Here is a 115,343-nt window from a genome sequence, read left to right as displayed (position 1 = left end):
TTGGCTCCTTCGCCTTCTCTAAGACGTCAGCCCACCAGTCCCGGCTGATCGTGCCCGAGGTTGTGGTGGGCGTCCGTGACGGACAGGTCTGGGTCACCCAGCTGACGTTCGACGACGGCCCCCTCACCGAGGCGGGCGCCCTCGCCGCGCTGGACCGCTGGCTGGGGGGCGATTCCGACGGTGGCAGCGCGGCGGCGGGAAGCACGACGGCGGCAGCGGACTTCGCCGGGAACGGCACCCCGGGCACCGCTAATGCAAAGGCGGGCGGCGCCGTCGTACGTCCCCTGCCCCTGGCGGCCGGCGCAACCCTGCACACAGGCTCGCTGAGTGAGAAGGACTGGATGGCCGCCGTAGCCGCGGGAGTGGCCGAAATCCAGACCGGCGCGCTGGAGAAGCTGGTGCTGGCGCGGGATGTTGTGGCCACTGTTCCCTCCGGCGTGAACGCTGCCAAGGTGCTGCGCGAGCTGGCCAGCCGGTACCGCGAATGCTGGACTTACGGAGTGGACGGGCTGGTGGGTGCCACACCCGAGATGCTGATCCAGGTGGAGGGGCGCACGGCACAGGCACGCGTGCTGGCCGGCACTTTGGACCGCCGCGATGCGCACGGGGAGGACGGCCTTCCCATGGATTACGCCACCCGTGTGCTGGCGGGATCGGAGAAGCAGCGGCACGAGCACGAGATCGCCATCCAGTCGCTGACGTCCCAGCTGGCGCCGTTCTCGGAAGCCATGAACGCCCACGACGAGCCGTTCATCCTGGAGCTGCCCAATGTCTGGCATCTAGCGTCGGACGTCAAGGCGGAGCTGACCGAGGTGGAGGGGCACGTCCCAACCTGCCTGGCGCTGATCAATGCCCTGCACCCCACTGCTGCCGTCTGCGGAACCCCCACCCAGGTGGCTGGGGCGCTGATCCGCAAGCTGGAGCACCTGGACCGCGGGCCCTACGCCGGGCCGGTGGGATGGCTGGACGCCGCTGGAAACGGAGAATGGGGCATCGCCCTGCGTGGCGCCGTCATCGAGTCCCAGGACACGGTTCGGCTGTACGCCGGCTGTGGCATAGTTGACGGCTCGCTGCCGGAAGCCGAGCTCGCCGAGACCTGGGCGAAGTTCCGGCCGATGCTGGAGTCGCTCGGAATCAGCAACTAGGTTCCCTTTGGCCAGAATGTCCGGCATCCAAGACACTCCCCTTCCCCTAGGCTTGAAAACAGCAGTAACTTGGTTATCCAATAGTGAATCTAAGTTTCGTGTGATGCACATCTCCTAAACGGCGCTACACTATGAACCGATTTAGTACCGCATACTCCTGCAACAAAAGGTAAGAAACATGCAGCTCAAGTCCCTGGCCACGGCCAAGATCACCGCCAAGGCAGCAGCACTGTTCGCCGCCGGCGCCCTCACCCTCACGGCCTGCGGCGGCGGAAGCTCCACTCCGGCAGCTTCCGAAGGCGGCATCCAGCTCATCAACTCCGGCAAGCTCACTGTGTGCTCGGATATCCCCTACGAGCCGTTCGAATTCGAGAAGGACGGCCAGACGGTCGGCTTCGACGTGGATATCGCCAAGGAGCTCGCCAAGGACTTCGGCGCCGAACTGAGCATCGTAGACAGCTCCTTCGAGGCCATCGAAACCGGCACCGCCCTGACCCAGTGCGACCTGGGCATCTCCTCCATCTCCATCACGGACACCCGCAAGGCCGTCATGGACTTCTCCACCCCCTACCTGGATGACGACCTGGCCCTGGTAGCCAGCGAGGATTCCGGCATCAACGGCCTGGCCGACGCCAAGGGCAAGAAGGTGGGCGTCCAGCAGGCCACCACCGGCGCCGACTACGCGCAGGAGCAGGGCCTCGACGCCCAGCAGTTCGAGGACACGGGCCTCCTGGTGCAGGCCCTTGAGGCCGGCACCATCGACGCAGCCCTGGGCAACCAGTCCGTCCTGGGCTACGCCATCAAGGACCAGCCCAAGTTCAAGAGCGTTGAGGAATTTGCCACCGGCGAACAGCTGGGCATTTCCATCAAGAAGGGCAACACCGCCATGGCTGAGAAGGTCAACGGCACCCTCAAGCGCCTGACCGACGACGGCTCCCTTGAGAAGTTCAAGACCACCTGGTTCGGCGAAGCCGCCAAGTAGCCAACCACCGCCAAGTAGTCGCCGTGCAGGCCTGAGGCTCCCCCGCCTTGGTTCTGTCACGGCCCTGAGAACTACGAAGCCGGGGCCCTGGACGAGCTGTGCCGCAGTCCGTCCGGGGCCTCTGCCACGCACAACGAATGTGAGCAACCCATGGCAATGACCGCACGTCAGCGAGCCAGAGTAAGCCTGTACGTCCAGGCCGGAATCTTTGTTGTGGCCATCGCCGCGCTGATCCTGGCCACCGACTGGGAGACCATCGGCAACAGCGTCTTCAACTTCGGCAAGATCGGCCCCATGTTCCCCGGCATCTTCGTGACCGGCCTGGTGAACACCCTGATCTACACCTTCCTCGGCTTCATTGTGGGCCTCTCCGGCGGCCTGCTGCTGGCCCTGATGAAGCTCTCCAGCTTCCCGCTGTACCGCTGGATCGCCACCGGCTACATCGAGTTTTTCCGCGGCATCCCGGCGCTGCTGGTCTTCATCGCCTTCGGCTACGGGGTCCCGCTGGCTTTCGGCGTCTCGTGGAACATCACCGTGATCGTGATGATTTCGCTGGGCATGGTTGCCTCGGCCTACATCGCCGAAACCCTCCGTGCCGGCCTGCAGGCCGTACCGAAGGGCCAGCTGGAAGCAGCCCGCTCCCTGGGCATGCCGCAGTGGCGGGCCATGGTCACCATCGTCATCCCGCAGGCGTTCAAGATCGTCCTGCCGCCCCTGACCAACGAGGTCATCCTGCTGACCAAGGACTCCTCACTGATCTACGTCCTGGGCCTCACCGCTTCCCAGTACGAGCTCACCAAGTTCGGCCGCGACGGCATCTCCAGCCTCGGCGCAGGCCTGACCCCGCTCCTGGTGGCCGGAGCCTTCTACCTGGTGATCACCATCCCCCTGAGCTTCCTGGCCCGGAAGTTCGAAAGCCGCACCGCGCGGTCAAACCGATAGGCAGCGAAGACCATGAACGACGTCGTAAACAACTCCCGCGGTGGCACGGCAACCGTCCACGCCGCCGGCGTGGAGATCAAGGACCTGCGAAAGTCCTACGGATCCAATGAGGTCCTGAAAGGCATCAGCCTGAACGTGGCTCCCGGCGAAGTGGTGTGCCTGATCGGGCCGTCCGGCTCCGGCAAGTCCACCCTCCTGCGCTGCGTGAACCTGCTGGAGCAGCCCAACCAGGGCAGCATCCACGTGGGCGGCTTCGAGGCGACCGATCCCGATGTGGACATCGACAAGATGCGCCGCAAGGTGGGCATGGTGTTCCAGCAGTTCAACCTGTTCCCGCACCTGGACGCCAAGCGCAACTGCTCCATCGCCCAGACGAAGGTCCTCAAGCGGTCCCAGGCCGAGGCGGACAAGGTGTCCATGCACAACCTGGAGCGCGTGGGACTGGGACACCTCTCGGACCGTTTCCCGGACCAGCTCTCCGGCGGCCAACAGCAGCGTGTGGCCATTGCCCGCGCGCTGAGCATGGATCCGGAGCTGATGCTGTTCGATGAGCCCACCTCGGCCCTGGACCCCGAGACCGTGGGCGATGTCCTCTCCGTGATGCGAAACCTTGCCAAGGAGGGCATGACCATGCTGGTGGTCACCCACGAGATGGGCTTCGCCCGTGAAGTGGCCGACCGCGTGGTGTTCATGGACGGCGGCATTGTGGTGGAGGAAGGCGTGGCCGAGCAGGTCATTTCCGCCCCCACACAGGCACGCACGAAGGAGTTCCTGCGCCGCGTGCTCGACCCGACGCACATCGATATCGAGGAGTAACCTTCCCTCCAGTTTCGAAACACAGATTCCCTGGCGCCCGGATGTATCCGCGGCGGCAGGGAATTTCTGCGTTGGGGGTGGCTTGCGCGCCGCCACTCGTAACGCGTTCGACGGCGGCACGCGCTTAGTGCCCGGGCATTTACTTCCGCGGTGCCCCGGCACACAATAGGTCCCATTACAGCCCTGGCTCAGCAACGTGCTGCCCATCCGCCGTGCCGTCCCAGCCGGGCCGGCCAAAAGAGGAGCGCTGGCATGACGGACCCGACAACCACACCGTGGCCAACCTCGGCTGTATCAGTCCGCGCTGCACAATTGGCATCAATTCCCTCGTTCCAACGGGTTGACGCCTACCTCACGGCCGCCACCCTGCGCCGGAAGGACCAGTCGGACGTCTGTGATTTCACATTCGGAAACCCGCACCAGATGCCGGCCGACCGGTACGTCAATACGCTGCGGGATGCCCTTACTCCGCAGCACGACCAGTGGTTCGCGTACCAGACCAACGGCGAAACTGCCCGGGAGGCGGCCGCGGAATCCCTTCAGCGGCTGCTGGATGTGCCGTTCAGGTCGGAGGACATCTATCTGACCACCGGAGGTTTTGCCGCCATTGCCTTGGCGCTGAAGACGGTCGGCGATCCGGGTGATGAGGTGATTTTCAGCCTGCCGCCGTGGTTCCTGTACGAGCCGCTGATCCTTGAAGCAGGCCTCGTCCCGGTGAAGGTAAAAGTCAGCACGGCAACGTTCGACCTGGATCTGGACGCAATTGAGTCTGCCATTACGGAGCGCACCAGGGTTGTGATCGTCAATTCACCCAACAATCCCACGGGGCGGATCTACCCTCCCGAGCTGCTGCTCCGGCTGGCGGAAATGCTGGAGGCGGCCTCGGTGAGGATCGGCAGGCGGATTTACCTGGTCTCAGACGAAGCCTACAACCGGATTGTGTTCGATGGCCTCCGCTTCCACAGTCCCGTGGAGTTCTATGCGCACACGCTGCTGGCCTATTCCTACGGCAAAACCCACCTCTCTCCGGGCCAGCGGGTGGGCTACCTGGCGCTGCCGCCCACGATGCCGCAGCGGGAGGAGATGCGCCCCGCCATCACTGGCCTGCAGGTGGCGATGGGGTGGGTGTACCCGAATGCGCTGCTGCAGCACGCGCTTCCCGAATTGGAGACGTTCACCATCGACGTCGGGCAGTTGCAGCGGCGCCGGGACCGGCTGGTGGACGCGCTGGGCGGCATGGGTTACCGCGTCCACCGGCCGGAGGGCACGTTCTACCTGTTTGCCACCTCCCCTATTCCGGACGACGAGGCATTCACCGAGTCACTCGTCCGCCGGGATGTCTTTGTTTTCCCGGGTGTGCTGTTCGAGACGCCCGGCTTCTTCCGGATCTCCCTCACTGCCAACGAGGACATGATCGAACGCAGCTTGCCTGCATTCGAAGCCGCAATGAAGGAAAGCATGAACAGGAGCGAGGCATGAACCAACGGACCTACCCGCAGGGTGTCCCGTGCTGGGTGGACACCGAGCAGCCGGACGTAAACGCGGCTGCTGATTTCTACGGCGGACTTTTTGGCTGGACCTTCGAGGATGTAATGCCGCCCGGGGAGCCGGGCAGGTATCTGATAGCAAAGCTGGGCGGCCGTGACGTCGCCGGGATAGCAAGCAGCGCGGAGGGAACAGCATGGAACACCTACATAGCAGTCGATGACGCCGACGCTGCAGTCCGGCGGCTGGTGACCGCCGGGGCAAAGGTGCTGGCCCCACCGGCAGACGCGGGAGAAGGCGGCCGCGGAGCGTTGCTGGCCGATCCGGAAGGAGTCAACTTCCGCATCTGGCAGCCGAAGCGGCGACTGGGGGCGCAGGCGGTCAATCAGCCGGGAGCCTGGAATTTCAGCGACCTGCGTACGGCTGACCCCAGCGGGGGCATTGCGTTCTACGAGGACGCGTTCGGCTGGCAGGTGGACGACGTCGGCTTCGGGCTGATGGTTCGCCGGCCGGGTTATGGCGACCACCTTGAGGCGACCATCTACCCGGACATCAGGATCGAGCACTCAGAAATCGCCGCCCCACCCGGCTTCGATGACGCGATCGCCTGGGTCGTAGCAACTGCCGCCGGCGAACCGCCGCACTGGCACGTGACGTTCGCCGTTGCCGACCGGGACCAGACTGTTGCTGACGCTATCCGGCTGGGGGCCGAAATCCTTCGGCAGTACGACACCGGGTGGACGCGGGAGGCATTGATCCGGGATCCGCAGGGAGCAACGTTCAGCGCCAGCCAGTTCACGCCGCCGACGGGCTGATGGCCTTCTCCGCTCACCGCTTGTGGGCTACCGCACCAGTACTCCCCCGACCGCGGCGGCCACGGCCTCTTTGATCCGGCCGTGCAGGGCGCGCAGGCCCTGCCGGTCGGTGCGGACTTCAATGATGCTGCGGCCCTCGATCGGCTGCGTGAGCACCTCGGCGAGTGCCGCCGTCGTACTTACCGAGCAATGCCCGACGCCGTACGCTGCAGCAAGTGCCGCAATGTCCACGGTATGGGGGGTGCCGAAGAGGCGCTCGACGGCGTCACCATACGTTCCCGCCTCACGCACCGCGCCGTGCTCCAGCAAGTCGAAGATGGCCCCGCCGGCGTCGTTGAGCACAACGATCCGCAGGTGCGGCTCCTCCTCCCCGGTGCCCAGGAGCAGGCCGCCGGCGTCGTGCAGGAAGGTGACATCGCCCAGCAGGACGGTGGTTTCCTGCCGCCCGCCGAGTGCAATGCCGGTGGCCGTGGAGATGGTGCCGTCGATCCCGGCGAGGCCGCGGTTGGCATAAACGGTGGCGGCAGGTTCAGGAGCGGGCAGGCCGGCCAGGTCCACGTCGCGGATTCCGTTGGAGGAGCCCAGCAGCAGCTGGCCCCGGGCGTGTTCCCACACCAGCGAGCCGACGGCCGGACCGGTGGCCGCCGCTCCCTCAGCCAGGATGCGGTCCAGCGCGTGCTGGGCGGCCGATCCGGCAAGCAGCCAGGTATCCAGCCATGTTGCCGGGCCGCGGCCGGCAAAATCTGCCAGGTCCGCAAGGCTTTCCAGGGGCAGCTCAGTGCGCCGGCCGGGCTCGTACCAGGCCACCGGAACCGGCTGGTAGAGAGCGGCTTGAACGTCCGCGCGGGCCAGCAGGGCTGCGACCGGCCGGGACAGCGTTGGCCGGCCGAACAGGACAACCCGCTCAATGGGCGCTGCGGCGCCGGCTCCGAAGTGCTCCAGCAGAAGGCGGTACGGGCCCACGGCGTTCGGCCCGAAGCGGGCGTTGGAGGACGGCTCGGCCAGCAGCGGCAGGCCGTGCGCGCGGGCGAAGGCCTCGGCGACCGGGCCGGCGTCGTGCCCTGCGAGTACCACCGTGCGTCGTTCGGGCAGGTTCCCGGATGCAGGCGGCAGGTTCATCACGAGCGGCTCGCTGGCCAGCCGGTATCGCGGCCGTTCTGCCGCCGCCGGCAACTCCGCCCCGGCCTCGGGAACCAGCGGATCGCGGAACGCCAGGTTGAGCTGGACGGGGCCGGGGGCCAGGTCAGGGAACGCTCCGGTGGCCGCCGACAGGCCGGTCCGGATGGCGCGTTCGGGGTCAGTGCCTGCGGGGACGTCGACGGCGAAGCGCACCTGTTCGCCGAAGATGTCGGGCTGGATGGTGGTCTGGTTGGCGCCTGTGCCGCGCAGCTCGTCCGGCCGGTCAGCGGACAGGACGATGAGCGGGACGGCCGCGTGGTTTGCCTCCATCACCGCCGGGAGGAGATTCCCGACGGCGGTCCCGGACGTCGTCAGGACGGCGGCGGGCGAGCCGGTGGACAGGGCCAGGCCCAGCGCCGTGAAGCCGGCGGAACGCTCGTCGATGCGGACCAGCAGCTCCACCTTGCCCTGGGCCGAGGCCTCCGCCAGCGCGTAGGCCATGGGAGCGGACCGGGACCCGGGCGACACCACCACGTGCTGCACACCGCCGTCGACCAAGACCCCGACGGCGATCCGCGCCGCCGCCACGGCACTCAACGAAGGCGCGGCGTCGGAAGCGCCTGCGGGGTAAGTCCCCGCGGGGGAAGAGTCGGTAGCGGATGCGTCCTGGTGGGGGGCGTCTTGATCTGAAGCGTCTTGGGCGGAATCGTTGTGCGAAGTCACCAAACCAGTCTGCCACCCCCGACGCCCCATCACTTCCTGCGCCAAAACGGCCAACGCTCTCTCACTTGATGCGCCTTAAAACAGGACGCTCTCTCACTTGATGCGCCAAAACGGCCAACGCTCTCTCACTTGATGCGCCTTAACGGCCAACGCTCTCTCACTTGATGCGCCTTAACCCGGGACGCTCTATCACTCTCCTGAAGAGAGTGAGAGAGCGTCCTGGAATTACCCGCGTTAAGTGAGAGAGCGTCGCAGGGCGGGAGGGGACCTAGGAGTCGGTGCGGAACACCTGGATCACGGACGGGCGCGGCGCGCGCGCCTGGCCCGGAGCCGGCGTCGTGCCTTCCTTGACGTAATCCGGGAAGAAGGACACCTGCGCCTCGAACTTACCGTCCTCGCCCGGGTGCTGCACGGAGACGAACACCGTGCGCTCCTCGTCGTGGATGATGGGGCCGCATGTTTCGCCGTCGCGCGGGACGGCGAGGAACTGCTCCACCTTGCCGCGCTCGGCGCCGTCCAAAGTGACCTTGAACAGGCCGTCCGCCCGGCCGATGCCGGAGGGGGCACCGTCGGTGGAGATCCACAGGTTGCCCACGGAGTCGAACGCGAGGTTGTCCGGGCACGAAATGGGCGAAACCTTGTCCACCGGGAAGCCGGAGAAGTAGGTGACGTCGCCCTGGGCGGGATCGCCGCAGACCATCAGCAGGTTCCAGGTGAACGTGGTAGAGGTCTGGTCGCCGGTCTCGGTGATTTCCACGATGTGGCCGTCGCGATTCTCGTTGCGCGGGTTGACTTCAGTGGCCTTTTCATTAGAACCCGTGCCGCGGTTGGAGTTATTGGTGCACGCCACGTAGACCTTGCCGGTGTGCAGGCTGGGCTCCACGTCCTCGCAGCGGTCCATCTTGGTGGGGCCAACTATGTCGGCGGCCAGGCGGGTGTAGACCAGTACCTGTTCCACGGACATGCCCGGAACAGCTGACTTACCGTCTACCACCAGGGGCAGCCACTCGCCGATGCCGTCGAAAGCACCATCGGAAGGAACGGCGCCAGTGCCGGTGATCTCAGTGGCAGGTGAGTTGCCCGTGAACCTGGCGACGTACAGGTTGCCTGCGGACAGCAGCGTCATGTTGTGCTTGCGGTCGCCCTCGCGGTACTTGTCCTTGGACACGAACTTGTACAGGTAGTCGAAACGCTCGTCATCACCGGAGTAAGCCACCACGTGCCCGGACTTGGCCACGATCACGTTGGCGCCCTCGTGCTTGAAGCGGCCCAGCGAGGAGTGCTTCTTGGGGGTGGAATCGGGATCGAACGGGTCAACCTCCACGATCCAGCCGAAGCGGTTGGCTTCGTTCTCGTAGCCGGCGTTGCGGGTGTCCCAGCGCTTCTCGTCTATCTCCCACTTACGCGCGGTGGCCTTGTTGGTCAGGCCGTAGCGCTTGTCCTCGGCGGAGGTGCCCGGCGCGACGAAGTAGCCGTTGAAGTTCTCTTCGCCGGAGAGGATGGTGCCCCACGGGGTGGTGCCGCCGGCGCAGTTGCCCAGCGTGCCCTTGATGAAGCGGCCGTCCTTATCGTCTTTCGTCTTGACCAGGGCTGAGCCGGCGGCCGGGCCGGTGAGCTCGTAGACGGTGTTATTAAGGTACCGGCGGTTCAGCGGCGCACCCTTGACGTAGGTCCACGGTTTGTTCTTGTTCTGGCGCTCCAGCTCCACCACAGTGAGCCCGTGTGCGGCTGCCCCCACAGCACGCATCTGGTCCGCAGGCATGGTGGCCGGGAACATGATGTTCTCGTTGGTGTACTCGTGGTTGGAGAAGAGCACCGCGCGGCGGCCCTTGCTTCCCGGGATCTCCAGGATGTCCGTGTAGTCGTTGTTGTAGCCAAACTGCTTTTCCTGCGCGGCGGCCGTCTGGTTGTTCAGGTCGAACTCCGGCGCGTCGTTGAAGATGGGGTCACCCCAGCGAATGACCGGCTGCCAGGTGAAGCCTTCGGGAACGGTGACGGCGTCCACGGCGGCATCAATCGACGGGATGGCCGTGAACTGGAGCTTGGACTTGCCGAAGCCTTCCTTCGCAGCCTTCGAGAGGCCGGCAGCGCTGGCGGATTCCGGCGAAGTGACGGCACTGCCGAGGACGACGGCGAGCGCACCGGCGGCGCCGAAGCCGAGGGCGGCGCGGCGGGACATTGTGGCGGAGGCGATGTCGCGGAAGTAGCTGTTGGAGCTGGTGTTACAGACGTCGCCTGCGCAAGCGTTGTCGCACTTCAGGGCGCAGGTTACGGCACTGCGCTTGCCCTTGGTATGGCCGAGCATCGGCAGCAGGGTGAACTTGCGGGCAGTCGTTTCAGACATGGGGGCCTCCAGGGAAAATCGATGCGGTTCCCTCACCCTGTCAGCCGGTTTCTACGCGCAGTAGTCAACAAGGTGAAGCTCCGGTTAACCGCTCGTGACCTGCAGGGATGAGAAAGAGCGTTCGCAGAAAAGGGGCGGGAGGTGATGGAGCGTTCGCCGAAAAAGCCCGAGAAGTGAGAGAGGGTCCGGATTAGACCAACATCAAGTGAGAGAGCGTCTAGGCGGTGAGGAGGGCATGGACGCGGCGGAGCCGGGCCAGCCACCAGTCCCGGCGCTCTGGCGGAGCCGCATACTGCTCAAGCAGCCCCTCGTCGGCGGCGACGTCGCGGAGGCGGATGGCGCCGTCGTCGGCCACGAGCGGATCCTTGGTGATGTCGGATTCGAACAGGGACACCGTACCCAGCCCGCACGCGTAGGGCAGTTCCGGAAGCGCCGCCGCCAGGGCAAGGCCAGCACGGATCCCCACGGAGGTGTCCAGCGCTGAGCTCACGACGGCGGGAAGTCCGGCCTGCGCCACGATGTCCAGGGCCCGCCGTACTCCCCCGAGCGGCGCCACCTTGACCACGATGAGGTCGGCCGCGCCGGCACGCGCCACGCGCAGGGGATCCGATTCCTTACGGACGCTCTCGTCCGCCGCGATCAGCACGGGTGTTCCGGCGGCCCGCAAGGCACGCCGCACCTCGGCCAGCCCGTCGATGGTGGGCACCGGCTGTTCGGCGTATTCCAGGCCGACGTTGGCCAGCCGCGTGAGCGCCTCGACAGCCGCCGGAACGTCCCAGCCCCCGTTGGCATCCACCCGGATGGCCGCATCCGGAAGGGCGGAACGGACGGCGGCGAGGCGGGCGGCGTCGTCGTCGAGCGTCTGGCCGCGCTCGCCAACCTTGACCTTCACAGCGTCCACCCTGCCAAAGCGCGCCAAAACCTCCGAAACCCGGTCAGCCGGAACGGCGGGAACGGTTGCGTTGACGGGAATCACCGGACGCAATGGAGCGGGAAACCCCGTCCAGGCCGCCTCGATCGCCGCGGCAAGCCACCGGGAGGCCTCCACGTCGTCATACTCGGGAAACGGGCAGAACTCGCCCCACCCTGCCGGACCCTGCAGCAGCAGGGACTCGCGCTCCATGATGCCGCGGAACTTCACGCGCATGGGCAGGCTGACCACGTGCGCTGACCTAACGAGCTGCTCCACGGAAGGAATGCTCTGAAACCCGTTCCGGGGCTGATGTTCGGGGTGGGCGGGCATGGTTTCACTCTATCGGCCACCTCTGGGCAGAGTTTTTACAAGCTGCCCAAGGCATCATCAGAACAGGATTGAGCCAGCCGTGATCCATGCAGAAAGAGGAAACGGCCAACACGTCGCCGGGCGGCTTGATCTGAGCCATCGGGCACCTCTGCGGTGGTTCGTAAGCCGCAGGCATCACTCGCCACTGAGGAGACGTCATGACAACTCGCAGGGAAGTCCTAAAGCTCGGCGGAACACTGGGGGCGTTCAGTCTCCTGGGGAGGACGGAAACCCCGTTCACCGTTCCTCCTCCCACGGCGCCGCCCATCACGACGAGCCAGCTTGCGCCTCAAAACACGCCCGTACCGTTTGCCGGCGTTTTCCGCCGGCCGCCAGTGCTGGAGCCCTTCGAAACCGGCTTCGACGACGGTGACCGCAGCCGCCCGTATGCCAAGTACGCGCTGACCCAGAAGCTTGGACAAGCCCAGTTTGTGCCCGGGCTTACCACCACTCTTGCCGGGTACAACGGCATTTTCCCCGGCCCTACTATCCGGGCCGTTCAGGGGACTCGAACGGAGGTGCGGATCCGCAATGACTTCCCGGCGCTTGGCCTGCTGCATCCGATGGCTTTCCAGACCGTCACCCACCTCCACGGCTCTGCGTCGCTCCCCCAGTACGACGGGTACGCCAACGACACCACCCCGCCCGGGTACGTCAAGAACTACCGCTACCCGAACTGGCAAACCGGGCGGACGCTCTGGTACCACGATCACAAACACCACGTGACGGCCCAGAACGTGTACTCCGGGCTGGCCGGCTTCTACCCCTTGTCCGATCAATTCGAGCGTAACCAGCTGCCGCAGGGCGAGTTTGATGTGCCGCTGATGATCTCGGATGCCCTGTTCAATGCCGACGGCTCGTTTGGCTACAACGACAACGACCACGACGGCCTGTGGGGCGACATCATTATGGTCAACGGCGTGCCGTGGCCAACCATGAAGGTGAAGCCGCGTATTTACCGTTTCAGGGTGCTGGTTGCCTCGATTACCCGGTCCTACCGGCCCACACTCTCCACGGGCGAGCCGGTCTATATCGTCGGCACTGACGGCGGCATGGTGCCGAAGGTCCAGGCAGTCCAGTCATGGAGGCAGGGAACTGCCGAGCGCTACGAGATCCTCATCGACTTCCGGAAGTACAAGGCGGGGCAGAAGATCCAGCTGCGGAACCTGAGCAACAAGAACAACGTCGACTTTGCCAATACCGACAAGATCATGCAGTTCGAGGTTGTGCGCAGTTCGGGTTCGGGGAAGGGGACGCTTTCCGCAATTCCCAAATTGCTCGACGACGGCGGCTCGCCGAATGCCGCCCGCGGCGGCCTGTCCACCATGAGCCTGACACCGGATCTGGTGGTGGCCAAGCGGGAGCTGAGGGTGGAACGCGAGCACGGAGAATGGGTGATCAGCGGCGTCACGTGGGCCGATGTGGAGAACTCAGGGTTCACCAAAGTGTTGGGCAACCCGCAACCGTTCGACGTCGAGCAGTGGACCATCACCAACGGATCCGGTGGCTGGTTCCATCCGGTCCACATTCATCTGATCGATGCCAAGATCATCGGCCGCAACACCAACGGCGGGAAACCGTTCGCCTGGGAGACTGGCCCCAAGGACGTCTTCTACGCCGGGGAGAACGAGTCCGTCACCCTTCTCACCCAGTTCGACACCGGAGCCCACACGGGCGGACGCTACATGGTGCACTGCCACAACCTTGTGCACGAGGACCACGACATGATGGTCCAGTTCTCCGTGGGTGACCTTCGGAACAACGATCCGGTCACCTCGGACCCGGCCGTCCCGGACACCCTGGCCGCCAACTTCTTTGTTCCGAAATACCAGCCAGGCTACCCGGCGGGTACCTGAGATGAAGGGGGCTGCCGTTGCCGTTTCGGTGGTGCTGGCTTCTTCCTTGTTGGCCGGCTGCACTGCCGGAGCGCCGCCAGGTTCACCTCCTTCCGACCCGTCCGGCGTGGTCCTGACGGCCGGGTCTGGTCCCGAGCTGGGCAATGGTCGGCCCCGGGTCAGCTATGACGGGCTGATGGTCCGTCGGCGCATTGTTGTGGCCGTCTACCCCACACCGGACGCCGACCTGGACAAGCTTCGCACCGCCCTCAGTACTGCCGCGGGCAGCCTTGGCTTGGCAGTGTCGCAGATATCTCCGGACGTGCTCGGGGCCAGCGTGCTGCAGGATACGGTGCCCGAGATAATTGTTGCCCTGCCCAGTGATGCCACCAGTGCTCATGGCGGTAAATTGGTTGACCTTGCCTTCGGCCACGACCTCGCGTTTACGGGACTGGACCAGGTTCGCGTGGCCCAGGTACTCGTTCATGATCTCCGGTTCGCGGTCAACTCGGCGAAGGCCCAGGCAGTGGCGGATGGCATAGCTTTGGAAGGCATCCTTGCGGATGCCCTGGGAAACTATGAGGCCCGTGCCGGCGACAAGGAGCTGGAACTGGGCTACACCGGGCCTCTGCTGAGCGACAAGACGGTGGAGGCCGTCCGTCGGGGCGTTGCGCGGGCCTCGGGGACCACTGCCGACGCCGTCAAAGTGCGCCCCCGGTCGGGCACCGGAACCGGCGTGGAGATGGACAACGAACCGGTTGAGGCCGGCAGTGCCGGGACCGGGGAACCCGTACACGGGCATTGAACCGAAGGGAACCGCTGCACCTCCAGTAGCACCCCAAATTGCGACGACGGGGCCAGATCGGTTGGGATGAAATCCTAGCCGGCCTGACCCCGCCGTTGTGCCTGCAACGACGGCCCGCAGAGTGTGGCGCGTCTCCGATGGCGGCCCACCACGGTCCGCAGGCACAGCGAAAGGGGGTGGCCTCGCGGCCACCCCCTTCACTTGCCAGCTGCAGGTGCTGGCTGCGCTATGCCTTTCCTACCGCGCCACCACGCTGCCCGAGCGGGCGGACTCCGGGCTGGTGCCCACCGCATTGATGGCAACCACCACGAAACGGTAGTTGCTGCCGGTAAGGGTCATCTCCAGGTTCCTGGCCGTCGCCGGCAGGACCGCGGAGTCCGTCCTTGAAACCACGGTGGCGTTGTTTGCCGCCGAGCTCATCCGCAGGGCGGTGACCTTGTAGCCGGTGATCGGTGAGCCGCCCGTGGTGGCCGGGGGTGTCCAGGCGATCGAGGCTGTCACAGGCCCGCGGTTGTCGCCTTGCCTTGCCCTCCCGATTACCGGAGCGCCCGGCCGGTTGGGCGTCGTAACCGCATTGGATGCCGCCGATGCCGCGCCCGCTCCGGTGTTGTTGACGGCCCTGACCACGAAGCTGTAAGTGGTGCCCGGGGTAAGTCCGGTAACCACCTGGCTGGTGGCCGCGTTAGTGAAGGTGGCAGTAGTGACTACCGTGGTTCCCGTGCGGACTTCGATCTGGGAGCCGGTGATAGGGGACCCGCCGTCATTCGCAGGAGCTGTCCACGTAACCGTCGCTGAGTTGATTCCGGCAGTCGCTGCCACACTGGTGGGAGTACCCGGAGCCCCAGCTGCCGGCGTGACGGCGTTGGACACGGCCGACAGTGCGCCCGCGCCGAACTCGTTGATCGCGCGCACCTGGAAGGTGTACGCGGTGCCGTTGGTCAGCTCGGTGACGACGGCGCTGGTGGCCGCCGCAGGAACACCGGTGACTGTCCGGACTGCTGAGCCGCCAGCGCTGACGACCACCTCGAAGCCCGTGATCGGCGACCCGCCTGCTGCAGGTGCCGTGAAGCCGACCGTGGCGGAGCCGTTGCCAGCAGCCGCCGTGCCGATGGCCGGTGCAACAGGCACAGCCAGGGCAACCACCTGATCGGAGAACCGCAGCTGCTCGATGTTCCGCAGCGTGTCGGTCCCGTCGCTGGCCCGCTGGCCGGCCACATCAGCGCCGGTCTGGGTGACCGTCACCTTGGCCAACTCGGTTTCCGTTGCCGGAGTGGCCACGATCGTGTAGTTGGACCGCGGGCCCGAGAAGAGCGCGGTGTCCGTGCCACCGGAGCCCGCCAGGATCTCGCGGATCGCCACGACGTTGCCCGGATTCACGGTTCCCGCGAACACGGCTTCCTGGAGAGTGGGGCCGGTAAGCTTGCCGGCGCCGTCCCGCAGGTACTGGGTGGTCATGCCGGCCGCACTGCCAACCTCCGAAGCGGGGTTGTTCGCGTCCGTGCGGACACTAAGGCGGACACTGAAGTACTTGTCGCCGTCGATGATGTCATCGGCGCCGCGTCCTTCAATGAGGTCACTGCCGCCGCCGCCGAGAAGGATGTTGCCATCGCCCCAGACATTGCTGCCCGGGACCAGCAGCGGGCAGTTACTGGATGCAGATGCCCCAATGACTGTATCCGCCGGAGTGGCGAGCGCGGGTACCAACGGGTCAAGGCCCGCAACGCGGTCAACGCCTGCCTGGTCCAGCACGTCGCATCCGATGAATCCGGCACCGCCGACGCCGCTCGGAACAATGTCATCGCCCCGAAGGGTGTCATCGAGGTTCCCGCCCGAGAGTGCTTCCACCTCGTTGAACTTGTCCCGGACTCCCACTTCCAGGATATCCAGCGGCGGGATCTGGAGGTTCAGGTCCGCGTCTTGTGCCTGTGGATCCTGAAGGCCGATCTCCCAGTCGTATCCCGAGGCTCCCGCGACCTTCTCAACGCCGGGTCCTGCGAGGCCGACGTCGTCACCGCCCTCCATGTCGTAGTCGTCGTCGCCGCCTTGGCCGATCAGGATGTCGTGTCCGGGCTTTTGGGAGTCATCCAGGAAAAACAGGTTGCTGCTGTCCCCGATCATGAGGTCAGGTTGGTCCCCGCCCTCTTCCCAGTCGTCGCCGCTATCGCCGAACGCGGCATCGATGCCTTGACCGAGCATAATGAAGTCGTCGCCGGTTCCACCGAACGTCTCGTTGGCATTCGCTCCACCGTTCGTGAAATCCTTGCCATCTCCACCCATGATGATGTCCAGGCCCGGGCCGGCGTCGATCGCGTCGTTTCCGGGACCGCCCTTGGGCACGTCGTCGCCGGCGAGGTCGGTGATGATGTCTTCGCCTTCGCCGCCGAGTGCGACGTCGGCTCCGTCACCACCTTCGATGATGTCGTTGCTGGCACCACCCCAGAAGGTGTCGCTGTCGTTCCCGCCGAAGATGCGGTCCGCGCCGGCGGTGCCGTTGTAGACGCTCTGTCCGTTGATCCCGGAGGGGTCCACGGTGTTCCTGGCGCGGTACTTGATCGTACCGTCGGGCATGCGGATCAGCAGGGCGGCCTCATCGCAGTCTGAGTCCGGGTCATCCGTTACGGTGTTGCCGGAGGCTGTAAAGCCGGCGGTGGTGCCTGCCAGCTTCTTCAGTTCAAACTTGCAGTCCGCCGTGGCGAACGAATCGGCCTTCAGGCTGTGCACGTTCGTGTTGCGCATCATCAGTTCAGCGAAGGAGTTGCCCTCCAGTGCACTGCGGAGGTTCATGCCCGGCGTGCGCGCCAGGTAGTACAGGCGGTCGCCGTTCTGCAGGTCGGTCAGCTGGTTCTCGAAGACGTAGTTGAACGTGCTGCCAAGCAGGCCACCGAACACAACGGTCTGCTCCGCGAGACCGCCGACCCAGAGGTCCACGTTGTCCAGGCCGGTGATCGACAGGGTGCCGTCGTTGGCCCAGGCGCCCGTGCTGTTCATAAACGCAGACGCATCATCAGGAGCAACGTCCCCGGAGTTGGGGCTGACGATCAGTCGTGCAGCCTCCCGCTTGCCCGCCAGCGTAGTAGCGCCGGTGATGGACGGGTGCTGGCCATAGGCTGCGACGAAGTTGACGAGCGACTCCGGGTGCTTGAGGTTCTCGCCGAAGTCGATCCAGTTGATGTAGGGCTTCAGCTGGCCGTCGTTGGTCGAGCCGTAAAGCTCGCGCCGAAGGACGTTCAACCGCGGAATTCCTTCCGAGCGGGCTCGTGTCATGTTGACGGTCGGCAGGTCCAGGGGCAGACCCAGCAGGTTGTTGCGGAGCGTGTCCGTCACGAACTCGTCGAGCTCGTTACCGGCCTGGTCCGACATACCCATGATGATGCTGCCCGCAGCCTCCTCGGAGGTGAGCGGACCGGCAGGCCCGCCGTTGGTGTACTCCGGCGGGTTGAGGAACCCCTCGAGCAGGGAGATGTCGTTCTGACTTCCCAGTTCGTCGTCGGAGGTGCCGAATTCGTTGTCGGGACCGGGGCTGTCCTCATTCCTGCGGGAGATCGTCTCGGTCAGCATCGAGTGGCCGAAGCGGTACACGGCGTGGGCGAATTCAGCCTTGACCGCGGGGTTGAGCTCCGTCTGGGTGAACGCAAACGGCTCGAAGGGGTTGATCGCAGGTTGAACCTTGCGGGCGAACTCCTCGAAGACCAGGTGCTGGTACTCCATCTCGGTGATGAACCGTGCCGCCTGGAAGAGGCGCTCACCGTTCCAGTCTGCCGCGCCCAGGGTCAGCTTCCACTCGGCGAGCGCAGTAACGCCGGCCGCTGAAGTGTCGCCGGTGAGCACATTCTTGATGTCGCCGACGAGGCGGTCGTGCTCGGAGTGGAAGATCTGGTGGATGGCGGTCAGGCCGATGTTTTCGTTCACACGGCCGTCGCCGGCGATGAAGTGCGCGTTGAGCATTTCATCGTCATAGGTTCCCGCCGGCTGGCTGGCGAAGTCGGCCGAGGCCACGTTGTCTTCGTCCGGGACCGGAGCGACCGGTGGTGTACCCGGGTTGTGGTCGGTATCCACCGGGGTGGGGTCCGCATTGTGCGCAATGTCCGTCAGGAACGGCGTTTCGAAGTGCAGCGCATTCGCGGGAACAGGAACCGGAGAGCCGATGTTGCCCTCCACCATGCCGGTTGTGGTCACGTACTGCGGGAGACCGCTGGGACCAGGGAGGAACTTGCCGTAGGGGTCTGCGGCAATCATGGGGATGTTCGTTACGTCTGCGTCCTGGAGGTCAAGACCGAGCAGCTCCTTAGCCTGTGCCTTGGTGGTGGCCCAGGTGGCCATGCCGCCAGCCGTGGGACCCGCAGGACCGCCGAGCAGCTTTCCCGTGGACACCGGCTTGCCGTCGCTGTTGTCGACGTACTCGCGGAGGAATACCTGGTGTGACGGGTGGGAGGTGTAGGTCTGGCTCTGGTCCACCCAGGGCGAGTCCGTGTTCAGGGCATCCTGGATGTCATCCCCGGTACCCAGCTCACCATCTTCCCCCGGCTGGTTCTGGCCCCGGGTCAGCACCATGAAGCGCAGGTTCGGGGCCAGGTCGTCGCCATTGCCCAGGACGTGGTCCGGACCCGCGATCAGTGGATCGTCGTCCTTCAGCGGCACAAACACCGTGCCTCCGCCCTTAACGGTCTGGTCCACGCCATGATCGAAGAACTGGCCGAACAGGGTGAACATCGAATTGTAGGGCGGCGAGAGGCCGACGTCGGTGGTCACGTTCGGGATGAAAAGGGTCTGGTGCGACGGCACGCAGCCCGCAGGAATTTCGTCGATCGGCGGCGTAGCCGAGGGATCCGGATCCGTCGTGCATGGGACGATGCCCTCGTTGCCCTGCGACCTGACCGGGTTACCGGCTGCTGCCACCGCGGCCGGGTTGGTTGAGGTCTGGTCCACGATCAGGTTGCTGATGACGCGGGGCTCAGAGTCGAAAACGGAGCCCTTCTTCTGCGCGTACGAGGTCGGCTGGGAAGGGCCGAACGCGGGAGGTGAGTCCTCGGCACTCTTGAATACCGGCGTGGTCAGGCGGGGGAATACCTGGTCGGCGGCGCCGAACGTTTCCTGGCCTGGCACGAGGTTGTTGCAGGAACCGTCCACTGTGCGCAGCCCCATGGAGACGAGGGGGCTCGCGATCTGATCAGGGCCGGTGCCAACCATGGTGTCACACGGATGCTCCGGGGACCGCGTTGCAGCGTGCGCCTCGGCAATCTTGATCTGCTTCAGGATAAACGCCAGATCCGAAGGGGTTACGGTGAATCCCTGGCCTACCGGCGCCGTGACAGCGTTGGCGGCGACGACGGGAAGTCCTATGCCAACGGGCATGACTATAGCGGCGATGGCCGCAACCAGCCGGATACGTGCCGGCCTCTCACGTGCCGGGCGGATGGCCGTGTGGCGCCCGCGTCTGGCGTGGAAATTGCTTTCTTCGTTGTGTTGAGGCGCGGACGGCCTACCGTCGTCCGGGCCCAGGGGCGCCCAATTGGAGGGTCTCATGACATGCCTGCCGTTAGGAGGGATGGAATGAGTCATGGTGCAGCGGCCACCTCTAAAAAACCTTAATCAGCCAAGCGCTGAACAGGGCAAACACAGTGCCTGAGGGAATGCGGATGAAACAACAACCGCCGTTGCCCAAGCGAATTTCGACCGGCAAAGAAGCCACTAGCCTCATCGGACATAGGTATCCCGAGCGGCCAACAGGTAAGCCCTCCTCCGTCAACAGGTAGCCCCTACTCGTGTCCCGGGCCTGGGAAACAGCAACACTTGGGCAGAAATTCGCAACTGATCAAAGGTTCACGGATGAACTCAGTAAATCTGACAGTTTCAGATGTCACCATGCCAGCTGTCCTCACGGGGCCGGGTCCCTGCCGGCTCGATGCGAAAATCATCGGTCCGCTCCGGATCCGGCGCGGGGATACAGTCCTGGGCTATGGGGAACTGGGCGGCCCGAAGCCCCGGCAAATTCTCGAACTCCTTCTGCTGAACCTGGGCGGACCGGTTTCCAAAGACCGCCTTATCGACGTCCTTTGGGCCGGGCAGGCCCCGGCGGAGGCTCTCCCCAGCCTGGAAAGCTATGTCAGTGTGCTGCGGCGCCATCTGCAGCCCGGAAGGGGCAAGGACGGCCCTTTGCGGACGGTGACCGGCGGCTACGTGCTGGACACGTCGCTGGTGGACCTGGACCTGGACCGCTTCGAGGCACTGGTACGCAGGGCTGAATTGGCAGCGCCCCAACACGCCATTGTCCTGCTCCGGGAGGCTCTTGACCTGGCTTCTGGCCCGCTACTGGGCGATGAGCTGTTGCCGTCCTGGGCCGAAGCGGAGCGAATTCGTCATGCAGCGCGTGTCTTCAATGCCCGGCTACTGGCGGCGGAGTCAGCCCTGGCGTTGGGCCAGTCCCAACTGGCCTCGGTTTGGGCAAGGGAGGCCCTTGCGGATGATCCCCTCAGCGAGCAGGCCTGGACGGCTCTGGTCCGTGCACTGGAAAGTGGAGGCAAGCCCACGGAGGCCTTGCGTGCGTTCGACCAGTGCAGGCGGATTATGGACCGGGAGATGGGCTGTGCGCCGGGTCCCGCCCTGCGGGCCATTTACTCCCGCCTGCTGGAGGCCACCGCCGACTTTACGGTGCCCCGGGTCAGGCCCACTGCAGAGTCGCAAGGAATTCGCGTCCTGGTCATCAATAGTCAGCGGACCATAACTGAGTTGCTTGCCTATGCCTTGGATCGCGAACCGGAGTTGCACCATTTGGGAGGTGCCGACTCTGCGGAATCGGGGATTGATTTGGTCCGCAAGCTGACGCCCGACGTCGTCATTCTTGACGACCGGCTGCGCGACGACGACGGGCTGGGTGCGGCCAAGCGCGTACTTGCTGCTGCACCCGCCACCCGAATCGTGATGTTGGTGGAGGCGCCGACGCCGGAGTGGCGCCGGCAGGCAGCCGCCGCGGGCATCAGCGAGCTGCTGCCGATGGACGGTTCACTTGCCGCCTTGCTAAGCACCCTTAAGGCAAAACCGCTGGTGCCCGAGCACGCAGTTTGACCGGCCCGGCAGGAAACGTGCAGGAGCCAAGGCACACATATCCATATGGGTATATGATAAGCGCATGGCACGGGCAGCGACGACGACGGACACTTTCAACGCGGTAGCTGAACCCCGCCGTCGGGAAATCCTGGACGCCCTTACCCAGGGTGAGCGCCCGGTGAACGAGCTGGTGGAACTCTTGGGCCTGGCCCAGCCCCAAGTCTCGCGGCACTTGCGGGTGCTGCGCGAGGTAGGGGCGGTGGATGTGCGGGATGAAGGCCGGCAGCGGCTGTACCGGCTCAACCCCCAGGCGCTGAAGCCCATCCATGACTGGGTCTCCGGCTACCAGCACCTCTGGGACGAGCGCTTCGAACTGCTGGACGACGTGCTCGCCGACCTCAAACAGGAAGACACGCAAGACGAAGGATCAGGACAATGACACAAACAGGCACCATGGACGTGACCTTTCCCAGCGACCGGGAAATCCTCATCACCCGGACCGTCAGCGCACCACGGCACCTCGTGTACAGGGCCTGGACCACACCTGAACTGGTCAAGCGCTGGTGGCCCGGGCGGCGGGGCGAGATGACCACGGCCGAGATGGACTTCCGGGTGGGCGGGGCATGGCGCTACGTGATGGTGGCGCACGGTGAGTTCGAGGTGGCCTTCCACGGAACGTACCGCGAGATCGTGCCCAACGAACGGATCGTGCACACGGAGGTCATGGAGACGTCCGGTGCGTCGCCGGACAGCGAGGAGGGGTCCGTGGTCAACACCGTCACCTTCAGCGATGCCGACGGCGGCGCCACCCTGGTCAGCATCCGCACCGACGCAGGCAGCAAGGAGGTGCGGGACATGATTGCCCAGTCCGGCATGGAGGGCGGCGTGCGCGAGCAGTTCGAACTGATCGAGGAACTCGCCCGGAGCCTGGGGTAACTGCGGGCCGGGGCCCGGCTAAGCCGGCATCCCCCGCACCTGCGGCGGGATCCCAGCTTTCTGTGACAACCTTGAAGTGATGACTTCTCAACGGCAGGCACCCACCAGGACCCCAGCACGCCCCGCTCAGGGCTCGGGTTTCTTTTTCGTGCTCGCCACGCTGGCCTGCGTTGCAGGGCTGGTGGCCACGTACTACTACTTCGTCCAGACCACTACGGGCCAGTTCATCGACGAGTCCGCGCTGGTGGAAGCCGTCGATATCCACGGGCCGGCGGGCAAGGCGACCACCAGGTTCCTGGACCTGCTGCCCACCATCTCACTGGTGATGGCCGCCGTCGTGGTGCTCTTTGTCACGGTGATCCGGAAGCACTGGACGGAAGCCGGCATCGCGGTGACTGCCTGCATCGGTGCGAATATTGCTACCCAGGTCCTGAAGGATGTGCTGCCGGCCCGGCCGGACAAGGGCGTGGTGACGCTGGAGCTGAACTCGCTGCCGTCCGGGCACACTACCCTGGCGGCGTCGGCGGCGGCCGCGGTGTTCCTGATGGCCTCGCCCCGCTGGCGCCCGATGGCCGGTTTTGTGGGCGGCACATTCGCGATTGCCTCCGGCGTGTCCACGCTGATCAACCAGTGGCACCGGCCGGCCGACGTGGTGGCCGCGTTCCTGCTGGTGGGCGCTTTTATGATTCCGGCAGGCTGGCTCATCATCCGCCGCGGGGCGTGGAATGCGTGGGACGGCTTTGGCGGGCACATCGGGTCGGCCCGGATCTGGCTCACGCTGCCGGTGCTGATCGGGCTGGCGTCGGCTGCGGTGGCGATGTATTCGCTGGTCCGGATCGCGCCCAGTCCCTGGCAGGAGGTCAGCACCACCAACTATTTCTGGGCCGGGATCTCGCTGATCGTGATCGCCGGGTATCTGGCCACCGTTGCCACCACCGCCCTGTTCGCGTACGCCGCACGGCGGCGTGGCTCCCCCAGGCGCTGACGTTACTTCCTCCCCCGGACCCCCAACTAAGTAGCGCTAAGTGTCGTTTTGAGGCGTCAAAACGACACTTAGCGCTACTTAGTTGGGTGGGGAACAGGGAAGGTTAGTCCGGGGCGTTAAGGCGGGCAATCAACAGAGCCTCGGCGACGATGGCGTTTTCGAAGTCGCCCAAGTGGATTGATTCGTTGGCCCCGTGGGCGCGGGAGTCCGGATCCTCCGCCCCTGTGATGAGCACCTGTGCCTGCGGATACCGCCTGGTCAGGATGTTGACCGCGGGAATGGAACCGCCAACCCCCATGCAGACCGCCGGCACACCCCAGGTCTCCTGCATCGCCGAGAGCATGGCCCGGGCAGCGGGTGAGGCAGCGTCACCGGCAAAGCCCTCGGTCCGGCCGGCGGGCGTAAACGTGACGTCGGCGCCGAAGGGCGTGTGCGTTTCAACGTGCCGGCGGACGGCGTCCATGGCCGCGGCGGTATCGCTCTCCGGTGCAAGGCTGAGGCTGAACTTCGCCCGTGCCACTGGCTGCAGCGTGTCCGAGGACAGGGCAACAGAGGGCACGTCCATCCCGATGATCGCCAGCGCTGGCTTAGTCCACAGCCGCGATGTCAGCGAGCCCGAACCGGCCAGGGGCACGCGTGGCCGGACGCCGGAATCCGCCCGGAACTCCTCTTCGTCCATCAAAGGCCCGGGTATATCCGAGGCGAGAAGCCCCTCCACCGCCACGCTGCCGTCGTCGTGATGCAGCGTGGCAATCAGGCGCGAGAGCACGGTGACGGCGTCCAGCAAAGGACCCCCGTAGGTGCCCGAGTGCAGGGCGTGGTCCAGCACCCGCACCTCAATGGTGCCCAGGATCAGCCCGCGAAGGCTGGTGGTCAGGGCCGGGACACCCACCTTCCAGTTTCCGGAGTCGGCAACCACCAGGACGTCGGCGCTGAGCAGGTCCCCGTGCTGCTGGAGCAGCAGCGGCAGGCTGGGCGAACCGGCCTCCTCCTCGCCGTCGATGAATATGGTGACGCCGAGCTCCAGCTCCTCCCCCAGGACGCGCAGCGCGTTGCGGAAGGCGGCCAGGTGCAACATCACCCCTGCCTTGTTGTCGGCCACTCCCCTGCCCCACAACCGGCCGTCCCACTCCACCGCTTCGAACGGCGGACTCTCCCACAGGGTGAGGTCCCCGGCCGGCTGGACGTCGTAATGCGCGTACAGCAGGAGCGTGGGCTTGCCGTTCCGGGCAGGCCTCCGTCCCACCACCGCCGGCGCTCCCGGTGCGCCGTCGGGCCTCGGGGCCTGCAGGATGCCGACGTCGGTGATCCCGGCTTCCTGGAACAGGACCGCCACGTGCCGGGCTGCCTTATCCAGCTCCGAAGGGTCGAAGGAGTCCCAGGCCATGGCAGGAATGCGGACCAGGTCCGAGAGTTGGCCGACGGCGGAGGTGAAGTCCGTTGCGACGGCCTGGCGCAGCTCGGGCAACAGGGAGGTGGAGGTGTCCGGCAGGCTCAATGATCAGCCCACCCCGTGGTGCTGGAGCCACATCTCCAGCAGCGCCAACTGCCAAAGGACGTTGCTGTTCACGGCTGTCCGTTGGGTGTTGGGGTCTGCCAGGAGGCCGTCGATGTAGTCCGGCTGGAAGAGTCCGCGCTGCTTTGCCTCCGGTGCATGGAGGGCGTCGCGGACGATGGAGATGAACGGTTCCTCAAGGTGCCGGAGGGCCGGGACCGGGAAGTATCCCTTGGGCCGGTCCACCACGGCTGTGGGCAGCATCTGCCGGCCCAGATCCTTCAGAATGCCCTTTCCGCCCTGGGACGCCTTGAGTTCCGGCGGGCAGGACGCGGCGAGCTCCACCAGCTCATGGTCCAGGAACGGCACCCGGGCCTCGATGCCCCAGGCCATGCTCATGTTGTCCAGCCGCTTGACCGGATCGTCCACCATCAGCAGGTGGGTATCCAGCCGGAGCACCGCGTCCAGGGCGGTGTCCGCGCCGGGGGCGTCCAGGTGGGCGGCCAGGACCCGGCTGCTCACATCGGTGGCGCAGTACCACTCGGGCTCCAGGATGTTAAGGAGTTCTTCATGGCTATGGTCCACAAAACGTGAGGTGAACGTGGACAGCGCCTCCGAACGGCCCACCGAAGCAAGCGGCTGGTGGTACCCGTACCCGCCAAAGACCTCGTCCGCGCCCTGGCCGCACTGCACCACCTTCAGATGCTCGGCGACAGTCCGGGAGAGCAGGTGGAACGCCGTCACGTCGTGGCTGGCCATGGGTTCGGACATCGCACCCACGGCCCCATCAATGGACGGCGCGAACTCGGAGGTGCTGACGTGCAGTTGCTCATGCCGCGTACCGAACTCCCGCGCAACGAGGTCCGAGTAGGCGAACTCGTTTCCGGAGTCCCCGCCGGCGCCGTCAAACCCGATGCTGAACGTGGACAGTCCGTGCTGTCCCTCCTCGGCGAGCAGGGCAACGAGGAGACTGGAGTCCAGGCCCCCGGAGAGAAGGACGCCCACCGGCACGTCCGCCACCATCCGGCGTCGTACTGCCGTCTGAAGGGAACCGCGGACGGCTTCCTGCCAGTCCGCCGCGGACCAGTCCGCGTGCTCCGCGCGGCGCGTGTAGTCAGGTTTCCAGTACTCGCGGTCGTGCCAGGTTCCATCGGCACGGATGGTCCGGATGGTTGCGGCCGGCAGCTTCTGGATGCCGCGCAGGATGGTCCGCGGCGCGGGGACAATCGAGTGCCAGCTCAGGTAATGGTGCAAGGCCGTCTCGTCAATGGACGTATCCATCCCGCCCGAAGCCACCAGCGCCGGCAGGCTGGAAGCGAAGCGCAACCTTCCCGGGAGCTGGGAGACGTACACCGGTTTGATGCCCAGACGGTCCCTGACCAGCAGGACTTCCTGCCGCTGCGGATCGTAAAGAGCCACCGCGAACATTCCCACCAGGTGGTGGACAAAGTCGTCGCCCCACTTCCGGTAGGCCTTCAGGATCACCTCGGTGTCGCTGTTGGACCGGAAAGTGAACTCCGGCTCCAGTTCCCGGCGCAGTTCCTTGTAGTTGTAGATGCAGCCGTTGAACGTGACCGCCAGGCCGCCGTCGTCCAGCATTGGCTGCGCCCCTGCCTCGGAAAGGTCAATGATGCTGAGGCGCTGATGCCCCAGTGCCACCCAGCCCGACTCCCAGCTCCCCCGCCCGTCAGGCCCCCGCGACGTCATTGCCCCCATCATTTTCAGAACCGACTCCTGGGAGGCCTTTCTCCCGTTGAAGGCGATTTCGCCGGCTATTCCGCACATGGTGCTGTCCTCGTTCCTTGCCTTTACTGCGATCGGTGTGGTTCTTCGCGGACCACCCTGATGGTCTTGAGCGTTGGGTCGGCGGGATCCGGCAGGACCATGCCTGCCTCCACGCCGCTGCGGAGGTAATCCATGGCCGCTTTGTTGATCCGTTCGCCGGGCAGCAGGAGGGGAATGCCCGGAGGATAGGGCGTGGCCATTTCGGCGGCAATGCGGCCGGGTGCCTCTTCGCACGGGATCACTTCCACCGGCCCGAAGAACGCGTCCCGGGGAAGCATCACCGTCTCCAGGTAGAGGTCCTCCTCGTCCGGGATAACGACGGCGGGTGGCCGGGGCAGGTCCGGGGCGGCTTCGGTGAGGGCGCGGAGTGCGTCCAGGAGCCGGTTAGCTGTCTCCTGGTCATCGGACACTGAAATCACGGCTTCGGTCCGCCGGTGGTCCGTGGTGCCCATGTCGATGCGGCAGTTCTCACGCAGCCAGTCCGTGGCCTGGAACCCGCTGATGCCAAGGTTCGAGACGTCGATCATGATGTGCTGGATGTCCAGGTCGTGGGACGCCTCGGCGTGGACCAGTTCGTCTTCGAGGACGTGCAGGCCGGGGAGAGCCTCGATGTCCCGCCGGAGTCCCTTCGTCAGTTCCAGGGCCTTTTCGATCATGGCTTTGCCCTCCTGGACCATTTGCCGGCGCCAGCCGTCCATCGCCGCGTACAGGAGCGTGTTGGCGCTGGTGGTGGAGAGGACATCGGCGCACTGGTTCAGGCGGACCGGGTCCACGAGGTTTCCCTGGAGGTGGAAGATGGAACCCTGTTCGAAGCCCAGCCCCATTTTGTGCACGCTGACCACGCAGATGTCCGCCCCGGCGGACATGGCCCAGGTGGGCGTATCCGGGTGGAAAGGAAGCTGCGCGCCCCACGCCTCGTCCACGATCAGCGGCTTGCCGCGCTTGTGGCAGATCTCCGCAATGGCCTCGATGTCCGCGCAGGTGCCGTAGGGCGTGGGGCTGACGATCAGGGCGGCGGAGGCGTCCGGATACCGCTGCCACATCTCCTCCACCGCTTCGGGTGACGGCGGGTGGCTCAGCTTCAGTTCGTTGTCCCACCGCGGTTTGATCCACCGCGGCTGCAGCCCGGACAGCACCAGCCCCGAGACCACGGACTTGTGGGCGTCCCGGCTGATGAGGAGCTCGCCCTCGCCGCGGGTCACCGCCAGTATGGCGGCCTTGATGGAGAGGGAACTGCCGCAGGTGGTGAAGAAGGCCATGTCCGCACCCACGGCTTCGGCCATCAGCTGCTCGGCTTTGGACAGGTAGCCGTTGGAGGACTGCCGGTCGTCGAGCCCTGAGGAGGCAACGACGTCGGACTTGAAGCTTTGCTCGCCCAATACCTCCAGCACGCGTGGATCGACGCCGCGGCCCTGCCGGTGGGCAGGCGGAGTGAATCCGTACCTTTCCAGTTTCTGGTGTTCGGCCAGTGCATCGAGCACCGGCGCCTCATTCTGGTCCATATGCACCCTCCCGGATCCTTGCCTAGAAGCTCTGGTCGCTGGCCAGCAGCGGCGAATCAGTCAGCTGCCGAAGCGCTGTTGCGGGCAGGCTGCTGGCGTGGACTGCGTCAGCGATGACGTCGCACAGGCTGCCCGCTTTGGCGTAGGCCTCCCGCTGCCTTGCAGCACCGGTGCCCCTGGTCAGGACCTGGAACAGCAGGGATTCCACAACGTCGAACTCGCCCTGCTCCTTCAACACCGGCTGGATGAAGTCCAGCAGGGACATGACCACGTCGAAGGCGGCGCGGGGCTGGCCTGTCAGCGGATCCACCAGTTCGCCGTCGAGCCCAAACCGGCCCGCCTGCCAGGAGGCGAGTCGAAGCTGTACTGCAGAGGCAGGCACCGGGGGCACGCCCGCGCGCCACTGCCTGGCGGCTGTCTCCGCCAGGCCGCGCACCAGGGCCGCGAGCAGGACGGCGTCGTCGGCGAACAGGCACACATCCGCCACCCGGATTTCCACGGTGGGGTGATGGTGGCTAAGCCTGGCGTCGAGGTAGATCTGTGCCAAATCCATGGGCACGCCCGAGCGGAGCATCTCCTGGATGTGGGCGTGGTAACCCTCAGCGGAGCCGAAGATTTCGCTGGGACCCGCGGTGGGCCACCTGTTCCAGGCCTGGGAGCGGTAGCTCGCGTAGCCGGTGTCCACACCGTTGCAGAACGGGGAATTCGCTGTCAGGGCCATCAGTACCGGGAGCCAGATCCGGATCCGGTCCAGGATGGCAACGCCTTCCTCGTCGGAGTCGATCTCCACGTGGACGTGGCAGCCGCACGTCAGCTGCTCAGCCGCCGTCACGCCGAACTTCTGCATCATCCGCTCGATCCGCTCGCCCGGGGCTGCAGTGGACTGCACCGGAAAGGGCGACGTGGCAAGGGCGACCGAGCGTGCTCCCACTGCGCGGGCGGTGGAATCCGCGCTCACCCGCCGGGCCGTGAGGTCCTGCGCGAGCTCGTCCAGGCTGATCCTTGGCAGCGTGCAGGCTTCGATCTGTTCCTGCTTCATTTCACTGCTGAGCCCGTCATCATCACTCAGGCGGTCCAGCAGTTCGCCCAGTGGCACGGCATGCCCGCTTGCATTGTCGACGATGAGGAACTCTTCCTCCACACCCAGGCGGCGCATCAGCGCTGCCCCTTTGGGCCGGCATCTCCCTTACGTGGGACTCGTCCGTGGGCAAGAGGAAAAACGTTTCGGAAACCAGCCATTATGACTCCTGGATAGAACCATGAAGCGTTTGGCTTAACCTCAGTGTTAGAACATACTAAGCATGCTTATTTCCTGTCCGCAAGGCAAAACACGCGAAAACGCCCCGAAACAAGGCGCATCTTGCGCTGCTTCGGGGCGTCCCATTGGCCCTTTTTCAGGAGCTCTTGGCCACCTCCGGGGCGGTTATTACGCTCAGACGAGCGGCGGACCAGCGAGGCTGGCATTGATCTCCGCGGTGACGGCCGACGCCGGCGTGGCCGGCAGGAGGCGCGACAGGAACTTCGCCCGGGCTGCTTCGACGAAACCACGGAAAAGGCCGAAGTCCTCGGGCAGCTCCTCCGGGTGCCACTGGATGCCCATGGTGAAGGTGTTCGCGGGGTATTCGATGGCTTCCACCACTTGGTCCTCGCTCCAGGCTGCAGCAATAAGGCCTTCGCCGAGCTTGTCCACGGCCTGGTGATGGGAGACCGGCACTGGTCCGGGGTTGGCACCGATCAGTTGCTCAAGCCTGGAGCCGGGCTTGATCTCCACCGGGATCCTGTTGAAGTTGTAGCCGCCGGGCTGGTACTGGGCGTTCCCGATGACGTCGGGCAGGTGCTGGTGGAGGCTGCCGCCCAGCGTGACGTTCAGCAATTGCTCGCCGCGGCAGATGCACAGCAGCGGAACGTCCTGGCGGATCGCTTCCTGGATCAGGGCCTGCTCCCAGGCATCACGCTCTGGGCGCGGAGCGTCGGTTTCCGGGTGGGCTTCCTGTCCGTAGAGGGACGGGTCCACGTCCCAGCCACCGGGAACCACCAGGCCGTCGAGCCTGCCCACAAGCAGTTCGATCATCCCGGCCATGACGGGCTGGGGTGGCAGCAGGATGGGCACGCCGCCTGCGGCGATGATGGGGTTCAGGTACGTCTCGGGCAGGAATGCCGCCCTGACCGTGCCGCAACCATCGGTCCCAGCCTGCTCCAGGTACGTGGTGAGTCCGATGATGGGTTTCATCGCGGCGTCGGTGGTCTGCACAGTGGTCCTTCCGGGAAATTTCTCTGCCTCCAATTTTATGGCGGCGGAAGGCACTGAATGTTTCGTGGAGGTCAAATGCAGGTGTCAAGAAGGTCACACTTCCGGGGCTTAGTGAAGGTCCCGGGGTACCACGGTGAAGCGGCGGTTGCGCAGGGACGGCACACGGGTCCTGACTGCCGCGATCCGTTCGGGTTCGAGCTCGGCAAAAATGACTCCGGGTGCCTCGCCGGCGTTGGCGATCACCACCCCGAAGGGATCAACCACGATCGAGTAAGCAGTGGCCAACGGCCCGCACTGGTTGGCCGTCACCACATAGGTGGTGTTCTCGATGGCACGGGCACGGACCAAGGTGTTGAAGTGGTCTTCCTTGCCCGGGCCTACGATCCACATGGCCGGCAGCAGCAGGACGTTCGCGCCGGCGTCCACCATGTAACGGGCGCTTTCCGGAAACCTGAGGTCGTAGCAGGTCAGCATGCCCAGGCGCAGCTGCCCGAAGGAGAGCAGGGACGGCTCGGCGATGGCACCCTGGCTGGTTCCGTCACTTTCACGGTAGCCAAAGGCGTCGTAGAGATGCACCTTGCGGTACGTGCCTTGAACTGAGCCCTCCGAGTCAAGAGCCACCAGGGTGTTGAACGGAAGGCCACCGGGGTTGGCCTCAGCGGTTCCCACCACCACGGGCAGGTGGAGCCCTCTTGCGAGCGCCGCGATCCCGCTGATGAATGGACCGTCCAAGGGCTCTGCCACTTCCGCGAGGACACTTGGGGGTTCGGTGCCGGCATACAGGCTGGACTCGGGAAGCACCAGCAGGTCGGCGTTGTTCAGCGCGGCAGTTTCCATTAGCTGTTGTATCTGCACCAGGTTCCGCTGGGGTTCGCTGCCGGCGCTGAACTGCCCGCACGCAATTCTCACTTCGGCCCTCCTGCCACCGCGATACGGCTCCCTTCACCAAAGGTTCGCACACCCCGGTCTGCGCGAATAGCCCCAGTGGCACCTTCCCGGCCTACGTGCGGCTGACCTGCGCAAACACCGAGGAACACTTGACAAAACCTTGACGAATTACCCATGAGTAATTTGAGCCAGCTCCACCAAGCTATTCCTATCGGAGCCGCACAGGCTCACAAGGTCTCTGCGGTTACCGCAAAGTTTTAGGGGTAGAACGTGAGCAAGGTTGCTGGACGTAAGAAGCGCATCATCGGCACCACTGCCGCGCTGGTAGCTATCAGCGGCGGTGCGGCTTTCGCCTACTGGACGGCTACGGGAACAGGCAGCGCTACCACCAAGGCCGGCACCACTACCGGCTTCGAGATCACCGGTACAGCTACAGGCGGCGAACTTTCCCCGGGCGGGCCGACGCAGAAGGTCACCTTCACCGTGAAAAACCCCGGCACCGGCGTTCAGAAGGTCTCGAAAGTTGATGTCAAAGTCGCCAACACCGACGGCACCACGTGGACGTCATCGACCGGCTGCAAGACGGCCGACTTCGCAATAGCGGACTACGACTTTACTGCCAAAGAACTTGAGCCCGGTGGCACTGCCACCGGCACGGTAACTCTTCAGATGGTCAACAGCGCAGAGAACCAGGACGGTTGCAAGGGCGCCACGGTGCCCCTGCACTTCGCGGCCAGCTGAAGGGGGCAAGGAGTCACCTTCCTGAAGCAGTCCATCAGCTTCGTAGCCCAATGGTGATGAAGTCCGCCTGACCGCTATCAAGCTCGATTTTTCCGGAAGGTCCCCGTGCCCACAAACGCCAGCTCCCCCGAAGCCACCCCCCGGCTTCGGCGGGAGCTGGTTTGGTTTAACTGGCTCTTGCGTGCCGGAGTGCTGGCCGTCGTGGTCCTTTTTATTGCCACGTTCGCGGGCGCTGCTCCCGCTTCAGCACACTGGCGGGCTTCCGGCTCCGGAAGTACGACGGCGTCAGTCGCCACGCTGCTTCCGCCCACCAACGTTTCGGTGCCGGCAAGCAACAACTCAAACGTTGCCGTCAGCTGGACAGGGTCCAACGGCGCGGTGGTCCCGACGGGCTACTACGTCACCCGAATCAGCGGTTCCACAGCCTTGCCCGCCTGCGGCTCCAGCCCGGCCGCTCCGATCGCAGGCACGACGTGCACGGACTCGTCCGTGCCGGAGGGCACGCACCGTTACCAGGTAACGGCGGTCCACCGCTCGTGGACAGCAGCAGGCCCCGTCAGCGGAACCGTTGCGGTGACCAGCCTTCGTGACCTCTCCTTCGATTCGCAGCCGTCCGGCACCGTGACTTCCGGCTCGCCGATTACTTCTTTCAGGGTGCAATTGCGGACCGCATTCGGGCTTGAGGTGTGGGGACGCGGAGTCCCGGTCACCATCAGCCTTGGCGCCAACCCCGCGGCCGGGACGCTCTCCGGAACGCTCACCGCCACCACCGATGGGTGGGGCACAGCCACGTTCAGCGGCCTCTCAATCAACAAGGCGGGCTCGGGCTACACGCTAATCGCTTCCAGCCCTGGTTACGCCGGCGCCGTCAGCAGCGCGTTCACGGTGGTTCCGGCCGCAGCCAGCAAGCTGATAGTCACCAGCGGCGCAGTCCTTACGGGCGCGGCCTCAAGTGCGGCAACCCTTGGCCCGGTGACCCTTCAACGCCAGGATGCTTACGGCAACGCCGTTACTGCCGGAACTTCCAGCGTCTCGCTCGCCACCAGCTCCGCCGGAGCCACCATCTTTGCTGCCACCGCAAACGGCGCAAAGATCTCCACGGTGACCATCCCCGCCGGGTCCTCGTCGGCGTCGTTCTTCTACGGGGACACCAGAGCCGGCACCGCAGCCATCACCGCAGCTTCCCAAGGGCTGGCGGCTCCCGCCCCAGTGACCGCGACCATCACCGCCGCAGCACCGGGGCGACTCACGTTTGATGCCATTCCCGCCGTCGTCCTGAAGAATACGCCCATCACGCCGCCGGTGACCGTCCATGTCCTGGACGCCTTCGGCAACCGGGTGGATAGCTCCGCGCAGATCATGCTTCAGTCCAACTGCACCATCAAGGGCACTCTTATGCGGGCAGCATCATCAGGGCTCGCCGCTTTCCCTGACCTCGAAATTGCCGGAAAAGCTTCAGGCTGCGTCCTGACGGCCAACAGCGGCACACTCGCCACGGACACCAGCAGCCCCTTCAACGCAGACTAGCAACGCACACGAGCAACGAAGACTAGGATCGCTAGGACCAGGCGGAAGAAGGACTGTATGACCGGCGCCGGCAGGCAGGAACAAGGACCCTCCGGCGGGAGCGGGCCGGCGGACCTGCAGCACCCCCGCTTCGCACGGGCCTATGCCCGGGCTGTGGAGGAGATGAACCGCCGCGGCGGCACGGAACACCGGCGAGCCATCCTTGCAGGCCTGAGCGGGACCGTCATCGAGATCGGCGCCGGTGACGGCTCGGCCTTCGCGCTTTACCCGGAATCGGTCACCCAGGTCCTGGCCATCGAACCGGACGACTATCTCCGAAATCTCGCCCTGGCCAGGGCGTCCTCCGCGCGGGTGCCCATAACGGTCCGGGCCGGCACCGCCGAACAGATTCCCGCGGAAGATGCCGGCACGGACGCCGTGGTGGCCAGCCTCGTCCTGTGCAGCGTGGCCGACCAGGCCACTGCACTCGCCGAAATCCGTCGGGTCCTGCGCCCCGGAGGGATGCTGGCCTTTTACGAGCACGTCCGTTCCCACAACCGCCTGCTGGCCGAAGCCGAAGACCTGCTCACCCCGGCCTGGCAGCGGATGGCCGGCGGCTGCCACCCCAACCGGGACACGCTCCGGGCCATCACCGCGGCGGGATTCACGGTGCAGGCCAGCCGGCGGTTCGGCTTCTCGGCAGGTCCGTTGGTCCCTCCCGTCGCGCACATCCTGGGCACAGCCACCAGCCCAGGCGGCCCCGGCGGCCGTTGACGTGCCCCGCGCCCACGGAACCCACGAAACAACTCCGGCAAAGCGTTGGCCTAGGAGGCCGGTGAACCCGACCTGCGCAGCCGGTCCGGCGGGTGCAGGTCGATGATCGGCAGGTGCCCGTCGGTGCGGATGGCATCGCCGCCGCCGTTGCGGTGGTGGTATCCGCTGGAGTAGTTGAGGATAACGTGCACGGACTCAACGGCGTTGGCTGAGCGGAGGGTCTCGATGATGAAGTCGCGTTCCTCGTCCGTGCGGTCGGCGATCTTGTGCGTGATCTGGAAGGTGAACAGGGACAACCCCACGCTACGGTCGTAGGTCCCCGCCCCCACCCAGTCCACGGACAGTCCGCCGGGCAGCATCCAGCCGGCCGGGCATTTCCAGAACCGGACGTGGTGCCGTTTGCGCGGGTTTCCGTCGATTTCCCGCTGGAACGCAAGGTCCTGCTTATTGCCGAACACATACAGCGAGCTCACCGGCGCCTGCGGGTAGCTGCGCCCCAGGACCGTCGAGGTCAGGGTGCGCCAGGCGGTGGCCGGGGTAATGGGATCCGCTTCCACCCACCCCGCCGTCCGCATCGCCTGCCGCAACTCCTCCTGGGGTCCCACCACGGCGAGGTTCACGGGATCCCCCAGTACGCCGTCGCCCGTTCGAGTCCGCCCGATGAAGTAGTCCGGGATGTACAGGCTGCTGAGGATCTTGTGGATGCGCGGCAGCAGCGCGTAGGCCAGGATCAGCCAGACCGGCAGGAACACCCATGCCTGCTCCGGCCCACGCGACAGCCGGGCGAGCAGGAAGTAGTAGACAGCCCAGCCCACGGCTATGGTCACCACCAGGTACAGAAGCCGCTGCAGGACAGCGAGGACCGTGGCCCACCTGCTTTGCCGGCGCTCCACCGCACTGCTGGAACGCGAGTGGTCCGGCTCTTCCGGAACGGCCCGCTTGCGGCCGGCGTCGCCAGTGGACGTCACAGTGCTTCTCCTTTCGGTCGCCAACCCATGACCAGCCTAAAAGGTGCGGCCGGAAGGCTGCATCCCGGCCGTTGGCGGGAGCGAAGCGTCACGCCGGAAGGTTCAACTGCTCCACGATGATCCGCGACGTTTCAGAATCCCCGAGGATCCGGAAGTGCCCGGCGACAGGCAGCTGGATATTGGTGGCACCCGGCAGCACGCTGCCCTCGGGAATGTGCGGATCGAACGGCCCGTAGATGGAGGTGATGCGGCTGTTGATGGTCTCCTCCCGGGCCAGTTGGAGGGTCAAGGCGTTGCGCGGGGAAAAGATGCGCAGGCTGGGCAGCAGCATGTACTTGGCGTAGCGCGACCCGGAAAACGGCGTGCACACGGCGATCATCCGGTCGATCCGGTGCTCCGGATCGAGGTTCAGCATCGCGTATTTCCCAATGAGCCCGCCCTTGCTGTGCGCCACAATGGCGGCGTCCCGCAGGCCCGCTTCCTCCAGGTGCTGGGCCACGAGCCTGGCGGCAGCGGGCACGTCCAGGCTGTTCCGCTGCAGCACGGTCACCACGTGAACCGGATGGCCGGCGTCGTGGATGCACTGGATGAGGGGCAGCATAAACTGCCAGTTTTCGTACACGCCGGGGATGATCACCACGGGAGCGCGGTGGCCTTGGTGGAACGAGCCGGGCTGCACGCGGGAGAGCATGCCGCGTACCTGCCAGACGCCGGCGTAGAGGTAGTCCTGCAGCCACCACGCGCCTTTTTGCAGCGGGCTGATTCGAGTGGGCGTTCCCGTTTCACTCATCTGTTGAGGATATCCTCCACACCCGTTGCCCTATCACTTTTGGCTCTCAAAACCGCGGTTTGGGGACCAAAAGTGATAGCGCAACCTCCCGGAATCAGTAGTTCCGCCGGTGCTTCAGCCGGGGAATGACGACGGCGAACACGGCCGCCGCCGCGAACCCCAGTATGCCCGTGGCTGAGATCCCCGCCCCCAGGGATGCCAGAGCCGTCACCCCGGAGAGGAGGACAGGCCCGCCGGTGGAACCGGCGTCGGCCATAAACCGCCAGAGCCCCAGGAACTGGCCGCGCCCGCGGTTTGGCGAGAAGTCCGCACCCAGCGTCATCACCAGCCCGGAACTGATCCCGTTGCCGAATCCGATCAAGAGCGCCGCCAGGAGCAACCCCACAAACGATCCTGTGAGCGGAATCAGCAGCAGTGCAGCACCCATCAGCAGGGTGGAGGGCACGGCTACAAACTGCCGGCCCTTCCGGTCCATGAGCTTGCCGGCCGGATAGAAGACCAGCATGTCGATGGCTCCGGAGAGTCCGTAAATCAGGGAGGCCGACGTCGCGTCCATGCCCAGGTGGTCCGCCCACAGCGGGATGACCACCTGGCGGGACGAGCGCAGCGCGCTGAGCAGCAGTATCCCGGCGCCCACGCTCAGGAAGACGCCTGCATGGGAAACGGCCACACTGCGGAGGGTGGGCTCCGGGCCGGCACTCCCGCCGTCGTGCGTGTCCGCCAACGCAAGGTCCGGGATGGTGAGGGACAGCAGCGCGGCGGCGGCCATCGCCACCACACCCACCCAGTACGCCCCGCCGATGCCGGAAAACTGCATCACCAAAGCGCCCAGGAACGGGCCAATGAAAACACCAATCCGGTTCACACCGCCCAGGGTGGACAGCGCCCGTGCCCGGAACGCCACGGGAACGGCCTCGGTGAGGTACTTCTGCCGGGCCAGTCCGAAGACCGCGCCGGACATCCCGACGACGGCCATCGCCACCGCGAGCAGCCACAGTCCGTTGGGGATCAGGGAGGACAAACCGGCTGCGGCGAGCGCCAGTCCGGCCGCGACAGCGGCGCCCACGATGGCCCAGCGTTCGCCGAATTTGAGGGTGACCAGCGATGCGGGCAGGTTGAAAAACCACGAACCCAGTCCAATCAGCGTGACGATCAGCGCCGCGACTGCAACGGACGCACCAAGGTCGCGGGCGCTCAGCGCCACCACCGGAAGAATCGCTCCCTGGCCGATCCCGAAGAGCAAGGTGGGGCCAAAAGCGGCCACCGCGATGGCGCGCAGGCTGAACGGCTGGGAGTCATCCGGGGAAGTCATCAGATTTATCCTAGGGTGGCCTGCAGCAGGGGAAGGAAAAGCAAACATTTGGGGGTCACAAAACCCTTGCGAAGGACTACCGTTTGCCTTATGGGGTGCTGATTCGCGCCCACTGCCAAAGGGGAGGTTTTTCCATGGGTGAAGTGTGGATCCGAACGCTCGGCAACGGGCTGGTCCGGGCAGACCGGGTCACCGAGATTTCAACAACGCGGGGATCCCTCCATGAGGACCAGGGGTATTCGCTGAAGGTCATTGTGGACGGTAAGGGCCATGTCCTGATCGATGACGGCGACCTTCAGGGATCCTTGGCCGAGCGGCTCGAATACGCGCGGCACATTGAGGACGCCCTGCTGCTCGCGATGGATGAGGCTCGGGACAGGGACACCTCCGTGGTGATCTCCTATGAGCCCGAGCGCGAGCGCTGGTCATCGGCGCCGGTGTCAGTGTTAACCGGACGGCTTCCTGAAGCGGTGGGCTGAGCCGGTTCGTGGTGGGACAGTTCGACGGCGGGCGGCGGCTTCAGCCGCCCGTGGCTCCTGCGTGCGTGCGGCTTCCAGCAAATGCGGGCCACGGAGCGTCACAGGATCAGCATCCTAATCGGTGTAATAAATACGTAACTGTTGCGTGGGTCACATCTGCCCCTTACTCTGGATGAGGCTTAAGAAACAGGCCAAAGCAAGAAGCTGCAGCGTCGCAGCCAATGCCGGGGAAGGTTTTACAACTTGAATTCCAAGCTCAACATCGTTGTCCGTGTAGATCTCGACCACGCCAAAGCTCTGGTGATTGCAAAGGGGCACATCACCATTCACAGCGTGAACGCACTTTATGTAGTAGTTAAGCGGGCCAATTCCTTAAGGGAAGGCCTGGACCTGAAGCTGGACATCAGCCACGCAATGGTTGATGCAGAAGCCCTCGAAATGCTCTATACCGCTTCCGAAACGCATCACCTGCCGGCCAGGATCGATCCGCAGCAGGCACCTTGTACCATCAGCGTCCTGGCGCCGCGCCGGGAGCACGCACCCGCAAGGCGCGCACTGATCGCCGCCTAAAAGCTTCCAGGCAAGGCACCCGAAGCGCCCACAATCGGGCCAGAGTGCCAGCCACAGACTCTTTTCTTCCTGGTTCAAACTTAGAGTGCAGCTGTATCCGAATAGACGGGTAGCTGCACTCTTGGTTTGAGGGAACGCCCGCACGGGGACCCGGTTAGCCGCCGCCGTTTGCGTCCAGCCATTCCTTGAGGAGGCCGGCCGGAAGCGGCCGGGCGAAGTGGTATCCCTGCGCGAGGTCGCAGCCCATGGCCTTGAGCATGTGGACCTGGCCGGAGGTTTCCACGCCTTCGGCGACTGCCCGGATACCCACCGCGTGCGCCAGGTCGATGCAGCTGCCCACAATGGCCGAATCGCCGGAGTCCGAACCGAGTCCGTTGATGAAGGACCTGTCGATTTTCAGTTCGTCAATGGGAAATTTCTTCAGGTACGTCAGGCTCGAGTAGCCCGTACCGAAGTCGTCAACAGCAAGCCCTACGCCCAGGTTCTTGAGAGCCGTGAGCGATGCGAGTGCGGCGGCGGGATCGGCCATGAGGGCTGTCTCGGTTATTTCCAGCAGCAGGAGCGCGGGATCGATGCCCCGCAGCCGGAGGCCGGCTTCCACCATCGGGACCAGTTCGGGGTCGTTGAGCTGGCGGGCAGAAAGGTTGACGGCGAACTCAAGGGCGCTGCTGGGGCGGCCCTGCCGCCGCCAGTTGTCTGCCTGCTTCAGCGTTTCGCCCAGAACCCAGGCGCCCAGCGGCCGCACCAGTCCGGATTCCTCGGCCATGGTGATGAACTCCGACGGCGGGAGCAAGCCGCGCGTGGGGTGCTGCCACCTGACCAGCGCCTCCACCCCCCTCGTGCGCCCGGTGCGCAGGTCGATTTGGGGCTGGTAGTGCACGCGGAGGGCGCCTTCCCTGATTCCACGCCGAAGCTCGCCCAACGCGCGCAGCCGGTCCACCGTGGGATCCGTCTCCGCGGGCTCATGCAGCTCCCAGCGGCTGCGTCCCAGTTCCTTGGCCCGGTACATCGCGATGTCGGCGCGCCGGATCAGGTCTTCAAGGGTTTCGCCGCCATCCTCGGCTACAGCCACTCCTATGCTCGCGGATGTGACGATTTCCAGCCCCTCGATCTGCATCGGTGTCCGGAGGACCTCCAGTAGCCCGGCAGCGAGGGCGGTGGCTTCCGTCGGGCCGGCAAAGGCGCCCACCACAACGAACTCATCCCCGGAAAGCCGGGCCACACTGTTTGATCCTGCGGCCAGCGACGTCAGGCGCTGCGCGACGGAGATCAGCAGCTCATCCCCCGCGGCGTGCCCCAGGCTGTCATTAACGGCCTTGAAATGGTCGAGGTCTACAAAGAGGACCGCCAGCCTGCGCGTTCCGGCAGTTCCGCCGGCGGGAAGCTGGTCCAGTCCCACATTGAGCCCGGCCCTGTTGGGCAGGCCGGTGAGGGCATCGTGCAGCGCGAGGCGGTGCAGTTCCTTTTCAGCCTCGGCACGCCGGGCCTCGGCTTCCTCCGCCGCGCGAAGGGCTGCAACGAGTTCCTTCTCGTACATCCGGCGTTCGTGGGCGCTGAAGATGACCACGCGGACGGCGGCGGGCTCCTCGTCTGAGGCCGGGGACCGCGACGCCGAGAGCAGGGCCGCCCGGCGCTGGCCGTCCGCGCCGATGATCTCGACCGCGATCTCCGACACAGCGCCCGTTATCCCCAGCTGCGGGATGCAGTGGGTCGAATACAGGATCTGGTCCCCCACTGGCATGAGGGACTGCAGGGTGGACCCGAGCAGGTCTGAGCGGCTGTGACCCGTCCAGTTCACGAAGGTATCGTTGACCGCGGTGATGCGGCCGCCGTCGTCGGTCACCAGGTAGCCGCATGGTGCCTGGTTGAACAGCGCTTCGAGGTGGGCCGGGTCCGGACCCGGGGTGTCTGTCACGGACTGGAAGCGAGATATTGCAGGATGGCGTCGGCCGTGGCCTGCGGTGCACTGACGTGCGGGCAGTGGCCCGTGGCCTGCAGGTGCACTAGGGAACTGCGTTCCAGGTGCTGGTGCACGTACGTGCCTACCTCCGGCGGCGCGAGCAGATCGTCGGAACACTGCAGGATCAGGCTGTCCGTTGGCACTTTCCCCAGCACCTGCCGGGTGTCCGAGAGGAAGGTAACCCGGGCAAAGTGCCTGGCAATGGACGGGTTGGTCCGGCAAAAGCTGCTCCGCAGTTCCTCGGCCAGCTCCGGAGTCTCCGGGTTGGCCATTGCCATCGGAGCCAGCGCTTCAGCCCAGGCAAAATAGTTGCTGTCCAGGGACGCGAGCAGGCCCTCGATGTCGTCCTGTGAAAACCCGCCCACGTAGCCCTCCGCGGGGTCGTTGGTGTAGCGCGGCGACGGGGCAACAAGGATGAGCCGGGAGAACCGCTCCGGTTCGTGCGTTGCAGCGATCACCGCCATCATCGCGCTGACGCTGTGGGCCACAAGGATGACGTCCTTCAGGTCCAGGCATTCGCAGATCTCCAGAAGGTCCGCGGCGTAGCCATCCAGGGACCCGTACTTTTCCCGGTCATAGGCATTGACGTCAGAATGGCCCGCACCCACGTGGTCAAAAAGCACCAGCCGGTAATCGTTGGCGAAGTAGGGCAGGAGCCTGCGCCACATATCCTGGTCACAGCCGTAGCCGTGGGCAAACATCATCACCGGCCCGTCAGCCCGCCCGGACACCGTGACGTTGTTCCGGCGGATCACCGTGGAAACCGCTGCCGTTGCTGCTTCGACCATTCTTGCTGACCCCTGCCTAGGGTGACCTTGTCTTGCCTCAGATACTAGCGGCGGGGGGATGCGGAATCCTAGGATTCAGTCCCGGCGCACCTGGCTCGTGGCCGTTCCCCCGCGGCTGGATACCGCCCTTACGGATGTGACCTGTTGACGCGGGCCGGGCTTGGCCTGCAGGGACCATCCGCCAAGGGAGTTGATGGAGACGGTGCCCAGCAGGGTTTCGGCACGTCCGGACGTTATGTCATAGACCTTCACCGAAGCTGAACCGGTCGGGACGGCTCCGTCGATCCTGGAGGTTCCCGTGACGTCCATGTCCTTATTCAGGCGGTGCCGCGCGGTGGTGATGGTCAGAACGTCGGTCTGCGCCGTCGCGGTGGCTGTCGCCGTCGGTGTTGCCTCCGGGCTGGTGGCAGTATCGGTTGGCTCCGCAGTTGCGGTTGCGCTGGTGGTTGGTTCCGGCGTTTCCGTTGTCGGCTCGTCCGTGGGTTCCTCCACCGGTACGGTCTGGTTGATCGGATGCGGCTTCGAGGCGTCGATGGGGTGGTTGGGGTCGGGATCGTTCGTGTCGATGCCCACGCTGAACTGGGCCATCATGTCGTGATCCTCGTGCGGGAGGTTGTGGCAGTGAATCATGTACCGGCCGCGGTGGTGCTCAAACTTCATGAGCAGCCGGACCGTCTCGCCCTCGCCGACGTACACCACGTCTTTGGGCCCGCGTTCGTAGTTGAAGGGTGCCCTCCCGTTGCGGCTGAGGATCTGGAAATCCACCAGGTGGATGTGGACCGGGTGGAACCATCCCCCTGAGCTGTTTTCGATGGTCCAGATTTCAACATCGTTCAGGTCCGGGTCTGCCAGCACTTTCCGGTAGCCGCTCTCCACCACTTCGTCCCACGTCATGCCGCCGAAGGTCCAGATGTCGTTGTCCCGCTTCACGCGCATGTGCCGGTTGTTAACCGATTGGGAGGGCGTCAGGCTCATGGCGGTGCTTGGTGCGAGCAGTTTTGGCATCACCTTTGCGGCCGGCCCGGACGTGTCCACCGGTTCATCCGTCACATCAAAGGCCATGACCCTGCCGGTGTTGTCGTAGTCGATGTTGTTGTCGTTGGACAGGTTGCGCAGTTCCACGCGTTTTCCAGCCGGGTACTTGGAGAAGTCGATGAGGACCTCGTAGCGCTCCGCACTGCTGTGCCGCCACGACGTCACCTGCTGTGCTGTGGGCATCAGGCCGCCGTCCGTAGCGACCATGGTCACGGGGTCCCCGGTGCTGAGGGAGAAACGGTAGGAGCGGGAAATGGAAGCATTGAGGATGCGGAAGCGGTAGATTCGCCGCTGGACCTTCATAACCGGCCACGGCGCGCCGTTTACCAGGATGACATCACCCCAGAGGCCGGAGTGGGTGTTGTCGTCATATGCGAGGGAGCCGTTGGCGGCGAACATGGCGTCGGAAACGGTCAATGGCACGTCGAACTTTCCCTGGGGAAGCAGGCTTCGTTCAACCTCGTCGTGCAGGTGGTAATGGCCCGCCAGCCCGGAGTAGACACTTTGCGACGTGTTGTGGACAGCATGGTCGTGGTACCAGAGGGTCCGCGCCGGTTGGAAGTTTCCGTACTCGTAGTCCTTGCAGTAGCCGAGTCCGGTCAGGTCGTTGGCGTACCCGTCGAACTGCGGCAATGAGGCCGCACCGTGCAGGTGGGTGGACGTATCAAGCCGGTACCCCCACTGGGGATGGAGCAGCGGCAGCACGTTGTCCATCATGAGAGTGATGCGGTCGCCCTGATTCACCTTGATGGTGGGACCCGGGAACGTTCCGTTGTAGCCAAGGATCGGTGTGCTCAGTCCCGGCACGATATTCGCCGAACTGAGCCTCTGCTCTATGCGGTAGTGGTGCCTGTTGTGGCCGTCGGCATCCACCGTTGTTCGTGCGGGCTGAAGTACCGACGGGATAGTCAGAGCCCGCTGGTAGGGCCTGGGCATGTTGCCGGCAGCCAGCTGGCTCGCTGACTTTGCCTCCACCGATCGCAACGGTACGGCAAGCCCAAAGGCGCCGATGATTCCGATACCACCTATTTGCAGTGCCTGACGGCGTGAAATCGACATAAACAAAGGGTGGAGGAACAACGGTGCGAAAACGTTGGGGAAATCTGGGGCCCGGTGATGCCAAGGATTTCCCAAGCGGGTCACGCCAGGCTGGCATGACTTAAGAGGCCACGTTGCCGTGCGAGCGGGATCAGGGCCAGTAGAGCGGCGGAAGGGGCACGATGTCGCTGAGAACACGGGTAGTGGCAGTGCTGGCACTGCTGGCGGCCGGGATACTGTCGCTGGTCTGGGCCTACATCTACGGCGGCGGCGCGGACCCGGGCCTGTTGGACCGGGCAGGCCCGGCCGTGACCTGGGGGCTGCCTGCAGCGAAGTTGGTGTTCAACCTGGCCAGCGCCGGCACCATCGGTGCTCTGGTCCTGGCAGCCTTCGCCCTCCCCCACGGCGGGACCGCCTATGAACGCGCCCTTCGGCTTGCCGGATGGTCGGCGGTTGTTTGGGCCGGCGCCGCCGCGGTCCACACGTCAGCAAGCTTCCTGCTCCTGGCCAACAGGGCGCCTACAGCCGGACTTGATGAGGCCTTTTGGATGTACCTGTCCAGGATCGATGCTGGCCGCGCAGGTGCCCTGAGCACGTTGATAGCCGCCTCCGTAGCTTGCGCGTGTTTCCGGCTTAGGAAACCGCGCCTTCTTGCCGTCACCGCCGCCGCGGCTTTCGCAGGGCTGTTGCCGCTGGTCATGAAGTCCCACGCGGCCGGCGGCACCGACCACGCGGACAGCACCATCACCCTGTTCGTGCACGCGGCCGCCGCCGCAGTGTGGTTGGGCGGCCTGCTGGCCCTGGTCGTGCTGAGGCCGGTGCTGCCGGCGGGCCAGCTGGGCGTGACGGTACGGCGGTACTCCACGCTGGCGTTGATCAGCTTCATCGCCCTCGCAGTCTCAGGATTCCTGGGCGCCCTCACCAGAATCAGTACGGTCGAGGCCCTGCTAAGCCCCTACGGTGTCATTGTCCTGGCCAAGGCCGGAGTCTTCATCGTGCTCGGGCTGTTCGGGGCGCTGCACCGGCGCTGGTTGCTGGGCCGGATTGATAAGCACCCGGCGCGGGGTGGCAGGCACTTCGCCGCCCTCGCAGCCGTCGAACTCGCAGTCATGGGTGCCGCTTCCGGGATGGCCGCGGCGCTTGCCCGGACAGAACCACCCAAGGCCGCCGGATCCGGGAAGACGTTTGCCGCGGACTTCGCCGCCGGGCTGCCCAAGCCGGGCCTTTGGGAGTACCTTTCCGGCTGGGCTCCTGACCCGTTGTGGAGCCTGGCCTGCGGTTTCGCCGTCTTCGCGTACCTGGCCGGGGTGCGGCGGCTCCGGGCAGGCGGCCTGACCTGGCCCGCGCAGCGAACGGCGGCGTGGCTTGCGGGCATGGCAGTGCTGTTCGTTGTCACGAACGGAGGCGTGCACCTCTACCAGGGCTACCTCTTCAACGCCCACGTCCTGACCCAGATGATGCTCACCGCCGTCGTACCTCTGCTGCTCGTCCCGGCCGCGCCGCTGACCATGGCCCAACTGGCCATCAGGGCCAGAACAGACGGCAGCGCCGGGGTCAAGGAATTCCTGGAACGGTCCGTCGAACCGGTTCTGGCAGCGCTGCGCAGGGATCCGGTGTTGGCCATCTTTATCCTCGCCGCGTCCCTGCTCGTCATCTACTACACCCCCCTGCTCGAGTGGGCAGCCGTGGGCCAGATCGGCTACAGCACCATGACCCTGCTCGCCCTGCTCACCGGCTCTCTGCCCACCGCCGCGCTCACCGCGGCGCCGGACCACGGCACCGGCAACGCAGCACGCCAGCGGCTGTTTGTCCTGGCAGGAATGGCCGGCGTCTACGCTTTCGGCGGGTGGAAACTGACGGAGCAGGCACCGGCAATGGAAATGCCCTGGTACACCTCGGTGGGCCAACCGTGGGGCCTGGCAGCGGCTGCCGCCCCGGAACTGGGCGGCACCATCATGTGGTCCATCGCGGCCATATCGCTCGCCATCACAGCCGGGATGGCCGGCAAACGCGGCGGCCAGGGTGCACAGAACCAGCAGGTAGGGCAGGCAGCCAGCGCAGCCCGAGTACCTGCGAAATAGGTGCACCTGTGCTGCGCCTCCTGCGTCCTCTGCTGGTTACCGCAGCCGTTTGGTTGCTTGCGGCCGGTTCTCATGTCCTCGGTGGAGGTACGCTTCCGGATGCGGAGACCTCAACGGCGTTGATCGCGCTGGTTCTGCTGGCCGTCCTGATGGTGCTGGGCCGCCGCTTGTCCCTGGGGAGAATCGCCGCCGTCGTTGGAATCGGGCAGGTGGTGCTTCACCAAGCTCTGAGCCTCCTCGCCCAGGAAACCCCCTGCGTCAATTCGCCGCACGGCTGGCACCATGGCGCCCCCGCCGCCTGCCTGACCGGGACACCTGAAGTCCTCCTTCCCGCAGACCCGGGGCTAGCCATGTCGCTGGCGCACGTTCTTGGCGCTGCTGTAACTGCGGCCCTATTAGGCAGGGCAGAAGCAGCACTTTGGCGGCTCGTCGCTTGGTTTCGCCCCCTGACGCAGGCCCTCCAGCCCGTTACCATTTTTGCGTCCGGCCCCTCCCGTGGTGAATGCGGATCCGGGCCAGTACCTACCCCCTTGCGAAACCACCGTGCTGACGGCATCCGGGGGCCGCCGGTGCAGTGCGTTCCTTTCACCTCGCCTATCTGAGTGCACAGGCGGGTCAAGGGAACGCTGCAGCCGTCAATCCCGCACGCCGCTGCCCGCCATATCTTTTGATCCGGGGCGGCACCAGCAAAGGACTTTTCCCATGAAAACCAAGACCATGATTTCCCCCAAAGTAGCTGCCATTGGCGCAGCCACGGCCACTCTTATGACTTTTGGCCTCGGTGCGGCCACCGCCCACGTGACCGTTACACCGGACGCCCCCGCGGAAGGCGCCTCCACACAGGTGACTTTCAGGGTTCCCAGCGAGTCCGCGACCGCCACAACCACGAAAATCAAGGTGGATCTGCCAACGGCTACTCCGTTCACATCGGTCCGGGTAAAGCCCGTTCCGGGTTGGACCGCTGAGGTCATTAAAGGAGCGTTGCCCCAGCCGGTAACCGTGAACGGTGCCACCATCACCGAGGCGCCCTTGTCCGTGTCCTGGACCGCCATCGACGCATCGAGTCAGTTGACCATCGATCACTACCAGATGTTCTCCGTGTATGTCGGGCGGCTTCCGGAGGCCGGGACCACCGTGATGCTGCCGGTGGCGCAGTCCTACTCCGACGGCACCGTCCGGAACTGGGATGATCCGGTGGTAGAGGGCCAGGGCGAACCCGAGGACCCCGCCCCATCCTTTGTGACCACTGCCGCCGCTTCGGCACAGCATGGCCACGTCGGCACCGCTGCGGTAAAGCAAGCCGCTGAGACAGTAGCGGCAGTGAACTCTGATGCGCCCATGCCCGGGCCGGTCTGGGCGGCCTTGGCGGCCGGGCTGTTGGGACTCGCCGCAGGCATTGCCGCGTTCTTCCGCTCGGGCCGAATCAGGAAAATCTGATTGCCAAGCCCCTGCCCGGCGTCGTCGCACCAAGCGTGGGATAGCGGCGGGCAGGGGCTTGTGACTGCCCGGCTGCCGGCTCCTAGGGAATCCCTAGGAGCCGTTTCCGTTTCTTGGGAAAAACCAGCCGTCCTGTCCCTCGGCGGGTGTTTGCGTCCTGTTCAGCAGGACTGCAGCCAGCGTTTCCACAAGGTGGACTTCCTACGTTGTGACTGTGCGTGAACCCCTTGCGCACCCAGGATCAGTGAGGTTCTTATGAAATCTGCACTACACGGACCAGGAGAGCGGGGAGTCCGCGTCCATAGTTTTGGTAGGGCCGGCATTATTGGGTCGGTCTCCGCCGTACTCTGTGCCACTTCCCTGCTCGCCATCCCCACCGCCAATGCGGCCGTCCCGGCATTCCCGAACAACGTGGTGGTCTTCCCCGACCGGGACTTCGTCACCATTGAGGGCTACCAGGACAGGGTCGGCCAGACCGCCACCGTCGAGGTCCACCGCCCCGGAATCGGGATTGTCGGCTCCGCGAAGAGCGTCGTTGCCGCCGGGGACGTGGCCTTTGAAATCAACCACCCGGGCGGAGTCTGCTGGGGCGACGGGACTGACGTGAAGGTCACCCCCGACATCAAGCCCGGCGACAAAGTGACCATCAAATTCGGCACCACCGAGGCAGGAACCACCACCGTCCAGGACACCTACGTCAATGCTCCCTCCATCCTCAACGGCAACACCGTGGTGGTTAAGGGTCATGTCGCTGAGGGCGTCAACAAGGACCAGATGGAACAACGCATTGTGGAGCCCGCCCTGAAGGAGACCAGTGTGGGGCGCCGCGACGCCCGCGCGGTCGCCGGAGCGCCGGGAGGGGACGACGGTTACACTTCAAGGCTGGAATTTGGCCTGGACGGCCCGAATACCTTCACCGCCACCTACGAATTCGATGAAACGGCCGCCGCCGAAATAGCGGCCGCAGCTGGCGGTGCGCGCTCCATGGCCTGGGAAGAGAGCGATGCGGACGACAACCGTCAGGGCCTGACCATCGCCGAGTATGGCGAGCTTGGCGGCCCGGGAATGGGCGGCTGCCCGAATGGGCCCCTGGGCTCCGGGCCTGCAGGGCCTACCGACATCTCAGCGGCCAAGGTCAACAGCGACTTGAAAGTGAACTGGGCTCCCGCCGTGGCTGTCCCCGGAACGCCGGCAATCACCGGCTACCGGGTCACCGCTGTTGCCGCGACGGCAAACGGAACCGAGCGGGTGGAATCCGGTGTGCGCATCAGCGACCCGAAGGCCGCCAGCACCACCATCAAGGGCCTGTCTGCCGACGAAGAGTATGACGTCTACGTGGTGTCCGTTAGCAGCGTCGGTGAGACTTTCCCGGCTCCCCACGCCTTCGCGAAAACGGACACCGAAGCCCCAACCGTGACCGCCTCGCCCAACGGCGGAACCTTCTCCACTGCGCAGGAGCTGACGCTGACAGCCAGCGAACAGGGCAGCGATATCTACTACACCCTTGACGGAACCGACCCGGTTTCCGGTGGCACCAGCGTTGAGGGCGCAGTACTTTACGAAGGCCCAATCAAGGTCACCGCAAACACGGCCTTCACCTATTCCGCCATCGATCCGTCGGGCAATGCCTCCGACAAAAAGACCATCGAGTTCAAGATCACCAACGATCCCGTCCCGGCCGCTCCGGTGATCGCCAGCGCGCCGAAGGCAGGGCTGGGAACGGCGGAACTTTCCTGGACGGCACCCGATGCCGGAGCTGAAGGACTCACCATCACCGAATACTCGGTCCAGGCCTACACCGGTGATGCAGCCTTCGGCGATCCCAAGACGGTGGCCGGTGACGTTACTACGCTGCTCTACGACGGGCTGAACGGCGACACCGAATACTGGTTCACCGTCACGGCCAGCAACACCAACGGTGCCGGAGCCCCGGCCAAGAGCGCTCCTGTCACCGTTCAAGGTGCCGTTGTGGCGGTTGCCGGACCGGATCAGAACGTCGCCCGGCGCACCACGGCAACCACGGTTACCCTGGACGGCACCGGTTCCACCACTGCAGGAGCCACCTACAAGTGGGAGCAGAACCTCACTGGAGTCACATCGGCGGACACAGTCAAATTGACCGCATCCGACACGTTGAAGCCAACCTTCAGCCTGCCGGTCTACAACTCCACGATGACCAACAACCCGCTCACCTTCAAGCTGACGGTCACCGTCGGCACGACGGTCCGGACGGATGAGGTCAAGGTGACACCCGTTCCGGACAAGGTCACCATCGCCTCGGCCACGTGGAAGCCCGGCGACATGAGGGTCAGCGGAAGCGGCAGCGTTCCTGGCGCCACCATCACCATCAGGGTTGGCGGCCCTGAGGGCCGGATCCTGAGCCGGGTGAACGTTGCGGCGGCAGTCGCGCCGGCCACCGGCGGCACTTGGAGCCTGCGGTTGCGCGACAATGCTGCCGGCACCACCAACCCAGGCTCTGTCTGGATTGAGTCCACCGTGGGTGGCACTGCCGGACCGCTGTCGGTTACCAACAGGTAGACAAAAGCCCCACCCTGGCCCGGTGGCTCCCGGTAACGTTCCGGAAGCCACCGGGCCTTGGCGCGTCCCGCGACAGTCGCGTCACTGGCTGGGCCAGGGGAACGTTCGACGACGGCAGGTTACCTTCCCAGGAAGGTAACCTGCCGTCGTCGTACCTCAAGAACCCGGCCGTCGTGCTTCTGCAAGCTGCCGCGACGGTGCTGGCGAATCTCCGCAGCCTCAGCAGTTGGTGATCGCGCGGGTCGTACTGTCCCCTGTGCGGGGAACGCCACGAGTGTTGAAAGTCTCGCCGGCGCTGCTTCTGGTAGGCCCGTAGCCTGCCGCACCGAATGGTTTCATGGAACCGGGTTACCGGCGCCTGGACTATGTACAACGGCTATCAACCAATTGCTGACGGCCTCATGATGTCTGCTGGGAGGCTGAGGGCTCATCCGCAAACCCATGGCCGGCCGAGATGGTGTGGCCGGTCCGCGCCACATCAACTGCGGCTGATCAAGGGTTAACGCACGAAACGAGGGCCTCCTTGACCGGGATGAGCGTGATCGCCCATTCGGTACTGGAGGCCCTCGCCCCTTAATTCACGCCAAACTCTTTACAACCTCAACGGGAACTACGCCTGCATGGCACTTGGTACGGAAGTCTTCTGCCGGGAGGTTGCGGCAGCGTGCCTGCCGGCGAAGCTGACGGCAGGCACAGCCATGCCGAAGGTGGCGGTAACGGAAGTTCCGGCCCCCGGCGTCGAGCGGACCTCAAAGGTTCCCCCGGCCTGCTGAATGGTGTCGCCAAGGATCCGCAGGCCAAGATGGCCTTCCGTGCGGGGTTCCGCGGGGTTGAAGCCCACGCCGTCGTCAGACACTGTGATCTGGGTGCGCTGGCCGGCCTGCCACACCCGAATGCCAACCGACTGCGCTGCAGAATGCTTGCTCACATTCACCAAGGCTTCGCGTGCCACCCGGTAGAGCAGGACGGCCCGGTCCCGGTCCAACACGAGCTTGTCCGGAATCTCGACAGTCAGATGTATTCCCCGCTCCACGAGGGGCGCCTCCAGCCTCACGAGGGAAGCCTTGAGCCCCAGCTCTTCCAGGTCGGGGGGATAAAGTTCAGAGGTCATGGCCCGGAGAGTGCGGATATTGTTCTGCAGCATGGTCCGGGCATTTACAAATACGGGCTGCAGCTCCAGCGGGCCGCGGCGCTCCTCTGACTCCAAGGCGTAAGCCAGCCCGGACAAATCCTGGATCACCTCGTCGTGGAGTTCGCCGGCGATTTGGCGGCGCTCCTGGTCCGATGCCTCGATGGCACACCGCAGCATTGCGTTGCGCGCCGCCTGGTGAAACTGCATCCTCCGGGCCAGGCGGACCGCCGGAACCAGTTGCGTCAGCTGGAGTACGGCCAACGACAGCGCCATGGGCGGGACCATGCCCATCAGGACTGCCTGCTGTTCGCGGCGGACACCGTCCCCAGAAGAGTAGGTCTCAAAGATCATCGGGGCTCCGCTTGCGGATGCGGAGCGTGCATAGACTTCCACGAGTTCGCCGATGTCCGCCTCAAACTCGTTCTCTGCCTCAGTCTGGGATTCAAAGGTTGCAGTCGCCGGGCCGCCTTCAAGGAGCTCGCGCGCCCATTCCTCCTGCTCGAAATCCTGCCCTATAAGCGATTCGATATCGGAATAGACTACGCGGCCGTGCTCGTCCCACACCTTAATCCTGGTCACGCCGCTCTCAGCCAGCCACGGCGCAAGCCGCTGGTCGAGCAGTTCCAGCGCAGCCGGGTCGCGGGCAAGGAGCTGGTCAGTTATCAGCGGCCCCACCACATTATCTGCCAGGCGCTGGGTGATGTCCCTGGCATTAGCCAAGGCGTGCCGTTCCGCTTCCGCCTGGACCCAGAAGGAAACGGGGACGGCAACCAGGACGAGCGCGGCAAAACCGGCAATGAGGAATCGGGCAACAGCAGCCCTCACCTCGCGCCGCTCTGCCACGCCTTGGTCAAAAGGGGCGGCGTGGGCGGGCTTCCCCGCAAAAATTCTGTTCACTGTGGGATCTGCCGGGTCAATTTGCCGAGGACCCAGCAGCCGGCGAGACGGTGCCGCCCCATTTTGCCACGAGGGAAGGATTCACAATCATGCTGCCGGAATGGGCGTGCCTCAGGGTGTCCAGCATGACCCCCAAGGCTCCGTCCTTCGGCAGGAAACCGCAGATACCCATGCGGGCGGCCTCGCGCAGGGCTTCCTGCGACGGGTTACCTGTCAGCATAACGATCCGGGTTTCGGGCGCTTCCGAAAGGATGCACTCGGCGGCCTTGAGCCCGGAACCGTCAGGAAGGTACAAATCCATAATGACGACGTCGGGCCCAAGGTCCCGGAACATCGTCACCGCAGAGGCCACGGACTTCGCCGCTCCTACACTCTGCAGGTCCGGCTCGCGGTCCAGCGCCCCTGCCAAAAGATCGGAAAAGGTGGTGTGGTCATCAACGATCAGGATTCGCAGGCGTCCCGTTTCCTGCGGGGTCACCCTCGCAACGGGACGGCTTTCCGTGACCACCTGGATGGGGCCAACGGGCTCCGCCGGCGGGCATGCTGCCGCGGTGCTCCTCAAGAGCCTGGTTTGCGCCTCCCTCAGCGTCGGCCCCGGGGCGCAGCCCAGTTCCTGGTCAATGATCCTGCGGCAGCGGTCGTAGGCCCGCAAGGCTTCCGTACTCTCGCCATTTTGCTCAAGCCCCAGAATCAACGCCGTCCATGCCCGTTCGTTGAGGGGATCCTCCTTCACCGCCGCGCCACCCCAAGCAATGGCCTTACTTACCTCCCCAAGGGAGAGCGCGGTTTCTGCGGCCAGGACGCGGGCAAGACCCACCTGCGCTGCGTGCGCGGCCCGCTCCTCTTCTGCCCAAGCCGGAAGCAACTCGTCTCCGAGCAGCGGAGCGGAAGCCAGGTCCAGTGCTTCGGTCAGCAATGCGAGCGCCCTGCGCGGCTCGGCCTGGCTGGCCATTTTGGTCAGTGTCTCGAAACGGTCCAGGTCCAGTTCCACCAGTGACCGATCGATGGCATAGCCGCCGGTGACCGTCCGCAGGGGGCCTGTTCGCCCGGTGCCGGGCTGCAGGTTGCGCCGAAGGACGCTGACATAGCTTTCAAGGGTGGGCAGAGCAACGGCCGGGTGGTTGCCGCCCCACAGCAGATCCATCAGCCGGGACTTCGACACTGCCGTGCCAAAATTCATCAGGAGAATTTCGAGTACCTGGCGGGGCTTCGGTCCGCCAAGGTCGTTCGCGCTCAGCTCGATGTCGCCCCGGCGGATCGTCAACGGGCCGAAAACCGAAATCGAAAGCGCCGGCGTCTGCGGCGGCACTTCCGGAACAAGGCCAGTCTGGACGGTGTTGTTTGGCAGTTCCAAAGTAATCACGTGGATTCCCCCAGGTTGTTCGGTGGTGCGTGGTCCTTATTGAAGAGGTACGGGAAAAGACGAACAACAGTGGTGATTACTCACTTTCGTAGCCGCTCACTACTTGGTCCTGCAGGCTTTACGCAGACACCATGCGGAGGACATGAATGGTCAGGCCGGGCAACGTAGCCTCGCGGGAAACGTTTCCGCTGGTGAACCTCGGAATGGATAAGCGGCGTCGAAAATTGGGAAAACCCTAGGTATCACGGCACAGGAGGTTATTCGGCTGCCGAAGATTTCCCCAAGCAGGCCTACCTAATTTTGTACAGAACAAGTACAAACCCTGGTACGGCAGCCAATGTGACGGGACATCAGATGACACCGCGGACCGCAGAGACCCACAAAGTCTCCGTTAGCGTGCCCACCACGCCATATAGGCAGGCCTGGTCCGGCGTACGGGCGGAACTGCGTACTGTCCGTGTTCGGGTCCTGGCCACGGTCCTGGCTTTCCTGGCAGCCGGCCTGCTGGTCACCGGCGTCACCACGCTCGCCCTCGACTTACGCAACCTCAACAGCCGTGTTAACGAAGAGCTCCTGCTGCAGTCCGCCCGGCTTCAAAACATTGTGGAACAGGGTGTTCCGGGCGGAGGGCCAGTTACTTCACTTGATGGGCTGTTCACCGTGTTCCTCCAGGGTGACGCGCCCGGCAGGTACGAATCGGTGATGGCCACCGTCAACGGCGGCAAGACGTTCCTGCCCGCGGCGGCGCAGCCCAGCAATCTCGCTACTCCCCAGGTGCTCGAAACAGTGCGGGCAGAACATCTTGAGAACAGCACAGTCTTCCATGACATGTCGCTGGACGGGCGGACGGTGCGTCTGGCCATCACCTCGGTATCGCTGGGCGATGGAAGCCCCGGCGGGTTGCTGGTGGCGGCAAATGAAATCGGGCGGCAGCGGGAGCAGATGATCGCGTCCTTCGGCACTTTCGCCGGGGCGTCGCTGGCCACGCTGCTGCTGGCGGGCGCCGTGGGTTTCGCGGTGACCGGCCGTCTGTTTGTTCCTGTCCGGCGATTGCGCCAGGCCACTGAGTCCATCACGTTCGAGGACTTGAGCACCCGCGTCCTCATTCCCTCCGGTGATGACGACGTTTCGCAGCTGGCCACGGATTTCAACCGGATGTTGGACCGGCTGGAAACAGGTATCGCGGACCAGCGTCAGTTTGTGGACGATGCCAGCCATGAACTGCGGACTCCCTTGACGATCATCGGCGGCCATCTGCAGCTCCTGCAGGCAGGAGACCCCAAGGATGTCAGCGAAACCCAGGTGCTGCTCTTGGAGGAACTGGACCGGATGCAGTCCCTTGTGGATGAGCTCCTGTTGCTGGCCCGAAGCGGGCGCCCGGACTTCGTCAGGTTGGACTGGATCGACGCCGATTCCTTCCTTGAAGCCGCCATGGAGAGGATCAAGGTCCTGGCGGACCGACGGTGGCAGATCGAAAGCATGCCGGGCGGCCAATTTCGTGCAGACCGAAACCGTCTCACCCAGGCGGTGGAACAGCTGGCAGCCAATGCAGTGCAGGCCACGCGGCGGCATGACGTTATCTCCCTTGGCGCAGCGTGGACCGGGACTTCCGGGGGTACGGCACCGACCGGACATCAGGAACCGTCCCCTGGCGATATCGAAATTTGGGTGGCTGACTCGGGCTGCGGAATCAGCCCCGCGGACCAGGAACGGATCTTCGACCGTTTTGCCAGGGCCGGGGTATCACGGGGCAAAGAAGGGTCGGGCCTGGGGCTACCGATCGTCAAAGCCATTGCCGAAGCACACAGCGGAACACTTCGGGTGATTTCGCGGGTAAATGAAGGGAGCCGCTTTGTGCTCTCACTTCCGGGAGGAACGGCATGACGCGGATATTGATCGCCGACGACGAGCCACGGATCGCCAGCTTCATCACCAAGGGGCTCACGGCGGCGGGTTTCACCACCACATCGGTGGATGACGGCATCCGGGCCCTGGACTACGGCAGCTCCGGGGAATTTGACCTGCTCATTCTGGACATTGGCATGCCCAGAATGGACGGGCTAGCTGTGCTGCAGGCCCTACGGGCCATGAAGTGCACGGTTCCGGTGATTGTCCTGACGGCCAAGGATTCGCTTCAGGACACCCTCGCAGCGCTCGACGGCGGTGCGGACGACTACATGACCAAACCCTTCCGGTTCGAGGAGCTGCTCTCACGGATCCGCCTGCGGCTAAGGGATATCCCGGGGGCCCAGGGGGCACCGGACCCAACCTCCGGCGACGTAACCCTGGATGTTGACCTTCGCAGTGCCAAAGTGGGCGGCCGCACGGTGCCGTTGTCCGCCCGTGAATTCGCCATGGCCCGGGCGTTCCTAGAGAACGAGGGCAGGCTGCTCAGCCGCGAACAGCTGCTGAGCCGGGTGTGGGGCTACGACTTTGACGGGTCCTCCAATGTGGTGGATGTCTACGTGGGATACCTGCGCAACAAGCTTGGCCCCGGAAGGTTCCTGTCTGTTCGGGGCGCCGGTTACCGCTTTGTGGCCGTCCCCGCGGCCCCTTCCCAGCCTCAATCCGGTTCATGAGAGGTCTCTCATAAAAGTCTCATCCCCCTCTCACCGCGGCCCGGGAGGGTAGGAACACAACCAAGAAAGGTGATCCGATGAAGAAATACTGGTATCTTCCCATCGCAGCCGTAGTAGGTGCTGCGAGCCTCACGGTCTGGGGCCAGGCCAACGCCGGCCCGCCCCCAGAAGTCTCTCCCGGCGTGGTGGCGCCCGTCAGCGTCGCGACCGAGGATTCGGCGGACGTGCTTCCCACGTCAACCCCCACCGCCAGCATCACCGCGATCCCCGACCAGTCAGCCCCGGAAACGCAGCTCGTCACTGCAGAACCGCAGACTTTGGCAGCGGTGCCATCTGACGGCCCCACCCACGACCAGTTCGACGACAAAGGCGGGCTCAGGGACGACAACGTTTCCGACGACCCGCCCGGCGACGACAAAGGCGGGCTCAGGGACGACAACGTTTCTGACGACCCGCCCGGCGACGACAAAGGCGGGCTCAGGGACGACAGCCTTTCTGACGACCCGCCCGGCGACGACAAAGGCGGCCTCAGGGACGACAACGATTCTGATGACGAGCCAGGCGACGACAAAGGCGGTGAGCGGTAGCGCCTGACGGTCCGCACCAAGGTTTTCCCTAGGACGCCCCTGCAGCATTGCCTTGTTTCGCCGACTCTACTGGGGAGTTGGCCCTACATGGGGAGCAGATTGCAGGATGAAGGCCTCATCGCGTAAATCAACACAAAAAACCGGCACTCGCCCACGCCTCCGGTTCCTGGCTGCATCGGGGGCAGTGGCGTTGGCCGCGTCCATGGGCTTGCCGCCCATCGCCGCCAACGCAGTGCAGGCTCCTGTAGGCGCCGGCTTCACCGTAACGCCGGCCGACTTGTCCTTCATCCTGAAGCAGATCAAGATCGCCGAAGCGCACGTAGCCAACACCACGTCAGAAACCGGCCCTTGCGGGGCCCTCGTGGGTACCGGACCGAACCAGCTTGCCAGCCCCCTGCTGTCCCACGGGCTGCGTACGGTTGACGGAAGCTGCAACAACCTTCAGCCCGGGCAGGAGACCTTCGGCGCATCGGACCAGGTGTTCCCGAGGCTGGGGTCCAAGTCCTTCGGTGCCGCTGAGAGCGGGTCCTTCGGCGGACCGCCCATGGCCACGAGCTACACCCAGAAATCAGGTAGCGTCTTCGATTCGCGGCCGCGCACCATCAGCAACCTGATCGCCGATCAGACGTCCACCAACCCGGCAGCTGTGGCCGCGGCCGGCTTCCCGGCCCGGACGCAGGGCAACGAGGGCGTTGTACCCTGCACCACGGACCCCGATCCTGAGGCGACTCCCCCGGTCAAAGCCGCGCCGGACGGCTGCGTCCCCTCGCACAACACGCTCTTCATCCCCAACGTGACTACCGACGTCGGACTTTCACCGCCCTACAACTCCCTGTTCACCCTCTTCGGCCAGTTCTTTGACCACGGCATCGACCAGACCGTCAAGGGCGGCGGCACGGTCTATGTGCCGCTCAAGGCTGATGACCCGCTGATCGCAGGACCGGACCATGTCTTCGGCAACGCCGATGACCTTAATCCGAGGATGCGCTTTATGGTCCTGACCCGGGGCCAGAACCAGCCGGGGCAGGACGGGAAGCTGGGAACGGCGGACGATGTCCAGGATGCCCTGAACACCAACTCGCCGTGGGTGGACCAGAGCCAGACCTACTCATCGCACTCCTCGCACCAGGTGTTCCTGCGCGAGTACGCCGACAACTCCTCCGGGCGGCCGGTGTCTACGGGCAAGATGCTGGGCGGACCGGAGGGTACGCCCACGGCGGGCGGCATGGCCACCTGGGCTGACACCAAGAAGCAGGCACAGGAACTGCTGGGCATCCAGCTGCTGGACAAGGACGTCCTGAATGTCCCGATGCTGGCCGCCGACGCCTACGGCAAGTTCATTCCCGGGCCGAAGAACGGGCTTCCGCAGTTTGTCACCAAGTCCGGCCTGGTAGAAGCCGACCGCACCGCGGACGAGGGACGGGGAACACTCGTGCCCCAGGACGTGCTGTACTTCAGCACTCCTTTCCTGACAGACATCGCACACAACGCCGACCCGTCACCGCAGGACGCCGACCACAATCCAGCCACACCGCCGGCAGCCCCGGCCCCGGACGCAGACAAGACCGCTTCCGCCGACTTTATGAGCCAGGCCCCCGGCACTTACGACGACGAGATGCTCAACGCGCACTTCATCGCCGGTGACGGCAGGGTCAACGAGAACATCGGATTGACCGCCATCCACCAGGTCTTCCACTCCGAACACGACCGCCTGGCCGCGGACATCAAGCGGGTCCTCAGCAACGACACCTCGGCAAGGGGCGTTGCCGCCCTGGCCGAGTGGAAGCTGGCCGAAGGCGCCGATGGCTGGAATGGCGAGCGGCTCTTCCAGGCGGCACGGTTCGTTACGGAGATGCAGTACCAGCACCTGGTGTTTGAGGAGTTCGCCCGGAAGATCCAGCCTGCCCTCAACATCTTCGAACCATTCGCTTTCGCCCAGACGGACATCAATCCGGCGGTCAGCGCCGAATTCGCACACGCCGTGTACCGCTTCGGCCATTCGATGCTCACGGAAACCATTTCCCGCCGCAACGAGGACAGCCCGGGCGCGGACAACATGTTTGGAACGTCCGACGACGTCAGGGGCTCCCAGAACGACGTGTCCCTCCTCGAGGGCTTCCTAAATCCGCCTGCCTACACAGACGGCGGCCCCGCCGGCCCCCTGACTTCGGAGGAAGCCGCGGGCAGCATCATCATGGGAATGTCGGACCAGGTGGGCAGCGAACTGGACGAGTTCGTTACCGATACCCTCCGCAACAAGCTACTGGGACTGCCCATGGACCTCGCGGCGATCAACCTGACCCGCGCCCGGTCCGAAGGCCTGCCCACGCTGAACAACCTGCGCAGGGAAATCCACGGCGCCACCAACGATGGCCAGCTGAAGCCGTACACCAACTGGATCGACTTCGGCGAAAACATCAAGCACCCCAAGTCCCTGGTCAACTTCGTGGCCGCCTACGGCAAGCACCCCTCCATCCTGGAAGCCACCACGCTGGAGGCCAAGCGCAAAGCAGCCCGGTTGATCGTGAGCCCGGACGCGCTGGCCGGCGAGGTTGCTCCCGAGGACGCCGTGGCCTTTATGAACAGCACGGATGCCTGGGCCAACGACGGAAACTCATCGACCACCGGACTGGATGACATTGACCTGTGGATGGGCGGCCTGGCTGAACGGACCAACCTGTTCGGCGGACTCCTCGGCAGCACCTTCAACTACGTTTTCGAAAGCCAGATGACGGATCTGCAGAACGGTGACCGGCTGTACTACCTGGCGCGCACGCCCGGCATGAACCTGATGGCGCAGCTCGAAGGAAACTCCTTCGCGGAGATGATGATGCGCAACACCAATGCACAGGCACTGAAGGCCGACGCTTTCGCCACGGCTGACTGCAAGTTCGAGCTGAAGAACCTCAATGGAACGGTGCAGGGCTTCGCATCCTCAGGCAACGCCGTCGCGGACGACCCCTCGTCGGAGTGCAACGAATCCGCGCTGCTGATCCGGATGCCCGACGGCACCATCAAGTACCGGGCGTCCAACTCGGTGGACCCGGCCGGCATCAACGGCCAGGCCGTGTACAACGGATCAGTCAACGCCGACCGCATCCATGGCGGCGTGGACAACGACACCATGTGGGGCGGCCTGGGCAAGGACGTCATCGAAGGCAACGACGGCGCCGACACCGTCCTGGGCGGCGACGGCAACGACATCATCACCGACTCCGCCGGGGACGACATACTGAAGGGCGGGCCGGACAATGACGCGATCGACGGCGGCCCGGGCCTGGACCTCCTCCTCGGCGGCGACGGAAAGGACTTCATCAACGGAGGCGCGAACTCGAACGAGACCTTCTCCGGCGAAGACGACGACTTTGTAATCGCCGGTGAAGGGCTGGACGCCGTATTCGGCGGCGGCGGGAACGACTGGGCAGAAGGCGGCGACGGCCCCGACCTGCTGATCGGCGACTCGAGCAACCTGTTCTTCCTGGACGACTCGCAGAAGCCCGGCAACGATGTCCTGGTGGGCCAGGGCGGCGACGACGACTACGACATGGAAGGCGGGGACGACGTCGGCATCGCTGGACCCGGCGTGGAGAAGGTGGCCGGCGCGTCCGGCTACGACTGGGAAATCGGCGCCTACGATCCCCAGCCGCAGGACGCAGACCTGGAACTTCCGATCGAACCGCTGGACATCCTCCAGGTGGGCGTCCGCGACAGGTACAACGAAGTCGAGGCGCTTTCCGGTGGTCCGTTCGACGACAAGCTGCGCGGCGACGACAACATTCCCAAGGAAATGGGTGGTGGAGGCTTCATCGGCTGCGACGCCCTGGACCAGTCAGGTGTTGACAGCATCACCGGACTCGGCCAGCTCATCACATCACTGCCGACTCCCCTGGCCGATGTCATCAATGCCTCGGCGTCCAAGGAATGCCCCGTGCTGAGCGGCCCCCAGGTGTGGGGCGAAGGCAACATCCTGCTGGGCGGCGGCGGCAACGACCTCATCGAGGGCCGCGGCGGCGATGACATCATCGACGGCGACCGGTACCTCAACGTCCGGCTGAGCGTCCGTACAGACCCGAACAACGCGGCCACTGAGATCGGCAGCGCCACGGGAATGAACGCCCGGTACCAGCGCAATTCCGACGGCACACTGACCGGCCCGACGCTCCAGCAGGCGGTGTTCGCAGGCAGCGTCGACCCCGGCAACATTGTCGTCGTCCGGGAAATCCTGGCCTCCTCGGAAGGAACCGATACCGCGGTCTTCTCGGACTTCGAATTCAACTACACCATCACCACAACCGGCGGAGACGGCACCATGGGCTCACCGGGCGCTGTCACCACCGTGCAGCACATCAACGGCGATGATGGCACCGACACCCTCCGCAACATCGAACAGCTCGTCTTCGGCGATGGAACCGACGGCGTGGACGACGGTGAGGACGAGGTTGAGGATGACGTCGACGAGGTCGAAGACGACGTCGACGAGGTTGACGAGGTCGAGGACGGTGAAGGCGAAGGTGCCGACGGCGGCGCCAATGACGGGATTGACGAAGTCATCCCGGGCGATGGCGAGGTCATCGTGGTTGTCCCGCCGACGCCGGGCACCCAGCCTGTTCCGGACACTGCACCAGTGGACCAGGCACCTGCCAACCCCGCACCTGCGAACCCGGCACCCGTGGACCAGGCACCTGTGAACCCCGCACCTGCGAACCCGGCACCCGTGGACCAGGCACCTGCCAACCCGGCACCTGCCAACCCCGCACCAGTGCCGGTGTCGGCCGCAGTGACCGGCGGCTTCTTTGTCCGGACCGTTGATTCCACTGGGGCCCAGTTTGGAGAGATCCTGACTTCAGAACCCGGCGCCACGAGAGTGGTAGTTCGCGGCCTGGAGAACGGTGCCGCATACCAATTCCAGGTTGCCCCAGCCGACGGCGGCAGCGAACCCCAGTTCTCCGAACTGAGCGAACCTGTTGTCCCCGGTGCCACAGAAGACGAGCGCCGCGCTTTCAACCAGGACCTGGCGGAGCAATCGGAAGCAGGACCCGTGGCGGATCAACCGCTGGCACAGGTACCCGGAGCAGCACCCTTCGGGGGCCCCATCGGTACCGCAACGGCGGTCACCTTGGCGGCCCTGGCCCAGTACCTTGTCACGGATCCGGGCAGCGCGACCCTTGCCATCACCACAGGGGGCCTCCTGGCTGCCTGCGCCCTGCTGGCGTTCAAACTGTTCCGTTTCCGGGCCAACGCCAGGAAAGTACTGTCCGAGGAGGCCAGGACTTCCACGAACGCCTGAGTGACCGGAAGTACGCCGCCAGCGTGCTGCCACATGCCGAGGGTGGCCTATCCCCAGTCAAGGGAGAGGCCACCCTTCGGCTTGACCTTCAAGACTAGGAAACCCCAAGGTTCCACGTACAGGGTTCCTCCAGCATCAACTCAGTATCGTCGCAGCATGTTTACTTGCTCAGTCCTCCGGTGTGTGAATCCCGGCTCCGCCTTCATGGCGGGCAATCAAAGCGCGGCCCTTGGCTATCGCGAGGCCTTCGTCTGCGCAAAGCACAAGGCGCTGATTGAGTCCGGTACCCCCTGGGACATGGAAGGGCGCAATGTCCTCATGGGCCAGGACCTGGCGCCTATCCTCGAAAATTGGTCAGTTCGCCCATGCGTTGGGTCTGCCGGCTGCACCCTGACCCTTGAGATTGCGGGCCAGATCAAGCCTGTGGAGGTCTTTCTGATGCCCAGCGAGGCAAGGACCCTATCCACCTGCATCGCGGCCAACGGCGAATCTGGCTGCGCCTAGTCCACCTGCACTTGTTCGCGTCGCCCTGGGCATCGCCTGATGCCCGGAAGTGGCTGTAGTGGCCTTCATCATCATGGCGTCCGTGGTCCTGCCGGCCACGCTGGCTCCCAGCGTCTTCGGCGCAGTGCCCTATACCGGCGCACTGTCCTATCTTGGCTGGAAAACTGTGGGCTGGAAAAGGCTCAGGATGGACGACGGCGGGTGGTCGGCTGAGCTGCCGGGCTAAGTTCTTGCGATGGCCCCCCAACTAGGTAGCCTTTGTGTCCCTTGCGGGGCGCCCGTTCCGGGCTGAAAATGTGCGTGTGGTCGCCTGTCGAAGCCGTGGTTCTTTGGTTCCTTGAGGCCGTTAGGTAGCCAGGTGTTGGGGATCATGACGTGAGCCCTTTACTGTTTCCGTTGTTGAGAACGAGGACTAGATTTTCCTTTCCCTCGTGATTCCCCAGGCGGCCGCTGTTATGTTCGGCGGGCGCGTTCGGGAGGAGATGACGGAGTCCATGCTGGCTGAGTCCCAAGATGAGGAAGAGATTATTGCCAGGGTCGCTGCACTGGATATCGGCAAGGCCGAGCTGGTGTGCTGCGTTCGGATTCCCGCAGAGGGAAACCGGAAGAAACGCTTGCAGGAAGTGAGCACGCACTCGACCATGACACGTTCGCTGGGAGAGCTGGCGAACCGTCTGGTCGGGCTTGGTATCGAGCGGGTGGTGATGGAGGCGACCGGCGACTATTGGAAGCCGGTGTTCTATCTCCTCGAGGCCCACGGGCTTCAGCCGTGGCTGGTGAACGCCCGGGATGTCAGGCACCTTCCCGGACGGCCCAAGACCGACGTGCTGGATGCGGTCTGGTTGTGCAAGGTCGCTGAACGGCAGATGCTCCGGCCCAGCTTCGTCCCGCCCGTGGAGATTCGCCGGCTGCGGGACCTGACCCGCTACCGGATCGATCTGGTCGGGGAACGCACCGCGGAGAAGAACCGGGTCGAGAAACTCCTCGAGGACGCCTGCATCAAACTTTCGGTCGTCGCGTCGGATATCTTCGGGGTGTCCGGGCGGGACATGATGGCTGCGTTGATCGCGGGTGAACGCGACCCGAAAGTCCTTGCCCAGTTGGCCCGGTCGGTCATGCGGAACAAAATCAGCGACCTTGAGGAGGCCTTCACCGGCCGCTTCGATGACCATCACCGTTTCCTGCTCGCCCGGATGCTGGCACGGATCGACGGCATCGACGCCGATATTGCTGCACTCGATGAGCAGATCGAGGTGCAGTTGGCCCCTTTCGCCGCGGCGGCGGAACGCCTGGATGACATCCCGGGCATCGGCCCTGTAGCCGCCGCCATCATCATCGCCGAAATCGGGGTCGACATGTCACAGTTTCCGACCGCCGGGCACCTGTGTTCCTGGGCCAAGTTCTGCCCGGGGATCAGCTCCTCCGCCGGGAAAACCAAGGGCAACGGTTCCAGCGGACACGGCAACCGCTACCTCGCCCGTGCACTGGGCGAGGCTGCCGTTATCGCCGGCAGGACCAACACCTTCCTGGGCGAACGCTACCGACGGATCGCCAGACGCCGCGGGAAAAAGCGTGCAATTGTCGCCGTCGGACGATCCATCCTGGTCGCCACCTGGCACATCCTCCAAGACCCCGACACCAGGTTCCAGGATCTGGGCCACGACTACGTCCATGCCCGCACCAACCCGGACGCCAGGAAGCACAACCACATCCGCCAACTCGAAGCCCTCGGCTACACCGTGACCCTCACCCCGGTAGCCTGACAACCACACATACTCGCATAAGCCCAAACGTGGCCCGAACGATCAACCACGCCCAACCAACAAAGCCACGTCACCCCATTTTCGGACTAGCGCTAAGTGTCGTTTTGGGCACCCATAACGACACTTAGCGCTACTTAGTTGGGTGCGGGGGGTCAGGTGCGCTCGGAGAGCCTCTTGACGTCCGCCACCAGCTTGTCCCACATACCCTTTGAGTGCTCGGCAGCCTCCGCACTGGCGTTGTTGTCCTGCGACAACACCAGCAGTGTGCGGCCGCCCTGGTCCTGAAGCGTCCAGGTCAGCGTGTGATAGTTTTCCGGCTTGTCTTCCTGGCCTCCCAGCGGACTGAAGTGGGTGTAAACCAGCTTCTGGCCGGGTTCCACTTCAAGGACCACTCCCTTGTCCTGGTAGTCCTTGCCCTCCCAGCTGCCACTCCATGTGATGGGTCCGCCCACAGTCCAGTCCGTGCTGAGCTCGGTGCCGAACATAAAATCCCGCGTGGCGGCCGGGTCCGTGATGACGTCCCACACCCTGGCGGGCGGTGCTTCGACAGTGACCGAGGACGTGGCGACGTAATCACCCGGCATTACCCTTGGCCTTTTTGGCGGTAAACAGCAGGTACTCCCACTCCATCTGGAATGGGGTGTCACCATGGGCGTCGCCAAAGGACTCGGCCAGGTCCGTCAGCGCCTTGTCCAGCTCCTTGACCTTGTCCGCGTCCTCGGCGATGAACTTGTAGACGGAGATGGTGGGGCCGTAGTGGGACTTGAAGTAGCGCACGAAGTCCTCCGGCTGGTGGAAACTGTGCACCGCCAAGGTCTTTTTCCGGGCGTTGGTTTCGGTGATCCTGTCACCGAAGAGTTCGCGGAGGTGGTCCTCGCTTCCCCACAGCGGTGCCGGCTGGGCACCCGGTGGCGGTGGCGGGGCAAAGGGCTTCAGGGTGGCGAACATCCTGCCGATGAAGCCTTCAGGTGTCCAGCTGAGAAGTCCGATGGTGCCACCCGGCTTGCACACCCGCAGGAGCTCGTCGGCTGCCCGCTGGTGATGGGGCGCGAACATCACGCCGAGGCAGGACATCACGGTATCGAACTCGTCGTCAGCGAAAGGCAGCGCCTCCGCGTCCCCTTCTTGCCATTCCAGCTCCACGCCGCGGTCCGCTGCCTGGTGGCGGCCGGCGTCGAACAGTTCGGGGGTGAGGTCGCTTGCCACGACCTTTGCGCCCATCATGGCGGCGGGGATGGCAGCGTTTCCGGCTCCGGTGGCGATGTCCAGGACCCGCTGGCGGGACGTGACGCCGCATGCTTCCACCAGGATGGCCCCGAGCTCGAGGAGCAGCTCGCTCGCCAGCGCGGGATAGTCTCCCGATGCCCACATGGCGCGATGCTTCTGCTTGAGCGCCCGGTCCGCCTCGAGGACATCTGTTTGGTCGTCCATGACTGTGCCTCTCTACTGTGATGGTTCGTCAGTGAGTGAACAGCGCGCTGCGGCCACAGCGGAGGCTGCGATGCGACTCATTGTGAACTCGCCGAACCCGGCTGTAAAGAGAGCAACCGTAAGGGAGCCAGCTGCGGAAGGCCGCGCAGGCAGACCGCTGGTGAACCCGTGCCGGCTACCGAAAAGCAAGCAAGCTTAGTAGTTTCGTAGTCATGGCATTAACCCCGGGAACAGACGCCGCCGGCCATGGATCCTCACGCCGGCTTGCGCGCCCTGGTGCCCGTTGCCTTGCTGGTGGTGGTTTTGGCGGCCGGTTTGGAGGTGGACTTCGCCGCAGTGGACTTGGCGGCCGTGGATTTGTCCGCCGTGGACTTTGTTGTGCCGGCCTTGGCTGTGGCGGATTTTGCCGTACCCGCCTTCGCTGTGCTGGTCTTCGCCGCGCTGGTCTTCGAGGCCGTCGACGTCGCAGCGCCGGACTTGCTCTCACCCGACGTGGCTTCAGAGGACTTGCTGGCAGTGGCCCTCTTGCGCGCCGGCTTGGCGGCCTCTTCGTCGTCACTGGAGGCTTCATCGCCCGAGTCCCCGCCACCCGCATCCGCGGCGGCATCAGCCCCGCCCCCGCGTTTCCGGTCCAGGCTCCGCTTCAGTGCTTCCATCAGGTCGATGACTTCGCCCTTGCCGCCTTCGCCGGCTTCCACACCGAAGGTTTCCTCGGTATCCAGGGAGTCGCCCTGCTCCAGTTTGGCCTCAATGAGCTGGCGCAGCTGCACCTGGTAGTCATCGGTGAAGTGCGCGGGATCAAAGTCGGCCGCCATGGACTCCACCAGCGCCGCGGACATGTCGCGTTCCTGGGCGGAGATCTTAATGGAGGCGTCCAGGGAAGGGAAGTTGGCTTCGCGCACCTCGTCCGGCCAGAGCAGGGATTGGAGCACCAGGACGTCGTCTTTGATCCGCAGTGCGCCCAGCCGCGTCTTCTCGCGCAGGGCGAACTGGACGATGGCCACCCGGTCCGTGTCCTCCAGCGCCCGGCGCAGCAGCACGTAGGCCTTGGGCGACTTGGAGTCCGGTTCCAGGTAATAGCTCTTCTCGAACATCATGGGTTCAAGCTGCTCGGACGGGACGAACTGCACCACTTCGATCTCGTGGCTGTTCTCTGCCGGGATGGCCTTGAGCTCGTCCTTGGACAAGATCACCGTCCGGCCGTCCTCCTCGTAGGCCTTTTCGATGTCCGAATAGTCGATGACCTGGCTGCACACTTCGCACCTGCGCTGGTAGCGGATCCGGCCGCCATCGGCATTGTGGACCTGGTGCAGACTGATGTCATGATCTTCGGTTGCGCTGTAGACCTTCACCGGCACGTTGACCAGGCCGAACGCGATGGCACCTTTCCAGATGGCTCTCATTCCCTAAGTCAACATCACGCAGCCCCGGAGGTGAAGCCCCATGGCCGCAGCTAAGGAGCGTGTCCGGGTTGCCGGCAGGGAATTGACCCTCACCAACCTGGGCAAAGTCATCTACCCGGAGACCGGCACCACCAAGGCGGACGTGCTCGCCTACTACGCCGCGGTGGCACACGTCCTGATCCCGGCTGCCGCCAACAGGCCGGCCACCAGGAAGCGGTGGGTTAATGGCGTCGGTACTGCGGGGAAGCCCGGCGAGGTGTTCTTCCAAAAGAACCTTGAGGACTCCGCTCCCGGCTGGCTGCCGCGCGCCGCCATTATCCACAAGGACCGGACCATCCACTATCCGATGGTCAACGATCCCGCTACACTCACCTGGTTCGGCCAGATCAACTCGCTGGAAATCCATGTTCCCCAGTGGCAGGTGGACTCCCACGGCAACCAGCTGAATCCGGACCGGCTTGTCCTGGACCTGGATCCCGGTGAAGGCGCCGGCCTGGAGGAGTGCGTGGAAGTGGCCCTCCTGGCCCGCTCAATCCTCGAGGACGTGGGCCTGGATCCCGTCCCCGTAACCAGCGGCAGCAAGGGCATCCATCTCTACGCACCCCTGGACCGGAGCCAGACCTCGGATCAGATCTCGGCCTTTGCCCGTGAGCTGGCACGCGCCTTGGAAGCGGACCATCCGGACCTGGCGGTCAGTGACATGAAAAAGACCCTGCGCAAGGGCAAGGTGCTGGTGGACTGGAGCCAGAACAACGCGGCCAAAACCACCATCGTGCCCTACTCGCTCCGCGGTCGTCCCACCCCGATGGTCGCCGCGCCCCGGACCTGGCAGGAGATCGGCTCCCCGGGCCTGAGGCACCTGGACTATAAGGAGGTGCTGCAGCGGGTGCAGGAGGGCAAGGACCCCTTTGCCGCCGTCGTGGGCGCCTCCGGCCGCGACCCCGAGGTACGCAACGAACATCACGACGGCGACCCCCGCCTTGGCAAGTACCGCTCCATGCGGGACCCGCAGAAAACACCCGAGCCTTTCTCCGGCACTGCCGGCAGCGGCGACGCCTTCGTTATCCAGGAGCACCACGCCAGCCGGCTTCACTTCGACCTCCGCCTCGAGCACGACGGCGTCCTGGTGTCCTGGGCCCTGCCCAAGGGCGTGCCGGAATCCGGCGGCAAAAACCACCTGGCCGTCCAGACCGAGGACCACCCGCTGGACTACCTCACTTTCCAGGGCACCATTCCCAAAGGGGAGTATGGCGCGGGTGAGATGACCATCTGGGACACCGGCACCTATGAACTGCATAAGTGGATCAACGGCAGGGAAGTCATCGTTACCCTGACCGGCTCCGAAGGCGGCGGGCTGGGCGGCACCCGGAAGTTCGCGCTGATCCATACGGGCCGGGGGCAGGGCAAGGACTCCGAAGGGCAGTGGCTGATCCACCTCATGGACAAGGACCATGGCAGTAGCCGGCACCGCCATGCGCCGGCGCGGGAGGAGGAGCCCGAGGAAACTGAAGACGAGGCTGAAGCGGCTGCCGAGGTGGGTGAGGAGGCTCCGGACGCTGTAAAGCCGGAGCAGTCAGAGGAGCCGGAGGATGTCCAGGAGCAGGACAACCAGGAAGCTGAAGAAACGTCTCCGGCGCCCCCTTCAGCCGCCGCTTCCGCATCTCCCGAGGATTACAGCCCCATGATGGCCACCTCAGGGACAACAGCCGATCTGCACGGCAGCAACTGGCAGTTCGAGCTCAAGTGGGACGGCGTCCGTGCCATCCTCGTTGCGGACGAGGATGAAGTGCGGATCTTCAGCCGCAACGGAAACGACGTCAGCAAGACCTACCCCGAGTTCACGGACAGGAACTGCTGGCCACCCCAGCCGTTCGTCGCGGACGGTGAGATCATCGCCATCGCGCCCTCGGGCAGGCCGGACTTCGGGTTGCTTCAGGGGCGCATGAAGCTCACCCGGCCCGGCGACGTCACGAAAGCGCGCAAGGCCATCCCCGTCCGGCTGATGCTTTTTGACCTGCTGTACGACGCCGGTACGGACCTTCGCAGGCTGCCCCTCGCCAAGCGGCGCCAGCGGCTGGAGGAGTTCTTCAGCCCGTCGGACTGCCCGGTGGATATTTCCACTGTGCTGGAAGACCGGGTGGAGCACATCCTGGAAAGCGCGCAGGAACTGGGCCTCGAGGGCGTCATGGCGAAGCGCACGGACAGCCGCTACGTCAGCGGGCAACGGACGCGGACCTGGATCAAGCTCAAGCTCGACCAGACCCAGGAGGTGGTGGTGGGCGGCTGGCGGCCGGGCAAGGGCGCCCGCCGGGACTCGGTGGGTTCGCTGCTGGTGGGCATCCCGGAGGGACGGAACCTGCGCTATGTAGGCAGGGTGGGCAGCGGCTTCAGTTTCCGCGAACTGACGGAACTTCGGCAGACTGTGGACCGCCTCGCCAGGAAAACCTCCCCGTTCCAGGAGGTCCCCCGCGAGGATGCGGCGGATGCGCACTGGGTAGCCCCCCAGCTGGTGGGTGAAGTGACGTACAGCGAATGGACCGGGACGGGCAGGCTTCGGCATCCGGTGTGGCGCGGTTGGCGGCTGGACAAGGACCCGGCAGACGTGGTGGACGAAGCCTGACAGCTGCAGAAGCGCCCCCTGCTTTTGCAGGGGGCGCTCCTTATGTTGTGACTCGGCGCCGGGCTCTTAGCCAAGCAAGGTGGTGATGAGCCTGATGGAGGAGGCGATAATCGCGATGAGGCCGATGGCTCCGAAGAGGTTGTGCCACCACTTGTTGCGGAGATCCCCCATGACGGTGCGCCTGTTGGCCATGATGACGATCAGGACGCCCAGCAGTGGTGCGATGAGGACCGTGAGGGACTGGGCGATGACGATCAGGGCCACGGGTGAGGACTGGAATGACAGGGTGATGATCAGGCCGAAGGCAAGAATCATGCCAGTGACGATGCGGGCGGCAGGCGATCCGGCTTCGGCGCCCCGGCCCATGGCGTCGGAGAGCATGGTGCCGCCGGCAGTGGCGTTGGCGATCATGGATGAAAAGGCTGCTCCGGAGAGGCCGAGGGCAAAGAGCATCGCGCCGACGGGGCCCGCCAGCGGCGTGAAAATGGAGGCGAGGGCGTTGATGGTTCCGGCCTCGGCTCCGGTTTTGCCAAGGACTGCTGCGGCGACCATGATGACCAGGGCCGTCATGATGCCGGGGGCGACGATGCCGGGGATGGTGTCGACGAGGGTGATGTCGCGGTAGTCGGCCCGGGTGCGGCGGTGTTCCTTGATGCCGTAGGAGGTGTAGAAGGCGGCGTTGATGGAGAAGTTGGTGCCCACGAGCGCGACGATAAGGATCTCGCTCCCGGCGGGCAGTTGCGGGACCATGCCTTCCATGGACCGGTACCAGTCGGGCTGGGCCACGACCGTGCTGGCGATGAAGGCGATGCCCATGAGGACCACGATGACCAGGAGGGCTTTTTCGACGATTCCGTAGACATTCCTGAAGGCAAGGACGAAGCCGACGGCGACCGTGCAAACGACGGTCCACAGCACCGGGGATCCGCCGAAAATAAGGGAAAGTCCCAGCCCGGATCCGACGGCGTTGCCGACGGAGAACATCAGTGTGATGCCGAAGACGCCGAAGCCTGCCAGGACGCCCACCCACTTGCCGAGGTGGTCCTTGATGGACGTGATCAGGGACGTGGGTGTGGCGATGCCGAGCCTGACGCTCATATCGGTAAAGAAGATCATCAGGAGGGTGGAGACGGCGATGACCCACACAAGGCTGTAGTCGAAGCGGCTGCCGGCCTGGACGGCGGTGGTCAGGTTTCCGGGGCCGAACTGCCAGGCTCCGACGACGAAGGCCGGCCCCATCAAGGCAAGGTAGCCGAGGAAAGTACGGTGCTTCTTTGTGGTGCCTTGGGCCGGGTTTCCTTGCTGGGTTGCCATCTGGTCTTCCCTGTGTCCGGGACGGGTGATGGTCTTATTCTGCTCGCGCATCGGCGAGTCCTCCTTATACAGCGACATTGCTGGGGGCGGTCATCGACCGGATGGAGAGTAAAGGCTGGGGCACGGGCGGAGGGCCAAGGGGCCCACCACCCGTGAGGACCCGTGATGGGTGGAGTCAGACGGCAGCGGGGGCGGTGACCTTGCCGATGTTTGCGGCGGCGAAGGCTTCCGCAATTTCGGTTTCGGCGCCTTCCGGCAGGGGCAGGAGCGGGGTGCGGACTGTGGCGTGGTCCAGAATGCCGCGGTTCACGAGGCCCCACTTCAAGGCGACGGTGCCCTCCATATGGGACCCGCGGTGGTAAACGTTCTTGGTCACCGGCAGCAGCCGCTCATGAATTGCGTGGGCACGCTTGTAGTCCTGCGCCTTCCCGGCCTCGATCAGTTCGACGAGCAGTTCGGGGGCGATGTTGCCGTAGCCGACGAGCAGGCCGTCGACATCGAACATTGTCGGCAGCAGGTACTCGTCATGGCAGGACAGCACCTGCAGCTCGGGGTACGCGGCGCGCAGCGCGGGGATCTCGGTGTACCACCGGCGCATGTTCCGGACACCGTTCTTCGTGGCAAAGACGCCTTCCTGGCCGGCGATCTCCAGCTGAGTGTCGAGGTCGTAGGTCGCCTTGGTGTTGTCGGGGTACTGGAAGAGGATCAGCGGCAGGCCGGACTCTTCATAGATCTCCTGGTAGCGCGACTGCGGAGCGCCCTCCTGGTATCCGAAGCGCAGCCACCCGTGCGAGGGGTAGACGAGACCAGCTGACGCGCCGGCCTCGACGGCCTTCTTGGCCTCGAGGGCCGCGGTCTTGTTGCCTTCCTTCGTGATGCCCGCCACGACCGGTACACGGCCGTCGGTGGACGCCACGAACGCGCGGATAACGTCCAGCTGCTCCTCTTCGGTAAGGAACGTGCCTTCGCCGGCGTGCCCCAGGACGACGAGGCTCTTCACGCCCTCAATCGATCCGAGCCACGAACCCAGACGCTGGATCGCAGCGAAGTCGACAGCGCCATCTTCGGTGAACGGGGTGACAGGTGCGGGGCTGAGTCCGCGGAGATCGAGTGTCATTACAGCTACCTTCTTGTCTTCATTGATGGTCGGCAGTCCCGCTGGTGTTTCGCATCCCTTATTGAGAACGTTTGCGGGAACGTTTTCAATATTGCAACGTGTTCCATCTCACTGTCAAGGGAACGTTTGCAAAAAGGAGGAATAGAGTGTCTGGTACGCCCCTTTCGAAGAGGAGAACCAGCATGGAACCGGCGGCTCCCGGCACAATCGTCACCCTCAAGGACGTTGCTGCGGCCAGCGGCGTGAGCATCTCCACCGCCAGCCGCGCCCTGGATGAACGTACGACGTCGCGTTCCGCAACAGCCGCGCATGTCAGGAAAATAGCCGAGGAGCTTGGCTATCGCCGCAACTCCTTCGCATCCAACCTGCGCCGGGGTGAGACCCGGACCCTCGGCGTGCTCGTGCCGCGGCTCAGCGACACGGTAATGGCGCTGATGTTTGAGGAACTCGAGCGGGCGGCGTCGGACCGCGGATACTTTGCCATGGTTGCAACCAGCGGCGATGATCCCGACGACGAACGCCGGGCAGCGGAAACCCTCCTGGACCGCAATGTGGACGGGCTGATCCTGGCCACGGCCCGAATCGACGACGACTTGCCCAAGCATCTGCGTGAACGGGGCGTGGCGCACGCTCTGGTCCTTCGCACCGACGGGGTCAGCCCCTCGGCTCTTGGCGACGACGAGGTGGGCGGATACCTGGCGGTCCGGCACCTGATCGATCTTGGGCACCGTGACATCGGGGTAGTGACCGGACCGTCCTTTACCTCTACCGGGACAGCCCGCCTCGCCGGCGCCCGCAAAGCGCTGGAGGGTGCAGGCATTCAGGCCCGGGAAGACTGGCTGATTGCCGCCGGCTATGGCATCGAAAGCGGGTTCTCCGCCGCGGAATCATTATTGTCCGGCGCCTCCGAAAAACGTCCCAGCGCGGTGTTTGCCGCCAACGACAACCTGGCCATGGGGGTTATCGCCGCCGCCCACCGCCTCGGCATCACCGTGGGACAAGACCTGGCCCTGGTCGGCTACAACGACATACCCCTCGCCTCCCGCCTTTCAACCCCGCTCACTTCGGTGCGGGTGCCCCTGGACCAGATCGCAGCGAATGCGATCGACCTCATCGTGAACCCCGGCAAGGAACCCAGGATCCGGAAATCCCTGCCCACGCTTATGCCCCGCCAGTCGAGCGGTTCGCCCCGATACTCAGCACGGCAGGAGCCTTAAAAGGCTCCCGCGCAGAAACACTTTGGCCATGCGGCATTTCCTGAATAAGAATTTTCCTGGTCCGTGTCGATCCCATGCCCGCCCGTTCGACGCGATAGTAGAAGGACGCACGAGGCGTTCTCAGTACGAAGGAGAAGAACTATGAAGTTCATGCTGATTATGCGCGCTACGGATGAGGCAAAGAAGGCCTACGAAAAGGCGGACATCGAACAGATCATCAACGCTATGGGGGCCTACAATGAATCCCTCATCAAGGCCGGTGTCCTGCTCGCCGGTGACGGGCTCGCCGATGACATGAGCGAAGCTTTCGTTGTGGACTTTTCAGGTGAGAACCCCATTGTTACCGATGGCCCGTACGGGGAAACCCATGAACTGTTCAACGGATTCTGGATTATCCAGACTGCCAGCAAGGAGGAGGCGGTCCAGTGGGCCAGCCGCTGCCCCTTGGGCCCGGGAAACAAACTCGAAGTCCGCCGCGTGACCGATATGAGCGACTTCGAGGACTTCTCGGACAACGAGTTCCTGCAAAAGGAAGCCGGCTGGCGCGAAGAACTGAACCAGCCCTAGCCACATGGCAGACAAGGACCTGCCCACGCCGGCTATCCCGCGCACCCTGGACGCCGTGTGGCGGATCGAAAGCGCGCGGATCGTCGCAACGCTTGCCAAGGTGACTGGCGACGTCGGCCTGGCTGAAGACCTTGCCCAGGAAGCCCTGATCGATGCCCTGACACAATGGCCCGGGTCGGGCGTCCCGGATAACCCGGGCGCCTGGCTCACGGCCGTGGCCAAACGCAAGGCCATAGATGCGTGGCGCCGCCGGGAGCGGCTCGACGAACGCTACCGCGCGATTGCCCACGACCTCAGGGAGATGACCGAGGACCAGTGGCAGCCGATCCCCGATGACGTGCTTCGGCTCGTCTTCATCGCCTGCCATCCCGTGCTCTCCCGTGAGGGGCAGGTCGCCTTGACGCTGCGAACGGTCGGTGGCCTGACCACCGAGGAGATCGCACGGATGCTTCTTGTTCCCGTTGCCACCGTCCAGCAGCGCATCGTACGGGCAAAGAAAACCCTGTCGGCCGCCCAGGTGCCCTTTGACACCCCCGACCCCAACGAGTGGAACGCGCGCCTGGGCGCGGTACTGGCCGTGCTGTACCTCATCTTCACCGAAGGCTATGCCGCCACAACGGGTGACCGGTGGATCCGGACCGAGGTGGCCAATGAGGCCCTGCGCCTTGGCCGCGTGCTCGCCGGCCTGCTGCCGCGGGAGCCTGAAGTTCACGGACTCGTAGCGCTGATGGAGTTCCAGGCGTCCCGGTTTGCCGCGCGCGTCAACCGCGACGGCAGCCCAATTCTGCTCGCTGACCAGGACAGGTCACGCTGGGACCGGACGCAGATCGGCCGTGGCCTTACCTCCCTGGCCCGTGCCGATGCGCTCGGCCGCGGAAGGGGGAACTACTGCCTGCAGGCTGCCATCGCCCAATGCCACGCCACCGCCGGCAGTTTCGAAGTAACCGACTGGAACAGGATTGTGCTGCTCTACGAAGCCCTGGGACGCCTGGCACCCAGCCCCGTCGTCGAACTCAACCACGCCGTAGCGGTTTCCATGGCCACCGGACCGGCCGCCGCCCTGAGGATCGTGGACCGCCTCGTTGCCGGGGGCGCCCTCCGCCGCTCACACCTGCTGCCCAGCATCCGGGGAGAGCTGCTCACGAAGCTCGGGAGAACCGACGAGGCCAAATCAGAACTGCTTCAGGCAGCCGCACTCACGGCCAACGAACAACAAAAGGCTGTGCTGCTCGCCAAGGCGGCCGCCCTCTGACTCCTGGGGAGCTCAATCGGAGCCGAGGCTCGCCCGACGGCCGGCACAAGAATGGGGACACCGGATCGGTGTCCCCATTCCTTTACGGTCCTACGACGTCGGGTCCTCCGTTTGTCTCAGCGTCAGGACGAGTGCGGCATCTGTGGCCGGCTGGTGCGGTGGAGCGCCGTGACGGCAGCCCCCTGCCCCATCCGGCCAAGGCCGGAACCGCGTTCCTTGGGATGCCGCCGCTTCCCGTTGCCGTCGGGCCACCTTTGCTGCCCGCCTGCTCCCGTGGGAGACAGCGGGGCCGCCGCACCAGGCATGTCGGGGGCGTCCATTGCCTCCGCCAGGTGACTCGCCAGCTCCGGCGCGATGTGCTTGTTGTTTTCGTCAGCCATTTGTTCTTCCTTTCCCGCAACGCAATGAAATGAAGTGCTACCAATCGAGGCCAGTCAGGGCCTTTTTGTGACTGTCGGAGCGGCCGGCCAGGCCTGGCCGCAGGCGTCCGCCTACCTAAAAGAGAGTGTTCCCATGGCACAACCTTAGGGAAGCGCCGGGCACCTGTGAACCCCTCCTCAAAGAGGTGGGCAGAAAAGGACGACGGCGGCCCTGCCGGGTGCTGGAGGAGGGCTGCAGAGCCGTGGGCGGCATCACTTTTTCGCCCATGAAACGTCCAAAATGACGGCAAGGGGAGCCCACAGCGAAAAAAATTCGGTGACAAGGGCGCTGGACCCCGCAGATCCCCATAACGGCGCGGGAAAAGCCGGGAAAGAAAATTCAAGGAACCGGCACGAAAAGCCCCAAAAAGAGGTGATACTACGGCATAAAGCGAGCAGGCGCTACGGCATTCGCGTAAAATTGAAGGCCTGCCCGGAGCGGGGCAGCTACAAGTCGCAAGCAAATGACCTCCACGGGAGTCGCCCAAATGCCCACAGACCGAAGCATCACCGACTCTTCCGCAGGCGTATACAACGCCGCCGGAACCAACCAAGCTACACCCCCAGGCACCCCACCCGCGGCTGCCAGGGGACCACGCAAGCCAAAAATTCTGAAGCGCCGCCGGCTCAAGGAGTCGGACGTCAACGTTGTTAACCAGCCCATGCTGAAGAAAGCCCTGGGCGGAACCATCGTGGGCAACACCATGGAGTGGTACGACGTCGGCGTGTTCGGCTACCTCATCACCACCATGGGTCCGGTCTTCCTGCCGGAGTCCGACCCCACCACCCAGACCCTCTTCCTGCTGGGTACCTTTGCCGCCACGTTCATCGCCCGCCCCCTGGGCGGCGTCATCTTCGGCTGGATGGGCGACAAGATGGGCCGGCAGAAGATCCTCGCCGCCACGCTGATGATCATGGCGGCAAGCACCTTCGCCATTGGACTACTTCCCGGCTACGCCCAGATCGGGCTGTGGGCAGCAGGCCTGCTGGTGCTGCTGAAGATCGTGCAGGGCTTCTCCACCGGCGGCGAATATGCCGGTGCCACCACCTTCGTCAGCGAGTACGCCCCGGACAAGCGCCGCGGCTTCTTCGCAAGCTTCCTCGATATGGGCAGCTACCTTGGCTTCGCCCTCGGCGCGGCACTGGTGTCCGCCCTGCAGCTCACCCTTGGCCAGGCGGCCATGGAGGAGTGGGGCTGGCGCATCCCGTTCCTGGTGGCCGGTCCGCTGGGCCTGATTGCCGTCTACTTCCGCAGCAAGATTGAGGAATCCCCTCAGTTCCAGGCGACCCTGGACGCCCAGGAAGACCTCGCCAAGCACGCCGCTGCCTCGGATGAAGCCACGGCCAAGGGCCCGGTGGGAATCGTCAAGGCCTACTGGCGCTCCATCATCGTGGCGATGATCCTGGTTGCAGCCGCCAACACCGCGGGTTACGCCCTGACCTCCTACATGCCCACCTACCTCACCGAGTCCAAGGGCTACGACGAGGTGCACGGTACCTTGCTGACCATCCCCGTGCTGGTAGTCATGAGCCTCTGCATCCCGCTCACGGGCAAGCTGTCCGACCGGATCGGCCGCCGCCCCGTGCTGTGGATCGGTGCGCTGAGCACAGTGGTCCTGGCGACCCCGGCCTTCCTGCTGATCGGCATCGGCGAAATCTGGTCCACGCTGGCCGGGCTTTCCCTGATCGCCTTCCCGGTGACGTTCTATGTGGCCAACCTCGCCTCCGCGCTGCCGGCCCAGTTCCCCACCTCCAGCCGGTATGGCGCCATGGGCATCGCGTACAACTTCTCGGTGGCCATCTTCGGGGGAACGACGCCTTTCATCGTGGCGGCCCTGATCAGCGCCACGGGCAATGACATGATGCCCGCCTACTACCTGATGGGAACCTCCCTGGTGGGCGCCGTTGCGATCTACTTCCTGAAGGAATCGGCCCAGCGCCCGCTGCCGGGTTCCATGCCCAGCGTGGATACCCAGGCAGAGGCCCGCGAACTGGTGGCCACGCAGGACGAGAACCCGCTGATCGACCTGGACGAACTCCCGTTCGAAACCCAGGACATCACGGATTCGAGTGCAGCCGACAAGGTTCCCGCCCGGGTTTAGCACGCCGGCAACCGGCAGGAGATGGCACCCAGCCACTCCCCCGCGGGCAGGGCTTGCAGCAACGCTCCAGGGCCCGTCCTGCACAGCTTTGGGGAAGCTGAGCAGGGCGGGCCCTCGCCGTGCCACGCCCGCCCCCGATGTCGATTTATGTCCCCTGACGCCCAGGGAAATGGCTTGATCCGCGCAGCCGGTGATACGTTCCGAGGGCCCGAAGAAGGGATCCGGAAACAAGCAGGAAAGGTGCGGCATGAAGCTTCTGATGGAGCAGGTGCGCGCCCTTCACCGGCTGGAACCTGCCAACCGTGACCATCTCGCAGCCCTGCGCGTAGCCCTCAGCGTTGCAGTTCCCTCGCTTCTGCTCCTGGCCGCCGGCCGCACAGACCTCATCATGTACGCCGTCTTCGGTGCGCTGACGGGCATGTACGGGCGCTCCGAGCCGCACCAGCTCCGCCTCCGGCACCAGTCCCAGGCCGCGGTGGTCCTGCTCGGCGGCGTTGCGGCAGGCCTGTTCCTGTCCGTCAACCACCTCCACTCCTGGTGGCTCGTCGCTGTTGAAGCGGTGCTGGCCGGTGTGGGGTCGGTTTTCGCGGACCGGGTGCGGCTGAAACCCAACGGGCCCTTCTTTGGCATCCTCGCGCTGGGGGCATGCGCTTCGGTACCTGCGGCGGTTCCCTGGCAGGTGGCCATGCTGATCGCCGCAGGGTCCGCCGCCTTCTCCATTCTGGTGGGCTTCGGGGGCTGGATCCGCAGCAGGTCCTGGCAGCGCGGCGCGGTGCGCAGCGTTCCCGCCATGCACCCGGCCGGACGCACTGAAGTGTTGGTGCACGCTGCCCGCTACGTTCTGGCCGTGGGAGCTGCCGGCACCGCAGGCGTCCTGTCCGGCAGCGGCCACCCGCACTGGGCCATGGCCGCTGCTGCGGTACCCCTTGCCGGGGCCGACCTCCCCAGCAGCGTCCGCCGCGGGATCCACCGCATCGTGGGGACATTCCTCGGCCTGGCGGTCACCGCCGTCGTTATCCTTCCCGGCCCCTGGTCGCTGGCCGGGCTGTTCCCGGGCCGGCAGGCCGTGATGCTTGCCCTCCTGGTGATCCTCTTCCAGTTCACTACCGAGCTGTTCATGGCCCGCCACTACGGCCTGGCCATGGTGTCGTTTACCCCGGTCATCCTGCTGATTACCCAGCTCGCCGCACCCATCGACCCCGCGCTGCTGATCCTGGAGCGCGGCGTCGAGACGCTGGTTGGTGCACTGGTGGGCATCGCGGTGGTTGTGGCCGTCCGCCGGTCCGGGACCCGCAGCCCGCGGGCATTGCTTGGGCTCGGGCCGCTATTTGGGCTTCCGCGGAGGGCCCGCCACTAGTTTGGCCGGCGCCACCCGTGCAACGGCCGCCAGTACCTTATACCGCTTGGACGGGATGGATACCGCCTTGCCCCGCTCGTTGTCCGCCAGGCCGTCCCGCACCACCCGCTCTGCGTGCAGCCAGGCCCACGACGGCGCTACGGACTTGTCCATGCCCATCCGGTCGTGGAACTCCGTATGGGTAAAGCCAGGGCATACGGCGGTGACCTTGATGCCCCGCTGGCGGTAGGCAAGGTTCGCCCACCGGCTGAAGCTGACCAGCCACGCCTTCGCCGCGGAGTAGGTTCCGCGCGGGAGGAAAGCGGCAATGCTGGCCACGTTGATGATCCGGCCGCCGCCGCGTTCCAGCATGCCTTTCAGAGCAGCGTGGGTGAGCTCCATGGCCGTCTCGCCGTGCAGCTTCAGGTGCTTTTTCTCCTCCGAGATGGGGTTGTCCTCGAAGTTGTGCAGCAACCCGATCCCGGCGTTGTTGACCAGGATTCCCACCGGCCGCTGCGGATCGGAGAGGCGTGCGACGACGGCTGCCACGCCGGCGTCGTCGGTCAGGTCGGCGGGCAGCACCTCAGCCGTGATCCCGTAACGCCGTTCCAGGCCCGCCGCGGTTTCCTCGAGGCGGGCCCGGTTCCGCGCCACCAGCACCAGGTTGCAGCCCTGGGCGGCGAGCTGGCGCGCGAATTCGGAGCCCAGTCCTGCACTGGCACCGGTGATCAGGGCTGTTGTTCCGGAGGACTCTGCAGTCATGCTGCAAGCCTAACGATCACCTGATGGCTTGTGGCTGCACTGTCCGGTTGCAGTGTCCCGGCTGCAGTCTCCGGCCTTGCTGGTCCCGGTGCTATTTTCCGGCGAGCTTCGCCAGCGGGTTCGCCAGGCGCCCGGCCATCTGCAGGCCACCGGAGGGATCCGCGAGGTCCAGCATCTGCTGGTTGTTGCGCAGCTGGAGCCTGTTGAGGCAGGACAGTTCAAAGTCCGGCGCGAAGAGGTCGTGCCGGGCGAACTGGTCTGCGAGCCCGGGGTGCTGGGCCTGGTAGTCATGGATGGCGGCGGCGGCCGTCCGCCAGAACTCCTCTTGGCTGAGCTTGCCATCCTCTGCGAGGAGTGAAGCCAGGAAGCGGAAGATGCAGTCGAAGATGTCCGTGAAGATGGCCAGCACCTTCTCCCCGTCCGGGATGGCCGCCTTGATCCGCGACACCTCTTCGGGCAGGTCCAGCCTGTCGCCCATCACCACAATTTCCTCGGCGATGTCCTTCATGATGACCCGGACCGGCACTCCGTCCTCGAGGACAAGGATCACGTTCTCGCCGTGCGGCATAAACGCCAGTTCGTACTGGTACAGGCAATGCACCAGCGGAACCAGGTAGGCCTCGAAGTAGCGCCGCAGCCAGTCCTGCGCGGCCAGTCCGGAACGCTCGATGAGGGCGGAGACCATCGGCCTGCCCCCGGCATCCACGTGCAGGAGGGACGCCATGGTGGCCAGCTGCTGCCTGTCCTTCAGGAGCGGCAGCGGGCTCTCGCGCCACAGCGCCGACAGCATCTTCCGGTAGGGCGAACCGTTCGCGGACCCGGCCTCGTAGTTCCTGTTGTGGTAACCGATGGCTGCGGTTTCACCGATCATGGTGAAACCGCGCGCCTGGAGTGCAGCGTCCGACTCGATCAGGTTCCGCAGCCAGTCGTTGATGGCCGGCGTGGCCTTCATGTACTGCGGCGACAGGCCGCGCATGAACCCCATATTCAGTACGGACATGGCGGTCTTGACGTAGTGGCGCGCCGGCGCGGTGGTGTTGAAGAATGTCCGGATGGATTGCTGCGCCTGGTAGATGTCCGTGCCGGTGCCCAGGTGGACGATGCGTTGCCGGGCGATTTCCGCCGCGAACGTGACAGTGAGCTTGTTCTCCCACTGCCACGGATGCACGGGCATCAGGTAGTACTGGTCCGGGTCCAGCCCCTGGACCTGCAGTTCGGCGTCGAAATTGCCCAACAAGGGCCCAAGCTCGGCGTCCAGGTGGCCCCGGTAGTCCAGCCCGGCCGAGGATGTGAAAACGGCGTGGCTGCGGTGGACGGCGATCCATTCCAGCTGGACGGGGGCGCCGGTTTCGGGAGCGAACGCGCGGTAGTCGGTGATCCCGAAACCCAGGCGTCCGTTGTTGGCAACAAAGCACGGATGTCCCTCGGTCATGCTCCGCTCAATGGCCTGGAAGTCAGCGGCCCGGTCCGCGCCGCCGGTAACTCCGGCCGCGAGTTCGTCGGCCGACGGCTGGCCGGCCCACTGCTTGTAAGCATGGCTTGCCAGCGTGCTGCTGACCTCCTCGAGGTACACCGGGAGCATCTGGAGATTGATGCCCAAGGTGCGGTGGAAAGCCGTGATGAAGTCCAGCACGTCCAGCGGCATTTCGGTACCGTCGTGGAAGCAGCGGATGGAAGCGGCGTCGATGGACCAGTGGTTGAGTTCGAGGACCCTGGCGGTGAACCGGTACTCCTGCGTCCCGTCGTCGCTGCACACCCGGTAGCTGCCGGTCCCGGCAGCAGCGCCGGCAACTCCGTTGGCCCCGGCGTCGGGACACTGCTCCGGGGCGAGGATACGTTCGTGCGAGAACTCGGCGAGCGCCTTGCGCAGTACATGCCGGTTGGCCTTGTCCCAGCGTTCTCCGGTGAGGTGCGGTACGGCGGCAGTGCTGGTGCCGGCAGCGTTCGCGGGCAAGGGTGGGGCGGCGCTGACAGCGGGGGCGGCGGGGTCGAGATGGATGGTCACAGTGAGGCTCCCTGCGGGACGGGTTTGGAAAGAGTGTCGAGTGCCGTGCGGGCGGCCAGGTAGTCGTCGCGGCCGCAGAAGCTCAGCAGCGCGTCCTTGTCGGGAAGGGTCACGATGCCGGCGGGCTGGAAACCCAGCCGATCGTTCAGGGCGTGGATCTTCGTGTTCCGTGCATCCGGTTCCACCACGATGCGGTCCACCCCGGGCCTGGCAAAGAGCCGGTCCAGGACGGCGTCCATCACGGCGGCGGTGTAACCAGGCCGTGGCCCTGACGACGGCGGCGCCACCAGCAGGTGCATCCCCACGTCGCCGGGCAGGACAGGATAGACCGCCGCCAGCGGCGAGGACGCGGGAAGGTACTCCTCCATCAGGAAGGCGGGGACGCCGCCGTCGAGCCCCAGCAGCGCGTGGTGGTGGCCGCTGGCCTGGATTTTGACGTATTCCTCCACCACGTCGTCCACGCCGGCGGACAGCATCCCCCAGAACGAGGCGTACGGCTGGGTCACCCAGCTGTGGAGGAGTGGCGCGTCCGCCTTGGCGTCGAGGCAGCGGAAAGTGAACCTCATGCCGGCACCCCTGTCCCGGTTTCAACGTCTGACTGCGCGCCCAGGCCGGCGGGTGACCCGAACTGCTGGAAGGCGATACTGCGCTCCACCGGGTAGACCTCGCCCCCGGTGATTTCCCGGAGGATGCAGGAGTTGCGGTACGCGCCCATTCCCAGGTCCGGGGTGACGAATCCGTGCGTGTGCAGTTCCGCGTTCTGGACGAAAATCTCCCCGGGTTCGACGCCGGTGCTGTAGTTTCGGTCCACAGCGAACCTTCCTGCGCTGTCCCGGGCGATGCGGTCCTGGATGCCGGCCAGGAAGCCGGGTTCCTGGTAGCCGTAGCCGGTGGCGAGCACCACCGCTTCGCTATCCAGCGTGTAAGACGTCCCTTGCTCGCGGTGCTGGAGGTGCAGGGTGTGGGTACCGGCGTCCGGATCCCATTGGGCAGCGGTCAGTGACGAGTGGGTCAGCAGCTGCGTGTCCACCATTCCGGAGATGCTCCTGGTGTAGAGCAGGTCGTAGATGGCGTCGATGAGATCGGAGTTGATGCCCTTGTAGAGATTCTTCTGGGTTTTGTTGAGGTGGTCGCGCTGGTGCTGAGGGAGGCTGTGGAAGTAGTCAACGTACTCGGGAGAGGTCATCTCGAGGGTCAGTTTGGTGTATTCCAGCGGGAAGAATCGGCCGGAGCGGGTCACCCAGTTCAGCTGGTAGCCGTGCGTCTCCGATTCCTGGAGCAGCTCATAGTAGATCTCGGCTGCGCTCTGGCCGCTGCCCAGGATGGTGATGCTGCTTTGCTGCTGCAGTTCCGCCTTCCGCGCCAAGTAGTCCGCGTTGTGGAAGGCCACGCCGCCGCGTCCTGCTGCTGCATGGGCAACAATATCCGCCGCGGCCTCCGGCACGTATGGGGAGGTGCCGGTGCCCAGCACCAGCCGCCGGGCCAGCAGCACCTCCGGCCCTACGGGACCGGAAACGGACAGCCGGTACACGCCGTCGTCGTGCGTTACGTCCAGCACGGCTGTGCCAAAACGAACGGAGGGCAGCTGCCCGGCCACCCACTGGCAGTACTGGTTGTACTCCGCGCGCAGGGGGTAGAAGTTCTCCCGGATGTAGAAGCGGTACAACCTGCCCGTCTGCTTGAGGAAGTTCAGGAAAGAATAGGGGGAGGTGGGGTCTGCCAGGGTAACGAGGTCGGCCATAAAGGGGACCTGGAGGTGGGCGGGTTCGAGCATCATGCCCGGGTGCCAGTCAAAGGACGCCCGCTGTTCCAGGAAGATCCCGTCCACGCCCTCCACCGGCTCGCTAAGTGCGGCCAGCCCCAGGTTAAAGGGCCCGACGCCGACGGCAACAAAGTCGTAAATCCTGCGGTTGTCCGGGGTGCTCATGCGGATACCTCACTCTGCAGCAGCCCCGCGCCGGTTCGGCGCAGGAGGTGGACGATGCCGGCGATGTCCTCCAGCGTGGCCTCGGCATTGAGGAGGGTGAACTTCAGGTAGTACCGGCCGCCCACTTTGGTCCCGGCAACCACTGCTTCGCCTGAGGCGAAGACGGCGGCACGAATGGCGGGGTTGAGGGCGTCAGCCGCGTCCTCGGAGAGCCGTCCGCCGCCTTCCAGCCTTGGCCGGTAGCGGAAGACCAAGGTGCTGAGCTGCGGCGGAGCGGCGAGTTCGAAGTCGTCCTCGGTAGCGAGGAGGGTGCCCACGCGGGCGGCAAGGTCGATGGCTTCGTCGAACAGGGCGCCGATCGCGTCCGCACCCATGATCCGCAGGGTGAGCCACAGCTTCAATGCGTCGAACCGGCGGGTGGTCTGGATGCTCTTGTCCACCTGGTTGGGGATCTCGGCGAGCGCCGCGCTTTCCGGGTTCAGGTAGTCCGCGTAGTAGGTGATGTGGCGCAGCATGGCGCACTCCCGGACCAGGAGGGCGCTCGAGCTGACCGGCTGGAAGAAGGTTTTGTGGAAGTCGACGGTGACGGAGTCCGCCAGGCGGGTTCCGTCCAGCAGGTGGCGGTAGCGGCCGGACACCATCAGGCCGCCGCCGTATGCTGCATCGATGTGGAACCAGGCGCCGTAGGCCCGGGCAAGTGCGGCGAGGTCTGCGAGCGGGTCAACCGCGCCGAAGTCGGTGGTCCCGGCGGTGGCGACAACTGCCATGGGTGACAGGCCGGCGTCGCGCGCTTCGGCCATGGCCTCGGCAAGGGCAGCAGGATCCATGCGGTGGTCGGGGGTGCAGGGAACGGTGATGACGGCGTCGAAGCCCAGGCCCAGCATGGAGGCTGACTTCTGGATGCTGAAATGGCTGTCCTCGGACGTGAAGATCCGCAGCGTGTCCAGGAGGGCCGGAAGGCGGAGGTTGCGTCGGGACGGGTCCTGGCGGAGGCCGGCCACGGCGTGGTTGCGGGCGATCAGCAGGGCCTGGAGGTTGGACTGGCTGCCGCCGGAGGTGAAGATTCCGTCCGCGTTATCCCCGAGGTGCAGCCGTTCTGCTGCCCAGTTGATGAGGCGGCGTTCGATCATGGTGGCACCGGCGCTCTGGTCCCAGGTGTCCAGCGATGAGTTCACGGCGGACAGGATGGCTTCCCCCACCAGCGCCGGAATGACCACGGGGCAGTTGAGGTGTGCTGCGTACTTAGCGTCGTGGAAGTAGATGGCGTCGCGCAGGTACACGTCTTCGAGTTCCTGGAGTGCCGCCGCCGTGTCCTGAAGGGGCGTTTCAAGGTCCACCGCGTCAACCCGGACTTTCAGCTGGGAAGGCCCGACGCCGGTGAACGGCCGGGTGGTGCGCTCCAGTTTGGTGGCCACGGCGGTGACGCCCTGCAGCACGTGCGCCACGTAGCGGGGCGAGTTGCGGGCGTTGAGGAGATGGTTTGTGGCCCCAAGTGCGAGTTCCACGCGGGAGCCAAAGTCCTGGCCTGGGGCCTGCTGTTGATGGCGAGGGCCATCCACTCGTAACTCGTCAAGGCGGGGCGTAGGGGGCACTGGTCTTCCTTCTGTCGGGGGTTCCGGCTTGTTGCAAAGGTAAGACTTACTTAGGGCAGCCTTTTAAGCAAACTTTTGTGATGTATTTGTCCCGAGGCTCTGCAATTTGCCGTTTTTTCGCTGCCGAGTCCGTCATTGACTGGCGGCGCGGGCTACGCGTCCTGCAGAATGGCCCCTCCGGGACGGCTGCGCATGACAAAACGGCGCGAACTCCCGGGCCAGGGTTGGCGCGTACCGGCCGCCGGGCAACGCAGAAATCACAGGGGGAAACATGGAACAGCCAGGAAGAGCGATCGAATTCCGGGAAGTGGACCAGGACGGAAACCAGGTACCGGAGGCGGTCCGGTCCGGGGCGGGGGAAGGCTCTGCCAGCAGCCCTGCGCCCGCAGTCAACCCGTTCATTGTGGCTCTGTGGCTTCTCGCGATCCTGCTCATCGGGGGTGGAGCCTTGATCTTCCTCAATGCGAATACGATGGTGGGCCCGACGACCTCAGGGATGCCGGCGTCTTTCCTGATGTTCACCTTCGCCCCTTATGCGATCGTCGCCGGGCTTGCTGCTGCCATCTGCCTGCTGTTCTGGCATGCATTCCAGTGGCAGCGCCGGCACGGCTAGAGTCGGGGCGGCGCACGGATGACTGGAACCCGCAGCGCCGGCGCAGCCGGGACCCGCTGCGGCCCGACAGGGCTGCCGGGCTGCCGGCGTTCCCTGGATCACAAGCGGATTTGCCCAACTATTAGTAAGCATGCTTAGGTTATGGGGTAAATGAACCTCCGCAAGCAGTCGCGGCGGGGCTGCCAACGCCGGCAGTACCGTGAAGAAGCCCAAGGACGAACATCATGACCATCGTTACAGAAGATCAGCCAGTGGCTCCCGCGGAGCCCGAAACAGGAGCCGAGGCGCCCTTGAGCTCCACCCTTCCCGTTGACCTGGGACTGTTGGTCACCCTGAATTCAAGAATGCACTGCCGTGCCCCGATGCAGCGTGTGGATCCGGACGCACTGTCCCTGTACCTGCCCGTTCACGTTGACGGAGCAACGGTCATTCCCGTTGGCGTCGGCTCCCCGCCCGCCAGTGTGGAAACCTACCGCTGTGCCTGCGGTTTCACTATTGATGTCCCGGCTGCCAGCATGCACGCCCTGGCCAGCTGACCACTGGAGAGCAGCTGGCCGCAACCTCCTGCCGTTTCGCAGCGGGCTGTATTGCGGGGCCATTGGTGGGTAAGCAGGCGCCCGCAAACCAGCAAACCAGCCGGCCAGAGAACCAAGCAGCGCGCTAATGCACTGCAGTAGTCCTCGCGGCCTCCACCGCCCGTCGCGTATCTTCCAGCACCAAATCCGCGTTGATGGCCGCGGCCGCTTTCAGTCCGGCGGCTGCGGCCGTCATCACCTGGGCCGAGACGTCCGTGGCATTGCCGGCGGCCCAAACCCCCGGGCAGGACGTCAGCCCCGACTCATCGGTGGCCAGCCGCGCTCCCGGGCCTTCTTCCAGGCCATCCAATTCCAGCCCGAGGTCCTGGAGCATGTTGGCCTTGCTGACCGTGGCTGGGCTGACCACCAGCACCTCGAGCGGTACCGCTGATCCGTCGTCGAGCGTGACACCCGTGAGCTTGTCGCCCTGGACCACCACGTTGCGGACCCGGCCATCCACCGCTTTGACGGACCGCGCTCCCAGCTGTTCCGCTTGGCCAGGGCTGAGCGCCAGTTTGTCATTGAGCAGGAGGGTCACGTCCGGGCTCCACTGCCGGAAGGTCAGGGCCTGCGAGACAGCGTGGGCATCAGAAGCGAGCACCCCTACCTGTCGGTTCCTGATCTCCCAGCCGTGGCAGTATGGGCAGTAAAGCACGTCCCTGCCCCAGCGCTCGGCCACACCCGGCAGGTCGGGCAGCTCGTCTTCAATTCCGGAGGTAATCAGCAGCCGGCGTGCCGTGCAGGTACTGCCGTCCTCAAGCGAGAGCACGAACCCGTCGCCGTCCCGCCTGGCAGACTCAACAAAACCTGTGATGTTCTGCCCGCCGTAGTCTGAAAGTTCCGCCCGCCCGGCGGCAAGAAGCTCGCTGGGGCTCATGCCCTCGCGGGTCAGGAAGCCATGCACTCCTTCCGCACGCAGGTTCCGCTGCCCGCCGGCATCGATGACCACTACGGAGCGCAGCGCCCTGGCCAGGGCAACGCCGGCGCTCAATCCTGCCGGTCCCCCGCCGATGACGGCAACGTCGAATAGCTGTTCTTGGTGATTCATCCAGGATTCCTTCCCCGGTGTGCGCTGCTCCCGAAAAAGGGGGCGCATTCAACTGCGTGCGCCCTCTGCAAGACCGCGCTCAGGAAAGGTACCCGGCGCTGCGGCACAATAACGCGCAGCCCGGGTTCCGGGAAAAGCAGTTCTATTGCGCCTCGGAGCAGTGCCGGTTCGTTAGGCTCCCGAACCGCTAATAGCCGGGCTCTCCGGCCAGTCGACGCACTGCTCGTAGCCCTCGTGCTTGCGGAGGTAGCTTGCAATGAAGGGGCAGTGCGGGATGATCCGTTTTCCTGCTGCCACCACGTCATCCAAGGCGAAGTGGGCCAGTACCTTGCCCAGGCCCTGGCCCTCAAAATCCGGCGACGTTTCGGTGTGGCTGAAGTCGATATGGCCGGGCAGGTCCTGGTAGAAGGACTGGACGGCCAGCTTGCCGCCCACATGCAGCTCATACCGGTGATGCGCGTCGTTGCGCCTTAGTGAGACGTCGGGAGCGAACCTATCCTCGGTGGACATCGTGTTCTCGGTCATGCTTCGACACTGGCACTACTTCAGCCCGCTGGCAATGCCCCCGCTTACCCTTCACCATCACTAGGGCAAGGGCAAAGCACACCGCCCCGGTTCGCAGCGGTTCCAGCGCCAGGAGAACCCGCGGAAGCTAACCGCCAAGGCGATGAGGCCCAGCACGACGGCGAGCAGCGGCGCAGTACCCTGGGCTGCGGCGGCCCTGAGGTACTTGCGCCCGGTCAGGGCCAGGACAACTGCGGCCAGCAGCATGGAGCCGCAGCAGCTGAAGATCAAAGTCCAGCCTGCAACGGCCTGCGCCGATCCCTCCGCTCCCCACACCACGCAACCGACGCCAATGAACGCCCCAAGCGCCAGGAACAGGTTGTAGAACCCCTGGTTGTAGGCGAGCGGCCTGGTGGTTTCGGCGTCAGCCTGGGATGCCACACCAAAGCGCTTCCAGGTGGCCGGCCTGGTCCAGGTGAGGGACTCCATGGAGAAGATATAGACGTGGAGCGCGGCTGCCAGGAAGGCAAAAAAGAGGGAGGCCAGGATCATTGCTTGATCCTAGCCTCCCCCTCCCGGAGTTTTTGTCCACGTATGCAGGCCTCCCGCGGGTTAAACCCTGCATAGCTGGACAAAAACTCCAGGGAACGTCAGCGCGTGAGCATGCCCAGGGCCGTTGTGGCGAAGCTGCCCGCGGACTGGTTCCAGTGGCCCAGGAGCCCCTGCAGGTTTTCACCGTCGGAACGGTGCCCGGGCAGCTGCTCCTGCAGGGTGGCGAGCACGCCGGTGCGGAGCTCGGTGTTGAAGTTGACCTTGCCAACGTTCATGGATGCGGCCTTCACCAGCTCCTCGGCAGGGATCCCGGAGGCTCCGTGCAGGACCAGCGGAATGTGCGTCCGCACCGCGATGTCCTGCAGGACATCCCAGCGCAGCTGCGGCTCACCCTTGTACTTGCCGTGGACATTCCCGACGGCGACCGCCAGCAGTTCCGCGCCGGTCCGGGACACAAAGTCCTCCACCTGGGCCGAATCCGTCAGCCCGGCCACAGCCACACCGGACTGGTCGGCGCCAAAGGCACGGTCCTCATCACCGGCGAGTCCGCCCAGTTCGGCTTCCAGCACGACGTCGGGCCCCAACAACTTACGGGCAGCCACGACCAGCGCGATGTTGCCCTCATAGGGAAGGGACGAACCGTCGGCGAGGACGGAATCCGCCCCTGCCGCAACGGCGTCGGACATCACCTGAAGGTCCGCCGCGTGGTCAAGCTGCACGGCAACGGGCACTGAAGCTGCGTCAGTCAGGCCCCGGAGGGCCCCGATGAGGCGCAGGCCGTTGGACGTGGCGGCGGTCTTGGGCGCCACGAGGAGGATGACGCCGCGGCCGGCCTCCTCCGCAGCGCCCACCACGGCCAGTGCAGTGGTGAAGTCGTAGCAGGTGAAGGCCGGGACGGCTGACCCCTGCTGGAGGGCGGAGGTGACCAGGTGGTCGAGTCGGGTGCGCATCAGACGGTGAGTCCGCCGGTAAGGATCCAGACCAGGAACGTAAGCGCAAACCCTGCGAGGCCCAGGATGGTGGTGAGCACAGTCCACGTTTTGAGTCCGTCTGCCACCGAGAGGCCGAGGAAACGGGTAACGATCCAGAAGCCGGAGTCATTGACGTGGCTGAGGCCAAACGCTCCGAAGCCCATGGCTACGAGGATGAGTGCCGTCTGAAACGGTGAGAAGCCGCCGTCGGCCACGGAGGCTGCAAGCAGGCCGGACGTGGTGATGATGGCCACCGTTGCGGACCCCTGTGATGCCCGCAGGATGGCCGCGAGGACGAAGGCCATAACGATAACCGGGAGGCCTGCGGTCTGCAGGCCTTCCGCCAGGGCCTTGCCGATGCCGGATACAGTGAGCACCTTGCCGAAGACGCCGCCGGCGCCGGTGACCAGAATAACGATGGCGGTAGGGGCCAGTGCGGAGTCCATGACTTCGCCGGTGTGCTGGGAAGACCAGCCGCGGCGGGTTCCCAGGAAGTAGTAGGCCAGGCCCAGGGCCGTGAGGAGCGCAATCAGCGGGGCGCCGATGAAGGCAGCCAGCTGGGAAGCGAAGCTGTCCTTGGGCAGGATGACGGCGCCGACAGTTCCCACCATGATCATGAGGATCGGAAGGACAATCAGGGTGATGATCATCGCCGGGCTGGGAGCGGTCTTGACCTCGCTCTTGACCGCAACGCTGGAAGTGCCCTGGGCAGCTTCCTGCTCCACCTGTGAGGTGCCGGTCCCGAAGAGGCGGAACTGCTCGGCGGTGGCGGGCAGCATGGTGAAGTCGCGGCGGTTGAGCCGGCGGGCAACAAAGTAGCCCAGGACGCCGACGGGAATGCAGAGGGCAAGGCCGATGATGGTAGTCCAGCCGATGTCCGCGCCGAGGATTCCGGCGCCACCGACGACGCCGGGGTGCGGCGGGACAACTACGTGGATGGCCAGCATGATGCCGCCAACCGGCAGGCCGATCTTGACCGGGTTGACCCCGGCGGCCTTGGCGAATCCGTAGATGATGGGGATCAGGATGATGAATCCGACGTCAAAGAAGACCGGGATGGCCAGCAGGAAGGCTGCGGAGGTCAAGGCGGCGATGACCCTGCGGGGGCCAAGCAGCTGGGTGAATTTGCCGGCGAGGGCTTGTGCGCCGCCGGAAATCTCGATCATTTTGCCCAGCATGGCGCCCAGGCCAACCAGGATGGCTACGGATCCAAGGGTTCCGCCCATGCCTTCGGTAACGGTTTTGATGACATCCGGCAGCGGGATCCCTGCCACGAGCGCCACGGAAACGCTGACCACGAGCAGGGCAAGGAAAGCGGGGATCTTGAACTTGATGACGGCCACGAGCAGCAGGGCGACGCCCGCCACTGCTATGGCCAGAAGAGCTAGTGCGCTCATCGTGTGTCTCCTTTGACGTCGCTAGTTAAGCCTAGCGAGCTGGGTGGGTACGACGACGGCGGAGGGGGGACCGCCGCCGTCGTACGTTCTGTGGGGGAAGGAATGTGCTACTTGGTGCGCTTGGTGGGGGCAACAACCTTGATGACGGCGGAGTCATCGGCGGCGGCGAGGCCCTGGGCCTGGCCCAGGAGGTAAAGCTGTTCGGCAGCGGCGGCAACCGGTGCTGCCAGTCCTGCCGCACGGGTTGCCTTGCCTACGATGCCCATGTCCTTGACGAAGATGTCGAGGCGGCTGAGGACCTCGGCGCCCTCCTCGTTATAGGCCTCGAGGATCCGGGGGCCGCGGTTGGAGAGCATAAACGAGCCGGCGGCACCGGCTTCGAGGGCGGCAAGGGTTTTGGCCTGGTCCAGTCCGAGCGCGTCGGCGAGGGCCATGGCCTCGGCGGCGGCGGCGATGTGGACGCCGCAGAGGAGCTGGTTGACGGTCTTGAGCGCCTGGCCGTCGCCGGGCTTGTCGCCCACGACGGTCAGGGTGGAGGCCAGCAGTTCCAGCGCCGGAGCCGCCTTTTCGCGGGCTTCGGGGGAAGCGCCGACGACGATCAGCAGGTCGCCTTCGCCGGCGCGCTTGGGCCCGCCGGACAGCGGGGCGTCCACCAGTTCGACGCCGTATTCGGCCAGCTTGGCGACCGTCGCAGGGATGGCCTCGGTGCCCACTGTGCTGCCGAGGATGACCACGGCGCCGGCTTCCAGCACCGAGGCCACACCATTCTCGCCGAAGAGGACATCGTTGAGCTGCTCGCCGTTCCGTACGGCCAGGAGCACGGCGTCAGCGCCCTTGGCGGCTTCGCGGGCAGTGGCGAAGGTGGCGATGCCTGCTTCTTCGGCGAGCTTGAGGCGGGGTTCGGCGATGTCGAAGCCGTGGACGGTGAGCTGTGAGGCCAGGCGGGTGGCCATGGGCAGGCCCATGGCTCCGAGGCCCAGGACGGTGACGGTGTAGTTACTGGTCATGGTGTTCTCCATTGAATGTGTGCTGGACATTGCGATTGGTAGCGGCTGGGCCCACGCCGGCGAGGGCCCCGATCCGAGCTTGCGAGGGTTGGGAGCCGGTGGGGATTAGAAGGTGTTGCTGAGCTTGCGGGTGACGTCGGCCAGGGACTGCTCGTCGCCCACGTTGCCGGCGAAGACGATGTACGGGATGCCCTTGGCGGGACCGTCCACCGGTTCCCACAGGCTCACGATGCCGGGGAGCATGGGACCCCGGACGATGGCATGGCGGATTTCAAGGCCGTGGGCAGCAACGTCGGAGGAGGTGATCCCGCCCTTGGCGATGACGAACCGCGGCGGGAAAGTCTTGAGGGTCCGGTTCACCACGGCGACGACGGCGGCCGAAACGGTGCGTGCAATCCGCAGGCTTTCAGCGGGGTCATCCGTCTTGATCAGCAGCCTGCTGGTGTGAACGATGACGTCGCCGCTGCGGAGCGCTTCGACGACGGTCCCCACGGTGTGGTCCAGGTGGCTGTCAGCGTGGGCGCCAAGGAGCTTTTCGACGTCGATCTCAACGATCCGGGCCGCGCTGTGCTGTTCGGTCAGGGCCTTGAGCTGGCGGGTGGTGACGCCCACGTGGGAGCCGACGACGATGAGCCCGCCGGCCTCGGACGGGGTGTTGCCGGCGTATGCCTCGGCGCCGCTGAGTTCGGTGCGGATCTCCTGGCCGATCCGGGCACGGCCGAACGGCGGGCCCACGCGGTAGAGCAGTTTCTTGCCGCGTCGCTCGGCTTCCTCCAGTCCGAGGGACAGCGCGCGAAGGTCATTCTCCGTGACAATGTCGGCCACAATCGGCGTGGAGTCCGTGGCCGCCTCGATGGCGTCGGCGATGGCGTTGGCGCTGATCTGTGCACCGTCTGACGCATCTGCGGCCGAAGCGCCGGCGCGGATGATGTTCAAGTCCAGGACGACCACCGAATCCGCAGCGAAGCGGCCCTGGGATTTTTCCTGGACGTAGTCGGCCATCACGGACGTCGTAAAGCCAAAGGTGGCGTCCTTGGCGAATTCGGTGTCGGACACCGGGGTGAGAGTGCCGGCAGCATCACCTGTGCCGCGCATGTAGTGGACGCCGCCGATGGTGATCCGCCCGGCATCCGGGAAGGCAGGAACCAGCACCACGCCGTCGGTCTGCTCGCCGCTGACGTCGGCAACCGTGGCGGCAATGACGTCCGGCTCCAGGGGGTAGTGGCCGCGGAGGGTGGAATCGCTGCGGCTGACGAAGCCCAGCCGGAGACTGGAACCAACACCGCCGTCCGGCGAGCCGGCAGCGGCGAGGGCGTTGCGGACCACTTCCTCATTCCGGGCGGCTGCCTCGGCGGGGTCCAGGCTGCGGGTGTTGGTGAGGACGTAGACGGCGGGCTTGGCCTGGCCAAAGGCCCAGATGAAGTCCTCCACTTCCCACCGGGTGAGCACGGGCAAATCTGCCACAGACTGCGTTCCGGTGGGGTCGTCGTCGAGCACTACCAGGACACGCGGGGTCTCCGCGTTGGCGGCAGCCAGCGTGCTGGCCACCAGTTCGGCGGGAATCCGGACCTCGGCCGGGTAGTCGGCCAGAACGTCTGCTTCAAGCGTCACAGTGCACTCCGTTGTGTATAGATCCGGGCGGATCCTGATGTAAAAGGTATCTGTAAGATGTCTGACATCTTGCATCTGATGCTAGTGTGGCATAGGACATAAAGACGCGCAAGTAGATTTGTCTGACATATCCGCAAAGGGCACTGACGGGGGCAGCATGGCAAGGAAGTCGTTGGTAGGCCAGGTGGCGGACGAACTCCTGGACCGCATCATCGCGGGCGAATTTCCCCCCGGCGCCACTGTTCCCGGCGAGCACGAACTCAGCGCCGCCCATGAAGTCAGCCGGATGACTGTCCGCGAGGCAATGAAAACGCTTGAGGCGCAGCGGATCCTCAGCGTCGAGCGCGGTCGCGGCACCTTTGTGAACCCACTCAACCGGTGGGCCTCGCTGGAGGCAGTCCTGCGCGCGGCCTCCGAGGGCAAGAACGAAGCGGAGGCGTCCATCCAGCTCATCGAACTCCGCCGCATGCTGGAGACCGGCGCCTGCGAACTCGCTGCGGGGCGCATCAGCGACGCCGATATCCAGGCCCTTCACGGCTACGTGGCCGCCATGCGTGCCGCCCACGAGGTGAACGACGTCGCCGCCTTCGTGGAAGCGGACCTCGCGTTCCACGACCTGATCCTGCATTCCTCCGAAAACGTTTTTGTGGCCGTTCTCTTCGAACCGCTCCACCGGGTCCTGGAAAAGCGGCGGACCGAAACGTCAGCGGTGCGGGAGATCCAGGTGCACGCCATCGGTCATCACCAGAACATCGCCGAAGCACTGGAATCCCGTGATGCTGCGCGTTCGCGGGAGGCTATGGACGCACACATGCAGCAGACGCTGGATGACCTCAAAAACCTGGTGCTCGAGGCAAAATAAACCCTGGCGCCCTTGGAGTTTTTGTCCACGTATGCGGACCTCCGGGGCTCGGAGGTCCGCATATCTGGACAAAAACTCCGGATTGTCAGCGCGCCGGCGGGGCCGTTGTTCCCCGGACCACGAGTTCGGTCGCTACTTCGAGGGCTGTGGGAACTGCGGTACCGGACTGGTCCTGCTGCTCCGTCAACATTCCCACCGCCATGGAAGCAAGCTGTGCCAGCGGCTGCCGGACCGTGGTGAGCGGCGGCGACGTCAACGCGGCCTGCGCAATATCGTCAAAGCCCACAATGCTCAGGTCTTCGGGGACGTGGAGCGAGCGCTGGCCGGCCGCGTTCATCACGCCCAGGGCCTGCAGGTCGCTGCCCGTGAAGATGGCGGTGGGCGGCTGGGGCAGGTCCAGCAGCTCCCCGCCCAGCCGCATTCCCGACTCGATACTGAAGTCGCCGTCCTGCACGAGCTCCGGCAGGACGGGCAGCCCGGCCTCGTGTAGCGCAGCCGCGTAGGCGGCGTAGCGGGCACGGCCATGCCCTGGGCTGTGCTTGCGACCGGTGATGATGCCGATCCTGCGATGGCCCTGGCCCAGCAGGTGGCTCACTGCGGCCAGGGCGCCGGAGAACGACGCCGGGCTGACGCTGGGGATTGCCAGCCCTTCGGTTCCTTCGGGGTCGATGGCGACGGCGGGAATCTTCAGGGTCCGCAGCGCAGTGACGAGGCGCGAATCCTTCCGCGGCGCCAGCAGCAGCACGCCGTCGAGCCGGTTGACGGACGGCTCGCGCAGCTTCCGCCAGCGCTCCGCGGTCGCATGCTCAGCGCGCGCGTAGGCGACGGCATAGCCCAGCCGGTCCGCGGCCGCCTCCACTCCCGCCATGGTCTCCAGGACCCAGGGAGAGTCGAAGTTGTTCACCACCAGCTGCAGGACTCCCGGCTGGGTAACCGACGCGGCGCGCTTCGAGTAGTCAAGCTCCTCGAGTGCCTGCTGTACCCTGGCGCGGGTGGCCTCGGAGACGTGGGTCCGGCCGTTGAGCACCTTGGACACCGTAGGTACGGAGACGCCCGCTGCAGCCGCGACGTCAGCAATTTTGGGACGCGGAGTGGCGGTCACAGGGGCGGTCCTCGGAGTCATGTAGTTACGGCGGCGTATTGTGGGGCGGTGGGACGCCGGGCCGGCGCAACGTCCACCCGGACCGGTCCCACGATAACATTGCCGCGCTCCTCCGAGCCCAGTGGTGAGGCCGCGAAGAGGCCCAGCTCCGCGCCGATCCACTGGCCTTTCACTACGTCGAAGTTCCAGCCCTGCACTTCCCACGGTTCCCCGGGTCCGCAGCGCCAGGCAAAGGTGGACCGGGGTGTGCCGTCGGTTCGGATCTGCAGTTCAATCCGGGAACCCGGCAGGACACGTTGCCTGCCCAGCCGCTGCTCGTGGGGCCCCTCTCCCCCGGTGCCATCGCCCAGGACATAGCCTTCAGTTGTCCTGACGATGCCCAGCCAGGCGTATCTCAGCCCCAGCACCACCACGCCTGCGCGGGTTCCCACCGGGACGTCCTGCAGCTCAAGCGACGTGGTGAACGTGGATGGCGTTCCGGGCAGGATTTGCCCGAGCAGGTTCGGGAGCTCCCGCAGGTTCACTGGATCGTTGGCCTTGGGCTTGAGGACGAGGTGCCCAACGCCGCACTGGTGCGCCCAGTCATCCTGCGGATTCGCCTGCCAATGCCACTGCGGCCCCAGCCGTGGTGACGAGAAGTCGTCGCTGGCCGGCGGTGCGATGTTTTCGGCGGCAGTACCTACCGGGTAGGGATGGCTGATCACGGGGGTTCCCGGTCCGCCGTCGGGAGTCCGGGCTCCCATCCAGGGCCAGCCGTCCTCACTCCACCCCATGGGCTGCAGGTGCACCACCCGGCCGTAGGGTCCGCGGTCCTGGAAGTGCAGGAACCAGTCCTCGCCCCGGGGACTGGTGACCCAGGCGCCCTGGTGGGGTCCGTTGACCTCGGTGTTTCCCTGTTCGAGGACGCGCCGCTCCTCGTAGGGCCCGAACGGGGACCTGGACCGGAATACTGACTGCCAGCCGGTGGCCACTCCGCCCGCCGGGGCGAAGATCCAGTACCAGCCGTCCCTTTTGTAGAACTTGGGACCTTCCAGGGTGCTGTAGCCCGGGAGGTCGGCCCCGTTGATCACAAGCGTGCCGTGGTCCAGCAGCCTGCCGGCGTCCGGGCTCATGCGGTGGACCGTGAGCCGGTTCTTCACGCCCACCCGGCTCTGGGCCCAGCCATGCACCAGGTAGGCCTGGCCGTCGTCGTCCCACAAGGGGCAGGGATCGATGAGCCCGCGGCCGGGGTACAGGAGGTGCGGGGTGGTCCACGGGCCCTCAGCCTTTTCGGCGCTCAGCACGAAGATGCCATGGTCCGGATCGGGGTAGAAGATCCAGAAGCGCCCGTCGTGGTACCGGAGTGAGGGAGCCCAGATGCCGCTGCCGTGGCGCACCAGCGAGTAGTGGCTGGTCTGGGGGAGCTCGGTGAGCGCGTGACCGGCATGCTCCCAATCCACGAGGTTCCGCGAGCGAAGGACCGGCAGGCCGGGGACGCGGTTGAAGCTGGAGGCGATGAGGTAGTAGACGCCGTCCACCTGCACCGCATCCGGATCCGGCCAGTCGGCGTTAAGGATCGGGTTGCGGTAGGCGGGGGCGGGGATCCGGGTAGTCATGACGTCCTGTCGGGAGAGCTGCGGCTTACGAGGGGGTGCTGGCTTAGGAGGGCCAAGGCATGGGCGGCGGTGGACACCTGGCCGTCATGGATAAGGGCGTGCAGGGAAAGCTTGAGCGGGTTGCTGTGGTCCACTACGGCGGGTTCCGCCCATGCCACGGCCGGTCCGGCGCCAAGGTAGCCTTCGGCCCGAATGAACCACGGAAGCAGCTGGCCGGGCTCCTGTGCGAGCACAACACTGACAGGTCTGCCATCGACCACCATGCCGATCGAAAGCCAGGGCGAGAGTGATCCGTGGGCAGCATCGGCACCGCTGCCGCCGTTGGACAGGACAAGCGGCGCGCTGCCGCCGTGGGGAAAGCGCCAGAAAACGCCGCCGTATCCGGCACCCTTGCGCCCTTTCACGGCCGACGACGATACCTCCAGCCGCTGCACGCCTGCCGCTGGGACAATCACCGAGGACAACGTAAGGCCCCACGTCCCGGGGCCCGTGTGGGAAAAGTACCGGATGCGACGGTGCTCGACGGCGAGTTCCCCGCCGTCCTTGGACAACCAGGAGACCTTGCCGGATGCTTCCTCCGGCGTTGACTGCCACTCTCGCGGAAGCTGCCTGCCGTGGTTGGCCAGGAGCATGGGTCCATTGCCGGCCGTATAGGTCGACCCGCCCCAGAAATTGGTTCCGTTGACGTCGGAGAAGGCGATGGAAAGCCCCAGGTGGTGCCGGTGGTCAGCCGGTTCAGCATCGGTGACAACAACGCCTGCCTTGGAACGTACCGGGTGAAGATACGGCCGGGGCGCAAGGTTGGCCGGCTGTTGAAGAGCGGTGTTGTGGGCGGCGGGAGGGTGCTCCCGCCGGGTTGGACCCGGCGCTTCAGCGGGTTGGGTGTAGTGGGCCAAGCCGACCTCCAGTAGGGGCAGTTCAAGGGATGTGGGGTTCAGCATAGCCAGATCAGAAAGAGCCAGCAAGAAGCATGGAAACTTTCTGTTCTCACTTCAGCTGCGGTTTTCAAAATTGCGTTGACAGGCACAGCTGATCCTTGCTAGAAATCGTTTACCGAGTTTTGGTTTGGGTTACTTCGCTGTTCCGGCGGGTTCTGTCCAGCGAAGACGCCACCGTACCTGAAACAGAAACTTTCTGAAATTCTTTAAGATTAGAAGCCCGCAGACTAGCAGTGGGCAACCCTAGAAAGGCGTCATTCAATGATGAAGACTGTCAGCACCCCCATCTCCCGCAGGTTGGTCCTGGGCGCAGCGGTTACGGCCGCGGGCCTGGCGCTGAGCGGCTGTGGAGGCGGTTCGACACCTGCTGCGGGTGGCGGCGGCAACGTGGAGTTGAACTTTGTCTATTGGGGTGACTCCAACCGGGCCAAGATGACGGACGCGGCAATCAAGATCTTCGAGGAGAAGAACCCCGGCATCACTGTCAAGAGCGAATACCAGGACAGCGGCCCCTACGCCGACAAACTGGCTACCCGCTTCGCCGGCGGAAACCCGCCTGACGTCCTGAACATGGCCAACCGCACGCTCCTTGAATACGCACAGCGGGGCACCCTCGCTGACCTGAAGTCTTTCCCGGAGATCGACCTCAAGAGCATCCCCGCTACAATCCAAAGCCGCGGCGAGGTTGACGGAAAACTGTACGGCCTGGCAACCGGAGTCAACCTCATCGGCATGGTGGTGAACAAAACCATTACCGACCAGGCCGGGGTCACCATTCCGGATGACAAAACCTGGAGCTGGGAAGACTATGCAAAGTTCGCCACCGAGATCACGCAGAAAACCGGCGGCAAAATCTACGGCGCCGGCTATGACGTAGCCACCGAAACGGGCCCCATCCTCCTCGCAAGGCAGCGGGGTGAGGACTTCTACACCAAGGACAACAAGCTTGGTGTCAGCGAAGAGACCATGCGCGACTGGTTCCAGTACAGCGTTGACCTGCGGGCTGCAGGAGGCTATCCGCCCGCAGGCTTCTTCGAGCAGATTGGCGGCTCCCCTGCCCAGTCGTACCTGGCCAAGGGCACCGTCGCCTCCCAGATCATCCCGATCAACAACTACAAGGGATACAACGAGGCCGCCGGCGGAAACGTGGTCCTGCTACGCATGCCGGGCGAAACCACCGAAAAGCGCCGCGGATACTCCGCCGATCCCAGCATGCTCTGGTCCATTGCCGCGAAGTCGAAGCACCCAAAGGAAGCGGCGAAGCTGCTGAACTTCCTGATTAACGACGTCGACGGCGCTGCGGAGACGCTGACCCAGCGCGGCGTTCCAATCAACCCCGAAGTGACAGAGGCCATTATGCCCAAGCTCGGTGAGGATGACACGAAGTTTGTGCAGATGGTCGCCGACATCCAGAAGGACGACCTCGCACCGGCCTACGTCTACCCCAAGGGTGCAAGTGTTGTCGCGGACACGCTCAAGCAGTTGGCGACAGAAGTCGAGTTCGGCCGCATCACCCCTGCCGATGCAGCAAAAACCTTCCTCGAGAAGAGCAATGCAGCCATCAACAAGTAACTGCCCACGTCCAGATATTTCGTTACCCAGATAGGAGCCTGACGCATGTCAGTGCTGACCAAGCAAGCCTCCGGCGCGGCCGCCAACCTGGCCGCGCCGGGCGGGAAACCCAGCCGGGCACGCGGAAAGCGCACCAATCAGCGTTCCGGTTACCTCTTCCTGCTGCCGTGGTTCATCGGCATGCTGTTTACGATCATCCCGTTCTTCGCCTCCCTCTACCTGGCGTTTACGGACTACAACCTCTTCACTGAGCCGAACTTCGTGGGACTGGCAAACTTCCAGGCGATGTTCGAGGACCCGAGGCTCCTGCAGTCGCTCAAGGTCACATTCATCTACACCTTCGTTTCCGTGCCCATCTCCCTGGCCGTGGCCCTCCTGATAGCCCTGGTACTGAACCGTGGCCTGCAAGGCCTGGCGATTTACCGCTCCGTCTACTACCTGCCGTCCCTGCTCGGTGGAAGCGTCGCGATTGTGATGCTCTGGCGCTACATCTTCGGCAATGACGGAATCGTCAACGGCTTCCTGGGTCTCCTCGGGATCGAGGGCCCGGCATGGGTCACGGACCCTGAGTTCGCGTTGAGCACCCTGATCGTCCTGAACGTGTGGACCTTTGGTTCGCCGATGGTAATTTTCCTCGCCGGCCTGCGCCAGGTGCCGGCCATGTACTACGAGGCCGCCTCCATCGACGGAGCGTCCCGGTGGCGGCAGTTCCGGAGCATCACCCTGCCGTTGATCAGCCCCATCATCTTCTTCAACCTCATCATGCAACTGATCGGATCCTTCCAGACCTTCACCCAGGGCTACGTGATGAGCGGTGGAACCGGCGGACCGGCGGATTCCACCCTGTTCTACAACCTGTACCTGTACCAGAAGGGCTTCACGGAGTTCGAGATGGGGTATGCCTCGGCCATGGCATGGCTGCTGTTGATGATCATTGCGATTTTCACGGCCATCAACTTCATCGCATCCAAGTTCTGGGTCTTCTACGACAATTAAGGCACCGCTATGGCTCTCCTCGAACTACCCCTCAAGAACAAGCAAAAGAAGGACGTTCCCGCAGAGGACGCGCTCACCGGGACCACCGGCACACGCTTCTCACGGCACCTGATCCTGTGCCTGGTTGGCCTGGTGATGCTGTACCCGCTGTTGTGGCTCGTCTCCAGCTCGTTCAAGCCCAGCAACGACATCTTCCGTCAGCTCGGACTATGGCCGGAAAACTGGGACTTCAGCAACTACGAGCAGGGCTGGACGGCGCTGAACCAGCCCTTCCACGTCTACCTGATCAACTCCCTGATCGTGGTGGTCTTCTCCATCGTGGGCAACATCTTCTCCTGTGCCCTGGCTGCCTACGCCTTCGCCCGGATGGAGTTCACCGGCCGGAAGCTCTTTTTCGCCCTGATGCTGGGAACCCTGATGCTGCCGGGCCACGTGCTCCTGGTGCCGCAGTACATCATCTTCTCGCAACTGGGATGGCTGGATACCTACCTGCCCCTGATCGTGCCGAACTTCATGGCAACGAACGCATTCTTCATCTTCCTTATGGTCCAGTTCATGAAGGCCCTCCCCAAGGAGCTGGACGACGCCGCCCAGATCGACGGGTGCGGCCCCTTCCGGACGTTCCTGCGCGTCATCCTGCCCCTGTGTGTTCCGGCGATGGCCACTACGGCCATCTTCACATTCATCTCCACCTGGAACGAGTTCTTTGGCCCCCTGCTCTACATCCAGAACCAGGACCTCTACACCGTGCCGCTGGCACTGCGTGCCTTCATGGATTCCGAAGGCCAAAGCATGTGGGGGCCAATGTTCGCCATGTCCGTTGTGTCCATCGCACCCATCATCGGCTTCTTCATCGCCGGCCAGAAATACCTCATCAACGGAATCGCCACCACCGGGCTGAAGTAGCCCGAGGCTGGAAGCAGCAGCCACCACCTTCTCCTACGCATCATCACTGAACATCCCTGATTACCCGTGCCCGGGCTGGAGGCTGCCCAGGCACAAAAACAAAGGAGTTTTGTATGAGTCTGCGACGCCTGCTCGGCGCGGCCACCGCCGTCGTGATGCTGGGAAGCCTGACGGCGGTTCCTGCCGCCACCGCCTCCCCTGCCGGAGCCCCACAACCGTCCACCGCCCTGCCCGCCACCCTGATACCGGCTGCCGATGCCACCCCCGAAGCGATGTGGAAGCAAACGCCCGATGGTTTTGCGGCGCTGCCAGGCTACGGCCTTGCCGGAACCACCGGCGGGCAGGCCGGCCGCATCGTCACCGCATCCACCATCGAGGAACTGGCCAACTACGCAGCAGCGGCCGAACCGCTGGTCATCTTCATCCGCGGCAGCCTGACAGCCAGGGACTACATCAAGATCCCGGTCGCCGCCAACAAAAGCTTCATCGGGGCGGGTGCCGGCTCTGAAGTGGTAAACGCAGGCTTTAAGCTCATCAATGTCTCCAATGTGATCTTCCGGAACTTCACTATCCGGGACTCCTACATCCCCGGCGACTGGGACGGCAAGCGCCCGGACAACGACCGCGACGGCATCCAGCTGGACACCACCCACCACGTCTGGGTTGACCATATGAAGATCCAGCGCATGGGCGACGGCCTGATCGACACCCGCAAGGACTCCGACCTCATCACCTATTCCTGGAACGTCTTCGCGGACAACAACAAAGCCCTGGGCGTCGGCTGGACCTCCAACGCGGTGACCCGGATGACCATCCACCACAACTGGATCCGCAACACCACGCAGCGGAATTTCAGCCTTGATAACACCGCCGCGGCGCACGTCTACAACAACTACCTGCAGGACATCGGCCAGTACGGCATGATGGGCCGCAACGCCGCCAAGGTGGTCCTGGAGGGCAACAGCTTCAGCACCGTGCAGGACCCCATCGTCGCCAAGGATCCCGGCACCGAGGTGGTCAACCGGGACAACGTCTTTAACGGCACCCGCGGCCGCAGGGACAACGCAGGCTCCGCCTTCGACCCCGCACAGAACTACGCCTACCAGAAGGACGACGCCGCCCGCGTTCCGGACATCGTTGCCGCCGGCGCAGGCCCACGGGAGGACAACGCCCCGAACAAATCAACAGAAATCACTGTTGCGCTGGATGGCACCGGCGACTTCGGCAGCCTCCAGGCAGCGATCGGATCCATCCCCAGCGGAAGCACGCTGCCCCGCACCATCACCGTCAAACCCGGCACCTACCGCGAATCGGTGAACATCTGGGCGGACCGCCCCAACCTCACCATCCAGGGTGCAACTGCCAACCCGGCCGACGTCGTGGTCAGCTACGACCTGCCGGCCAACGGCGTGAAGTTCTTCGGCGGCACCTGGGGCGCAGGCGGAAGTGCCACCCTCAACGTCCTCGCCGAGGGAACCACCGTACGGAACCTGACGGTGGAGAACACCTACGACGAGGCCGCCAACGGAGGCAGCCAGGCGCTCGCTGTGCGGAGCGTGGCGGACAAGGTGACCTTCGACGGCACGCGCTTCCTTGGCAACCAGGACACCTACCTGGCGGATACCACCGGACGCGATGCCACCGCTCGAACCTACCTCAAGAACTGCTACATCGAAGGCGACGTGGACTTCATCTACGGCCGCGGCACGGCGGTGCTGGATGGCTGCACCATCCACTCGCTGGACCGCGGCAGTGCAACCAACAACGGCTACATCGTGGCTCCGAGCACCAAGAACTCCAATCCGTACGGCATCCTGATCGTGGACAGCAACCTCACCTCCAACGCCGCTGCGGGAACGGTCAGCCTGGGACGCCCCTGGTTCGCCAGCAGTGATCCTGACGCACATCCAATGGCCGTGATCCGGGACTCCGTGCTGGGCAGCCACATCGCAGTCCGCGGCTGGGCGGATATGAGCGGCCACTCCTGGACCGAGGGCCGTTTCGCCGAGTACAACAACAGCGGACCCGGCGCCCACGTCAACGAGTTCCACCCCCAACTCACCCCCGAAGAGGCCAACAAGTTCACCAAGGAAGCCTTCCTCGGTGACTGGACCCCGGCGGGGCGTGGTTGAGATGGCCTGCAGACAACACGCCGAGGAGAATCAGTGATGCTATCCATACCGCTTTCCATCGCGATAGCAACCGCCGTTGCCTTCACGCCGTCTGTTCCCTTTCGAGCATCGGAGCATGCAGACGGCGCTCCCGTAGCCAGCGAGCTGGGCCACCAGGTGCTTGCCGACGGTGACGGATGGGCATCTGCCGACGGCGGGACCACCGGTGGTGCCAATGCGGCACCCGAAGACGTGCATGAGGTTTCAACGAGGGATGAACTGGCCGCAGCAGTGGCGGGAAACAAGCCCAAGATTGTGTACGTAAAACAGCACATCGACGCGAATACCGCATCTGACGGCTCTCCGATCGCCTGTGAGGACTATGCAGTGGACGGCTATTCGCTTGCCGCTTACCTCGCAGCGTTCGACCCCCTGCACTGGACAGGAACCGCATCCGGCCCCTTGGAAGATGCCCGCAAGGCATCAAGCGCAAACCAGCGGAAGCAAATCAGGATTGACGTCGGCGCCAACACAACCATTGTTGGTGTGGGAGACGCCCAGCTCACGGGTTTCACCTTGAACATTGACCGGGTAGACAACGTAATTGTCCGCAATCTCCAGCTCTCCGACGCCTACGACTGCTTCCCGGCCTGGAACGGTGACACCTGGAAAACCGAGTGGGACAACCTGGTGGTCTCGGGATCAACCCATGTCTGGCTGGACCACCTGACGCTTGACGACGGGGGGACTGTTGACGCCGAGCAGCCCGTTTATTTCGGTAAGCCCTTCCTGCGGCATGACGGCCTCCTGGATGTCGTCCGACAGGCAGACCTGGTCACCATCTCCTGGAGCAGGATGGTGGGACATGACAAATCGCTGCTGTGGGGCAACGGCGACGGTGCCACCCGGGATCGCGGCAAGCTCCGCGTCACGCTGCACCACAACGAGTTAGTGGATCTTGAGCAGCGCGCACCCCGGGTCCGTTTTGGGCAAGCACACGTCTACAACAACGTGTACAAAGTGAGCAACCCTGACCATTACCAGTACTCCTGGGGCGTGGGCGTGGAGTCGAGCATCATTGCGCGGAACAACACGTTTGAGCTGGCGGCCGGCATTCCTCCTGCCCGGATCATCCAGAACTTTGGCGGCACTGGAATCGATGAAGAGGGCACGTGGGTGAACGGACGCCATGTCAACGTACTGGCCGCCTACACCTCGGCTAATCCGGCCGCGTCCCTGACTCCGGAGGTATCGGGCCTGCCCGGACCTCATCTGCCCATTGAACCTGCACCGGCCGCACGAAACCGGGTTGAGCGCGGCGCAGGCTCCGGCCTCCTCCGCTGATTCGTCAGGCGCTGGGCCGTTCCTTATCGGGGAGCGGCCCAGCGGCACGTCCGGAAGGCCGGGTGAATAAAGGCTGGTCAAGGCTCCGGAAGTGCCACTAGTCTTCAAGAAGGCCCGCAACCGGGAGCCCCAAGGCAATCACGAGGAGCGAAGTTGTCCAACCACACGTACAGCATTTCTGAAATTGTCGGCACGTCGGATCAGGGAGTGGACGACGCCGTCCGGAACGGAATCGCCAAGGCATCCCAGACCCTGAGGAACCTTGACTGGTTCGAGGTCAAGGAGATCCGGGGCCACCTGGAAGAGGGCAAAGTCGCTGACTGGCAGGTCACCATCAAGCTCGGTTTCCGGTTGGAAGACCACTAGTCCAAGCACAACTGGCCCGCAGCTAACACCCATTTTGGGACGTTACCTGCGGGCCAGTTCGGCTTTAGCGCAAGGCTAATTCGCTGAAACGGCACCTGCTGAGCGCCGCCGCCACACGGTGGGGACGCCGTCGAACGCCGGGAACACGTGGCCCTCGAAGAAGGACAGGACCGTGTGCGGGTCCTGGTCCGGGCTCCAGAGGCCGGACACCGGGCAGTGCGAACCGGTAGCGGTAGAGGGAGCACCGACGGCGGCGGCAGCCTGGCGTTCCTTAAGCAGGGCGATGCGTTTCATCTTTGAGACCATCCTTGGAGTAAGAACTTGTTCCTCCAGCCTAGGAAAGCTTCCTTTCCTGCCCAATGGGCTCGTGGCCAGAATCCGCCCGTACGGCTGGTCAAACGCACAGCGGAGGCGGCACAGCAACAGCTAGGCGCCGCCTTCGGCAACGGTTGCAGGAGCGTCCGGTACGGAACTGCGCGGCTGCTCCGGATTCGACACCGCGCCGAGGCTGCCGAGCAAGGCAAGGGCATCAGCCGACGGCGACCCGGGCCGGGCGGAATAGACCCTGAGCGTCTGGTCGGGGTCCTCCGGGAGGACAAGGTTCTCAAAGTTCAGTTCCAGGTCCCCGACCGCGGGATGGTGCAGACGGACGGCTCCTGCGGACCTGGTTGCCACGCGATGCCCCGCCCACCATTGCCGGAAGTGTTCGCTGTTGACCGCCAGCTCACCTACGAGTTGGTTGGCCTGGGCGTCGTTGGGGTGCCGGCCAACATCAACGCGAAGGGCTCCGGCGGCTTCTGCAGCCACCGTCTTCCAGTCCCGGAACAGCTCCCTGGCTGCGGGGTCGAGGATGAGCCAGCGGGTCAGGTTCCTTTCCGCTACCGGGAGCGCCGGAAAATCGGTGAAAAGCAGGAACGCCAACCGGTTCCCGGCCAATACGTCGCTCCGGCGCCCCAACACCATCGCCGGCACGTCTCCCACGGCTTCCAGGAGGTGGCGAAGGGCCGGGCGGACCGCCTGCGCCGTTTGCCCGGCGGAGCGCGGGTTAGCAGCGCAGTTCTCCAGCAGATCCATCATGTGTGCCTGCTCGCTGCTGCTGAGGCGGAGCGCCCGGGACACGGCGTCCAGCACTGTGCGCGAGGGGTGGATGTTCCGGCCCTGTTCGAGGCGGACGTAGTAATCGGTACTGACTCCCGCCAGCCTTGCCACTTCCTCGCGCCGAAGTCCTGGCACCCTGCGGGTCCCGGAGGTGGGCCCTGCCCCTGCATCCTCGGGGCTCAGCCGGGACCGCATGGCTTTGAGGAATTTTCCGAACTCGGCGCTTTGACCCATGCAAACCATTGTGACCCGCGCTGTCCGGCATCTTCTACAACGAAGGTAGGACTGGCAGTCCTAGGAAAAACAAGATCAGCCTTGCTTACTGACATCGGAGCCAAAAGTGCATAGGCTCAATAACGAGCCAGCGGAAACCGCTTTCTCGGCGTCGAGCCACCGGCACCCACACCCGCACCTTTCAAGGAGCCCCACTATGTCAGAGCTGACACTGAACAACGGCGTCACCATCCCCCAGCTGGGTTTCGGTGTTTTCCAGGTACCGCCCGAAGACACCCAGCGGACCGTGGAGGACGCGCTCGAGGCCGGCTACCGCCACATTGACACCGCTGCCGCCTACCGCAACGAGGCCGGCGTTGGAGCAGCGATCGCGGCTACCGGCATCCCCCGCGAGAACATCTTTGTGACCACCAAGCTCCGGAACGGCGAGCAGGACCGGGCACAGGAAGCGTTCCAGAACAGCCGTTTGGCACTTGGCCTGGACTACGTCGACCTGTTCCTCATCCACTGGCCGGTCCCGTCGCAGGGCCTGTACGTCCAGGCCTGGAAGGAGATGGAGCGGCTGTACGAAAACAACCAGATCCGTGCCATCGGAGTCTCCAACTTCCTTGCCGGCCACCTGGACGACCTGCTGGAGTCCGCTGAGATTGTCCCGGCCGTGAACCAGATCGAGCTCCACCCCAGCTACCAGCAGGCGGAACTGGCAGACAAGTGCCGGCGCCTGGGCATCGCGGTGGAAGCTTACAGCCCGCTTGGACGGGGCGCCGACCTGAACGGTAATGCCGTGACAGCCATCGCCAACGCCCACAACGCCACCACCGCCCAGGTGGTGCTCGCCTGGCACCTGGCGGCCGGAAACATCGTGATCCCCAAGTCCAGCCAGCCTGCCCGGATCCGGGAAAACTTCGCAGCTTCGGCCCTTGACCTTTCGGATGAGGAGCTTGCGGCCATCACCGCGCTCGAGTCCGGAGCGCGGCAGGGCTCGGATCCCGCCGTCGCCTCCTTCACCCAGATGTAGTCCATCCAGCTGTAGCCCACCCAGCTGAGCCAGGGCCCCGACAGGCTCTGCAACGAAAGGATCCACAAATGCAGTACACCCATCTGGGCCGCTCCGGCCTGAAGGTTTCCCGGCTCTGCCTGGGCACCATGAACTTCGGCCCGCAGACGGAGGAGTCCGACGCCCACAGCATCATGGACTCCGCACTGGACCACGGCATCAACTTCTTTGACACTGCCAACGTGTATGGCGGTGCCGGGCACCGCGGCTGGACCGAGGAGATCATCGGCCGCTGGTTCGCAAAGGGCGGCGAGCGCCGCGAGCGCACGGTGCTGGCCACCAAGCTTTACGGAACCATGACGGACCGGCCCAACGAATCAAAGCTGTCCGCGCTGAACATCCGCCGTGCCCTGGATGCGAGCCTGAAGCGCCTGCAGACGGACTACATCGACATCTACCAGTTCCACCACATTGACCGGGACACCCCCTGGGACGAGATCTGGCAGGCCATCGATGTGGCCGTCCAGCAGGGCAAGATCCTGTATTCGGGCAGCAGCAACTTCGCCGGCTGGCACATCGCCCAGGCGCAGGAGGCCGCGCAGCGGCGCAACTACACAGGGCTGGTCAGCGAGCAGTCCATCTACAACCTCTTTATGCGCCAGGTGGAGCTGGAAGTTATTCCGGCGGCCCAGCATTACGGGCTGGGCCTTATCCCTTGGTCGCCGCTGCAGGGCGGACTCCTGGGCGGGGTGCTGAAGAAGGAACGGCAGGGCGTCCGCCGGACCGAGGGCCGTGCAGCCGAGACCCTGAAGAAGCACCAGGACCAGATCCAGCAATACGAGGACTTCGCCGAGGAACTGGGCCAGGAGCCCAGCGACGTCGCCCTCGCCTGGCTGCTGCACCAGCCCGCCGTTACGGCGCCCATCATCGGGCCGAGGACCCAGGAACAGCTCGACGCCGGCATCCGCGCTTTGGACGTCACGCTGGACGCCGATGCGCTCAAGCGCCTCGACGACATCTTCCCCGGCCACCGCACGGCGCCGGAAGACTACGCGTGGTGAACCCACTCGTTCGCGAAGCCGACACGGCGGCGCCGAGGAGCATCCTCTTTATCGGCGGCACCGGGGTCATCAGCGCGGCGGCGGCGGAACGCGCCGTCGCGCTGGGGCACCGGCTGACAATCCTCAACCGGGGCCGGTCCACGAGGCCGGTCCCGGAAGGGGTGGAAACTTTGCGCGCGGACGTTCGGGACGTCTCCGCAGTCCGGGAAGCGCTGGCGGGACGCGGGTTCGATGCTGTCGCAGACTTCATCACCTACAAGCCGGACCAGGCCAAGGCCAGCCTGGACCTGTTCGCCGGATATACCGGTCAGTATGTGTTCATCAGCTCGGCGTCCGCGTACCAGAAGCCCCCAACCCGGCTGCCGATCCGCGAATCCACGCCGCTGAAGAATGCGTTCTGGCAGTACTCCCGGGACAAGATTGCGTGCGAGGAGCTGTTCTACGAGGCTTACCGGGAACAGGACTTCCCGCTCACCGTGGTGCGCCCCTCGCATACCTATGACCGCACCAAGATTGCCATGGTGGGCGGCTGGACAGACATCCACCGAATGCGGTCCAGGCTTCCCGTCATGGTGCATGGGGACGGCACGTCCCTCTGGACCCTCACACACAGCAAGGACTTCGCGAAGGCCTTCGTAGGGCTGCTGGGCAGGCCCCAAGCGATTGGCGAGAGCTACACCATCACCTCTGATGAATACCTGCCCTGGAACCAGATCTACCAACTGTTTGCCCGGGCGGCAGGCGTGCCGGAGCCGGAGCTGGTGCACGTGGCTTCTGAAACCATTGCCGCGCACAGTGACGAACTTGGACCCAACCTGCTGGGCGACCGCTCCCACTCTGTGGTTTTCGACAACACCAAGATCAAGTCCCTGGTGCCGGACTACTGCGCCACCATCCCGTTTGCTGACGGAGCCCGGGAAATCGTGGACTGGTACGACGCCAATCCCGGACTGCAGGTTGTTGACCAGCAGTTTATGGACCTCAGTGACCGGTTGACCGGCTGGGCCCGCCGCGGCGCCTGACCCTCCAGGAGGCCTCGCCCGGCTTTTCCGGGCGGGGCCTCTACAACGTTCTAAATAGCGGGTTTCCAAGCGCGCCGCAAGGGCTTGTTTAACCCACCACCCCCCACTAGGTTACTGGGGAAGCGTTTTCCCAATCTAGAATTGAAAGGATTCATCGATGAATCCGAGCAGGAACTCTGCCCGCCTTCTCTCAGCTGGTGCCTTGGGCCTTGCCCTCACCTTCGGCTGCCTCTCCGCCCCGGCATCCGCCGTCGAACGTTCCCCTAAGCCCGGCACCCCCGGCATCCAGCTTGACCACCTTGACCGCGGCCTGGTGGCCGCCAAAACCTCAGAGGGTGTCTTCCTGAGCTGGCGCCTCCTGGGCCACGAAGCCACCGGATCCTCCGCGACGGGCCTGACCGGCACGGATTTCAACGTCTACCGTGACGGCCAGAAGCTGGCCACGGTCACGGACAGCACCAACTTCCTCGACCCCGCTGGGACAACCGCGTCCGAATACCAGGTGCGGGCCGTCGTCGGCGGCGTTGAACTGGACCGCAGCGCCAGCGCCACTTCCTGGGGCGGCAACTTCAAGGACATCCCGCTCAAGAAGCCCGCCGACGGCGTCACCCCCCACGGGCCAGGCGTACACCTACACCGCAAATGACGCGTCCGTGGGCGATGTGGACGGCGACGGCCAGTACGAGTTCATCGTCAAGTGGGACCCCAACAACTCCAAGGACGTCTCCCAGGTGGGCTACACGGGCAACACCTACGTGGACACGTACAAGGCTGACGGCACCCTCCTCCACCGGATCGACCTCGGCGTGAACATCCGCTCGGGCGCCCACTACACCCAGCTCCTGGTCAACGACTTCGACGGCGACGGCCGTGCGGAGATGATGATGAAGACCGCCCCGGGAACCAAGAGCACCAACTTCAATGCCGACGGCAGCGTTGCCTCGGAAAGCTTCATCACACTGCTGCAGTCCGACATCAACGCCGGTTACGCCCATTCTGACGACTACCGGATGAGCGCCGCTGATTACTACCAGCACATGGTGAAGACGTTCCAGGGCTGGACCGAACATCCGGAAGTGAAGGCCGGCAACTGGCCAGCCACCCTGGAGGAAGCGTTTGGGATCGCCCCGAAGTACCAGTACCCCCTGTCCCAGGCCGACGCCCAAGCACTGACCGACTACTTCATGGACGTCTACGCCCCGGCGCGCAGCGCCCGGAACAACCTGCGCGCCTTCGAGGGCTTCATCGTTTCCGGGCCGGAATACCTCACCGTCTTTGAGGGCGCCACGGGCGAGGAGTTGAAGACGGTCGCCTACGAGCCCGGCAGGCACGACGACGGCCTCATGTGGGGCGATTACGCCATGGCCCGTATCGAACCCGGCAACCGTGTGGACCGCTTCCTCGCCGGCGTCGCCTACCTGGACGGCACCAAGCCGGCAGCCGTGTTCGCCCGTGGCTACTACACGCGCAGCACGCTGGCTGCCTACACCTGGGACGGCTCCAACCTCTCCCCCGTGTGGAACGTGGACTCCGGCTGGACCCCCATGACCAACCCGTTCAACGATTCGCCGCACGGCCGCGACGGGACCGATCCGGAGTTCGGGAAGCTCACCACGCAGGGCTTCCACTCCCTGAGTGCCTCGGACGTGGACGCTGACGGCAAGCAGGAGATCGTCTACGGCTCCGCCACAATCGACGACGACGGGTCGCTTCTCTACAGCTCCTTCGACACCATGCCGGCCGGCAGCGCCACGCCCGGCGAGGAAGCCCGCCTGGGCCACGGCGACGCCATGCACGTCACCGACATTGACCCCGCCCGTCCGGGCAAGGAGATCTTCAGCGTGCACGAGGGCGGCACCTTTGCCCCCTACGGCTATGCCATGCGCGACGCCGCTACCGGCGAGGTGCTGTTCGGCGCCTACTCCGGCAGGGACACCGGTCGCGGCATGATCGGCGACGTAGATAAGACTGTCCCAGGCATCGAGAACTGGGCCATCGGCATGCAGTCAGCCGACGGCCGCAAGCTCTCCTCTTCGGGACCTGGCACCAACATGAACATCAAGTGGGCCGCGGACATGACCACACAGCTCGTCAACGGCTCCAGGGACCAGACGCCCTCGATCGACGACTGGAAGCGCGGCCGGCTCCTTACTGCTACAGGCACCCGCACCAACAACGACACCAAGGGCAACCCGAGCCTGGTGGCGGACGTGGTGGGTGACTGGCGGGAAGAACTGCTGGTAAGGACCGCGGACAGCTCGGCCCTGCGGATGTACCTGAGCACCGAGGTGACAAACCACAAGCTGTACACGCTGATGCACGATCCCCAGTACCGCGCAGAAGTTGCCCGGCAGAACACCGCCTACAACCAGCCGGCCTACACGGACTTCTACCTTGCCTCCGACATGGACTTCGCTGACGTGCCCCTGCGGGCGGCATGGCTGCCGGGCAGCGTGAAGGCGCTGAAGCACGTCCTGGAAGACCTGGTCGAGTCAGGGGACGTCACAGGGCCGGTAGGAAGCCAGCTGGCGGCGAGCATCCAGCAGGCGGCGAAGTCAGTTGAGGACGGCGACGAAGCTCGGGCCGGGCAGGCACTGCAGCGCTTTACGGACTTCCTGGGCCAGCAGAAGGGCCCCGACAAGGTATCGGACACCGCACGCGTGGCCCTGACCTACAACGCCGAAAACATCCTGCGGGCGTTTGGGGACTAGGACGGGCACCACATAAGGGAGAGACTGTTGCAATGACACTTGTACCGCTGATCAAACTCAACGACGGTTACTCCATTCCGCAGGTGGGTCTCGGCACCTGGCCGCTGGACGACGATCAGGCGGCCACCGCCGTCGTACAGGCCCTGGAAGCCGGGTACAGGCACATCGACACGGCCGTAAAGTACGGCAACGAACGGGGCGTGGGCAATGGTATCCGGGCCAGCGGCGTGGCCCGGGAGGAGTTGTTCATCACCACCAAGGTTGACGGCCAGTTCCAAGGCAACGACCGCGCAGTTGAAGGGCTGGACGGGGCGCTGAAGCGGCTGGGGCTCGACTACGTGGACCTGTTCCTGATCCATTGGCCGCTTCCCCAGCGCGATGACTATGTCTCCACCTGGAAGACCTTCGAGCGGCTGCAGGCGGAGGGCAAGGTCCGCTCCATCGGGGTGTCCAACTTCAAGCCCGCCCATTTGGAGCGTCTGATGGCGGAGACAGAGGTAGTGCCCGCGGTGAACCAGATCCAGTTGAACCCTGCCATCACCCGGACGGCAGAACGCGAGTTCCATGACAAGCATGGGATTGTGACCCAGTCCTACAGCCCGCTGGGAGGGGACGGCGCCGGCCTGCTGGGCGCCCCCATTTTGTCGCAACTGGCGGAAAAGCATGGCAAAACGCCCGGCCAACTGGTCCTTCGGTGGCATGTCCAGAACGGAATTGTGACAGTTCCCAAAACGGCGAATCCGGAGCGGATGAGGGAGAACCTGGACATCTTCGATTTCGCCCTGGATGCGCAGGATCTAGCGGAATTGGCCATCCTCGACGAGGGTCCCAACGCGGGCAACGATTCGGACATCACCGGCCACTAATCAGCCCTGAAATGCGGCTTTTCTGGAAAACGGGGTTGGCAAATAGATAGTAAGCATGATTACTATTGAGGCAGAAGGATGAAGTGCTTCCGGGATCCGGAGGCCTCCTTTACTTAGGAAGAGGAACGAAAAATGGGATTTATTGCATTTCTGATTCTCGGACTTATTGCTGGTGCGATCGCTAAGGCGATTCTCCCGGGCCGGCAGGGTGGCGGCTGGATCATCACCCTCGTCCTGGGCGTCGTTGGGGCACTCCTCGGCGGCTGGATCGGCGGAATGATCTTCGGCAGCGGACTGCAGGAGTTCTTCTCCCTGCAGACGTGGCTGCTGGCCATCGGCGGCGCGCTCATCGTGCTGCTGGTGTACGGCATGATCACCAAGCGCGGCGTGCGCAGCTAACTGCCGCGCTAGCCAGGAAAACCGGTCTGGGGACAACATCCCCTGGCCGGTTTTCCCTATCTCCGGCCTCTCTGGCCGGAACTGAAACCTTCTCACGGAGCAGGAGTTCATCATGAAAAACAAACTTCTTTTGGGCGTCGGAATCGCCGCCGGGTACGTTCTTGGGTCGCGGTCCGGCCGGGCAGCCTACGACAAACTCAAGGCCCGGGCCGCCGGCATCTGGGACAGCAAGCCTGTCCAGGACAAGGTGTCCGTGGCCACGGAGGCCATCAAGGAGAAAGCCCCGGAAGTTGCGGATCAGCTAACCGAGGCGGCCCGCCGTGCAGGCACCGTCATCGGCTCCGCGATGCACCGTGACGGCTCGTCCGGGGACAGCAAGTCCTCTTCGTCCGGCGACGCCGCGACATCGGACACCTCCACTGGCACGGCTGGGACTACCGGGACCTCCGGCGGTTTTGGCGCTACCGGCACGGCCGCTACGACGGATACGCTCGGGACATCGGCCACCTTGGGTACAGCCGGTACAACCGGTGCCGCGGGGACGTCCGGAACGCTCAGCGACGCAGAGCTCGGCGAGGACCACATTCCTGCCCACAGCACGCACCCCGAGACCCACAACCTGGGAACCACCAGCGACGAACCGGACTCCAAAGCGTAGTCACGCGCCACCCATTTCGCGGCGGTTCCCCTTGTCCTCCTTTGTGACATGAGGCCGCATCGCTAATGTGCTACAACTGAATGGCTTTGCTGGCCGTCGCGATCCTTGGGGGACGCGGCGGCCAGCGGCGTCTGGCCCACCGACAGTGCGTCCCGTTCTCCCGATCAAGCTGAAACTCCCGCATATCCGGGACGAGGGCGGCTTATCCACATAGCGTCTGTGGCCGGCACTTTTGTCAGTGGTCTTTGGCAGAGTTGTCCTATGGAAGCCAATGGGGAGCAGCTTGCGGAGTACGGCGGTTCTACCTCCGTACTGACGCGGGCTGGCAGCATCTCCTCCCGTGGTTCTAAGGCGTTCGACGGCGACCCCGGACTGGGTTTTGCGGGCCCGCTGCGTGCCGTTCCCGGCCCGGTCGAGGCCGACGCGGCTGAGCCCCTTCCTGCGGCGGGGCATGCATCGGAGATCCTCCCATCGGACGGCCCTCCCAGTCCTGATCAGCCCCTTGTTGCGGAGTCGCTCCCCGCTGACAACCCGTCCGGTGTTGATGCGCCCTTTGCTGCGGCACCCCTCCCGACTGACAACCCGTACTGTCCGCAAGTGCCACTCGGTCTGGAGGAGATCGGCAGACTCCTGGCTGCTGCCGCGGCTGCTGCCCCCACGATTCTCGCGGCCGCTGACTATGTCGAGGCCGCCGATTATGCCGGGAAGGTCGAGGACCTCTCCCGGTCCGTGGAGTACCTGCAGGTCCTGGCCGCCGGGACGGTGGACCGCACCCGCACGCAGGCCATTGCCGCGGCGGACGCCGCCCGGGCAAGCCGCTCCCGGACAGGCAAGGGCTGGGTCACCGGCTGGGACAACGGCGTGGAAATCCTGAACGAAACCGACACCGCCTGGCCCGGAGACTCTGCACCCAACAGTTCACCGGCCAGCGGGTCAGCGGCCAACGGTTCACTGGCCAGCGTGTCAGCCGTGAGAGACTCGCGGACGCAGATCGAGTCGGACAGCTCCCCCGCCCGGGTGGTCACCTCGCCGGCTGATGACGGGTGTGCGAACACCGCAGAGTTCCTGCGGCAGCGGCTGCGGATCGGCAAGAGCGAAGCCCACCGCCGCCTCGCCCTCGCAGCGGACATCCTGCCCACAACTACCCTTACCGGCGACACCGTCCCAGCCACCCGCGAACACCTCGCCGCCGCCCTCACACCCACACCCGCAGCAGCAACCGCCAGCAACCTCCAGGACACAACGGACACCGAGAACACCGCCGAGGACACGGCCACCATCAGCCAGGCCACGACCGGCCCGGTGGTCTCCTCCCGGGCCGGGACCATCATCGCCATGACCCTGAACCGGCTCGGCCACCTCGTCACACCCGAACGGCTGGAGCTGATCGAGGAAAACCTCACCACCACAGCCGCCACCGCCGACCCGGACTTCCTCGTCCGCGTCGCCCGCCGCTGGGCCGACACCATCGACGCCGACGGCACCGAACCCAGCGAAGAAGCCCTCCGCCACACCCAAGGCGCCTTCATCCGCAAACCCCGCCACGGCCTGCACCACATCGAAATCTTCGCCACCACCGACCAGTACGAACACCTCCTCACCGTCATGAACACCGCCACCAACCCCCGCACCACCCCACCCACTACCAGTGCACACGCCGGCACCGGCACTGGCACTGATGCTGGCGCTGCCGCTGGTGATGGCCCTGGCAATGGCGCTGGTACTGATCAGGATTCCTGGCGGGACGGCGACGTGGACCTGGACCGGCGCACCCGGCCGCAGAAACAACTCGAGGGAATCATCGGCGCCGTCAAAACCGCCCTGGCCACCAACACCCTGCCCGCCACCGGCGGCA

The 115,343-nt window shown here is 64.9% G+C and carries 90 protein-coding genes and 2 pseudogenes (2 of these 92 only partly in view); 50 read left to right on the top strand and 42 right to left on the bottom strand.

The features are described from left to right. The 6 genes from G6R19_RS01490 to G6R19_RS01465 form a co-directional block, all read left to right on the top strand. On the top strand, positions 1-1,145 hold the 3' portion of the coding sequence (locus tag G6R19_RS01490; protein ID WP_163161646.1) for an isochorismate synthase. It extends 259 nt beyond the left edge of the window; the window shows 1,145 of its 1,404 coding nt (coding positions 260-1,404); the start codon falls outside the window, past its left edge; it ends in the stop codon at positions 1,143-1,145. 178 nt (positions 1,146-1,323) lie between these two features. Next, the gene (locus G6R19_RS01485; RefSeq protein WP_163161644.1) at positions 1,324-2,127 is read left to right on the top strand and encodes an ABC transporter substrate-binding protein; all 804 of its coding nucleotides are present in this window, start codon (positions 1,324-1,326) and stop codon (positions 2,125-2,127) included. Positions 2,128-2,277: 150 nt separating this feature from the next. Continuing rightward, positions 2,278-3,069, top strand: coding sequence for an amino acid ABC transporter permease (locus tag G6R19_RS01480; protein WP_163161642.1), 792 nt, complete (start codon positions 2,278-2,280; stop codon positions 3,067-3,069). Between the two features lie 12 nt (positions 3,070-3,081). After that, complete coding sequence (locus tag G6R19_RS01475; RefSeq protein WP_163161640.1) at positions 3,082-3,885, top strand: amino acid ABC transporter ATP-binding protein; 804 nt, start codon at positions 3,082-3,084, stop codon at positions 3,883-3,885. A 252-nt stretch (positions 3,886-4,137) separates the two neighbouring features. Beyond that, positions 4,138-5,364 carry an aminotransferase class I/II-fold pyridoxal phosphate-dependent enzyme gene (locus G6R19_RS01470; protein ID WP_163161638.1) on the top strand — a complete coding sequence of 409 codons (1,227 nt, stop codon included), beginning with the start codon at positions 4,138-4,140 and terminating at the stop codon, positions 5,362-5,364. Then, on the top strand, positions 5,361-6,185 hold the full coding sequence (locus G6R19_RS01465) for a VOC family protein (RefSeq protein WP_163161636.1): 825 nt from the start codon (positions 5,361-5,363) through the stop codon (positions 6,183-6,185). The genes G6R19_RS01470 and G6R19_RS01465 overlap by 4 nt, the downstream gene beginning before the upstream one ends. A 27-nt stretch (positions 6,186-6,212) precedes the next feature. On the opposite strand, the gene menD is transcribed toward G6R19_RS01465, so the two are convergent. The 3 genes from menD to G6R19_RS01450 form a co-directional block, all read right to left on the bottom strand. Next, on the bottom strand, positions 6,213-7,892 hold the full coding sequence (gene menD, locus G6R19_RS01460) for a 2-succinyl-5-enolpyruvyl-6-hydroxy-3-cyclohexene-1-carboxylic-acid synthase (protein WP_240341751.1): 1,680 nt from the start codon (positions 7,890-7,892) through the stop codon (positions 6,213-6,215). A 403-nt stretch (positions 7,893-8,295) separates the two neighbouring features. After that, complete coding sequence (locus tag G6R19_RS01455; RefSeq protein WP_163161632.1) at positions 8,296-10,371, bottom strand: PhoX family phosphatase; 2,076 nt, start codon at positions 10,369-10,371, stop codon at positions 8,296-8,298. Positions 10,372-10,588: 217 nt separating this feature from the next. Further along, entirely contained in the window at positions 10,589-11,614 is a 1,026-nt protein-coding gene (locus tag G6R19_RS01450; protein ID WP_163161630.1) for an o-succinylbenzoate synthase, read from the bottom strand. Positions 11,615-11,811: 197 nt separating this feature from the next. Here G6R19_RS01450 and G6R19_RS01445 point away from each other — a divergent pair, with 197 nt between their 5' ends. Beyond that, on the top strand, positions 11,812-13,509 hold the full coding sequence (locus tag G6R19_RS01445; protein ID WP_163161628.1) for a multicopper oxidase domain-containing protein: 1,698 nt from the start codon (positions 11,812-11,814) through the stop codon (positions 13,507-13,509). 1 nt (position 13,510) lies between these two features. After that, complete coding sequence (locus G6R19_RS01440) at positions 13,511-14,293, top strand: hypothetical protein (protein ID WP_163161625.1); 783 nt, start codon at positions 13,511-13,513, stop codon at positions 14,291-14,293. Positions 14,294-14,530: 237 nt separating this feature from the next. On the opposite strand, the gene G6R19_RS01435 is transcribed toward G6R19_RS01440, so the two are convergent. Next, the gene (locus tag G6R19_RS01435) at positions 14,531-19,645 is read right to left on the bottom strand and encodes a peroxidase family protein (protein WP_163161623.1); all 5,115 of its coding nucleotides are present in this window, start codon (positions 19,643-19,645) and stop codon (positions 14,531-14,533) included. Between the two features lie 474 nt (positions 19,646-20,119). Here G6R19_RS01435 and G6R19_RS01430 point away from each other — a divergent pair, with 474 nt between their 5' ends. The 4 genes from G6R19_RS01430 (at position 20,120) to G6R19_RS01415 (ending at position 23,258) form a co-directional block, all read left to right on the top strand. Then, positions 20,120-21,355 (top strand): BTAD domain-containing putative transcriptional regulator, encoded by a 1,236-nt coding sequence (locus tag G6R19_RS01430; RefSeq protein WP_163161621.1) that lies wholly within the window; start codon positions 20,120-20,122, stop codon positions 21,353-21,355. A 64-nt stretch (positions 21,356-21,419) separates the two neighbouring features. Continuing rightward, a complete protein-coding gene (locus G6R19_RS01425; RefSeq protein ID WP_163161619.1) occupies positions 21,420-21,776 on the top strand; it encodes a metalloregulator ArsR/SmtB family transcription factor in 357 nt (118 codons plus the stop codon). Continuing rightward, positions 21,773-22,273 carry an SRPBCC family protein gene (locus G6R19_RS01420; RefSeq protein WP_163161618.1) on the top strand — a complete coding sequence of 167 codons (501 nt, stop codon included), beginning with the start codon at positions 21,773-21,775 and terminating at the stop codon, positions 22,271-22,273. The genes G6R19_RS01425 and G6R19_RS01420 overlap by 4 nt, the downstream gene beginning before the upstream one ends. Positions 22,274-22,352: 79 nt before the next feature. After that, positions 22,353-23,258, top strand: a complete 906-nt coding sequence (locus G6R19_RS01415) for a phosphatase PAP2 family protein (protein ID WP_163161616.1) — start codon at positions 22,353-22,355, stop codon at positions 23,256-23,258. Between the two features lie 103 nt (positions 23,259-23,361). Here the strand turns inward: G6R19_RS01415 and G6R19_RS01410 are convergent, their stop codons facing one another. The 6 genes from G6R19_RS01410 to G6R19_RS01385 all read right to left on the bottom strand — a co-directional run bounded on the left by G6R19_RS01410 (position 23,362) and on the right by G6R19_RS01385 (position 31,200). Then, positions 23,362-24,756: a M20/M25/M40 family metallo-hydrolase gene (locus G6R19_RS01410; protein ID WP_163161614.1), complete on the bottom strand. Its 1,395-nt coding sequence runs from the start codon at positions 24,754-24,756 to the stop codon at positions 23,362-23,364. A 3-nt stretch (positions 24,757-24,759) separates the two neighbouring features. Continuing rightward, the gene (locus G6R19_RS01405) at positions 24,760-26,538 is read right to left on the bottom strand and encodes an N-acetylglutaminylglutamine amidotransferase (RefSeq protein WP_163161612.1); all 1,779 of its coding nucleotides are present in this window, start codon (positions 26,536-26,538) and stop codon (positions 24,760-24,762) included. Positions 26,539-26,561: 23 nt separating this feature from the next. Then, entirely contained in the window at positions 26,562-28,040 is a 1,479-nt protein-coding gene (locus tag G6R19_RS20515) for a PLP-dependent transferase (protein ID WP_163161610.1), read from the bottom strand. Positions 28,041-28,062: 22 nt separating this feature from the next. Next, on the bottom strand, positions 28,063-29,196 hold the full coding sequence (locus G6R19_RS01395; RefSeq protein WP_163161608.1) for a glutamate--cysteine ligase: 1,134 nt from the start codon (positions 29,194-29,196) through the stop codon (positions 28,063-28,065). Between the two features lie 276 nt (positions 29,197-29,472). After that, on the bottom strand, positions 29,473-30,291 hold the full coding sequence (locus G6R19_RS01390) for a gamma-glutamyl-gamma-aminobutyrate hydrolase family protein (RefSeq protein WP_163161605.1): 819 nt from the start codon (positions 30,289-30,291) through the stop codon (positions 29,473-29,475). Between the two features lie 108 nt (positions 30,292-30,399). Continuing rightward, entirely contained in the window at positions 30,400-31,200 is an 801-nt protein-coding gene (locus G6R19_RS01385; protein ID WP_163161603.1) for a carbon-nitrogen hydrolase family protein, read from the bottom strand. A 249-nt stretch (positions 31,201-31,449) separates the two neighbouring features. On the opposite strand from G6R19_RS01385, the gene G6R19_RS01380 reads away from it, so the two are divergent. The 3 genes from G6R19_RS01380 to G6R19_RS01370 all read left to right on the top strand — a co-directional run bounded on the left by G6R19_RS01380 (position 31,450) and on the right by G6R19_RS01370 (position 34,200). Next, entirely contained in the window at positions 31,450-31,920 is a 471-nt protein-coding gene (locus G6R19_RS01380; protein WP_163161601.1) for a hypothetical protein, read from the top strand. Between the two features lie 105 nt (positions 31,921-32,025). Further along, the gene (locus G6R19_RS01375; protein WP_163161599.1) at positions 32,026-33,447 is read left to right on the top strand and encodes a hypothetical protein; all 1,422 of its coding nucleotides are present in this window, start codon (positions 32,026-32,028) and stop codon (positions 33,445-33,447) included. A 57-nt stretch (positions 33,448-33,504) separates the two neighbouring features. Next, a complete protein-coding gene (locus tag G6R19_RS01370; protein ID WP_163161597.1) occupies positions 33,505-34,200 on the top strand; it encodes a class I SAM-dependent methyltransferase in 696 nt (231 codons plus the stop codon). 50 nt (positions 34,201-34,250) lie between these two features. On the opposite strand, the gene G6R19_RS01365 is transcribed toward G6R19_RS01370, so the two are convergent. From G6R19_RS01365 to G6R19_RS01355, 3 genes are all read right to left on the bottom strand, one after another. Then, complete coding sequence (locus G6R19_RS01365; RefSeq protein WP_240341723.1) at positions 34,251-35,168, bottom strand: LssY C-terminal domain-containing protein; 918 nt, start codon at positions 35,166-35,168, stop codon at positions 34,251-34,253. 88 nt (positions 35,169-35,256) lie between these two features. Next, complete coding sequence (locus G6R19_RS01360) at positions 35,257-35,958, bottom strand: alpha/beta hydrolase (RefSeq protein ID WP_163161593.1); 702 nt, start codon at positions 35,956-35,958, stop codon at positions 35,257-35,259. A gap of 94 nt (positions 35,959-36,052) precedes the next feature. Then, complete coding sequence (locus G6R19_RS01355; RefSeq protein WP_163161591.1) at positions 36,053-37,270, bottom strand: MFS transporter; 1,218 nt, start codon at positions 37,268-37,270, stop codon at positions 36,053-36,055. A 134-nt stretch (positions 37,271-37,404) separates the two neighbouring features. Between G6R19_RS01355 and G6R19_RS01350 the strand changes: the two genes are divergently transcribed. Both G6R19_RS01350 and G6R19_RS01345 read left to right on the top strand, forming a co-directional pair. After that, positions 37,405-37,749 (top strand): hypothetical protein, encoded by a 345-nt coding sequence (locus G6R19_RS01350; RefSeq protein ID WP_163161589.1) that lies wholly within the window; start codon positions 37,405-37,407, stop codon positions 37,747-37,749. A gap of 243 nt (positions 37,750-37,992) precedes the next feature. After that, the gene (locus G6R19_RS01345) at positions 37,993-38,319 is read left to right on the top strand and encodes a hypothetical protein (protein WP_163161587.1); all 327 of its coding nucleotides are present in this window, start codon (positions 37,993-37,995) and stop codon (positions 38,317-38,319) included. Between the two features lie 154 nt (positions 38,320-38,473). Here G6R19_RS01345 and G6R19_RS01340 read toward each other — a convergent pair whose 3' ends face one another. The 3 genes from G6R19_RS01340 to G6R19_RS01330 form a co-directional block, all read right to left on the bottom strand. Further along, positions 38,474-40,234, bottom strand: a complete 1,761-nt coding sequence (locus tag G6R19_RS01340; RefSeq protein WP_163161585.1) for an EAL domain-containing protein — start codon at positions 40,232-40,234, stop codon at positions 38,474-38,476. Next, positions 40,231-41,067 carry an alpha/beta hydrolase gene (locus G6R19_RS01335; protein ID WP_163161583.1) on the bottom strand — a complete coding sequence of 279 codons (837 nt, stop codon included), beginning with the start codon at positions 41,065-41,067 and terminating at the stop codon, positions 40,231-40,233. Before G6R19_RS01335 ends, G6R19_RS01340 begins: the two co-directional genes overlap by 4 nt. A gap of 75 nt (positions 41,068-41,142) precedes the next feature. Beyond that, positions 41,143-43,161, bottom strand: coding sequence for a multicopper oxidase family protein (locus tag G6R19_RS01330; protein ID WP_163161581.1), 2,019 nt, complete (start codon positions 43,159-43,161; stop codon positions 41,143-41,145). Positions 43,162-43,322: 161 nt separating this feature from the next. On the opposite strand from G6R19_RS01330, the gene G6R19_RS01325 reads away from it, so the two are divergent. Further along, positions 43,323-45,221, top strand: coding sequence for a cytochrome c oxidase assembly protein (locus G6R19_RS01325; protein ID WP_163161579.1), 1,899 nt, complete (start codon positions 43,323-43,325; stop codon positions 45,219-45,221). Positions 45,222-45,331: 110 nt separating this feature from the next. Here the strand turns inward: G6R19_RS01325 and G6R19_RS01320 are convergent, their stop codons facing one another. After that, complete coding sequence (locus G6R19_RS01320; RefSeq protein WP_163161577.1) at positions 45,332-45,493, bottom strand: hypothetical protein; 162 nt, start codon at positions 45,491-45,493, stop codon at positions 45,332-45,334. Positions 45,494-45,923: 430 nt separating this feature from the next. Between G6R19_RS01320 and G6R19_RS01315 the strand changes: the two genes are divergently transcribed. Both G6R19_RS01315 and G6R19_RS01310 read left to right on the top strand, forming a co-directional pair. After that, positions 45,924-46,658: a YcnI family protein gene (locus G6R19_RS01315; protein WP_163161575.1), complete on the top strand. Its 735-nt coding sequence runs from the start codon at positions 45,924-45,926 to the stop codon at positions 46,656-46,658. 255 nt (positions 46,659-46,913) lie between these two features. Further along, complete coding sequence (locus G6R19_RS01310; RefSeq protein WP_163161573.1) at positions 46,914-49,196, top strand: chitobiase/beta-hexosaminidase C-terminal domain-containing protein; 2,283 nt, start codon at positions 46,914-46,916, stop codon at positions 49,194-49,196. 610 nt (positions 49,197-49,806) lie between these two features. Here G6R19_RS01310 and G6R19_RS01305 read toward each other — a convergent pair. Continuing rightward, entirely contained in the window at positions 49,807-51,225 is a 1,419-nt protein-coding gene (locus tag G6R19_RS01305; RefSeq protein WP_240341722.1) for an ATP-binding protein, read from the bottom strand. A gap of 16 nt (positions 51,226-51,241) precedes the next feature. Next, complete coding sequence (locus G6R19_RS01300; protein WP_240341721.1) at positions 51,242-52,588, bottom strand: BTAD domain-containing putative transcriptional regulator; 1,347 nt, start codon at positions 52,586-52,588, stop codon at positions 51,242-51,244. 396 nt (positions 52,589-52,984) lie between these two features. On the opposite strand from G6R19_RS01300, the gene G6R19_RS01295 reads away from it, so the two are divergent. The 7 genes from G6R19_RS01295 (at position 52,985) to G6R19_RS01265 (ending at position 63,308) form a co-directional block, all read left to right on the top strand. Continuing rightward, on the top strand, positions 52,985-54,472 hold the full coding sequence (locus G6R19_RS01295) for a HAMP domain-containing sensor histidine kinase (protein WP_240341720.1): 1,488 nt from the start codon (positions 52,985-52,987) through the stop codon (positions 54,470-54,472). Next, positions 54,469-55,167 (top strand): response regulator transcription factor, encoded by a 699-nt coding sequence (locus G6R19_RS01290; RefSeq protein WP_163161569.1) that lies wholly within the window; start codon positions 54,469-54,471, stop codon positions 55,165-55,167. The genes G6R19_RS01295 and G6R19_RS01290 overlap by 4 nt, the downstream gene beginning before the upstream one ends. 77 nt (positions 55,168-55,244) lie before the next feature. Beyond that, on the top strand, positions 55,245-55,754 hold the full coding sequence (locus G6R19_RS01285) for a hypothetical protein (protein ID WP_163161568.1): 510 nt from the start codon (positions 55,245-55,247) through the stop codon (positions 55,752-55,754). Positions 55,755-55,956: 202 nt separating this feature from the next. Beyond that, the gene (locus tag G6R19_RS01280) at positions 55,957-61,041 is read left to right on the top strand and encodes a peroxidase family protein (RefSeq protein WP_240341719.1); all 5,085 of its coding nucleotides are present in this window, start codon (positions 55,957-55,959) and stop codon (positions 61,039-61,041) included. A gap of 156 nt (positions 61,042-61,197) precedes the next feature. Continuing rightward, positions 61,198-61,545 (top strand): hypothetical protein, encoded by a 348-nt coding sequence (locus tag G6R19_RS01275; protein ID WP_163161564.1) that lies wholly within the window; start codon positions 61,198-61,200, stop codon positions 61,543-61,545. A 58-nt stretch (positions 61,546-61,603) separates the two neighbouring features. Then, positions 61,604-61,771 (top strand): hypothetical protein, encoded by a 168-nt coding sequence (locus G6R19_RS01270; protein WP_163161562.1) that lies wholly within the window; start codon positions 61,604-61,606, stop codon positions 61,769-61,771. A gap of 205 nt (positions 61,772-61,976) precedes the next feature. Beyond that, entirely contained in the window at positions 61,977-63,308 is a 1,332-nt protein-coding gene (locus G6R19_RS01265) for an IS110 family transposase (protein WP_240341718.1), read from the top strand. Positions 63,309-63,460: 152 nt separating this feature from the next. Here the strand turns inward: G6R19_RS01265 and G6R19_RS01260 are convergent, their stop codons facing one another. The 3 genes from G6R19_RS01260 to G6R19_RS01250 form a co-directional block, all read right to left on the bottom strand. Beyond that, complete coding sequence (locus G6R19_RS01260) at positions 63,461-63,892, bottom strand: SRPBCC family protein (protein ID WP_163161560.1); 432 nt, start codon at positions 63,890-63,892, stop codon at positions 63,461-63,463. After that, positions 63,882-64,739: a class I SAM-dependent methyltransferase gene (locus G6R19_RS01255; protein WP_163161558.1), complete on the bottom strand. Its 858-nt coding sequence runs from the start codon at positions 64,737-64,739 to the stop codon at positions 63,882-63,884. The genes G6R19_RS01260 and G6R19_RS01255 overlap by 11 nt, the downstream gene beginning before the upstream one ends. Before the next feature lie 254 nt (positions 64,740-64,993). Further along, complete coding sequence (locus G6R19_RS01250; RefSeq protein WP_163161556.1) at positions 64,994-66,142, bottom strand: Ku protein; 1,149 nt, start codon at positions 66,140-66,142, stop codon at positions 64,994-64,996. A gap of 40 nt (positions 66,143-66,182) precedes the next feature. Here G6R19_RS01250 and G6R19_RS01245 point away from each other — a divergent pair, with 40 nt between their 5' ends. Further along, entirely contained in the window at positions 66,183-68,762 is a 2,580-nt protein-coding gene (locus tag G6R19_RS01245) for an ATP-dependent DNA ligase (protein WP_163161554.1), read from the top strand. A 66-nt stretch (positions 68,763-68,828) separates the two neighbouring features. Here G6R19_RS01245 and G6R19_RS01240 read toward each other — a convergent pair whose 3' ends face one another. Both G6R19_RS01240 and G6R19_RS01235 read right to left on the bottom strand, forming a co-directional pair. Further along, the gene (locus G6R19_RS01240; RefSeq protein WP_205484189.1) at positions 68,829-70,127 is read right to left on the bottom strand and encodes an Nramp family divalent metal transporter; all 1,299 of its coding nucleotides are present in this window, start codon (positions 70,125-70,127) and stop codon (positions 68,829-68,831) included. Between the two features lie 124 nt (positions 70,128-70,251). Beyond that, entirely contained in the window at positions 70,252-71,193 is a 942-nt protein-coding gene (locus tag G6R19_RS01235; protein WP_163161552.1) for a dihydrodipicolinate synthase family protein, read from the bottom strand. Positions 71,194-71,375: 182 nt separating this feature from the next. Between G6R19_RS01235 and G6R19_RS01230 the strand changes: the two genes are divergently transcribed. The 3 genes from G6R19_RS01230 to G6R19_RS01220 all read left to right on the top strand — a co-directional run bounded on the left by G6R19_RS01230 (position 71,376) and on the right by G6R19_RS01220 (position 74,229). Continuing rightward, complete coding sequence (locus G6R19_RS01230) at positions 71,376-72,410, top strand: LacI family DNA-binding transcriptional regulator (RefSeq protein ID WP_163161550.1); 1,035 nt, start codon at positions 71,376-71,378, stop codon at positions 72,408-72,410. 141 nt (positions 72,411-72,551) lie between these two features. Beyond that, a complete protein-coding gene (locus G6R19_RS01225; protein ID WP_163161548.1) occupies positions 72,552-72,977 on the top strand; it encodes a YciI family protein in 426 nt (141 codons plus the stop codon). A 4-nt stretch (positions 72,978-72,981) separates the two neighbouring features. Continuing rightward, a complete protein-coding gene (locus G6R19_RS01220) occupies positions 72,982-74,229 on the top strand; it encodes an RNA polymerase sigma factor (RefSeq protein ID WP_163161547.1) in 1,248 nt (415 codons plus the stop codon). Between the two features lie 122 nt (positions 74,230-74,351). Here the strand turns inward: G6R19_RS01220 and G6R19_RS01215 are convergent, their stop codons facing one another. Further along, positions 74,352-74,609 (bottom strand): hypothetical protein, encoded by a 258-nt coding sequence (locus tag G6R19_RS01215; protein WP_163161545.1) that lies wholly within the window; start codon positions 74,607-74,609, stop codon positions 74,352-74,354. Positions 74,610-75,136: 527 nt separating this feature from the next. Between G6R19_RS01215 and G6R19_RS01210 the strand changes: the two genes are divergently transcribed. Both G6R19_RS01210 and G6R19_RS01205 read left to right on the top strand, forming a co-directional pair. After that, on the top strand, positions 75,137-76,750 hold the full coding sequence (locus G6R19_RS01210) for an MFS transporter (protein WP_163161543.1): 1,614 nt from the start codon (positions 75,137-75,139) through the stop codon (positions 76,748-76,750). Between the two features lie 247 nt (positions 76,751-76,997). Beyond that, a complete protein-coding gene (locus G6R19_RS01205) occupies positions 76,998-78,107 on the top strand; it encodes an FUSC family protein (protein ID WP_163161541.1) in 1,110 nt (369 codons plus the stop codon). Here the strand turns inward: G6R19_RS01205 and G6R19_RS01200 are convergent. The 5 genes from G6R19_RS01200 to G6R19_RS01180 all read right to left on the bottom strand — a co-directional run bounded on the left by G6R19_RS01200 (position 78,075) and on the right by G6R19_RS01180 (position 84,285). Beyond that, positions 78,075-78,848, bottom strand: coding sequence for an SDR family oxidoreductase (locus G6R19_RS01200; protein WP_163161539.1), 774 nt, complete (start codon positions 78,846-78,848; stop codon positions 78,075-78,077). The two genes, G6R19_RS01205 and G6R19_RS01200, sit on opposite strands and share 33 nt — an antisense overlap. Positions 78,849-78,939: 91 nt before the next feature. Beyond that, entirely contained in the window at positions 78,940-80,802 is a 1,863-nt protein-coding gene (locus G6R19_RS01195) for an IucA/IucC family siderophore biosynthesis protein (protein ID WP_163162826.1), read from the bottom strand. A gap of 47 nt (positions 80,803-80,849) precedes the next feature. Beyond that, positions 80,850-81,419 (bottom strand): GNAT family N-acetyltransferase, encoded by a 570-nt coding sequence (locus G6R19_RS01190; RefSeq protein ID WP_163161537.1) that lies wholly within the window; start codon positions 81,417-81,419, stop codon positions 80,850-80,852. Continuing rightward, on the bottom strand, positions 81,416-82,780 hold the full coding sequence (locus G6R19_RS01185) for a lysine N(6)-hydroxylase/L-ornithine N(5)-oxygenase family protein (RefSeq protein WP_163161535.1): 1,365 nt from the start codon (positions 82,778-82,780) through the stop codon (positions 81,416-81,418). Before G6R19_RS01185 ends, G6R19_RS01190 begins: the two co-directional genes overlap by 4 nt. Next, positions 82,777-84,285 carry an aspartate aminotransferase family protein gene (locus G6R19_RS01180; protein ID WP_240341717.1) on the bottom strand — a complete coding sequence of 503 codons (1,509 nt, stop codon included), beginning with the start codon at positions 84,283-84,285 and terminating at the stop codon, positions 82,777-82,779. The genes G6R19_RS01185 and G6R19_RS01180 overlap by 4 nt, the downstream gene beginning before the upstream one ends. A gap of 358 nt (positions 84,286-84,643) precedes the next feature. Here G6R19_RS01180 and G6R19_RS01175 point away from each other — a divergent pair, with 358 nt between their 5' ends. Both G6R19_RS01175 and G6R19_RS01170 read left to right on the top strand, forming a co-directional pair. Beyond that, a complete protein-coding gene (locus tag G6R19_RS01175; RefSeq protein ID WP_163161533.1) occupies positions 84,644-84,985 on the top strand; it encodes a hypothetical protein in 342 nt (113 codons plus the stop codon). A 224-nt stretch (positions 84,986-85,209) separates the two neighbouring features. Next, positions 85,210-85,521, top strand: coding sequence for a hypothetical protein (locus tag G6R19_RS01170; protein ID WP_240341716.1), 312 nt, complete (start codon positions 85,210-85,212; stop codon positions 85,519-85,521). Between the two features lie 124 nt (positions 85,522-85,645). Here the strand turns inward: G6R19_RS01170 and G6R19_RS01165 are convergent, their stop codons facing one another. The 7 genes and pseudogenes from G6R19_RS01165 to G6R19_RS01135 form a co-directional block, all read right to left on the bottom strand. Then, positions 85,646-86,608, bottom strand: coding sequence for an NAD(P)/FAD-dependent oxidoreductase (locus G6R19_RS01165; protein WP_163161531.1), 963 nt, complete (start codon positions 86,606-86,608; stop codon positions 85,646-85,648). 171 nt (positions 86,609-86,779) lie between these two features. Continuing rightward, positions 86,780-87,133, bottom strand: a complete 354-nt coding sequence (locus G6R19_RS01160; RefSeq protein ID WP_163161529.1) for a GNAT family N-acetyltransferase — start codon at positions 87,131-87,133, stop codon at positions 86,780-86,782. 129 nt (positions 87,134-87,262) lie between these two features. Beyond that, a pseudogene (locus G6R19_RS01155) lies at positions 87,263-87,664 on the bottom strand (DUF1304 domain-containing protein); the annotation flags it as partial. 98 nt (positions 87,665-87,762) lie between these two features. Further along, positions 87,763-88,614, bottom strand: coding sequence for a class II fructose-bisphosphate aldolase (locus G6R19_RS01150; protein WP_163161525.1), 852 nt, complete (start codon positions 88,612-88,614; stop codon positions 87,763-87,765). Further along, positions 88,614-90,032 (bottom strand): GntP family transporter, encoded by a 1,419-nt coding sequence (locus G6R19_RS01145; protein ID WP_163161523.1) that lies wholly within the window; start codon positions 90,030-90,032, stop codon positions 88,614-88,616. Before G6R19_RS01145 ends, G6R19_RS01150 begins: the two co-directional genes overlap by 1 nt. A 107-nt stretch (positions 90,033-90,139) precedes the next feature. Then, a complete protein-coding gene (locus tag G6R19_RS01140; RefSeq protein WP_163161521.1) occupies positions 90,140-91,039 on the bottom strand; it encodes an NAD(P)-dependent oxidoreductase in 900 nt (299 codons plus the stop codon). A 105-nt stretch (positions 91,040-91,144) separates the two neighbouring features. Then, complete coding sequence (locus tag G6R19_RS01135) at positions 91,145-92,650, bottom strand: four-carbon acid sugar kinase family protein (protein WP_163161519.1); 1,506 nt, start codon at positions 92,648-92,650, stop codon at positions 91,145-91,147. Positions 92,651-92,807: 157 nt separating this feature from the next. Between G6R19_RS01135 and G6R19_RS01130 the strand changes: the two genes are divergently transcribed. After that, entirely contained in the window at positions 92,808-93,512 is a 705-nt protein-coding gene (locus G6R19_RS01130; protein ID WP_163161517.1) for a FadR/GntR family transcriptional regulator, read from the top strand. Positions 93,513-93,597: 85 nt separating this feature from the next. On the opposite strand, the gene G6R19_RS01125 is transcribed toward G6R19_RS01130, so the two are convergent. From G6R19_RS01125 to G6R19_RS01115, 3 genes are read right to left on the bottom strand one after another with little or no spacing between them, the layout of a single operon-like run. Beyond that, entirely contained in the window at positions 93,598-94,614 is a 1,017-nt protein-coding gene (locus tag G6R19_RS01125; protein WP_240341715.1) for a LacI family DNA-binding transcriptional regulator, read from the bottom strand. Between the two features lie 17 nt (positions 94,615-94,631). Then, a complete protein-coding gene (locus G6R19_RS01120; RefSeq protein WP_163161513.1) occupies positions 94,632-96,209 on the bottom strand; it encodes a glycoside hydrolase 43 family protein in 1,578 nt (525 codons plus the stop codon). Then, a complete protein-coding gene (locus G6R19_RS01115) occupies positions 96,206-97,150 on the bottom strand; it encodes a DUF6807 family protein (protein ID WP_163161511.1) in 945 nt (314 codons plus the stop codon). The genes G6R19_RS01120 and G6R19_RS01115 overlap by 4 nt, the downstream gene beginning before the upstream one ends. A gap of 258 nt (positions 97,151-97,408) precedes the next feature. Between G6R19_RS01115 and G6R19_RS01110 the strand changes: the two genes are divergently transcribed. From G6R19_RS01110 to G6R19_RS01085, 6 genes are all read left to right on the top strand, one after another. Beyond that, positions 97,409-98,719 (top strand): ABC transporter substrate-binding protein, encoded by a 1,311-nt coding sequence (locus G6R19_RS01110; RefSeq protein WP_163161509.1) that lies wholly within the window; start codon positions 97,409-97,411, stop codon positions 98,717-98,719. A 45-nt stretch (positions 98,720-98,764) separates the two neighbouring features. Beyond that, the gene (locus G6R19_RS01105) at positions 98,765-99,715 is read left to right on the top strand and encodes a sugar ABC transporter permease (protein ID WP_163161507.1); all 951 of its coding nucleotides are present in this window, start codon (positions 98,765-98,767) and stop codon (positions 99,713-99,715) included. 9 nt (positions 99,716-99,724) lie between these two features. Further along, the gene (locus tag G6R19_RS01100; RefSeq protein WP_163161505.1) at positions 99,725-100,621 is read left to right on the top strand and encodes a carbohydrate ABC transporter permease; all 897 of its coding nucleotides are present in this window, start codon (positions 99,725-99,727) and stop codon (positions 100,619-100,621) included. 113 nt (positions 100,622-100,734) lie between these two features. Continuing rightward, the gene (locus tag G6R19_RS01095; protein ID WP_163161503.1) at positions 100,735-102,753 is read left to right on the top strand and encodes a pectinesterase family protein; all 2,019 of its coding nucleotides are present in this window, start codon (positions 100,735-100,737) and stop codon (positions 102,751-102,753) included. 36 nt (positions 102,754-102,789) lie between these two features. Next, positions 102,790-104,076, top strand: coding sequence for a pectate lyase (locus G6R19_RS01090; RefSeq protein WP_163161501.1), 1,287 nt, complete (start codon positions 102,790-102,792; stop codon positions 104,074-104,076). 153 nt (positions 104,077-104,229) lie between these two features. Continuing rightward, positions 104,230-104,442, top strand: a complete 213-nt coding sequence (locus tag G6R19_RS01085; protein ID WP_163161499.1) for a dodecin — start codon at positions 104,230-104,232, stop codon at positions 104,440-104,442. 75 nt (positions 104,443-104,517) lie between these two features. Here G6R19_RS01085 and G6R19_RS01080 read toward each other — a convergent pair whose 3' ends face one another. Continuing rightward, the gene (locus tag G6R19_RS01080) at positions 104,518-104,736 is read right to left on the bottom strand and encodes a hypothetical protein (protein ID WP_163161497.1); all 219 of its coding nucleotides are present in this window, start codon (positions 104,734-104,736) and stop codon (positions 104,518-104,520) included. Positions 104,737-104,868: 132 nt separating this feature from the next. After that, a complete protein-coding gene (locus G6R19_RS01075) occupies positions 104,869-105,774 on the bottom strand; it encodes a helix-turn-helix transcriptional regulator (RefSeq protein ID WP_163161495.1) in 906 nt (301 codons plus the stop codon). A gap of 196 nt (positions 105,775-105,970) precedes the next feature. Between G6R19_RS01075 and G6R19_RS01070 the strand changes: the two genes are divergently transcribed. The 8 genes and pseudogenes from G6R19_RS01070 to G6R19_RS01035 all read left to right on the top strand — a co-directional run. Next, complete coding sequence (locus G6R19_RS01070) at positions 105,971-106,792, top strand: aldo/keto reductase (protein WP_163161493.1); 822 nt, start codon at positions 105,971-105,973, stop codon at positions 106,790-106,792. A 68-nt stretch (positions 106,793-106,860) separates the two neighbouring features. Then, a complete protein-coding gene (locus G6R19_RS01065; RefSeq protein WP_163161491.1) occupies positions 106,861-107,832 on the top strand; it encodes an aldo/keto reductase in 972 nt (323 codons plus the stop codon). Beyond that, entirely contained in the window at positions 107,826-108,854 is a 1,029-nt protein-coding gene (locus tag G6R19_RS01060; RefSeq protein ID WP_163161489.1) for an NAD-dependent epimerase/dehydratase family protein, read from the top strand. Before G6R19_RS01065 ends, G6R19_RS01060 begins: the two co-directional genes overlap by 7 nt. A 157-nt stretch (positions 108,855-109,011) precedes the next feature. Beyond that, a pseudogene (locus G6R19_RS20510) lies at positions 109,012-111,565 on the top strand (rhamnogalacturonan lyase). 32 nt (positions 111,566-111,597) lie between these two features. After that, positions 111,598-112,431: an aldo/keto reductase gene (locus tag G6R19_RS01050; protein WP_163161487.1), complete on the top strand. Its 834-nt coding sequence runs from the start codon at positions 111,598-111,600 to the stop codon at positions 112,429-112,431. A gap of 132 nt (positions 112,432-112,563) precedes the next feature. Then, positions 112,564-112,830, top strand: a complete 267-nt coding sequence (locus tag G6R19_RS01045) for a GlsB/YeaQ/YmgE family stress response membrane protein (protein WP_163161485.1) — start codon at positions 112,564-112,566, stop codon at positions 112,828-112,830. Between the two features lie 112 nt (positions 112,831-112,942). Continuing rightward, positions 112,943-113,488, top strand: coding sequence for a hypothetical protein (locus G6R19_RS01040; RefSeq protein ID WP_163161483.1), 546 nt, complete (start codon positions 112,943-112,945; stop codon positions 113,486-113,488). 261 nt (positions 113,489-113,749) lie between these two features. Then, a protein-coding gene (locus tag G6R19_RS01035) for an HNH endonuclease signature motif containing protein (protein WP_163161481.1) crosses the window boundary here: on the top strand, positions 113,750-115,343 show its 5' portion. It continues 527 nt past the right edge of the window; only the first 1,594 of its 2,121 coding nucleotides appear in the window; it begins with the start codon at positions 113,750-113,752; its stop codon lies off the right edge, out of view.

Origin of the sequence: Arthrobacter sp. Alg241-R88 (assembly GCF_900537115.1) — a bacterium.
GTDB lineage: Bacteria > Actinomycetota > Actinomycetes > Actinomycetales > Micrococcaceae > Arthrobacter.
Note: the sequence above shows the minus strand (reverse complement) of the source record. Positions and strands in the feature narration are given on the sequence as shown.

Coding starts and splice junctions, on each gene's coding strand:
- G6R19_RS01485 (WP_163161644.1), top strand. CDS start 1,324: ATGCAGCTCAAGTCCCTGGCCACGGCCAAGATCACCGCCAAGGCAGCA.
- G6R19_RS01480 (WP_163161642.1), top strand. CDS start 2,278: ATGGCAATGACCGCACGTCAGCGAGCCAGAGTAAGCCTGTACGTCCAG.
- G6R19_RS01475 (WP_163161640.1), top strand. CDS start 3,082: ATGAACGACGTCGTAAACAACTCCCGCGGTGGCACGGCAACCGTCCAC.
- G6R19_RS01470 (WP_163161638.1), top strand. CDS start 4,138: ATGACGGACCCGACAACCACACCGTGGCCAACCTCGGCTGTATCAGTC.
- G6R19_RS01465 (WP_163161636.1), top strand. CDS start 5,361: ATGAACCAACGGACCTACCCGCAGGGTGTCCCGTGCTGGGTGGACACC.
- G6R19_RS01455 (WP_163161632.1), bottom strand. CDS start 10,371: ATGTCTGAAACGACTGCCCGCAAGTTCACCCTGCTGCCGATGCTCGGC.
- G6R19_RS01450 (WP_163161630.1), bottom strand. CDS start 11,614: ATGCCCGCCCACCCCGAACATCAGCCCCGGAACGGGTTTCAGAGCATT.
- G6R19_RS01445 (WP_163161628.1), top strand. CDS start 11,812: ATGACAACTCGCAGGGAAGTCCTAAAGCTCGGCGGAACACTGGGGGCG.
- G6R19_RS01440 (WP_163161625.1), top strand. CDS start 13,511: ATGAAGGGGGCTGCCGTTGCCGTTTCGGTGGTGCTGGCTTCTTCCTTG.
- G6R19_RS01435 (WP_163161623.1), bottom strand. CDS start 19,645: ATGCCCGTTGGCATAGGACTTCCCGTCGTCGCCGCCAACGCTGTCACG.
- G6R19_RS01430 (WP_163161621.1), top strand. CDS start 20,120: ATGAACTCAGTAAATCTGACAGTTTCAGATGTCACCATGCCAGCTGTC.
- G6R19_RS01425 (WP_163161619.1), top strand. CDS start 21,420: ATGGCACGGGCAGCGACGACGACGGACACTTTCAACGCGGTAGCTGAA.
- G6R19_RS01420 (WP_163161618.1), top strand. CDS start 21,773: ATGACACAAACAGGCACCATGGACGTGACCTTTCCCAGCGACCGGGAA.
- G6R19_RS01415 (WP_163161616.1), top strand. CDS start 22,353: ATGACTTCTCAACGGCAGGCACCCACCAGGACCCCAGCACGCCCCGCT.
- G6R19_RS01405 (WP_163161612.1), bottom strand. CDS start 26,538: ATGTGCGGAATAGCCGGCGAAATCGCCTTCAACGGGAGAAAGGCCTCC.
- G6R19_RS20515 (WP_163161610.1), bottom strand. CDS start 28,040: ATGGACCAGAATGAGGCGCCGGTGCTCGATGCACTGGCCGAACACCAG.
- G6R19_RS01395 (WP_163161608.1), bottom strand. CDS start 29,196: ATGCGCCGCCTGGGTGTGGAGGAAGAGTTCCTCATCGTCGACAATGCA.
- G6R19_RS01370 (WP_163161597.1), top strand. CDS start 33,505: ATGACCGGCGCCGGCAGGCAGGAACAAGGACCCTCCGGCGGGAGCGGG.
- G6R19_RS01360 (WP_163161593.1), bottom strand. CDS start 35,958: ATGAGTGAAACGGGAACGCCCACTCGAATCAGCCCGCTGCAAAAAGGC.
- G6R19_RS01355 (WP_163161591.1), bottom strand. CDS start 37,270: ATGACTTCCCCGGATGACTCCCAGCCGTTCAGCCTGCGCGCCATCGCG.
- G6R19_RS01350 (WP_163161589.1), top strand. CDS start 37,405: ATGGGTGAAGTGTGGATCCGAACGCTCGGCAACGGGCTGGTCCGGGCA.
- G6R19_RS01335 (WP_163161583.1), bottom strand. CDS start 41,067: ATGGTCGAAGCAGCAACGGCAGCGGTTTCCACGGTGATCCGCCGGAAC.
- G6R19_RS01330 (WP_163161581.1), bottom strand. CDS start 43,161: ATGTCGATTTCACGCCGTCAGGCACTGCAAATAGGTGGTATCGGAATC.
- G6R19_RS01325 (WP_163161579.1), top strand. CDS start 43,323: ATGTCGCTGAGAACACGGGTAGTGGCAGTGCTGGCACTGCTGGCGGCC.
- G6R19_RS01315 (WP_163161575.1), top strand. CDS start 45,924: ATGAAAACCAAGACCATGATTTCCCCCAAAGTAGCTGCCATTGGCGCA.
- G6R19_RS01310 (WP_163161573.1), top strand. CDS start 46,914: ATGAAATCTGCACTACACGGACCAGGAGAGCGGGGAGTCCGCGTCCAT.
- G6R19_RS01290 (WP_163161569.1), top strand. CDS start 54,469: ATGACGCGGATATTGATCGCCGACGACGAGCCACGGATCGCCAGCTTC.
- G6R19_RS01285 (WP_163161568.1), top strand. CDS start 55,245: ATGAAGAAATACTGGTATCTTCCCATCGCAGCCGTAGTAGGTGCTGCG.
- G6R19_RS01280 (WP_240341719.1), top strand. CDS start 55,957: ATGGGCTTGCCGCCCATCGCCGCCAACGCAGTGCAGGCTCCTGTAGGC.
- G6R19_RS01275 (WP_163161564.1), top strand. CDS start 61,198: ATGTTTACTTGCTCAGTCCTCCGGTGTGTGAATCCCGGCTCCGCCTTC.
- G6R19_RS01260 (WP_163161560.1), bottom strand. CDS start 63,892: ATGCCGGGTGATTACGTCGCCACGTCCTCGGTCACTGTCGAAGCACCG.
- G6R19_RS01255 (WP_163161558.1), bottom strand. CDS start 64,739: ATGGACGACCAAACAGATGTCCTCGAGGCGGACCGGGCGCTCAAGCAG.
- G6R19_RS01250 (WP_163161556.1), bottom strand. CDS start 66,142: ATGAGAGCCATCTGGAAAGGTGCCATCGCGTTCGGCCTGGTCAACGTG.
- G6R19_RS01245 (WP_163161554.1), top strand. CDS start 66,183: ATGGCCGCAGCTAAGGAGCGTGTCCGGGTTGCCGGCAGGGAATTGACC.
- G6R19_RS01240 (WP_205484189.1), bottom strand. CDS start 70,127: ATGCGCGAGCAGAATAAGACCATCACCCGTCCCGGACACAGGGAAGAC.
- G6R19_RS01235 (WP_163161552.1), bottom strand. CDS start 71,193: ATGACACTCGATCTCCGCGGACTCAGCCCCGCACCTGTCACCCCGTTC.
- G6R19_RS01230 (WP_163161550.1), top strand. CDS start 71,376: ATGGAACCGGCGGCTCCCGGCACAATCGTCACCCTCAAGGACGTTGCT.
- G6R19_RS01225 (WP_163161548.1), top strand. CDS start 72,552: ATGAAGTTCATGCTGATTATGCGCGCTACGGATGAGGCAAAGAAGGCC.
- G6R19_RS01220 (WP_163161547.1), top strand. CDS start 72,982: ATGGCAGACAAGGACCTGCCCACGCCGGCTATCCCGCGCACCCTGGAC.
- G6R19_RS01215 (WP_163161545.1), bottom strand. CDS start 74,609: ATGGCTGACGAAAACAACAAGCACATCGCGCCGGAGCTGGCGAGTCAC.
- G6R19_RS01210 (WP_163161543.1), top strand. CDS start 75,137: ATGCCCACAGACCGAAGCATCACCGACTCTTCCGCAGGCGTATACAAC.
- G6R19_RS01205 (WP_163161541.1), top strand. CDS start 76,998: ATGAAGCTTCTGATGGAGCAGGTGCGCGCCCTTCACCGGCTGGAACCT.
- G6R19_RS01200 (WP_163161539.1), bottom strand. CDS start 78,848: ATGACTGCAGAGTCCTCCGGAACAACAGCCCTGATCACCGGTGCCAGT.
- G6R19_RS01190 (WP_163161537.1), bottom strand. CDS start 81,419: ATGAGGTTCACTTTCCGCTGCCTCGACGCCAAGGCGGACGCGCCACTC.
- G6R19_RS01185 (WP_163161535.1), bottom strand. CDS start 82,780: ATGAGCACCCCGGACAACCGCAGGATTTACGACTTTGTTGCCGTCGGC.
- G6R19_RS01175 (WP_163161533.1), top strand. CDS start 84,644: ATGGAACAGCCAGGAAGAGCGATCGAATTCCGGGAAGTGGACCAGGAC.
- G6R19_RS01170 (WP_240341716.1), top strand. CDS start 85,210: ATGACCATCGTTACAGAAGATCAGCCAGTGGCTCCCGCGGAGCCCGAA.
- G6R19_RS01165 (WP_163161531.1), bottom strand. CDS start 86,608: ATGAATCACCAAGAACAGCTATTCGACGTTGCCGTCATCGGCGGGGGA.
- G6R19_RS01160 (WP_163161529.1), bottom strand. CDS start 87,133: ATGACCGAGAACACGATGTCCACCGAGGATAGGTTCGCTCCCGACGTC.
- G6R19_RS01150 (WP_163161525.1), bottom strand. CDS start 88,614: ATGCGCACCCGACTCGACCACCTGGTCACCTCCGCCCTCCAGCAGGGG.
- G6R19_RS01145 (WP_163161523.1), bottom strand. CDS start 90,032: ATGAGCGCACTAGCTCTTCTGGCCATAGCAGTGGCGGGCGTCGCCCTG.
- G6R19_RS01140 (WP_163161521.1), bottom strand. CDS start 91,039: ATGACCAGTAACTACACCGTCACCGTCCTGGGCCTCGGAGCCATGGGC.
- G6R19_RS01130 (WP_163161517.1), top strand. CDS start 92,808: ATGGCAAGGAAGTCGTTGGTAGGCCAGGTGGCGGACGAACTCCTGGAC.
- G6R19_RS01120 (WP_163161513.1), bottom strand. CDS start 96,209: ATGACTACCCGGATCCCCGCCCCCGCCTACCGCAACCCGATCCTTAAC.
- G6R19_RS01115 (WP_163161511.1), bottom strand. CDS start 97,150: ATGCTGAACCCCACATCCCTTGAACTGCCCCTACTGGAGGTCGGCTTG.
- G6R19_RS01110 (WP_163161509.1), top strand. CDS start 97,409: ATGATGAAGACTGTCAGCACCCCCATCTCCCGCAGGTTGGTCCTGGGC.
- G6R19_RS01105 (WP_163161507.1), top strand. CDS start 98,765: ATGTCAGTGCTGACCAAGCAAGCCTCCGGCGCGGCCGCCAACCTGGCC.
- G6R19_RS01100 (WP_163161505.1), top strand. CDS start 99,725: ATGGCTCTCCTCGAACTACCCCTCAAGAACAAGCAAAAGAAGGACGTT.
- G6R19_RS01095 (WP_163161503.1), top strand. CDS start 100,735: ATGAGTCTGCGACGCCTGCTCGGCGCGGCCACCGCCGTCGTGATGCTG.
- G6R19_RS01090 (WP_163161501.1), top strand. CDS start 102,790: ATGCTATCCATACCGCTTTCCATCGCGATAGCAACCGCCGTTGCCTTC.
- G6R19_RS01080 (WP_163161497.1), bottom strand. CDS start 104,736: ATGAAACGCATCGCCCTGCTTAAGGAACGCCAGGCTGCCGCCGCCGTC.
- G6R19_RS01075 (WP_163161495.1), bottom strand. CDS start 105,774: ATGGGTCAAAGCGCCGAGTTCGGAAAATTCCTCAAAGCCATGCGGTCC.
- G6R19_RS01070 (WP_163161493.1), top strand. CDS start 105,971: ATGTCAGAGCTGACACTGAACAACGGCGTCACCATCCCCCAGCTGGGT.
- G6R19_RS01065 (WP_163161491.1), top strand. CDS start 106,861: ATGCAGTACACCCATCTGGGCCGCTCCGGCCTGAAGGTTTCCCGGCTC.
- G6R19_RS01050 (WP_163161487.1), top strand. CDS start 111,598: ATGACACTTGTACCGCTGATCAAACTCAACGACGGTTACTCCATTCCG.
- G6R19_RS01045 (WP_163161485.1), top strand. CDS start 112,564: ATGGGATTTATTGCATTTCTGATTCTCGGACTTATTGCTGGTGCGATC.
- G6R19_RS01040 (WP_163161483.1), top strand. CDS start 112,943: ATGAAAAACAAACTTCTTTTGGGCGTCGGAATCGCCGCCGGGTACGTT.